The organism is Acetobacter pasteurianus subsp. pasteurianus LMG 1262 = NBRC 106471 (genome assembly GCF_000285275.1).
GTDB classification, from domain to species: domain Bacteria; phylum Pseudomonadota; class Alphaproteobacteria; order Acetobacterales; family Acetobacteraceae; genus Acetobacter; species Acetobacter pasteurianus.
Genome location: NZ_CADO01000139.1, coordinates 399183 through 491182 on the forward strand (window position 1 = coordinate 399183; position 92000 = coordinate 491182).

Consider the following 92000-nt stretch of genomic DNA (forward strand, 5'->3'; position numbering starts at 1 on the left):
GGGGGGCGGGGGGGGCGGGTATGACAGCCGCCGTAGCACTGGCTGAGCGGGGTGGTGATGTAACCCTGTATGAAAGCGGAGGCCGCGTGGGGGCCGGAGCCTCGTGGATGGCAGGCGGCATGCTTGCCCCGTGGTGCGAGGCCGAATCTGCGCCAGAGGAAGTCACCGCCCAATCCATCGATTCGGTAGAGTGGTGGGCCGAGCATGTGCCCGATGTCACGCGCGAAGGCAGCCTTGTGCTGGCACCAGCGCGAGATGTGGGGGAAATTGCCCGCTTTGGCCGCCGCACATCGCATTTTCAGACAATAGGCACGGTAGAAATTACCCAGCTTGAGCCGGATCTGGCAGGCCGTTTTCATAAAGGGCTGTTCTTTCCCGATGAAGGGCATGTGGACCCGCGCAAGGCGTTAAAGGCCCTTCTGGCACGGCTGGAACAACTGGGTGGCCGCGCCGAGTTTGGTGAAACCTGCCCGGATGAATCCGCGTTTGATTGGGTGGTGGATAGCACCGGCCTTGCTGCGCGTGAAAATCTGGACAACCTGCGTGGCGTGCGGGGTGAAATGCTGCTGTTGCGCTGCCCGGATGTTACCTTGCATCGGCCTGTGCGTATGCTGCACCCGCGTATACCGGTTTACATTGTGCCACGGGCTGACCATGTGTTCATGGTGGGTGCCACCATGATTGAAAGCGAAAATGCTGGCGGCATGACAGTGCGTTCCATGATGGAACTGCTGAATGCGGCATGGACCCTGCACCCCGGTTTTGCCGAGGCGGAAATTCTGGAAATGGGCACAGGTTTGCGTCCGTCTTACCCAGATAACATGCCCCGCGTGGTGCAGGATGGAAAACGCATTTATATCAACGGTATGTACCGGCACGGTTTTCTGCTTTCTCCCGCTCGGGCGCGGGAGGCGGCAGACCTGATATTTGGCCCACAGGCCTAAGGAGCAACGCCCGATGAAAGTTGTGGTTAACGATACAGCGCACGAGGTATCCGCCAAAACACTGGCGGCCCTGATAGATGAGCTCGGCTATAGCGGTGCACGCATTGCCACGGCGTTAAATGGCCGGTTTGTGCCCAAGGCAACGCGCAATGAAACGCCGCTGGAAGAAGGGGCGCAAATTGAAATTGTTGCCCCCATGCAAGGGGGCTGATGGCATGGCTGTTTCATTTTACGGGCAGGATGTTGTCTCACCACTCATGCTGGGTACGGCCCAGTATCCATCGCCCGAGATTTTGCGTGATGCCGTGCTGGCCGCCCAGCCGGGTGTTGTAACTGTTTCCCTCCGCCGCGAATCTGCAGGGGAGCGGGCCGGGCAGGCGTTCTGGTCTCTTATTCAGGAACTCAAAGTGCCGGTGCTGCCGAATACGGCAGGTTGCCACACGGTTAAGGAAGCTGTCACCACAGCGCACATGGCGCGGGAAGTGTTCGGCACGGATTGGGTGAAGCTGGAAGTGATTGGTGAGCTGGATACGCTCCAGCCAGATGTGTTCGGGCTTGTAGAGGCTGCGCGTATTCTTACCGAAGATGGCTTTAAGGTGTTCCCCTACACCACGGAAGATTTGGTGGTGGCGGAAAAGTTGCTGGCCGTGGGGTGCGAGGTGCTGATGCCGTGGGGCGCGCCCATTGGCTCTGGCAAGGGGTTGAACAACGTGTTCGGCCTGCGGGCCATGCGGGCGCATTTTCCCGGTGTGCCATTGGTGGTGGATGCAGGCATTGGTGTGCCTTCCCACGCAGCACAAGCGTTGGAGCTTGGCTATGATGCCGTGCTGATAAACACCGCCGTGGCCAAGGCGGGAGACCCCATAAATATGGCCCGTGCGTTTCGTCTGGCGGTAGAGGCCGGGGAACTGGCCCGTATTGCAGACCCAATGGAAGAGCGCGATATGGCTGTTCCTTCTACCCCCGTTGCAGGAAAGGCCATGCTGGCATGACAGCTCTGCCCCAAAAGATTTATCCCGTTGTTGATAGCGCCACATGGGTGGACAGGCTGGGCGGTGCCGGTGCACGCTTTATTCAGCTCCGCCTGAAGGACATGGAAGAAGACGCACTGCGTGCGGAAATTCGCCAGGGCCATGCGTATGCCAAGCAACACGGCGTGTGCCTTGTGCTGAATGATTACTGGCAGATCGCGCTGGATGAAGGCATAGATTACATTCATCTGGGGCAGGAAGATCTGGATACGGCAGATCTGGCAGCCATCCGCAAAGGCGGTATTCGCCTTGGTATCAGCACCCATTGCCATGAAGAACTGGACCGCGCCCTAAGCTGCAACCCGGATTACGTGGCCCTTGGCCCTATCTGGGAAACCAAGCTGAAAAAAATGGCATTTGGCCCCCAAGGCCCATTGAAGCTAACAGAATGGCGCAAGCTGATTGGCAACCTTCCGCTAGTAGCTATTGGCGGCATTACGCTGGAACGTGCCTGGGCGTGTATTGAGGCCGGGGCCGATAGTGTTTCTGCCGTATCAGCCTTTATTCGCCAGCCAGACCCGGAAGGGCAGGTTAAGGCGTGGCTGGCTGCAGTAGAAGGCTAAAGCTGCAACCGATTAGCCGCCGCTGAAAATGCGTGCGGCATCGGTTTTGTTAAACAACGTCAGTAAAATGCGGGCCGCTACCGGCAGGTTCTTTTCCGGCGTGCTGGTGGGTGGGCCATCCGGTAGAATCTCCGTAGCTTCATCGTGTGCCGTGTCTAACAGCATATCCACCAGCATTTCAGGTGCCATGCGGTAATCGGGCAGGCCAGATTGGCGACGGCCCGTTGCTTCACCTCCGCCACGTAGGCGAAAATCCTCATCCGCAATTAAAAAGCCGTCTTCCGTTTCCTTCAGGCAGGAAAGCCTGCGGCGTGCTGTCAGGCCCAAGCCTTCATCATGCAGCATAAGGCAGAAGGAGGCATCCGCCCCACGCCCCACACGGCCACGGAGCTGATGCAACTGCGCCAGCCCAAAGCGTTCTGCATGTTCTATCACCATAATGGTGGCGGAGGGCACATCCACGCCCACTTCAATTACGGTGGTGGCTACCAGCATACGTGTTTCACCTTTGGCAAAGGCTTGAAGCACGTCCTCACGCACATTGGCATCCTGCTGCCCATGTGCCAGCCCGATTTTATCTCCAAAACGCTCAACCAAAGCCGCGTGCCGGGCTTCGGCGGCGGCCAGATCCATGGCTTCACTTTCAGAAACCAGGGGGCACACCCAAAAAATCTGCGCGCCTTTGTCCAGTGCACGGCCAATGCCTGCTAGCACATCTTCAAAATTGCCAAGGCTGTGCAGAGATGTACGCACAGGCTTGCGGCCAGCCGGTTTACCTTCCAACCGGCTGATCTGCATTTCCCCAAAGCGGGTGAGCAGCAGTGTGCGCGGGATGGGCGTTGCCGTCATCACCAGCATGTCGGCATCACGGCCCTTTTCCACCAATGCCAGGCGTTGATCGACCCCAAAGCGATGTTGCTCATCAATTACGGCCAGCCCCAGATCAGCAAATTTTACGCCGTCCTGTACAAGTGCGTGGGTGCCCACCACCAGCTTGGCGGTGCCATCGGCAATATCCTGCAAGGTTTGTTTGCGTGCCTTGCCTTTGACAGAGCTGGATAAAAACGCCACCGGCACGGGGGAAAGGCGGCGGAACGTGGCTGCGTGCTGGCGTGCCAGAATTTCCGTAGGTGCCATAAGCGCGGCTTGGGTGCCAGCTTCTACCGCTCGCAGCATGGCCATAAGGGCCACAAGGGTTTTGCCCGCGCCTACATCGCCCTGCAAAAGGCGGCTCATGCAGTGTGGGGTGGCCATATCGGCTTCAATTTCACGCAGAACGTGTTTTTGGCCGTAGGTCAGTTCATGCCCAAAGCTGGCGAGGGCCTGCTTTTGCAAGTGGCCATCACCGTTCAGGCTGCGGCCGGGCCGGGCGCGAGATGCCTGTTGGGCAATGCGCATGGCCAGTTGGTCTGCCAGCAGTTCATCACACGCCAGACGTGCCTGCGCGCGTGTGCGGTTGCCGTGCCATGTATCCCCCTGTGCACTATCGGGAATGGTGTCTGGAAAGTGCATCCAGTTCAGGGCCGTGGCAAAATCTGGCCAGTTTTTTTGTTTGATAAGGGCCTTGTCATGCCATTCGGGCAGGTTGGGCGGCAAAAGGCGCAGGGCGGCTGCCATGGCCATGCGCACCTGCCCGGTAAACAACCCAGCCGTAAGGGGCCAAACGGGGTCTAGCAGCGGAATGCGCTCTATTTGGTTTGCGGGCACCAGATAATCGGGGGATGTGATGGTGAGCTTATCGCCAAAGCGTTCCACTTTGCCGGAAAGGGCAATGCTTTCTCCCTTCACAACCTGTTTGGCCTGCCAGGGGGAAAAGAAGGCGACTTCCAGCACACCCGTGGCATCATCGATGATCACCCGCCACGGCTGGCGGGGGCGGGGGGCGGGGCTGGGAAATGCTTTCTCCCTTCACAACCTGTTTGGCCTGCCAGGGGGAAAAGAAGGCGACTTCCAGCACACCCGTGGCATCATCGATGATCACCCGCCACGGCTGGCGGGTGCGGGGGGCGGGGCTGCGAATATCCTGCACCACGCCTGTAACGGTTGCGATTGTATCGGGCCTGAGTTGCGCCAATGTGGGGCGCAGCCTGCGGTCTGTAATGCTTTCGGGCAGGCAGAACAGCAGGTCCATCACCCTGCGCCCGCCAGCAATGCGGCCTAGCAGCTTGGCGCGTGCGGTGCTGACGCCGGGCAGGCTTTCAAGCGGGGCCAGTAAGGGGGCTAGGGCAGAATTGCCATCTTGCCCAGGAACCGAAGAGGATGTGAAGGAAAGGGGACTGGACACAAGCGATACACAAGCCTCTGTTTGGCAGGCTGACAGACAGGTTTAGCAACGGTATAGGATACCAGCGCCATGCAAGACAATTTTACAGCTTCTTCTCCCTCATCTTCCTCCAGCGCATCTGGCGTGGCGGAAGATAATCTGGCTGCCCGCAGGCGGCGGCTGAAGTTCCGTGCCAACCATCGGGGCACGTTTGAAACAGATATTCTGATTGGCGGCTTTGTAGAAGCCAATGCAGATACCATGACGGCAGACGAACTGACGGACATGGAAAACATTCTGGAAATGCCAGATCCGGAGCTGACAGACTGGCTGTTTGGCCGCCTGCCATTGCCGGAAGAGAAGGCCACCCCCATGTTACGCCGTATGGTGGAAGATAGCCGTATCAGGCGCGGCGGTTAATAAAAACCCTTCAGGCTCCGGCACAGGCATGCTGGCGGCTTGCGGGGTTTGCGTATTTAAGAACAGGCGGATACCGGGATGACAGCACAGACAGGCGCACAAAAGCGGATAGCAACCGTATGGGGCGTGCCAGAAGGGTATGATGCCCTTTTGCTGGCGCGTCGTGCGCGGGATCATAAAGGCCCGGTGCTGCATATTGCGCGCAATGATGCCGCCATGGCCCGCCTGAATGATATGCTGGCCTTTGTAGCACCTGATGTGGATGTACTGCGCTTTCCCGCATGGGATTGCCTGCCGTATGACAGGGTTTCTCCCAACCCTGCCATTGTGGCCGAGCGTGTTTCCACTCTTACGCGCCTGCTGGAACCCGCAAAAGGCCGCCCTCGGCTTGTGCTGGCTACGGTTAACGCTGTGGTGCAGCGTGTGGCCCCGCGCAAAACGTTTGAGGGGCAATCACTTTCCATCCGCACGGGGGAAAGTCTGGATCAGGGCTTTCTGATCGAGCTGCTGATTGCCAATGGTTACACCCGTACGGATACGGTGATGGAAGCCGGGGAATTTGCAACCCGCGGCGGTATTTTTGATCTGTACCCCGCCGGTGCAGGTGAACCCCTGCGGCTTGATCTGTTTGGGGATGAGGTTGAAAACATTCGTGCGTTTGATCCCGGTTCCCAGCGCTCTACGGCCAAGCGTGATGGGCTGACGCTTTGCCCCGTTTCTGAATTCTCGCTGGACAAGGAAAGCATTTCACGCTTCCGCACTGGCTGGCGTGATGCCTTTGGCCCGGCAGCTACGTCTGATCCGCTGTATGAGCATATTTCAGATGGGCGCAGGCATCCGGGTATCGAACACTGGTTGCCCTTGTTCCATGATCACTTGGAAACACTGTTTGATTATCTGCCTGATGTTGCTGTCTCGCTCGAACATCAGGCTGAGGATGTGCTGAAATCCCGGTTGGAAATGATAGAAGATCACTATCAGGCCCGCCGTCAGCCCGTGCGGGAAGGGGAAATACCCTACCGCCCGCTGCCTCCGCATCTGCTCTATCTGGATGAAAAAGGGTGGGATGCCTGCCTGTCCCGCGTGCCTGTGGTGGCATTTAGCCCTTATGCACAGCCCGATGGTGCCGGAGGTGTGGATGTAGGTGGCCGCCCCGGTAAGATGTTCTCCAAAATTGTGCCCGGTGCCCAGCGTGAGCAGGTGTTTACGCTATTGGGGGATCAGGTAAAGGAATGGGCGCAGGTTAAGCGCCGTGCCTTTGTGGCCGCGTGGACCAAAGGCTCGCGCGAGCGCATTGCCACATTGCTGCGTGAACACGGTGTACCCACCCAGACGTATGAGACATGGGAACAGGCCCATAAAGCCAAACCCGGCCCGGTTGGGTTGCTCACCCTTGGGTTGGAACGCGGCTTTGTAGCAGATGATCTGGCGTTTGTTTCCGAACAGGATCTGCTGGGTGAACGTATTGGCCGCCCACCACGCCGCCGTCGCCGTGCAGATGAACTGATTGCCGAAGCCAGCGAACTTTCAGCCGGTGATCTGGTCGTGCATCAGGATTACGGGATTGGCCGTTATGATGGTCTGGAAACCGTAAGCGTAGGCGTGGCCCCGCATGATTGCCTGCGCCTGCTGTATGATGGCGGACAGAAACTCTATCTGCCGGTAGAAAATATCGAATTGCTCAGTCGCTTTGGGTCAGACCAGGCGGGTGTTGCGCTGGATAAGCTGGGCGGCACGGCATGGCAGAACCGTAAGTCGCAAATGAAAAAGCGCATTCGCGATATGGCGGGTGAGCTTATCAGAACCGCCGCCATGCGTGCCCTAAAGGAAGCGCCGGAGCTGGTTCCGCCGGAGGGGCAGTGGGATGAGTTCTGTGCCCGCTTCCCATTTGTGGAAACGGATGATCAGGCGCGTGCAATTGCCGATGTGCTGGAGGATATGTCCTCCGGCCGGCCAATGGATCGTCTGGTATGTGGTGATGTGGGCTTTGGTAAAACTGAGGTAGCCTTACGCGCGGCCTTTGTGGCGGCCATGTCTGGCGGGCAGGTGGCGGTTGTAGTGCCCACCACGCTGTTGGCCCGGCAGCATTATCGCACCTTCGCCGCGCGGTTTGAGGGCTTTCCCATCAAGGTGGCGCAGCTTTCCCGTATGGTAACCGGTAAGGAAGCCACGGCAGTGCGTAAGGGCATTGCCGATGGTAGCGTAAACATTGTTATCGGCACGCACGCACTGTTGGCCAAAACGGTTCAGTTTGCCTCACTCGAATTGCTGATTATTGATGAAGAACAGCATTTTGGCGTGTCCCATAAGGAAAAGCTGAAAGCCCTGCGTGAAGATGTGCATGTGCTCACACTTTCCGCCACACCATTGCCGCGCACACTCCAACTCTCGCTTTCCGGCGTGCGTGAAATGAGCCTGATTGCCACCCCACCAACAGACAGACTGGCGGTGCGCACCTTCATCATGCCGTTTGATAGTGTGGTGATAAGGGAAGCCATCCAGCGTGAACGCTTCCGTGGTGGGCAGATTTTCTGCGTGGCCCCGCGTATTGAGGATCTGGACAGGCTGACTGAACGGTTAACCGCCATTGTGCCCGATGCCAGGCTGATACAGGCACATGGTCGCCTTTCCGCCACCGAGCTGGAACGGGTGATGACCGAGTTTTCAGACGGCAAATACGATATTCTGCTCTCCACCAATATTGTGGAAAGCGGGCTGGATATGCCTGCGGTGAATACGCTGATTATCCATAGGGCAGATATGTTTGGCCTTGGGCAGCTTTACCAGCTGCGTGGGCGTGTGGGGCGTGGCAAGCAGCGAGGCTACGCTTATCTGACATGGCCACAAACACATGTGCTTTCAGCTTCCGCAGAAAAGCGGCTGGAAGTCATGCAAACGCTGGATACGCTGGGTGCTGGCTTTACGCTGGCCTCGCACGATCTGGATTTGCGTGGTGCGGGTAATCTGCTGGGCGATCAACAATCCGGCCATGTGCGCGAAGTGGGGATCGAACTTTACCAGCAGATGCTGGAAGATGCCGTGGCCGACCTCCGCTCGGATAAAAACCGCCGCGCCGCAGAGGATCGGGACTGGACGCCCAACATTGTTATGGGCCTGCCCGTGTTGATCCCGGATGAGTATGTAACCGATCTGCCCGTAAGGCTTGGGCTATACCGCCGTATCAGTGCACTGGCATCTGATGCGGAACTGGAAGCCATGGAAGCCGAGCTGATAGACCGCTTTGGTTCCCTGCCGCCGGAGGTCAAGAACCTTCTGGATATTGTGGAGCTTAAACGCCTATGCCGTCAGGCCGGGGTAGAGCGTGTTGAGGCTGGCCCCAAGGGCATGGTGCTGCAATTCCGCAATAATACCTTCCGCAACCCGGCCGGGTTGGTGCAGTGGATGGGGAAATGGAAGGACGGCACAGTCCGCTTGCGGCCAGACCACAAAATGGCAGTTGTGCGCGAACTTACCAACGTGCAGCGCATAGATCTGGCCCGGCGCGTGCTGAAGGATCTGGCCGGTATGTGCGAAAAAGTTATGGAAATGGCCTAAAAAGGCCCAATGGCCGGAGGGGCCGCATTTAAGTCCTTCCGGCCATTTTGTTTATTTCAGCGGAATGGGGAAGCCGTTTACCGTCAGCACACCGCTTTCCCATTTTGTATCCCACGTATTCTGCTCACCATGTTTGTGGCTTACCAAACGGGCCACAACCATGCCTGCGGCCAGCTTCATCTGCTTGGCGGTGCGGGCTTTATCAATCAGGGTTTCCAGATTGGTAATTTCCAGATGCCCAGAGGCCGATGTGTTGTTCACATTGCCTGTTAGCGTTGCCACGCCATTGCCGTGTAAGGAGGTATCTCCCTGTGTGGCATCAAAGCTGGAAATGGTGGCATGCACAGCCGGAGCACTGGTGCTGCGGCCCCCAATGGCGCTCATCAGGGCTGGCACTTCTGCCGCGGGGAGAGAGAACGTGGCATGAGCTGCTGTGGGTAGCAGATCCTGATTGGCAACGTTATGGAAACTTACCCCATCCATCCCCAATGATGCCGAGGCCGTAGCACTGCCGCCCTGCATCTGGTAGCGCGCGGTGTTGACGCTTACCTGTGCGGCACCATGCGTAAGTGTGGCATTCTGCCATGTCAGATCATAGCTTTTGCCAGCCTGAAGGCCCGCCAGCACGCGCTTGCCCTGTGTGTTCAGCCAATCTGTGCACGCGGCATTGTGATGCCCCGTCATGGCGGACATTAGGAGCAGAGAGGCCGCATCTGCCAGATCATGCGTGGCTTCGGGCGTTTCTCCAGAACCGTGCAGGGTAAGGTGGCCTGCCTTAAATGTGGTGCCCCCATCTGGGGTGCGTAACACCAGATTCTGATAGGTAACACCTTGTGCCGTTTCCTGCCCGGAAGCGCGGGAAACCACCGCGCAGCCAGAAGGAGGGGCCGCAAAAGCCGGAGCCGCAGCAACTGTGGCATAAATGCTCACAGCACCGAGAACGGAGAGGGACAGGAAAGTATACTGTTTCATTTCAGATAAAGGGTGCCGTAAGTAAAACATGCAGGCAACCAGAAAGAAGAACGAAAGGTCAGGCGCGTGCGGTTTTTGAAATTGGACCCCTTTTTAATGGGGCTGGTCAGCGCTGTGCTGCTGGCAACGTTCTTTCCCTGCCACGGGGCAGCCGTTCCGGTTTTTAGGTGGCTTTCCATTGGCCTGATTGCCCTGATGTTTTTTTTGCAAGGTGCAAGGCTTTCTCGCAAGGCCGTGGTGGATGGCTTGGTGGCATGGAAGCTGCACCTGCTTATTCTGTGCTGTACCTTTGTATTATTCCCGCTGCTAGGGCTGTTGGGCCACGCACTTCTGCCTAATCTGATGCAGCCAGAAATCTGGATGGGCGTGCTGTTTTTATGCTGCCTGCCTTCCACCGTGCAGTCTTCCATTGCGTTTACCTCCATTGGTGGGGGCAATGTGCCTGCGGCGGTATGTGCGGCCACGGCGTCCAACGTTTTGGGCATCTTCATTACACCCGTGTTGGTAGGGCTTATTCTCAGCAAGCATGGTGGTGCGGCTGGCAACCCGCTGGATATTGTTTACCAGCTTTTGCTGCCGTTTATTTTGGGGCAGGTGTTGCAGCCTTGGCTTGGCCCGTGGGCGCATCGCAATAAAAAGCTTCTTTCTTTTTCAGACCGGGGCTCTGTGCTGGTGGTGGTGTATGCAGCGTTTAGTGATGCCGTAATGCAAGGGCTGTGGCACAAGCTGCCCGTAGCAGAAATGGGCGTGATTGCGCTGGTGGATGCCGTGTTACTGTTTGTGGTGCTGGGCATTACCATTTTTGCCGGTCGTGCCTTTGGCCTACCACTTAAAGATGAAATTGCCGTGGTATTCTGTGGCTCCAAAAAAACGCTGGCATCCGGGGTGCCTATGGCCAACGTGCTGTTCCCACCTGCATCGGTGGGGATGATTGTTCTGCCACTTATGATGTATCACCAGATCCAGCTTTTTGTATGCGCCGTTCTGGCCCGCCGTTTTGCCCGCATGACACAACAGGCAGAACAGCATGAGCAAACGCCAGAGATACGACACGCATCCTGAATACGGATATTGGAGAAAACAGAAGTGGCCGGGTTAGATCCAGAAAACTGGGAAGAATTGCGCACGCTAGGCCACCGCATGTTGGATGACATGCTTGAGTCCATAAAAAACGTGGCAAAAGGTCCGGTATGGCAACCTATGCCGGATACGCTGCGGCAGAACTTCAAACAGGCCCCATTGCCCCACGGTGCGCAACCGCTTGAAGGGTTGTATGAGCAGTTTGCTATTACAGTGCAGCCTTATGCAGTGGGCAACCGGCATCCGCGCTTTATGGGGTGGGTGCATGGTGGAGGCACGGCACAGGGCATGTTGGCAGAAATGCTGGCCGCTGGCCTAAACGCCAATTTGGGTGGCCGTAACCATGCTCCGGTTGAAGTGGAGCGCATGGTTATCCGCTGGGCTGCGGAAATGTTTGGCTTTCCGGATACAGCAAGCGGTGTGCTGGTTACCGGTTCTTCCATGGCCAATTTTATTGCCATTCTGACTGCCAGCCGCGCAGTGCCCGATGGCACAGCTTTGCGTGAGCAAGGGGTGGCAGGCCGCAAACTGGTAGGATACGCAGCGCAAACCGCACATGGCTGTGTGGCCCGTGCATTTGATATGGCTGGGTTGGGCATGAAGGCCCTGCGCCGCGTGCCGGTTGATGCTGCGTTTCGTATGGATATGCAGGCTCTGCGCCGCATGGTGGCGCAGGACAGGGCGGATGGATACGAGCCTTTTCTAGTTGTTGGCACAGCAGGCACCGTGGATACTGGCAGTGTGGACCCGCTGGATGAGCTGGCAGATTACGCAAAGGCCGAAAAGCTCTGGTTTCATGTAGATGGTGCTTTTGGGGCATTGGCGCAGTTGTCGCCAGACTATGCCCCATTGCTCAAGGGGCTGGAGCGGGCCGATAGCCTCGCCTTCGATTTTCATAAATGGGCGCAAGTGCCTTACGATGCAGGTTGTGTGCTGGTGCGTGAACAGGGGCGGCAGGCGGCAACCTTTGCGCAATCCTTAGCCTATCTCTCGCGTGAGGATCGTGGATTGGCAGCAGATGCCCCGTGGTTTTGTGATTTTGGACCAGATCTTTCGCGCGGGTTTCGGGCGCTTAAGGTGTGGTTCACGCTGGCGGGGTTCGGCACCGAAGGGTTGGGTAATGTGGTGGCGCAATCCTGTACGGTGGCGCAATATCTGGCATCTCGTGTGGTTGCCACGCCCGGCCTTACGCTGCTGGCTCCCGTAACGCTGAATATAGTCTGTTTTCGGGTGGACATGCCCGATGTGGGTGATCTGGATACACTGAATGCGGAACTGGTGAAGGACCTTCAGGAAAGTGGCATTGCGGCCCCGTCCACCACGCGTCTTCATGGCAAGTTGGCTATTCGTGCGGCTATCGTAAACCACCGCACAACCAAGGAAGATGCCGATATTATGCTGGCTGGCTTGGCAGATATGGTTCAGGCCCGCTTGGGCCGCCCGCTGGCCTAAATACAAGCTCAGCAGGCGGTAATTTTGCCCTTAACGTGTCCGTTTGCGCGGGCGGCGTTTTTCTTCAAACAGAGCGGAGAGGGACTGGAGCATTGTGCCTCCCAGTTCCTCCGCATCTGTAATGGTAACGGCCTTTTGGTAATAGCGTGTTACGTCATGCCCGATACCAATGGCCGTTAATTCCACCGGGCTACGGTTTTCGATCATATCAATTACAGCACGCAGGTGGTCTTCCAGATAAGAGGCCGGGTTGACGGAAAGCGTGCTGTCATCCACCGGAGCGCCGTCTGAAATCACCATCAGAATCTTGCGGGCTTCCTGCCGGTTTCTGATACGGTTCCATGCCCATAGCAGGGCTTCACCATCTATGTTTTCTTTCAGCAGGCCTTCACGCAGCATCAGGCCCAGATTTGTGCGCGCACGCCGCCACGGCATATCGGCTGATTTGTAAACAATGTGGCGTAAGTCATTCAGGCGGCCCGGTTCTGGCGGCTTGCCATTTTGCAGCCAGAGTTCCCGGCTTTGGCCACCTTTCCATGCACGGGTGGTAAAGCCCAGAATTTCCACCTTTACGCCACAGCGTTCCAGCGTACGGGCCAGAATATCCCCGCAGGATGCCGCAACAGAAATGGGCCGCCCCCGCATGGAGCCGGAATTATCAATTAGTAGAGTGACAACCGTATCGCGGAATTCCGTATCCTTTTCCTGCTTGTAAGACAGGGAAAGCATGGGGTTGACCACAATGCGGGACAGACGGCCTGCATCCAGAATACCTTCTTCCAGATCGAACGACCAAGAGCGCGTTTGTTGTGCCATCAACCGGCGTTGGAGCCGGTTGGCAAGCCGAGAGACCACACCGTGCAAAGTGGCTAATTGCAGATCAAGTTGATGCCGCAGGCGGGAGAGTTCTTCCGGGTCACACAGTTCTTCTGCGCGAATTTCTTCATCAAACTGGGTGGTGTAGGGATGGTAGCCTTTGGCTGTCAGGCCGGGCTCATTTTCCGGCCTGCTGCCCGGGCCTGCGGCTTCCCCCGTGCCTTCACCCATACTCGCATCGTGTTCTTCTTCTGCAAATTCTGAAGAAGACTCGCTGCTGCCCGCCATAAGCTGAGGTTGAGAGATTTCCTCTTCCTGCTCATCCTGCTGAGGTGATGTGTTTTCTTCCTGATCTGGGGGCGGCGGGTTTGAATCGTCCTGCGAATCTGCGGCTTCGGAAGACTCATTATCGGCATCCATATCTTCAGATGCCGTGTCATCTTCTGTCAGGGCGCAGGCAGCCATAAGCTGACGGCTGGCGCGCGCATATGCGGCCTGATCCGTCTGGTGCTTGGCCATTTCATCCAGCGCGCTCAGGGCCTCTGGTGAAAGGGTCTGCTTCCATTTTTCCAGAATGGCCTGTGCGGGCTCTGGCACTGGCTGGCCTGTCAGTTTTTCACGCGCGAGCAGTTCTAGCCCGACCACAGGGGAAAGCTGGGAGGCATCTTTCATCCGGTCCAGCCCGGATGCACGGATATCCTGCTCAAGCCGATGCCGCAGGTTGGCCGCCACGCCTTTCATGTGGCGTGCGCCTACAGATTCAATTCTGGCTTGTTCCAGTGCGTCATACACATCGCGTGCCTGCGTTTCAGCAGGTTGGCGGGCGGCGTGCAGGGCAAAGTCATGGTGTTTCAGGCGCAGGGCCTGCGCATCTGCCGCACCGCGGATGCGCTGCATTTCCTCCTCACTTAAATTGAGAGAAGGAGATTGCAGACGCACTTTTTCCCCAAGGCTGATCGGGGCCAGAGGCATGTTGCCACTGTGGAAGGAAACATCTGCCTCTTTTTGCCCGCCAATGGCGCGTAAAGCGGCAGATGTGGCCTGCTTGAAAGTGTCCGCCCGTTTTTCCGCCTGTTCCCGAGAGAAAGGCGGTGTGTTGGGGGAGGATGGACCTTTGGTGCGCTCAGCCATGAAAAAATCCGATTCAGGCAGTGCGGCCGGGCAGCGGGCTGGTGTTGAAGCAGCGCTGATAATACTCCGCCACCATGCTGCGTTCGGCTTCATCACACTTGTTCAGGAAGGTTACGCGGAAGGCAAAGGCCACATCCTTGAAGATGCGGTCATTCTCTGCCCAGGCAATAACTCCACGGGGTGACATAACGGTAGAAAGATCTCCCGCCATAAAGCCGGAGCGGGTAAGGGCCGCCAGCGCTACCATGTTATCAATTTTATCGCGCTCTGCCTTATCATCTTCCGTAATGCCAAGGCGTGCGCACACAATGCCCACTTCCTGCTGATGCGGCAGATAGTTCAGGGAGGTTACGATATTCCACCTGTCCATCTGGGCCTGATTGATCTGCTGCGTGCCGTGATACAGCCCGGTTGTATCACCCAGCCCAACGGTGTTGGCCGTAGCAAACAGGCGGAAGAACGGGTTGGGGGAGATCACACGGTTCTGGTCCAGAAGGGTCAGCTTGCCTTCCACTTCCAGCACGCGCTGGATCACAAACATCACATCCGCACGGCCTGCATCGTATTCGTCAAACACCAGTGCGCAGGGGCGTTGCAGGCACCACGGCAGCAGGCCTTCCTGAAATTCGGTAATCTGCTGGCCGTCCTTCACCACAATGGCGTCCTTGCCGATCAGATCAATACGGGAGATGTGGCTGTCCAGATTGATACGAATGCACGGCCAGTTCAGGCGTGCGGCAATCTGTTCAATATGGGAGGATTTGCCGGTGCCATGAAAGCCCTGCACCATCACGCGGCGGTTGAAGGCAAAGCCTGCCAGAATGGCCAGCGTGGTGTCGTGGTCGAACAGATAAGCCTTATCCACTTCTGGCACATGTTCTGTGCGGATGGAAAAGGCAGGCACCTTCATGTCAGAATCAAGGCCGAACACATCACGCACGCTGACTTCCATATCTGGTACGGAAATGGCTGAAATGGGTGGGAGTTCGGAAGCGTTGGACTGGCTGGAAATATCCGTCATGGCTATATGTCTGCGCTCTTTGTCTGACAGGAAAGAAAAAAGGCAAAGCTACCGGAAATATATGATGCCCTGAATGCAGCATACATCATCACAGCGCTTTTTCGAGGCTTTCGGTTAAGAGATGGGTCTTCACAATCGTGAAGGCAACATTGATTTTTTTAAGCCGTTCTTCGGCATTCCGGTCTCCGTTATTGGTGTCCGGATGGTGTTTGCGCGCCAATGCCCGGTAATGGCTTTTGGCTTCTTCCATACTGACAGGCCAAGAAAGCCCCAGAATGGCCAAAGGTTCCCGCAATGCCGCAGGGGCGGATGTGCGCTCCTGATAAGCCTGCGCACGTGCGCGTTCTGCGCGGGAGCGGCGGTTCTGGCCCAGAATATCCAGCGGGTCCAGAATATCTTCTTCATTGGGGGTGGCGCGTTTTGCCCCTTTGGCGCTTTGGCCAAAAGCCCATGTTGGCCGGTCCCACCCGATATCTGCGCGCAGGTGCGCTTCAATCTGGCCGGGGCTCATGCCTTTGTAATAATCCCACCGCGCATTATATTCCCGAACATGGTTGAGGCAGAACCAGTAATACTGGTTCAGCGCATCGCGCGAGCGGGGCGCGCGATAACCTGCCGGTTCCTGACAGCTTGGCATGTCACAGCAACGTGCTGGTGCGTCAGGGTCAGGATCGAACGCGCGGGGGCGGGTGTTCCTACGTTTAATCATTTAGCGTTATGTGCGGTGCAAAAGCATCTGTAGCAAGAGGTAAACAGGGATATGACCAGTCTTTCAGATTCTTCGGCTCTTTCCAAGGCAGAAGGTGTGCGTATGCAGCGGGTTCGTAATGTTCTGGAAAAAACATTCAACCCTGTTGTGTTGGAAATTGAGGATGAAAGCCACCGCCACGCTCACCATAAGGCCATGGTGCGTGGGCCAGAAGCCGGTGCCACGGAAACGCATTTTCGGGTGCTTATGGTTTCCGCAGCTTTTGAAGGTGTTAACCGCGTGAACCGCTCCCGCATGGTGCACGAGGCACTGGCCCCTGAATTTTCCAGTGGTTTGCATGCTCTGGCCCTTACCCTGCGCACACCGCAGGAAGCCGAGAAGGTAGCATAATGCGCAAGGGCCTGAAATTAAACCGTCGTGCATTTGCCGTGCTGGCACCGTTGGCGTTGGCGGCCTGCGCGGGGCAGACCATGCAGGGTACATCCGGTGCAAAAAATGCCGATGTTGCCCGTGTGGAAAATTACTTCCGCACTGTGGATTTGGAAAACGCGCCGTTTCTGCAAACATGGGCTAATGGCAGCCGTGGTGGTGGGTTAATCACCTACAAGCCCGGATCCTTGTATATGCACTACACTGCACCGCATGAAATGGAGCTTCGGGCTTCTGGCCATCATGCTGTGTTTACAGATGCCCAGCAGGGCTCCCAAACCCGTATTGGTCTGGCGCATAACCCGCTGGGTTTGCTGTTGGATAACCCGGTTGTGCTATCTGGCGCTGTCACTGTTACTAACGTGCAAAAGCAACCCGGCGTGTTGCAGCTTTCGCTCACACGCACGGATAACCCTTCACAGGGGTTGGTCACGCTGGTTTTTCATGATGTCGCAAACAGGCTTGCGCTTTCTTCCATCCAGATTGTGGATGAACGCAGGCACGTTATTTCTATCAGTCTGGATCCTGTATAACGGCCACTTCCTGTAAGGGAGAAGGCGTGCTGCCAAATGTGTTGGCCCAGGATTGGGCCAGCGCGTGGTCCAGTTCCTGCATGGTGGTGGAAAGCCCGAGTTTGCGAAAGCTGGTTACGCCGTATTCCCTGATTCCGCAGGGCACAATGCCTTCAAAATCCGCCATATTGGGGTCTAGGTTGATGGCAACGCCATGCCAACTTACCCAGCGGGAAACACGCACCCCAATGGCGGCAATTTTTTCCTCATTCCCGGTTTTGGGGTCCGTAACCCACACGCCCACGCGGCCTTCGCGCACCTCACCGTGAATGCCAAAATGGGCCAATGCACCAATCACCCACGATTCCAGCGCATGCACATAAGCACGCAGATCTCTGGCCGGAACGGGGCCGTGGGGGCGTTGCAGGTCTAGCATCACATAAGCGGTTCTTTGCCCTGGGCCATGATATGTCCATTGGCCGCCTCGGCCTGCGTGATAGGTGGGGTAATGTGCGGGGTTAAAAAGATCTTCCGCTTTGGCCGATGTGCCAGAAGTATAAAGGGGTGGATGTTCCAGTAACCACACGCGTTCTGCGGCTTCCTCCGCACGAATGCTGCGGGCCATGCTTTCCATACGGCTGAGTGCTTGAGGGTACGGAACCAGTTTTTTGCTGATTTCCCATAAAATTTGTTCTTTTGTCATTGCCGCATGTTCCTGCTTCGGCTATAGGGCTGTTCACCAACGGTATCGCTCTTCTGGTGCCGATTGTCACGTGCGGCCGTGGCGGAATGGTAGACGCGCAAGCTTGAGGTGCTTGTGGGGGAATACCCCGTGGAAGTTCGAGTCTTCTCGGCCGCACCATACTTCTTCAAAAACAAAATAAAATCAGAGCAATAGAATACAGCAGAAACTTCTGCCTGTTAGGCGCATATCTGTTCTGCCAGAGTATAATTCTGCATTTTTATGCATGAATTGTCATATTCACGCCTCTCTTTTCCGGTTTTTAGAATAGGCGCATGGTTTTAGATGTGTAAAATAAAAGCCATGTAGAGTGTGGCCTAAAACACGTACACGCGTTTTTGCACGCTGGGCGGGTTTTGCTGCATTCTTGATGAGCCGTGTTGTTGGCAGGGTGCTCTCTGCGGGCAGGGTGGTTCTGATGGTTGAGGTTTAACCCGTTTTTTAAGGTGTTGTATTCGTGTCCAAACCCAAGCCTTTACGTAAAGCAGTCCTGCCTGTTGCGGGATTGGGAACGCGCTTTCTGCCCGCAACCAAGGCCATGCCAAAGGAAATGCTGCCTGTTGTTGACAGGCCGCTGATCCAGTATGCGATTGATGAAGCGCGTGAAGCCGGGATTGAAGAGTTCTGCCTGATTACAGGCCGCGGTAAGGACTCTCTTATTGATTACTTTGATATTGCTTACGAGCTGGAAGATACGCTCAGAGAGCGCAACAAGATTGATTGCCTGAAAGCGCTGGAACCCAGCTCTATTGAAGCAGGCTCTCTTATTGCAGTGCGTCAGCAGGAACCGCTGGGCCTTGGGCACGCTATCTGGTGCGCACGTTCCTTTATTGGGGATGATCCGTTTGCCATCCTGCTGCCCGATGATATCGTGCAGGCTGCATCCGGCAAGGGCTGCCTGAAGCAACTGGCCGATGCGTATAATGAAACAGGCGGTAGCGTTGTGGCGGTAACAGAAGTGCCGCGTGAACAGACAAACCGTTACGGTATTCTGGACACAGGCAAGGATGATGGCCGCCTTGTGGAAGTAAAAGGCCTGGTTGAAAAGCCAAAGCCGGAAGATGCACCTTCCAACCTGTCCATCATTGGCCGTTATGTGCTGACGCCAGAAGTTATGCCTTACCTTTCCAAGTTGGAAAAAGGTGCAGGTGGTGAAGTGCAGCTTACAGATGCCATGGCAAAAACCATTGGTCAGGTGCCTTTCCACGGTCTGCGTTATGAAGGCACCCGCTATGATTGCGGCAACAAGCTTGGCTTCCTTGAAGCTCAGGTAGCCTTTGCTCTGGAACGCCCTGATCTTGCTGATGGCGTGAAGGAATTTCTGAAAAAGTACACAGATAAAATCTGATGTCTTTTACGCATAGGTTTGAATCGACCAGCCTGCGCGAATACGATATTCGCGGAATTGTTGGTAAAACCCTTTCAACCGATGATGCGTTTGCCATAGGCCGCACCTTTGGTAGCCTTGTGCGCCGCAACGGCGGTAAAACGCTGGTTGTGGGCTATGATGGCCGCTTGTCTTCTCCTTCATTGGAGAAGGCATTGGTGCAAGGTGCCGTAGCGTGCGGGCTAAATGTAGTGCGTGTGGGGCGTGGCCCCACACCTCTGCTGTATTATGGGTCTGTTAGTCTTAAGGCTGATGGCGCTGTTATGGTGACAGGTAGCCATAATCCGCCAGATCACAACGGCTTTAAAATCACCTTGGCTGGCAAGCCTTTCTTCGGTGCCCAGATTCGGGAGCTGGGGGATCTGGCTGCCAGAGGCGATGTGGTGCCAGAAGAAAAAGGCACCGTGCGCGATGTGGATATTCGTGCAGAATATGTAGAACGCCTTGTAAAGGATTACGTTGGCGGGCAGCGCAAGCTGAAAGTTGTCTGGGATAACGGCAACAGCTCTGCTGGCGAAGTTCTGGAAATGCTGGTGAAAAAGCTGCCGGGCGAGCACATTGTGCTGAACGCCAAAATTGACGGCACTTTTCCCGTGCATCATCCAGATCCAACGGTTGCCAAAAATCTGGAACAGCTCATAGCTTCTGTGCGTGAGCATAAGGCTGATCTGGGTATTGCATTTGATGGTGATGCAGACCGCATTGGCGTAGTGGATAATACAGGCGGCATCCTGTGGGGTGATCAGCTTCTTATCCTGCTGGCGCGCGATGTGCTGAAATCACATTCCGGGGCCACTATCATTGCGGATGCCAAGGCCAGCCAAGTGCTGTTTGATGAAGTGGCAGAAGCCGGTGGCAAGCCACTGATGTGGCGCACGGGGCATTCGCTCATCAAATCCAAAATGGCGGAAACGGGTTCACCTCTGGCAGGTGAAATGTCGGGCCATATCTTCTTTGCAGATAAATGGTACGGCTTTGATGATGCCCTGTACGCTGGTGTGCGCGTGCTGGATATTGTTGCCCGTATGGATGAACCGCTTTCTGCTTTCCGTGAAGCATTGCCCAAAACTGTATCCACTCCGGAATTGCGTTTTGAGTGTGATGATCATCGCAAGTTCAAGGTTATTGAGGAAGTTGCCGCACGCCTGCGTAAGGAAGGTGCGGATGTTTCTGAAATTGATGGCGTGCGCGTAAACACCCCGGATGGTTGGTGGCTGTTGCGGGCTTCCAACACGCAGGCCGTTCTGGTTGCGCGTGCAGAAGGCCGGACAGAAGCGTGTCTGGAACGTTTGAAGGAAGCACTGGTGCAGCAGCTTGAACTTTCCGGCCTGCCAAGGCCTGATTTTTCAGGTGCCAGTTCTGGCCACTAAGTTTTGGGGTTGGGCTACAAGATTAAGGCGGGCGGTCTTTCGGGGCCGTCCGTTTTGCTATCATAAGCAATGTGTTTTTCCGTTACCAACCTTCAAACTGTCGTTTTATGTGGGATTGGTTTCTGATATAGAGAACCAATGTTGTCCTCTTTAACGGACCCTGCCGGGCGGCGGATTTCTTACCTGCGTGTATCGGTAACAGACCGGTGCGACATGCGGTGCACATACTGCATGGCCGAACGCATGACCTTTCTGCCGCGCTCAGATGTTCTGGATTACGATGAACTGTTGCGCCTATGCCGTGTGTTTGTGCAGCACGGTGTGCGCCGCCTGCGTATAACAGGCGGAGAGCCTTTGGTGCGCCGTGATATTGGCCCGTTTTTTCAGGAGTTGGGTTCATGGCTCAAACATTCTGATAATCGCGGCCAGTTGGAAGAACTCACTCTCACAACCAACGGCAGCCATTTGGCCCAGTATGCGCAAACCTTGTTTGATGCCGGTGTGCGCCGTGTGAATGTTAGCCTGGATACGCTGGATGAGGCACGGTTTGCTAAAATAACGCGCAGGGGCAAGCTGGCAGCTACGCTGGAAGGTATCCGTGCAGCGCGGGATGTCGGGCTGGCACTGCGTATCAACACCGTTGCCATGGCCGGTGTGAATGATGATGAATTTGATACGCTGCTGGCGTGGTGTGGGGAAATAGGCGCGGATTTGTGCCTGATTGAAACCATGCCAATGGGAGATACGGGGGAAGATCGTACTTCCCGCTATCTGCCGCTGCTGGATGTGAAAGCTGATTTATCCAAACGCTGGACACTCACGCCCATTCCAGATGTAACCGGCGGCCCAGCCCGATATTTGCGTGTAGGGGAAACCGGCAGAAGGCTGGGGCTGATTACCCCCATGAGCCATAATTTCTGCGCAACGTGTAACCGGGTGCGGTTGTCTTGCACAGGGCGGCTTTATACCTGTCTGGGGCAGGAAGATGGTGCTGATTTGCGCAGCCTCATACGGGCAGGCGCAGACGATGCCGCATTGGAAAGCGCTATTCAGGACGCCATTGCGCGCAAACCCAAAGGGCATGATTTCCTGCTTGGCGCATCGGAAGCCGATGTTTCCGGCCCACAACGGCATATGAGCGTTACGGGCGGGTAAAAACTGTTCGCTTATTTTTTGGTTAAAGGCTGAGGCTGCTGTTTCAGTACCTCATGCAGCGAATGCGTAAATTGCCCCGGTGTAAGCGGTTGCGGTTGGTTGCCTGAGGGAGACCATGCCGTGAGTATTGCCATATGCAATGGCATGCAAAAGCTCTCTGCTTTTTCATCCTCCAGTTCATGCGCAGCCGCAGGAAACAGCAAACGTGGGGGAATGGCGCGAGAGCGCAGGGCAAGGGCGTTGGTTTCTCCCGCAGCGCGTAAATCTGCCATTAGTGCCCCTAAGGAGCGGTAACGCAGTTCCAGCGTTTCTGTGTCCACCACAGGCAGCGCAAATCCTGCACGCTGAAGTAAAGAAACACAGCTTTGCTGTGTGGGCAGGGGGGATACGCGCGGAGAAACGCCATCGCTTAAAGCCAGCTCAGCCATTTCCAAGGCCTGCCGCAAAGGCCGCAACGTGGGTAGAATGGGAATGCTGGCTAAAAAAAGCCCATCAGGCCGCAGGATAGAACGAATCTGGTGAAACAGGCCCGGAAGATCATTCACCCAATGCAGAGAAAGACTGGCAACCACCAGATCAAAGCTACCGGGAGCAAAGGGGAGGTGTTCTTCATCGGCGCATACGCTTGGAACTGAGGCGCAGCGGGTCTGTGCTTCGGAAATATCGCACGTAATAGTTGGAATATTTCTGCGTTTCAGCCCTTGGCAGAGAATGCCGCGGCCACCAATATCCAACGCGTTGGAAAATGAACGCATGACATCATCCAGCCTATCCAACAGGATATCCGCTGCCGCCTCCAGTATAGGGGCGGTGGCGCGCTGGGTGCGGGCGGCACGCTCACGGTGCAGCCTTACAGCTTTGCGATCAAAAATTACGGGCACATCCATTTTGCAACATGTGCGTGCTTCCCTGTGGTTTGCCAAGGACAGAGGGCAGGAAATTTTGTGTGAACCCCAGAAATGCAGGTGAAGATACGTAAGCTGGGCACAGCTTTGATGGATATTTTGTATCCGCCAAGTTGTGTGTTGTGTGGGGCAGGTGTGGCCCAGCATGGGCTTACCTGCGCATCCTGCTTTGGCCGCTTGCAGCCCATAAGCCGTCCATTTTGCGATGCCTGTGCCACACCTCAGCCTTCGCAGGAAAGTTTGGGGCATACGGGTTTGTGTGCTGCGTGTGAGCAGCATCATCCAGCATGGCAACAGGCGCGGGCAGCTTTTGTTTATACAACGGCAGCCAGAGATCTGATTTTACAGCTTAAATATGCAGATAGAACAGAAAATGCTCGTTTTCTGGCGCAACGTATGGCGCAGATTGGGCAGGATATTCTACACCCAGATGTATTGCTGGTGCCCGTGCCGGTGCATAGGTGGCGCTTGCTCCGGCGCCGTTATAATCAGGCGGCGTTATTGGCAGATGAAGTCGCACGTATAAGGCATTTACAGGTGGCACCAGATGCCCTTGTGCGAATACGCGCTACAACAAAGCTGGCCGGGTTTTCCCGCAAGGAACGGCAGCGGGAAATGCACAGCGCCATTACATTCAGGCCCAAATGGCAACAAAAATTGCAGGGGCGTTCTGTTGTGTTGGTAGATGATATGCTCACAACAGGTGCAACTGCTACGGCCTGCGTGCAGGCCTTAAAGCAGGCGGGGGTGCGTAGCGTTCGTCTTTTGGTGGCAGGGCTGGTGCCTACGCGGCCAGAAGTTGATATAAACCTGCCAGAATGATGTGCGGTGTCAGAACCGAACTTTCAAACATGCAGAAGGAAACTATTTATGTCTGAAATCGAAATTTACACACAACGTGGCTGCCCTTTTTGCGTGCGGGCTGTTGCGCTGCTGGAAAGCAAAAAGGTGCCGTTCAAGGAAATTAACGCACCACGCGGCACGCAGGAACGTGAAGATGCCATCCGCCGTTCTGGTGGCAGCACAACGGTGCCGCAGGTTTTTGTAGGAGATCGGTGCCTGGGCGGGTGTGATGATCTGATGTCTCTGGAGCGGCAGGGCAAGCTGGATGCCGCTTTGGGCGTGGGCGAAAACTGAAAAGGGCAGGAGGTAAAAGCGGATGATCTGTTATCAGCTCTGTTGTGCAAACGGACATACGTTTGAAGGCTGGTATCGTGATAGTGCCGCTTTTACACGCCTGAAGCAGGAAAATCTGTTGAGCTGCGCCATTTGTGGCACGCCCAAGGTGGAACAGGCCCTGATGGCGCCCGCTATTGTAAAGGGGCGCTCACAGCCTAAAAAACCGGAAGCTACGGAGCCAGTCGCAACGCCTCCACAGCAACATCCCGAAGTACCTGCCGCAACGCAACAGCCAGAACCCGTAACGCCAGATAATCTGATGAGCGCTTTGCGCCAGATCAGAGCCGTGGTGGAAGAAAACTGCGAAAACGTGGGGTCCAATTTTGCGGATGAAGCCCTGCGTATTCATCATGGAGAAGCGCCAGAACGCGGCATCTATGGGGATATGACGGCATCAGAGCGCGAAATGCTGGAAGATGAAGGGGTTGATGTGCTGCCGCTTCCGTGGGTACGCAAGACCGACAGCTGATTTTTCGGGGTTGTCGGAACAGCGCTGGGGGTGGCAGGCAGTGCTTACGGTGCCCAAATTAACAGGGCAGACCAGCCAGTTATGTAAAAAAATGTATGTTGGAAACAGGGCTGGGCGAAGGAGAAAGAGAGCATGAAAAACTTCATGGCGCGCGGCGTTCGAACCGGAATTAGGGCTTTTTTTCTTTCGTCTGTATTAGGCGTATCTGCGGCGCTGCTTCCTGCACTTGCTCAGCCTGCCATGGCGGATTCTGTTGCCATGGGTGGAGAAGATAGCCTGATGGGCTACTGGTTGAGCCAAGATCATGATGGCGTTTTCAAGATTGAAAAATGTGGGGAAACCGTTTGCGGTCGGCTGATCGGGCTGCGTTACGATGGTACGGATGTACCTAAGGGGCATGACGGAAAAACCGAGTGCAACCTCCTGATGCTAACGGATTTTCGTCCCCTGAAAGATGAAAAGAACAAGTGGGAGGGGAATATTCTGGACCCCGATAGCGGCCATAAGTATGACGCGCGCATCTGGTCTCCCCAAGCTGGCGTTCTAAAGCTGCGCGGCTATCTGGGCCTGCCCATTTTTGGTGAAACCCAGACATGGACACGTTATTCCGGCCCGCCTATGGGGCCTGTCTGCAAGATGCCCTGAGCATACGCGAATCAAGGAGAAAAACAGGATTATGAGCGGCTCGTTTTCGCGTCGTGCTTTCGGGCTGGGTAGTCTGGCGTGTGGTTTTTTAGGGAGCATTTATGCGCGGGCAGATGATGATACATCTGTGCCTAATACGCAGGATGCCGCTACACCTCCGCCGCCAGAACGTATTTTATGTTATGTAGGCGGTTATACGCAGCACGGGCCGCCGGGTGGGAATGGAGATGGCATTGCGGTTTTTGAAATGGACCGTAAAACAGGCTCTCTCAACCATCTGAATACATTTACAGATGTTGCCAGCCCGTCGTTCATTGCGTTTTCTCCAGATAAGCGTTTTCTTTACGCCGTTAACGAAATCAATGATTTTGAAGGAAAAAATACCGGGGCTGTCACGGCTTTTTCCGTAGATCATGGCACGGGTGCGTTAACAAAGCTGAATACCGTTTCTTCCGGTGGGGCAGATCCGGCGCATCTGAGCGTCCATCCCTCTGGCAAATACGTCATGGTTGCCAACTATACGGGTGGGAACTTTGCACTGCTGCGTGTGCAGAAAGATGGTTCCTTAGGGGCAATGACAACCCTGATCCATAATACTGGCCCACGTATGCCCGATAGGGCTTCGGATAATCCGCCGGGCAACTTTGCTATAAGCGATCATTCAGGCTCTCACCCGCACATGATCCATACAGACCCTTCTGGCCGCTTTGTTGCGGTGGCAGATGCCGGTCTGGATAGAATGTATGTGTATGGCATCAACTTGGATACGGGACGCCTGTTCCCGGCCAAAAAGCCGTTTACAACCATGACGGCCGGTTCGGCCCCACGGCATTTTCAGTTTTCTGCCGATGGCTTGCGGCTGTACATTCTATGCGAGCAGGATTCCAAGGTGGTGGTGGCAAATTTTGATGCCAAAACAGGGGACATTGCCCCGCAGCAGGCCGTAAGCAGCCTGACGGCTCATTTCCGGGGCAGCACGTTGGCCGCTGGCATTCTGTTTTCACCTGATGAGCATTTTCTTTATGTCTCCAACCGCTTGGGCGATTCCCTTGCCGTGTTTCAGGTGGCTAAAGATGGCGGTCTGACACTGGTGGATGAAATCTGGACACATGCCGATTACGGGCGTGCCCTTAAATTTGATCCTTCTGGCAGCTATCTGTTCGTGGCTAACCAGCGGAGTGATTCCATCACATCTTTCCGGGTGGATAAAACCACAGGCAAGATTGGCTTTACGTGGGATTTTACCCCTATTGGTAGCCCAACCTGCTTTGAGTTTCTGACACTTCCTGCTTAACTTTGTGCGTGAGAAAGTGTCAGAAACACACTGATACTAAACTAAATTCTATATCAGTCTTTTTTGAAGGCTGCGATGTAGTTGATGCCCAAGTCCCGCGTTTCTTTCCAGCTGCCAATGCTGGGGGCCATGCCAGAAACGGCAACCATCCGCAGGCCAGCGGCGCGGGCATAGCGGCCCAGTTCGGAAGGCTGGATAAACTTGCGCCATTCATGTGTGCCCACAGGCAACAGGCGCAGTAGATATTCCGCCCCAATTTTGCCCACAGCCAAAGAGCGCAAGGTGCGGTTCATTGTGGAAACAATAACCGTGCCATTGGCATCTACAAGCTGAGCCAGCATAATCATAAATGCTTCAGGATCAGTCACATGCTCTATAATTTCTAAAGCCATAACGGCATCAAACTTGGCATGTTCGGCCACCAGTTCTTCTGCACTGCCCTGGCGATAGTGTAATGTACCAGAACCGGCAGGAAGCGGGTTGGCTTCCAGATGCGCCTGTGCGGCAGCAATGCCATTGGCCGATGCATCCAGCCCCAATACGTCATACCCGGCTTTTGCAAGGGCCTCACTGGCCAGCCCGGCGCCGCAGCCAATATCCAGCACATGCGGCTTGCGGGATTTGCGGCCACGCAGGGGCAGGTGGCGGCTGGCCCATTCAATCCGCAGGCCATTCATGGCATGTAAGGGGCGCATGGGGCCTGTTGGATCCCACCACTTGTCTGCCAGAGCACTAAAGCGGGCAATTTCCTCGGAAGAAACAGAGGAAGGCGCTTCCTCTCGGGTGGCGTGCATACAACAAATTCCTTTCCTGCTGGTCTCCCCGCTGGACGAAAGGGGGCCGGGAGAGGTATGTGACGCGGCTTGTGAAGCAGCGCAACCGTTCCCATGCGTCTTTTCCGCTATGCAGGTGGCGGGAAGGGCTGGTGCAATGCGTTTTACGGCCTGTTTGGTGGAGAATAAAGCTATGTCCGGTTCCGCACCCCGGATTGTCATGAAATTCGGCGGGACATCCGTGGGGGATCTTGACCGTATCAGAGCCGTGGCCGAACGCGTCAAAAAACAGAAAGACGCAGGCTGCGATGTGCTGGTGGTTGTTTCAGCCATGGCAGGGGAAACCAACCGTCTGGTTGGGTTCTGTCAGTCTCTTTCTCCTTTGTATGATGCGCGCGAATACGATGCCGTTGTGGCAACGGGTGAGCAGGTAACAAGTGGTTTGCTGGCCATAGCCCTGCAAAAGCTTGGCGTGCCCTCTCGCTCCTTTGCCGGGTGGCAGGTGCCCATTCTTACGGATTCCCTGCACGGCAAGGCTAGCCTCGATTCGATAGATGGCGCACGTCTGCTGGGCAGCATGGCCGAAGGCATGGTGCCTGTTGTGGCTGGTTTTCAGGGGGTAGGGCCAGATGGCCGCGTAACCACGCTGGGGCGTGGTGGCTCGGATACATCCGCCGTGGCGCTTGCTGCCGCTATTAAGGCAGATCGGTGCGATATCTACACAGATGTGGATGGTATTTACACCACAGATCCCAGAATCGTGCCCAAGGCGCGCAAGCTGGACAAAATTACGTATGAAGAAATGCTGGAGCTGGCATCTGTTGGCGCCAAGGTGCTGCAAACACGCAGCGTAGGCCTTGCCATGCGTGAGCGCGTGCGTGTGCAGGTGCTTTCCAGCTTTGAAGATGGCCCCGCAGTGATGGAAGGTCATCTTCCCGGCTCTATGGTGGTGGATGAGGACGAAATCGTGGAAAAGAAACTGGTCACCGGCATTGCCTACTCCCGTGATGAAGCCAAGCTGTCGGTTCGGCGCATTCCTGACCGTCCGGGCATTGCGGCGGCAATTTTTGGCCCGCTGAGCGAAGCCAACGTGAATGTGGACATGATTGTGCAGAGCACGGGCGCCGATGGCACCACGAACATGACCTTCACCACCAGCAAGACCGATCTGCCGCGCGCTATCAGCATTCTGGAAAGCGTGCGTGGTGCTGTGCAGTATGAAGAACTGCAAACAGACCCGGATATCGTGAAGGTAAGCGTTGTTGGTAGCGGTATGCGTTCTCACGCAGGTGTGGCCAGCACCATGTTCCGTACGCTGTCTGAGCGTTCCATCAATATTCAGGCTATCTCCACCAGTGAAATCAAGGTTTCCGTGCTGGTAGCGGCAGAATATGCCGAACTGGCAGTGCGTGCGCTGCACACGGCCTATGGTCTTGATGATGTCTGATATTGCAAGCAGCCTGAACCCCGCGCCAACATCAGAAGAATGGCAACGTGCCCGCTCACGGCTGGATAAACTGTGGCAGCGCGGAACGGATTTTTTGGGCACGCCGTACGCCATTCTGGCCGGGGCGATGTCCTGGGTGAGTGAACGCCATCTTGTATCCGCCATTTCCAACGCTGGCGGGTTTGGCGTGATTGCCTGTGGCGCAATGGAACCAGCCCGTCTGGCTGAGGAAATTGCCGCCACTCGCGCGCTGACAGACCGCCCCTTTGGCGTGAACCTGATTACCATGCACCCCAAGCTGGATGAGCTGGTGCAGGTGTGTCTGGATGCCAAGGTGGGCCATATTGTGCTGGCAGGTGGTATTCCGCCTAGCTCAGCCATCAAGGCCGCCAAGGATGGTGGCGCCAAGGTTATTGGCTTTGCGCCCGCATTGGTGTTGGCCAAACGGCTGATCAAGATGGGTGTGGATGCGCTGGTGATTGAAGGCGCAGAAGCAGGCGGCCATATCGGCCCTGTTTCTCTGACAGTGCTGGCGCAGGAAATTCTGCCGCATATCCAGAATGTGCCGGTTTTTGTGGCTGGTGGCCTTGGCCGGGGTGATGCGCTGGTTTCCTATCTGGAGCAGGGCGCTGCCGGTGGTCAGTTCGGCACACGTTTTGCCGCAGCAGAGGAAAGCATTGCCCACGAAAACTTTAAAAAAGCTTTTGTGCGGGCCAATGCGCGAGATGCCACCACCTCGGTGCAGCTTGATGAGCGCTTTCCGGTTATTCCGGTGCGGGCCATCAGTAACGAGGGCGGACGCAAATTTGTGGCGCATCAGGCCGATGTTATTCGCCGCTTTCAGGCCGGTGATCTCACGCGGGAAGATGCTCAGCTGGAAATCGAACATTTCTGGGCTGGCGCTTTGCGGCGTGCGGTTATTGATGGGGATGTGGAAGAAGGCTCTGTTATGGCCGGGCAATCTGTTGGTATGGTGAAATCCGTGCAGCCAGTGGCCCAGATTATTGCTGACCTGATAGATCAGGCCGTGATAGCGCTGATCCGTCAACAACGCCGTATGGATGCTGATGGCTGAAAACGCCCCAAGTTCTGAACAGGAGCAGCCGGCTGCTCTGCCTCCGCTCCCCGATATTGGTACATACGGGGTAGGGGGCGCGCTGCGCAAACGCCGCGAACAGCTTGGCTGGTCCCTGGAGGATGTTGCTGCGTATCTGCGCATCCGTGATGCGTATCTGGATGCGCTGGAAACCGGAAAAGCGGATGTGCTTCCGGCGGAAGTGTATACGCTTGGGTTTTTGCGGGCCTATGCGCAGGCTTTGGGGTTTGATCCAACCCCCATGGTGGAGCGCTATAGGCTGGAAACGCGCAACGCCATTCGGCAGCCAGAACTTGTGTTTCCAGATCCACCGCCAGACCGGCGTATTCCGCCGGCTGTGTCCATCTCTCTTGGGCTTGCGGTTATTCTGGCCAGCTATGTGGGCTGGTATTACTTTACGGGGCACACGCCGCCTGCGCCAGAGCGCGTGCCACCAGTGGCAAGCCTTCTGCCCGGAGAGCAGACGCATAATGCGCCTTCTCCGCAAGTGGCTTCCATTTTGCCGGATAAGAGTGCTGTTCCTGCACCTTTGCCGCCATCTGCGCAGCCTAAGCCGCCCAGTGCTGAACAGGCATTGAATGCACAAGGTGCGGCAAGCGCCCTGCCTGAAAGCAGTATAGCACCAGACACACTCCAGCCGGGTAGTGATGCAGGCACGGCAGTTGCACAAACTCCCCAGCAACCCAATGCGCAAATTCCATCTGAGGCAGCGCCAGCGGCTCCTGCCGCAGTTGTTGCAGATAATCAGATCGTGCTGAAGGCTCTGGCCGCCAGTTGGGTGCAGGTGAAGGATGCCAACGGCAAGGTTGTGTATGACCACATTCTGCAACCCGATGAGGAATGGAATGTGCCGGTTGAAGGCGGGCCTTATAGCCTTACCGTAGGCAATGCCGGTGGTGTGGTGTTGCGTATGGGAGAACTGGTTACAGCCCCTTTGGGGCGCAATGGTGCCGTCCGCCGCAAAATGGTGCTCACGCCGCAAAGCGTGCGTGATGGCACATTGGCCGCACCTGCTGCGCAAAATAATGTTGCCATACCGCCCACGCATGCAGATGTTGCAGCCCCTGTGCCCAATGCGGTATCAGGAACCACAACAGATGCGCAGACAGATCTGGCAGCCTCGGAACAGGCGCTTAAGCCCAAGGAAACTGCACCCCGGCCACGCCACCGGGCCGCTCCCGTGCAAGCCGAACCAAGCGCTGATGATTTGAATGCGCGCCAGCTTCAGGGCATGGGTTCGCACTAGAATGGCACACTCGCGCGTATTATGTGTAGCCAAATGGTCCTGATTTTGGCAGGAAAACACCAAACGCAATGGAGAACGCCGTGTGGCCGAACACGGCAGCTTCCCTCAACTGTCGTTTTCGACAAAAGGATGTAAAATGAGCGGCTACCGGCCTTACCAGCATATCGAGCGTCGGAAATCTCGGCAGATCCATGTCGGCAAGGTAGCCGTCGGTGGTGATGCGCCGATTTCCGTCCAGACCATGACCAACACCCTTACCACCGATGCACAGGCCACAATCGAGCAGATTCGCCGTGCAGAAATGGCAGGTGTGGATATTGTGCGCGTGTCCTGCCCGGATGAGGAAAGCACCAAGGCGCTGGAAGAAATTGTAAAGGAAGTGAACGTGCCTATCGTGGCCGACATTCACTTCCATTACAAACGCGCTATTGAAGCCGCAAAAGCAGGTGCCGCCTGCCTGCGTATCAACCCCGGCAACATCGGCAGCGCCGAGCGTGTGCGTGAAGTGGTTAAGGCCGCCAAAGATTACGGCTGTTCCATCCGTATTGGTGTGAACGCCGGCTCATTGGAAAAGCATCTGCTTGAAAAATACGGTGAGCCCAACCCCGATGCGCTGGTAGAAAGCGCTCTGGAACACGCCAAAATTCTGGAAGATCATGACTTCCGTGAATTCAAGATCAGCGTGAAAGCATCTGACGTATTCATGGCTGTGGCGGCTTATCAGCAGTTGGCAGATGCCTGTGATTATCCGCTGCATATTGGCATTACAGAAGCAGGCAGCAAGCGTGCCGGTACTGTAAAATCCTCCATTGGTCTGGGCAATCTGCTGTGGGCCGGTGTGGGTGACACCATGCGCGTTTCTCTTTCCGCCGCACCTGAAGAAGAAGTGCTGGTGGGTTGGGATATTCTAAAGTCCCTCGGCCTGCGCCACCGTGGCGTTAAGATTATTTCCTGCCCGTCTTGCGCACGTCAGGGCTTTAACGTGGTGGAAACAGTGCAGACGCTGGAAGACCGGCTGGCACATATTAAAACTCCGCTTACCCTGTCTATCATCGGGTGTGTGGTGAACGGCCCGGGTGAAGCCCTGCTGACAGATCTGGGCGTAACCGGCGGTGGTTCTGGCCGCCACATGGTGTATGCCGGTGGCAAGCAGGATCATACCGTGCCAGCGGCTGACATGATCGAACATGTTGTGGAACTGGTAGAAGAGCGCGTTGCTGCTATTCAGGCAGAAGAAGCCAAGGAAAAGCAGGAAGGCAAGGCGCAGGAACTGCCAGACATGGCATCCGCCAACTAAGCATTCAACATTCTTCCCCTGCTTTGCGCCAAAAGGTGCGGGCAGGGGCAGACGTGCCATTTAAACAGCAAAAAACACCACGCCAGCCAAGGTGACGGGTGCCGTGGTGTGGGAATATGTATTCGTGAGCAGCATTCAGCCCGTAAGAGGAACGCACGACCTTATTGGAGAAGACCAGCGCCGCCATGCGCATGTGGTACACACAGCGCGCCGGATTGCAGGTGTTTACGGGTTTGATGAATGGGCAACCCCGATTTTTGAAGATACGCGGGTTTTCTCTCGCTCCTTGGGGGATACGTCCGATGTTGTTTCCAAGGAAATGTATTCCTTCAGTGATCGGGATGGTGAAAGCCTGACATTGCGGCCAGAAGGCACGGCAGCCATTTGCCGGGCTTTGGTGACCAATGCGCTTACGCAGTCTCTCCCACAGAAAGTGTTTTATGCTGGCCCCATGTTCCGGCATGAACGGCCCCAGAAAGGGCGGTATCGCCAGTTCCACCAGATTGGCGCAGAGCTTCTGGGCGCAGCAGAACCTCTGGCAGATGCAGAAGCCATTGCCATGGGGTACGAAGTGCTTAAAGCCCTTGGTATTGCGGATTACGTGACGCTGGAACTGAACACGCTGGGGGATGCTGCCAGCCGTGATGCATGGCGTGATGCTCTGGTGGCGTATTTTTCTGCTCATAAAGACAAATTGTCCGAAGACAGTCTGACCCGTCTGGAAAAGAACCCGCTGCGTATTCTGGATAGCAAGGATGCAGGCGATAAGGTTCTGGTGGCAGATGCCCCCATGATGGCTGAGTTTTTGACGCCAGAAGCCCGCGCGTTCTGGGATGATCTGCGCAACAAGCTGGATGTGTTCGGCATTGCCTACACCGTAAACCCCAGCATTGTGCGCGGGTTGGATTACTATAACCACACCACGTTTGAATTCGTTACTAACCGCTTGGGGTCTCAGGGCACGGTGTTGGCCGGTGGCCGGTATGATGGCTTGGTGAAGCAGATGGGCGGTCCGGAAGTGCCAGCTATTGGTTGGGCTGCGGGTATTGAGCGCCTGTCCATGCTGCTGGGGCAAGTGCCTGCAGCACCGCGCTCGGTTGTGCTGGTTCCCGTTGGCACGCCGGATGAAAGCGCAGTTGTGCAGATTTTGCAGGGTTTGCGCGGGCAAGGCTTAAGAACAGAAATTGGCTATAAGGGCTCGCTGCGCAAACGCATGGAGCGTGCAGGTAAGCAGAACGCCAGCCACGTTCTTTTTCTTGGGGAAGATGAACTGGCCAAAGGTCTGTTCCGTGTGAAAAACATGGAAACAGGGGCGGAGCAGGAAGTCTCTCGCGATACGCTGCTTTCTAAAGCGCAAGACGTATTTGCGGCATGAAGTTTGACGAACGGTTAGACCAGATTGTTAGCCGCGCGCTGGAACTGGAAGCGCAGCTGGCAAGTGGGCTGAATGGTGAGGCCTTTACGCAGGCCTCACGCGAGTATGCTGAAATCGAACCTGTTGTGGCGCGTATCAACGCCCTGCGCGGGGTGGAAGACGGTATTCAGCAAGCCGAGCAGCTTCTGGCAGATCCGGAAATGAAGGAACTGGCAGAAGCAGAGCTGGCCGAACTGCGTGAGCAACTTCCGCAGTTGCAAAAAGACGTGCGTCTGTCTCTGTTGCCAAAAGATGTGGCAGATGCGCGCAGTGCCATTCTGGAAGTGCGCCCCGCTGCCGGGGGCGATGAAGCTGGCCTGTTTGCTGCCGAACTGTTTGATATGTACCGCCGCTATGCCGACCTGAACGGCTGGCGCTTTACTGTTATGGATTATGACGAAAGCGAGCTAGGCGGCCTGCGCGAAGGTATTGCCGAAATTAACGGCAAAGGCGTGTTTGCGCGGTTGAAGTATGAATCCGGCGTGCACAGGGTGCAGCGTGTGCCTGCTACGGAAAGCCAGGGGCGTATCCACACATCCACGGTTACGGTGGCCGTATTGCCGGAAGCCGAAGAAGTGGATGTGGATATCAACGAAACAGACTTGCGGGTAGATGTGTTTCGGGCTTCTGGCGCGGGTGGGCAGCATGTGAATAAGACGGAAAGTGCCGTACGCCTTACTCATATGCCCAGCGGCATTGTGGTTTCCATGCAGGAAGAAAAAAGCCAGCATAAAAACCGCGCCAAGGCCATGAAAATTCTGCGGGCCCGTTTGTATGAGCGAGAAAGAGCGCAGGCCCATGCCAACCGGGCGGCAGACAGACGCTCTCAGGTGGGTACGGGTGATAGATCAGAACGTATTCGCACCTATAACTTCCCGCAGGGGCGTGTCACAGACCATCGGATCAACCTGACACTTTATAAAATTGATCGTGTCATGTTGGGGGAACTGGATGAGTTTGTAGATGCCCTCACGCAGGAAGAACAGGCAGCATTGCTGGCGGCTGAAGGTTTTTAACTGATAGGTGCGGCACATACGCCAGAGCGGCCGGGGTGATGCTCTGCCGCTTCTGGCGCATTGGGGTCTGTTAAAAAGAATTCGGTAAAATTGTCAGAACCCAAGGCATAAAAATGGTGGCCATCGGGGTTGTGGAGCGTGCCGTCGCTATCCACCTCATGGGTTTCCACCCGGCCTTCGGGGGAGCGAATGGTGATTTCACCGCATAAGGTATAGGTGTGGTCTAACCGCCCCATAGGAGTGGTGATTTTAACTGTTTTTTCCTGATTTTTGTCATCCAGCCGGATTACGCTGACAAGTTTGCCATCCAGATAGATGCGTGAAACTTCTGAAATTTCAGCATCAGCCTTGCCGTCTGTTACCGTAAACTCGCCTGCATACGCGTAGGAAAACGGCAGCATTGCCAAAAGGGCCAGCAGGCAGGTGGTTGTGTGCTGGATACGGTGGAAAAATTGGGGCATTGATGTCTAACCAGATCAATCCATCAAGGTTGCGTGCGTGAATACAGCAGAAAAAAAAGTTCCCTGCCAACCCATAGCGCAACTGTTGCGTGAGGGTACGCAGCTTCTGGCGCAAGCTGGTATTGAAGGCCCGCGGCGGGAAGCGCGATTACTGCTTATTCATGCGCTTTCTCTTACGCCAGAGCAACTTCTGGCACGCTCCCCAACAGAAAATGTGCCAAGTGAGCCCTTTTTTTCTTACGTAAAGCGCCGCGCAGCACATGAACCCTTTGCCTATATTACGGGCAGTAAAGGGTTCTGGAGTTTGGATTTGGCCGTGTCTCCAGCAAGCCTTGTGCCGCGTGGAGATACGGAAACACTTATTACAAGCCTTCTGGAATATTGCCCGGATCAGACAGCGGCGTTGAATATTCTGGATTTAGGCACTGGCACAGGCTGTTTACTGCTGGCGGCGTTGGCCGAATACCCTAAGGCACATGGGGTAGGGGTGGATATTAACCCGCAAGCTGCCATTTTGGCGCACGCCAATGCGCAACGTTGCGGTATGTCAGATCGCGCATTGTTTATGGCGGCAGAGTGGGATGCCGCTTTGGCGGCTGGCATGCGTTTTGATGTGGTGCTGAGCAACCCACCGTATATTCCTACCTCGGATCTGGCCGATCTTATGCCCGAAGTACGAGAGCATGAGCCCGTACGCGCGTTGGATGGTGGGGATGATGGGTTAGCTGCATACCGCTATATTTGCAGCCGTCTGCCGTTTTTGTTGGTGGATGGCGGGTTGGCTGTGCTGGAAATTGGCATAGGGCAGGAGGCCGCTTTACGCGCCTTGGCCAGCACCAATGCCTTGCGCGTGGTGGATGTAAAAGCCGATCTGGCAGGCATTGCCCGCGCTGTGGTGCTGGAAAAACAGGCGTGAAAAATAACTTGGCTTTATGTGCCTGGGTTGCTACACTGTTCAAGCTTGCTTCTGTAGCAGATGTAAAAATCCAAAATTACTGCATCAGAAATTAAAGCAGCAAGGGGGCCTTTCATTTGGCAACACTTTAATATGTTGCCTTACATAAAGCCCATTCCGAAAAAACAATTCGGCCTTCACTCAGGAAGCATACCTTTTTAATACAGGACTGTTTCTTTATGCCAAAGTGCCCTGAACAGGAAAGCGCTGTGATAAACCCATGAACGTAAAACGGATGCGGACAAGAAACCATCGTTCCAACGGGAGCAATGGGAGTTCCCGACAACTGAATGGACAGATTCCGATGAACAGGAATAATGTTTTTGATAGTCATGGCCCGGATGTACGCGTGCGTGGCACAGCCCAGCAGCTTTTTGAAAAATATCTCCAGCTTGGCCGTGATTCCACAGGCAGCGGAGACCGCGTGGCAGCGGAAGGTTACTTCCAGCACGCCGAACATTACTTCCGTATCATGAATGCCATGGCGCAGGCTGCGCAGCAAAGCCAGCAGGAACGCGCAGAACGCCTTGCCGCCCGCCAGCAGCGTGCCGTTGCGCAGGCAAATGAGGAAGGTGAAAATCGGCAGGATCAGGACCCTCAGCCCGACGTTCGGGAAGAATCTGAACCTCAGCCTGAACTTTCCGAAGGCTAAAAATCTTCAGATCCCTTGCTGCCCTGCTTCTGGTATCTGGAGGCGGGGTAGGCGAGGTATAATGGGATTTGCTTGAAGGTATCTTCAGGCGACCATAGAGCTCTGCACAAAATGCAAAAACGACACAGCAAGCAGTAAGCTTGGTGTGGGTTTAGTGTATTGATTTTTAAGGAAAATTGGTAGCGGCGGAAGGATTTGAACCTCCGACCAAGGGATTATGATTCCCCTGCTCTACCACTGAGCTACGCCGCCATCATGTGATGGCGCTGATCTACCTGATTCTCCGTGATGTCGTCAACCCGGTTTGGCGTATTTTGTTATAAAAATAATCAGATAACAGAATATACGAGCTTATTGCCCCAGATTTCCGGCACCAAAGATGTAATTGCTCACCTGTTGCTCAAGGCTTGTGGGCTCCAGCGTATGTGTCAGCATGCCGTTGGGTGGCATTATGGTGGAGGATGTACCGGGTTCAATCATCAATGCATTTTCGGATGAAAGCGTGGCGCTGCTGATTGTGAGTGTGCTGTCCTGCGGCAAATGCAGGGCACCATCCAGTGTAAAATGCACAAAGGCCATTTGGGTGGCTGGGTCCAGCGTGATGGATGAAACGCGGCCGACTTTCACGCCTGCAATATCTACATCCGCACCGCGTTCCAGCCCGTTGGCAGAAACAAAGCGGGCAGAAAGGGCATAGCTATCTGTGCCTGGAGATTTCTGGGTGCCATGCGCATAAACGGCAAAACCCAGCGTGGCTGCCAGAACTGCTCCGCTAAAAAGACACGCGCCTGCACGGTTTTGCCTGCTCATGGGTGTGTTTTCATCCCGAATAATGATGTTGTGACACAAGATTAGCATGAATCCTTGCAGCATGGTGGCGCATGGTGCAAGGACAGGCAGCAAAGTTGTGCCAGCGTGGGTTGTAACTGCATATGTCGTTTCTTCAGGCTATCATTATCGCTCTTCTTCAGGGAGCAACAGAACTCTTTCCCGTAAGTAGCCTTGGACATGCTGTTATTCTGCCGGCGTTGTTCCATTGGTCGTACGATCCGCATGATCCGGCGTTTCTGCCATTTCTGGTCATGTTGCATCTGGGTACCTCTGTGGCGCTGCTGGTTTTCTTCTGGAAAGACTGGCTGGCCATCTTCAAAGGGGCCAGTGGCAGTTGCGGCCAGCGTATGCAAATGGAAAGCTTGCATATTCTGTGGCTGCTTATTGTGGCCACCATTCCCGCTGTTGTGGTGGGCGGGCTGTTTGAGCACTTTCTGCGCAATCTGTTTGGTTCTGCTTCTTCCGCTGCCATCTTTCTGTTTTTGAATGGCCTGCTTTTGCTGGTGGTGGAACGGTTGCGCAGCAGTGTGGTGCGTAAAAACGTGAATTCTGTTGCCAGCATGACATCGCGCGATGCGGTTATTATCGGCCTATTTCAGTGCCTTGCATTTTTTCCGGGGCTTTCGCGTTCTGGCGCAACCATCTGCGGTGGCCTGCTGCGTGGTTTGCATCATGATACGGCAGCACGCTTTTCCTTTCTGATGGCACAGCCCGTTATTCTGGCCGCCACGGTGCGTGAGGCCTTCAAGATGCGGCATCTGGACCTGCAACCGGGCCAGATGCGCATTGCCTTGGTGGCAGCGGTTGTCTCTGGCCTGACTGCACTGTTCAGCACGGCTTTTCTGATGCGGTATTTCCGTGATCACGACAGATGGGCGCTTTCTCCCTTTGCCTGGTACTGCATGGGCGTAGGCGGTATTGCGACCATTCTGTTCCATTTTATGCACTGATCCAGAAATAGTCTGATGGGAGATCTTTCTGGTTCGTCGCGGCGCAAGTCCTTACAGCGTATTGAAAAGGAAAACAGCACCCAACGCCTGAGCAGAACACTGGGTCCCTTGCAACTCACCATGTTGGGTGTGGGCTCCACCATTGGCGCTGGCATTTATGTCATGACAGGTACGGCCGCCGCCAATTATGCGGGGCCATCCATCCTTCTGTCGTTTATTGTGGCCGGGGTTGCCTGTCTTTTTACGGCTCTTTCCTATGGGGAGCTGGCATCTTCCATGCCAGTTTCTGGCTCTGCCTACACGTATGCTTATGTTTCTATGGGGGAACGCTGGGCATGGGCTGTGGGTTGGCTGCTGTTGCTGGAATACGGCATTTCCTGCGCAGGGGTGGCGGCTGGGTTTTCCGGGTATGCGGTCAGCCTTCTGCAAGATTTTGGCGTGCATGTGCCCGCTGCGTTTTCCACCACCACGCTACAAGTTACGTTTGAAGGGGCATCCCGCCACGTTGCTGCGGGCTGGCGGATGGATGCCGTAGGCGCTTTTTCTATTCTGGCAGTGTCTTTGCTGCTGGTTTTAGGAGTACGTGAATCCTTCAAAATCAATGCGCTGATTGTTTTTCTCAAAGTCGGTGTTCTGGCGCTGTTTGTGGCGCTGGGTGTGTGGGAGGTGCATCCCTCTTACTGGACGCCGTTTGTTCCCAAATACGAAGGTGGTTTTCGGTTTGGCTTCCCCGGTATTTTCCGCGCCGCATCGGTTATCTTTTTTGCGTATGTAGGGTTCGAGGCTGTTTCCACTGCGGCGGGAGAGGCACGAAACCCTCGGCGCGATGTACCTGTTGGCATTGTGCTCTCGCTTATCATCTGCACGGTTGTGTACATGATTGTGGCTGCCGTGCTGATAGGCGTGGTGCCGTGGCAGACGCTGGATGTGGCAGACCCGCTGGCTATAGCCGTTAATGCCATGCATCAGCCGTGGCTGGCTTTGTTTGTAAAGCTGGGGGCCGTTATTGGCCTGTGCTCTGTGCTGATGGGCCTTTTATATGCCCAAAGCCGCATCTTTTTTGCCATGGCGGAAGATGGGCTGTTGATGCCGATGTTCAGCAAGCTGCATCCGCGTTTTCAAACACCGTGGATCGGCAGCATTGTGTTGGGGCTAGGTGTGGCGCTGGCTACCGCCACGTTGCCGATTGATATTATTGGTGATCTGGTTAGCCTCGGTACAGCCGTGGCTTTTGGTATTGTGTGCTTTACCGTTATCTGGGTGCGCAACAAGGCGCCGGAAATTCCGCGTCGTTTCAGTGTGCCGTGGGGCGGCTTTACCGTGCGCGGAATTTGGTTGGGCTATGTGCCGCTTTTGGGAATTTTCTTTTGCGCAACCATGGTGGCGCCGCTTTGCGTGGATATGATTCTGGCCCTGTATAAGGGTGACCCCATACCGTTGCTGCTGCTGCTTGCTTATGCCGGCATAGGGTGGGCCAGTTATCGGTTTTATGGTCACGTCCATTCCCGCTTAGGGCGGGAACAGCGTGAAAAAGCCAAATAATCAGTCGTTCAACGGGTAGGAAGCCAAAAGCCGCTTCTGGCGCTGCCATAGGCGCACGCCTTCCCACAAATTGGTGGGAGACCAGCCAGCCTTCTTCTTTTTGGCGCCAATGCGGAAGCTTTCCCGGTAATGATGGAACTGGGCTGCATAGGCTTCGCGCAGCGTGGTGCGGGAATCCCAGATATGGATGGCTTCTGAACCTACGCCGTTGATTTCGATAATCTCAAAATCCTTGCCTTCACGTAGCGCTTCGGCAGAACGGAACTTCACATCAATACGCCCGAAATGAAAGTCGGGAATATCCTGCATAATGGCATCAATCTGGCGCGTGAGTTCTGGCGTAATGTCGGCCTTGCCGTTGCGGAAAATGGCCCCTTTGCAATGGTTGCCCGCAAATACCAGCTCCAGTTCATCACCATCCGGCAAAACTTCTTGCAGGCAGTGGGTCAGGCGCGGGGTATAGATGTGGAGCACTTTGCTGGTGCGGCTATCTTTTTGCAACAATTGCAGCACCGTATCGCGCCCATTCCCGCGCAGGGCCGGAATGTCCTTGTAAGTGAGGGATGAGATTTCCCCCATCGGGCTGTCAGGGTGACGAATATAAAACAGTCCGGCTTCGTGCTTCCACGGAATCAGCTTTTGTATCACCAGCCGGATCTTGCGCGGGAAGGCGGCAAGGGCTGCTTTCAGTTCTTCTTCCGTGCGCACCAGTTTTACGCCGGTGCCGTTGCACCCAATATCGGGCTTAACCACGACAGGTAGGGTGAGGCCCTTGGCCTGCATGGCTGTATGAGCACGAGCAAGATCATGCATGCCGGTTGGGAGCGTGACGTAAGGTGCAATCCAGCGTTTGGCATAATTGCCTGCCATATCCAGAATGCTGCTTTTGCTTTCACCGCACAGGCCGCCCGTTTCAATACGCGGGTTGGCGGCTGTGGGCAGGGTAACATCCCCATAGCGCAGGCCAAGCAGAATCCAGTATGCCACAACGGGCGTGTAAAAAACCCAACCAGGCCAGAATTCAAAAAGGGAGAGAGGAGAAGGCTGTTTTTCGGCCTGTGTCATGTCTTCTGTTTCTGTGCTCGGGCAACCAAACGGCCCATAAAGAAAATAACCAGCACAAACCCGGCCAGCCCAGCCCAGCGCCACGCGCCAAGATGATCCAGAATAAACCCACCAACATGGAGCGAAAGCGCAAAAAGCGCGGTTGTCCAGATAAGTGTGGCCAGAAATGTAGCGGCGGTAAATATAGGCAAACCCGCATTAAAAAAACCGCTTGCCGTATAAAGCGGCAACCGGGTGCCCGGAATAAAGCGGCTGACAAATACAACCCAGAACAGGTTTTTGGAAAGCCAGACTTTCTGGTTTTCCATCTGAGCCGTGTTCACCCACCTTTGGGCGGGTTTCCAGCGCGCAGCCAGATAGCCCAAGCCGTAAAGCCCCACATCGCCTGTTACAATGCCAATATACAAAGCAATGAGTGCTGTAATGGGAGAGAGCGTATGGAGGTTAACCTGAATGGCCGTAATAACCGTAGCCGCATCTTCCAACACAAATGTAGCCAGAATGACGATAATAACCTGTGCAAGCGGGTAAGCGGCGGTAAGTTCCAGAAACTGATCCAGCAAAGAAGGGTATCTCTCTCCGGCCAGAACAGCACGGTCTTGAAGGTTTTAAGAGTGTGAGCAGGGCTCCAACAGGCTCTTTTGTGACAGTATTGTCAAGGGGTGGTGGCGGGTATTGGGGGATGTGGTGGTAAGCAAAAACAAGGAATAAAGAAGATGGCCTGACAAAGGCCTTATTCCACTATATTCTACGGCTTTGAATGTTACACAGATCAGAAGCGTGAAGCCTTAATGCTACGAAGAAAACTTCTTGTTGGTGGGGCTTCTGCTCTGTTCGCCACACCTGTATTGGCCCGCACCACTGCGGCGATAGCCCCGCATCCCGCTGCTTCATCCAGTTACTCTACCTTTCTGGCAGGCGTGCGGCGTGAAGCCATAGGGCAGGGTATTTCTGCCTCTGTGGTGGATCAGGCGCTCGCACTTACCACCCAGCCAAATGCCAAGGTGCTTAAGGCAGACCGGCATCAGCCAGAATTCACCCTGACATGGGCGCAATATAAAGATCGGGTTCTTACGGAAAAGAAAATTTCCGATGGGCTTGCGGCTGTTGGGCAACGTGCAGCGCTGCTCAACCGTATCAGTTCCACATATGGCGTTGGTAAAGGGGCTATTGCAGGTATCTGGGGGCTGGAATCTGCTTACGGCACACGCATGGGCACATTCCATGTGATCGATGCCCTGGCGACTCTGGCCTATGATGGCAGGCGTTCGGCTTTTTTCCGCTCAGAACTCATGAAGGCGCTGAGCATTCTGGGGCAGGGTGATATTACACCCGCAGGCATGCTGGGCAGCTATGCAGGGGCCATGGGGCAGCCGCAGTTTATGCCCAGCGCCTATTTGCGTTACGCAGTCAGTTACCCGGAAGGTGGGCGGCGCGATATCTGGCATAATGAAGCCGATGTTTTTGCCTCTATCGCCAATTATCTGGCCAAGTGCCATTGGCTGCCCGGCCAGCCGTGGGGTGAGGAAGTATTGCTGCCTGATACCATAACACAGGCACAAATTGGCCGTACGGCTGTGCATCCCATTTCATGGTGGGCGCAGCAGGGTGTGCGGCCACGCGCAGGGCAGTTTTCAAGCGCTGTGCAGGAAGGTGCCATTATCCGCCCGGATGGGGTGGGGGGTGAAGCCTTTATCGTCTATCATAATTTCAACGTGATCCGCCGCTACAACCCCTCCGATTTCTACGCGCTGGGTGTAGGGCTTCTTGGTGATGCAATAACGTGAAAAAACTCGCCCTTGTAGGGTGCCTGGCAGTGCTGGCCTGTTCGCGCCAGCAGCCCGTGGCACAGCAGGATCTGCATTATACAGTTGGGCCGGCATGGCAGGCCGCCGGCAAGTGGTTTTACCCGCGGGAAGACTTTGCATGGCAAGGCACAGGTTTGGCTGTAAGGGAGCCTGCACAGGCAGAAGGGCATCTGACAGCGGATGGTGAGGTCTGGCATGCCGCCAGCATGACAGGCAGCCATCAGACGTTACAGCTACCCGCCGTGGTGCGCGTAACCAATCTGGATAACGGACGGCAGATTGTGATCCGCCTGAATGATCGTGGCCCGAATGACCCGGGGCGCATGATCGGCCTTACCCCACGTGCCGCAGATTTGCTTGGCGTGGGTAAGGAGTCTGCACGTGTGCAGGTGGTGGAAGATGAAATGGCCAGCAGGCAGTTTGCCGAAGTTCTGCCCGGCGGCCCCATGTTGCAGATTAGTGCTGCTCCGCTGGAAAAAGTGCAGCAAACGGCATTAGGTAACGCGCCGGTGGATAGGCAGGGCCTTACAGTTCTGGCAGATAACACCACGCAGGAAACGCCTGCGCCGGGCAAGGTGGTGCTGGCAGATCTGCCAGCCACTGTTATGCAGGGCGCGCCTGTGTCCAGCATGCTGTGGGTGGAAACCATGGACTTTACATCCCGCTTGGCCGCTATGCGGCAGGCGGCGGCACAAGCTGCCAGCGTTCGGCCTGTGTTTTTGGGGCATAGCACAATGTGGGCTGTGCGCTACGGGCCTTTTACGACTATAAGCGAAGCAGATGCCGCCCTTAAGCGAGCACTTGCTACTGGTTTAACCGGATCTCATATCGTCGTCGAATAGGGAAAAATGTTGCAGACTCGACGGTTCTTACTCGCAGGGGGCGCTGCCCTTTTCTCTGGTGCCTATGCGCTTGATGCCATGGCACGGCCTCGCCACCACGGCGCGGCGGCCAAAGGTGCAGCACCTGCGGCGGCCCAGCCTGCTGTGCCGGGGGCGGATACACCCGCCACCACGCCCGTGGGGCCGGTGGACACACAGGCACGCTGGGCCTGCATTCTGGATTACAATAGCGGTGCCACACTGCTTGAGAAAAATGCAGATGAGCGCATGCCCCCATCATCCCTTACCAAGATGATGACGGCATACGTCACATTTGGCATGCTCAAATCTGGCCGCTTGAAGCTGGATCAGATGTTGCCCGTAAGTGAACGTGCATGGCGTATGCAGGGTTCACGCATGTTTGTGCCTTTGGGGCAAAGCGTGAGCGTGCAGGATCTTATTCAGGGCATGGTCATCCAGTCCGGTAATGATGCCTGTATTGTAATTGCAGAAGGCATTTCCGGCTCGGAAGAGCAGTTTGTGGCGCTGATGAACGATACAGCCACCAAGCTGGGGCTAACCAATTCGCACTTCATGAACGCAACTGGCTGGCCGGCAGAAAATCATTACATGTCTGCACGGGATGTGGCCTATCTGGCCCTGCGTCTGATCCATGATTTCCCAGAATACTACCACTTCTTCTCGGAAAAAGAGTTCCTGTTTAACAAGATCAGGCAGGAAAACCGGAACTCTCTGGTGGTCAAGGGTCTGGCCGATGGGCTGAAAACCGGCCACACAGATGCAGGTGGTTTTGGCCTGTGCGCATCTTCCGAGCGCGAAGGGCGGCGTGTGGTGCTGGCTGTTAACGGCCTGCCTTCTTCCGCAGCCCGTGGGCGGGAAGCTGAGCGCCTGATGGGCTGGGCTTTTGCCAATTTTGAAACCGCACAGATTGTCAGCAAAGGCGATGTGCTGGAGCAGGCGCCCGTATGGATGGGCGTGACCCAGACAGTGCCGCTGGTGGCTGCGCAGGATTTCAAAATCCTTCTGCCACATGGTTGGCGCAACGGCACGCATCTGGCGCTGGACTATAACGGCCCGATTATTGCGCCTGTGCAGGCTGGGCAGGTTGTGGGGCAGCTTACAGTGGCGCTCCCCGGTGGGCGGCAGGCCAGTATTCCGGTGCAAGCTGGGCAGAGCGTGCCTGCACTGGGCTTTTTGGGGCGGGCTGCACGTCGGCTGCACCTGTAATCCATGGCTTGTGGCATGTTCATAACGTTGGAAGGCGCAGAAGGGGTGGGAAAGTCCACCCAGCTGCGGCTTTTGAAGGAAAATCTGGAAGCACAGGGCCAGAAAGTTCTGGCCACGCGTGAGCCGGGAGGTTCTGCCGGGGCGGAAGATCTGCGCCAGCTTTTGCTTTTTGGTAAAAATCCGCTTTCTGCCCGGGCAGAAATTCTCACCCATTTTGCCGCACGGTATGATCACGTTGATCAGGTTATTCTGCCCGCCCTCAAGGCCGGGCAGATTGTGCTGTGTGATCGCTTTACCGATTCCACCATGGCATATCAGGGATATGGGCGCGCCAATGGTGATCCGGCTATTTTAAGCCTGATTGAAACATTGCAAAAACAGCTTGGTTTACAGCCAGATGTAACCTTTCTGCTGCAAGCGCCACGCGCTATCTCCCGCCAACGTCTGGCTGCGCGTGGTGCGCCAACAGACAGGTATGAACAGGCGGATGAGGATTTTCATGCCCGTTTGGCAGATGGGTTTGCACATATCGCCAGGGCCGAGCCGCAGCGGGTGGTGGTGGTGGATACTTCCGTCTATTCGGCAGAGCAGGTGAATGCCCAGATTCTGAAAGATATCCAGACCCGTCTGGCCCATGCCGAGGGCTGAGGGCGTGCAGGAGCCGCGCTTGGCATCTTTGCAACTGCGTGGGCATCAGGCCGCTTTGCAGGCGTTTCGGCAGGCCATGCAGGGTGGGCGCTTGCCCCATGCGTGGCTGATTACGGGGGCACCGGGCATTGGCAAGGCTACATTCGCGTTCCGGCTGGCACGCATATTGCTGGGCGGGGAGGATGAACTGAGCCCCGCTGGGCGGCGTGTTTCTGCCGCCACTCATGCAGATTTGCTGGTGGTTGCCCGCGGGTTTGATGAAAAACGCCAGAAATACCGCAGCGAGATTGTGGCCGATGATGTGCGCCCCATTAACTCCTTTTTGCGGCGCACAGCGGCAGAAGGTGGGTGGCGCGTTGTGATTGTGGATGGCGCGGAGTACATGAACCGCAGTGCGGCCAACGCCGTGCTGAAAATTCTGGAAGAGCCACCACCTGCTACGGTATTGTTGTTAACCTGTTCTGCTCCGGGGCGGCTTTTGCCCACCATCCGTAGCCGATGCCGCAAGTTGGAACTGGCTCCGTTGGATGCGGCAGATATGTCTGCCGTGCTGCGGGCACAGGCTCCAGAGGCTTCGGATACAGAAATACAGCGTGTTATGGCAGAAGCCCACGGCGCGCCGGGGCGTGCTCTGGCGTTGCTGGCAGATAAGGGTGGTGAAATTGCCAGCCTTGTGCACGAAGTGGTGCAGGGTATTACGCCATTACGCAGCTATGAGGTTGCAGAAACCATTTTACGTAGGGATTATGGTTTCAGTCTGTTTTTCAGCCTGTTATCAGACACACTCCAGATACAGGCCCGTCAGGCGGCGCGGCAGGGCAACCCGCAATGTGTGGCCTTGGCCAATGCGTGGGAAGCCACCATGCGCAAGCACGCCGAGACGGAGCGCTTTAATCTGGATAAACAGGAAGCCCTGCTTGAAGCTATGACGATTGCGAGCCGAGAATGACCCGTCGTTTCTATGTAACTACGCCCATCTATTACGTGAACGGAGCGCCCCATATCGGCCACGCTTACACGTCTATTGCTGCGGATGTGATGGCCCGCTTTCATCGTCTGGCAGGGGATGAGGTCTTCTTTCTGACGGGCACGGATGAGCACGGCCAGAAGGTGGAACAGGCTGCGCAGGCCAATGGCACGGATGCCAAAAGTTTTGCGGATAAGGTTTCGGCCGATTTCCGCAACATGGCCGATGCCATGAACATCTCTTATGATGATTTCATCCGCACCACAGAACCACGCCACATTACCAGCACGCAGGCATTGTGGAAGAAAGTGGCTGATAACGGGGCCATTTATCTAGGCGCGTATGAGGGCTGGTACGCTCTGCGTGATGAATGCTTCTACGGTGAAGATGAACTGGTGCCCGGCCCGGACGGCAAAAAAGTTGCCCCCACAGGTGCGCCGGTAGAATGGGTGAAGGAACCCTCTTACTTCTTCAAGCTGTCCGAGTATCAGGATCGGCTGTTGGAGCTGTATGAAAACAACCCGGATTTTCTGGGCCCACACGGTGCGCGGAACGAGATTGTCAGCTTTGTGAAGCAAGGCCTGCGCGATCTTTCCATCAGCCGTACCAGCTTCAAATGGGGTATTCCCGTTCCGGGTGACGATAAACACGTTATGTACGTGTGGTTTGATGCACTCGCTAACTATCTGAGCGCTCTGGGCTATCCGGATACCAACGCGCCGCGCATGGCGTTCTGGCCTGCCAACCTGCATCTGGTCGGCAAGGATATTGCGCGCTTCCATGCCGTTTACTGGCCTGCCTTCCTTATGGCCGCCGGTATTGAACTGCCGCGCAAGGTGTTTGCCAACGGCTGGTGGACCATTGAAGGCCAGAAGATGAGCAAATCTCTGGGCAATGTGGTGGACCCGCGTGATCTGGTGAAGGAATTTGGGCTGGATGCAGTTCGCTTCTTCCTGCTGCGTGAAGTGCCTTTTGGCGGGGATAGTGATCTTTCCCGCAAGGCGCTGATTATGCGCAACAATGTGGAACTGGCGAATGATCTGGGCAATCTGGCCCAGCGCACGCTTTCTCTGGTAGCGCGCAACTGCGGTGGTATTCTGCCAGAACGGCGCACGTTGACAGAGGAAGATACCCATCTGCTGGGGCAGGTGATGGTGCTGCCCGATCTGCTGAAATCTCAGATTGAGCGGTGTGCCCTTACAGATGCGCTGGAAGATGTGTGGAAGGTTATCCGCGCCTGCAATGCGTATATCGATCATCAGGCCCCGTGGGCGCTGCGCAAAACAGACCCCGAACGCATGAAGGACGTGCTGCGCGTGTTGGTGGATGCCCTGCGTGGTATTGCTACCATGCTCCAGCCTTTCATGCCGCAGAGCATGGAGCGCATGCTGGACCAGCTTGCCGTTACGGCAGAAGAACGCAGCTTTGCCGCGCTGGAAACGCCATTGCTCGGTGGGCGTCAGCTTCCGGCACCACAGGGCATCTTCCCCCGCTATGTTGAGCCCGAACAGGCATAATGATGACAGAGGACAGTACAAAGTTGGCAGGGTTAATAGATTCTCACTGCCATCTTGATCATTTTTCAGCCGAGGAAATGCCAGAACTGCTTGAGGCCGCCAAAGAGGCGGGCTTAAGTGGAATGGTCACCATCGGCACCCGCTTGGCCCGTGCTCCAGAACAAAAGGCTCTGGCCAAGCTGGATACGCCAGATATGCGCCTATGGTGCACCGTTGGCACACATCCAGACCATGTGGAGGAAGAACCTCTGCCCAGCGTTGCGGATATTGTGGCCATTGCTGATGTGCCTGAAGTGATTGGTATTGGTGAAACCGGGCTGGATTACTTCCACGGCAAGGAAGATGTGCGCCCGCTCCAGCACGAATATTTTCGCCAGCATATTCGTGCCGCGCGGGAACTGGATGTGCCGGTTATCATCCACGCCCGTCAGGCGGACGAAGATGTGGCCACAATTTTAGAGGAAGAACATGCAAAAGGGGCTTTCCCCATTTTGCTGCATTGTTTTGCCTCTGGCCCGGAACTGGCGCAGCGCGTGGTGAATCTGGGCGGGTATGTCAGTTTTTCAGGTATCGCCACATTTCCGAAATGCGATGAAATTCGGGCTGTCGCGCGCGATCTTCCGGCAGATCGTATTGTGGTGGAAACGGATTCTCCCTACCTCGCGCCCGTGCCAAAGCGCGGTAAGCGCAATCAGCCTGCTTTTGTAGCGCATACAGCAGCCCGAATTGCGCAGGAACGCGGTATGGAACTGGCAGATTTCACACGCATGACCACCGAGAATTTCTACCGGTTATTCCGCAAGGCAGTGTGATGGTTGCCGAGAGAATGTGGGGGAAACGGGTATGAAAATTACAGTGCTGGGGTGTGGTGGGTCTGCCGGTGTGCCTATGGTTGGTGGGGCCGATGGCCACGGAATCTGGGGCGCGTGTAACCCCAAGGAGCCTCGGAACACCCGTACCCGTTCCTCCATTCTGCTGCGGTTAAAAAACGGTGCTGGCGTATTGGTAGATACGGGGCCGGATTTGCGTGCGCAGCTTTTGGCAAATGGTATTAAGGATTTTGAATCTATCATCTTCACTCATGCCCATGCGGATCATATTTCCGGGCTGGATGAAGTGCGCGCCATTAACCGCGTGATTCAAAAACCTTTACATGCTTATGGAGCCGCGGAAACGCTGGAAGATATTCAGCGGCGGTTTGATTATGTGTTTAAACCTTGGACACCGCCAAACTTCTTCCGTGCTGTGGTGGAAGCGCACCCTGTAAAAATGCGGCAGCCTGTTACCATAAGCGGCACGGAATTTACTTTGTTTGACCAAGTGCATGGGCGCGTTGGATCAACAGGTGTGCGGTGTGGAGACTTTGTTTACAGCACCGATGTTATGGAGTTTCCCGAAGACTCTGTGGAAGTTTTGCGTGGGGTGGATACATGGATGGTGGATTGCTTCCAGCGCCAGCCCCATAGCGCACATGCATGGCTGGAACGGGTGTTGGAATGGCAGCAGGCTATCAACCCACGCCGCATGATACTCACCCATATGGGCCCGGATATGGATTGGCAGTGGATGCAGGATCATCTTCCCGCAGGTATTGAGCCTGCATGGGATGGCGCTGTGTTTGAGGTGGCTGACCCCTAAAAATAACAGAGGGTCTGCCTTCGCAAACCCTCTGCACCTTTGCTGCTTTAGCGGCTCATCAGCACCGTAATATCGGCATGTTCCAGCGTATAACGGGTAACACCACCCAGAATGAGCTGGCGTAGGCGAGAGTGTGAGTAAGCACCCATTGCCAGCATGTCGGCATCAAAGTCCTTACACGCAGCTTCCAGCCCTTTGCCTACATCCCGATCTACGGGCGGGAATTCCACACAATCCGCCGTAATGCCGTGAATGGCCAGATAGTCCACCACGTCCTGCGCGGTGGGGCCACGGCGCTGGTAATCTCCGCAGTGCAGCACGCGCACGGCATCTGCGGTTAATGCCCATGCCAGAGCGCCACGCAGGGCGGATGAGGCCTCTGCCGTGCCATTCCATGCAATGCAAACACGTTTGATAAGCCCTTTGGGCGGCGTGCGCGGGGCAATAACTACCGGGCGTCCGCTATCAAACAAAACGGCATGCAGGGTTTCGGAAGATGAAACAGCATCACCCGAATCAGGGTGCGGTACGAGTGTGAAGTCAGACAAACGTGCCTGTGCAGGCACGATTTCACTTTCCGCACCACGCATGATGTTAAAGCTGATTGTCGGCGCATCCATAGGGAAGGGGCCGCGCGGGGGCACAACCTGAATATCTGGATGCGCGGCCACAAAACGTTCAAACAGGGCATGCACTTCATGCGCATGGCGTGCACCTTCGTGCTCGGCAGAGCGCATCAGGTCTTCCACCATGGCGCCGGAAAGGCCTTCGCCAGCCAGTGGTGCCATTTCCCGCCCATCTGGGCGCACATGCAGCACAGCCAGATGCGCGCCAAAGCGGCGGGCAAAATTGTAGCCTCGGATAAGTGCGGCTTCAGCATTGGAGGTGCTGGGAAGCGGCAGCAGAATTTTACGAACGTCTTTCATTCTTATTTTTCTCCGCTGTCATTTATAAAATGATGTGTTTCAAGTGGCTGTGCGCTTACGGATATAAACGCGTAACATCCCAATCGTTTCCATTACGTGCCCATACGGCGCGATCATGCAAGCGGAAGCGCCGTTCCTGCCAGAACTCAAAATATTCGGGGTTTACCCGGTAGCCAGACCAGTTGGCCGGGCGGGGAATAGGATCTTGCGGATATGCTTCTTCAACCTGTTTCAGGCGTTCTTCAAATACGGAGCGGTCTGCCAGCGGGCGGGATTGATCCGATGCCACAGCACCAAGGCGCGAAACACGGCTCCGACTCGCAAAATACGCATCGGCTTCTTCCGGCGTTACGGGGGTTACTGCCCCTTCAATCCGAATCTGGCGGCGCTGGCTTTTCCAGTGGAATAGCAGGGCTACGTGCGGATTTTCTTCCAACTCACGCCCCTTGCGGCTGTGCGTATTGGTGTAAAAAACAAACCCTCTATGGTCTGCCCCTTTCAGCAGCACAATGCGGGCCGATGGTCTGCCATCCCGCGTGGCTGTGGCCAGCACCATGGCGTTGGGGTCGTTCACCTCTGTCTTTTCCGCCTCCTTCATCCATGTCTCAAACAGCGTAAACGGGTTGGCTGCCAGATCAATCAGAGGCTGACTGTCTAATGGGAGGGCTGCGGGAGAAGGTGAGGTTTCCGTCATGCTCGGACTCAATTCGTGTTCGTTTACGTCAAGCTGCGGCATTGCAGCTTTGTGCCTGTTATCATACTCCTACGTTCACCGGGTTTGAAGCATGTGTGTCGCTTTGCTCTTGTTTCAATAGCGCGTGTATGCGACCAACCAGCGAACATTCGGATATTTGAACAACAGAAATAGGTTGAGGTCTCGCATGTCTTCTCCCAACGCCACATTGCCTGCTCAGGGAACGCTCATGAAGGGCAAGAAGGGTCTGGTAATGGGTGTCGCTAATGATCGTTCCATTGCATGGGGCATTGCCTCCGCCGTTGCGGCACAGGGTGGGGAGCTTGCGTTTACGTATCAGGGCGAAGCTCTGGGTAAGCGCGTGCAGCCTCTGGCAGAAAGCGTGGGCTCCAGCCTGGTTCTGCCCTGCGATGTAACGGATGACGCCGCCATTGATGCCGCTTTTGCCACCATTGAAAAAGAATGGGGTGAGCTGGACTTTGTGGTGCATGCCATTGGCTGGGCAGACAAGCAGTTCCTGCGTGGGCGGTATGTTGATACCCCGCGTGAAGCGTTTTTGAAGGCGCTGGATATTTCCTGCTATTCCTTCACGGCCGTTGCGCAGCGCGCTTCCAAGCTGATGAAAAATGGTGGCTCCTTGCTGACCCTGAGCTATCTGGGTGCAGAACGGGTGATGCCGCATTACAACGTGATGGGCATTGCCAAGGCCGCGTTGGAAGCTTCTGTGCGGTATATGGCAACAGATCTGGGGCGTGATGGCATTCGTGTAAACGCTATTTCCGCAGGCCCCATCAAAACCCTTGCCGCCAATGGCATTGGGGATTTCCGCTATATTCTGAAGTGGAACCAGTATAATTCTCCGCTCGAACGCAACGTGGCGTTGGAAGAAGTGGGTGGCGCTGGCCTGTATATGGTGTCTGATCTTTCATCCGGCGTAACGGGTGAAGTGCACCATGTGGATTGCGGTTACCATGTTGTGGGCATGAAAAACCCGACTGCCCCTGATATTTCTGTAGCTGGGGACTGAGGGCGCGCCGTGTCTTACAATACCTTCGGACAGCTTTTCCGTGTGACCACTTGGGGTGAAAGCCACGGCCCAGCTATTGGCTGTGTGGTGGATGGATGCCCGCCGCGTCTGGCGCTCACAGAAGCAGATATTCAGCCGTTTCTGGATAAGCGCAAGCCAGGGCAATCTGCCTTTACCACACAGCGTAAAGAGCCGGATCAGGTGCGTATTCTGTCTGGCGTGTTCGAAGGGCAGACAACAGGCACGCCAATTTCCCTGATGATCGAAAACACAGATCAGCGCTCGCGCGATTACGGCGATATTGCCCGTACATATCGGCCCGGCCATGCTGATCTGACGTATGATCTGAAATACGGCATCCGTGATTATCGTGGTGGGGGCCGTTCCTCCGCGCGTGAAACGGCGTGCCGTGTGGCAGCCGGTGCTGTGGCCCGCAAGATTCTGGGCGATGGCGTGCGTATTCGTGCTGCACTGGTGCAGCTTGGCCCGCATGATATCGACCGCACGCGTTGGGATTGGGAAGAGGTAAACCGCAACCCCTTTTTCTGCCCAGATGCAGGTGTGGTGGCAGAATGGGAAGAATATCTTGCGGGTATTCGCAAGGCGGGGTCTTCCATCGGTGCTGTGATTGAGGTTGTGGCTGAGGGCGTGCCCGCCGGTTTGGGTGCACCCGTTTATGGCAAGCTGGATTCAGATCTGGCTGCGGCCCTCATGAGCATCAATGCCGTAAAGGGCGTTGAAATTGGAGATGGCTTTGCTTCTGCTTCCCTCACGGGGCAAGAAAATGCAGATCCGTTATATATGCGAGACGGCAAGCTGACTTTTGGTGCCAACCACGCAGGTGGTATTCTGGGTGGTATTTCCAGCGGTCAGCCTATTGTGGCCCGCTTTGCCGTTAAGCCTACCAGCTCCATGCTTACGCCAGTCCCGTCCATCACCACGGATGGTAAGGAAACGGAAGTGATTACCAAAGGCCGGCATGACCCATGCGTGGGTATTCGTGCTGTACCAGTAGGTGAAGCCATGATGGCCTGCGTGTTGGCAGACCATCTGATGCGCCACCGGGCACAGGTGGGCTAAAAAGCCCACCCACTCAGCTTATTAGTCTAGCAAAGTGGCTTCCAAAGTAATGGAGGCCCCTTTGAACAGTTTGGAAACCGGGCAGCCTTCCTTGGCTTTTGTAGCTAGTTTTTCAAACTGATCAGCCGTAGCACCCGGAATGCGCGCCTTAAGGGTGAGGTTGACTTTATCTATTTCAAACCCGCCGTCCTTTTTGTTCAGGCTTACGTCTGCGCGTGTATCAATTGCAGAGGCGGTCAGCCCTGCTTCACCCAGAATGAGCGAAAAAGCCATGGAAAAACAGGCCGCATGAGCAGCGCCCAAAAGCTCTTCAGGGTTAGAGCCGGGCTTGCCTTCAAAACGGGTGTTAAAGCCATAAGGCTGGTCTTTTAAGGCGCCGCTTTCGGTTGAAATTGTGCCTTTGCCTTCTTTAATGGAACCTTCCCAATGTGCGGAACCGTATTTGATAATGCTCATGCCAAAGCCTTTTCATTTATGTGTGAATGTTAGAAAACCATTCTAACGGTTAGCAGCCAAAACGCCCTTATGGGGGAATGGTTCAGGAAAAGCTGCCATGCTCTCGCAGAGATGAGCAGGCGAGAGCGCAACGATGTGCCTATAATGCTTTCCAGTTAAAGGCCTGCCGCGCGCGCATACTTCTTTCTTGCATGCAAAAGAAGTTGGGGGCATGTGCAGGTATGGATCCAGCCCTGCCAGCATGTAAGGTGCAAGAGGCAGATACGGCTGACAATGCGGAGACCACGATGAGTTCCACCACGACCGATACCGCTTCTTCTGTTGATGTCGTCCTGATCGGTGGGGGCGTCATGAGCGCCACGCTGGGAACCCTGCTGCGGCAGCTTCAGCCGGACTGGAGCATCAGCATTTTTGAACGCCTGGATAGCGTGGCGGAAGAAAGCTCCAACGCCTGGAACAATGCCGGTACAGGCCATTCTGCTTTGTGTGAGCTAAACTACACACCACAGCAGGCGGATGGCAGCGTTGATATCTCCAAGGCTATCAACGTCAACGAGCAGTTTCAGGTTTCCCGCCAGTTCTGGACGTATCTGGTTGAGCAGAACATTCTAGCTTCTGCGCGAGATTTTTTAACCCCCGTGCCGCATATGAGCTTTGTGTGGGGGGATAAAAACGTGTCCTTCCTGCAGGCACGTTATAAGGCGCTGAGCGAACATCCGCTGTTCTCCGGCATGGAGTTTACGCAGGATCAGGCACAGATTGCGCAGTGGGCACCGCTGATTATGCGTAACCGCCCCGCGGGGCAAAATCTGGCAGTTACCCGCAGCTTGCGCGGCACGGATGTAAACTTTGGTGCACTCACGCGCTTGCTGTTTACCTATCTGGTCAGCACGCCAGCCTGCACATTGCACACCAAGCACGAGGTGCATGATATCCGCCGTGATGCAGATGGCCGCTGGGTTATCAAGGTGCAAGATACGCGCCTGAATACGGAACGTGAGGTTAAGGCGCGGTTTGTGTTTATCGGTGGTGGTGGTGGTGCTCTGCCATTGCTGCAGAAAACGGGTATTCCGGAATCTCGCGGCGTTGGTGGGTTCCCGGTCAGCGGACAGTTTCTGCGTTGCACCAACCCGGATCTGATTGCCCAGCACCATGCCAAGATTTACGGCAAGGCTTCTGTTGGTGCGCCTCCCATGTCTGTTCCGCATCTGGATACACGCATGATAGACGGTACACCGGCACTATTGTTTGGCCCATATGCGGGCTTTTCTACCCGGTTCCTGAAAAACGGTTCCTTGATGGACCTGCCGCGTTCTATCCGGGCAAGCAACATCAGCGCCATGCTGGCAGTAGCGCGTGATAACTGGCCGCTTACCAAGTATCTGATCGAACAGGTCATGCAGTCCCACAATGATCGGATCAAGGCGTTGCGCGACTTTATTCCCGATGCGCAGGCCAAGGATTGGGAACTGGTTGTGGCTGGCCAGCGCGTGCAGATTATCAAGAAAGACGCCAAAAAAGGCGGTGTTCTGCAATTTGGTACGGAAGTTATTTCCAGCGCAGATGGCTCTGTGGCTGCACTTCTGGGGGCTTCTCCGGGCGCCTCAACCGCAGCTCCAATTATGCTGACGGTTCTGAAAAAGTGCTTTGCCAGCAAGCTGCCTGAGTGGGAAGAAAAGCTGAAGCAGATTATCCCATCTTACGGCCAGAAACTGGCAGATAATCCGGCACTTTGTGCGCAGCTATTTGATAAAACCACCAGTGTTCTGGGGCTGAAAGAAGCCTGATGCTACATAGAGCCTGCCTGTTATAAGGCAGGCTCTTATTGCGTTTTATCAGATAAAGGTAACCGGGATTTCGGTGTCCGATATGCTCATATCTGCCCGGTTCCACCAGCAATTTTCTGGCGGCCGTGGGGTAGGGATAAACTCTGCCGGATTGCCGGAAAAAGAAACCGTGTTGGTGGGTGTTTCCTGAATACTCAGTTCAGAACACTGCAAAACGCCGCCTTCTGCTGCCAGAAAGGCGTTGATCTTGGCCATAAGCAGGCAGACCATCAATTCTGTGGTCGGGTCTCCCGGCGTGATGACAATACGGGCCGCACGGGCGGGCTCGTTAGTTTGAAACCACGCCAACAGCGGATCATCCTCTGCAAGTTGCAAGGCGTGATCCAGCTTTTCATCTACAAACCGATGCCACGTGCTTTTGGCTTTCTGGAAGGAAACCGGCATGTTGCCTTTACCATCCAGCGGCGCAAAAGATGTGGGCTTTAAGCGTACCGTCACAAATTCATTATGGCCGTGGGGCAGGGCGCAGCTTTCACTCGCACCATGAATAAGCCGATGGCCCATGGAAAAACGGCGGGTAAAAACAAGATCAGGCATGTGTCTGTGTGCCTTTTTTGTGGGCTACGTAGTCATCCCACCCAGATTTGCGCAGTTGGCAGGCGGGGCAGGTGCCGCATCCATGCCCCCATGCGTGCAATGTGCCGCGCTCTCCCAAATAACAGGTGTGGCTTTCTTTATTGATCAGTTCAACAAGCGGTTGCCCACCCAGTTCTTCCGCCAGTTCCCATGTTTCGGCTTTATCCAGCCACATCAGGGGCGTGTGCAGAACGTAGCGGGATTCCATACCTAGGTTGAGCGCAACCTGTAGGGCTTTAATGGTATCATCCCGGCAATCTGGGTAGCCCGAATAATCAGTTTCGCACACGCCGGTAACAATGTGCTTAATGCCGCGCCGTGCCGCCAGAGCCGCAGCAAAAGTAAGAAAAATCAGGTTTCGGCCCGGCACAAACGTATTGGGCAGGCCGTTTTCCGCCATGCTGATTTCAGCATCTCGCGTTAAGGATGTTTCAGAAACCTCGCCCAATGCGTGCAAGGGCAGGGTGTGGTCTTCTCCCAAACGCTCAGCCCAAACGGGGTTCTGATGCACAAGCCCTTGGCGAATGCTCGCACGGCATTCCAGTTCAACCGCATGGCGTTGGCCGTAATTAAACCCAAGTGTTTCTACACGCCCATAACGTTCCAGCGCCCATGCCAGACAGGTTGCGGAATCTTGGCCACCAGAAAAAAGAACGAGGGCAGATTCCTGTTTATCACGGGCAGGAAGAGGCATGATTAGGGTATTCCGATAAGCTTGTGGGTCTGGAGTGAAAGCCCCCATAAAGGGTGCGCCAGACAGTATTCAATAGCAGCCTGTGTGTTGGCTGCCTGCTGAGGGCCATCCATAGGCTGAAGCCAGAAATGTTGGAAATCAAGATTTTCCAGAGCGGCGGGGTCTATCCCCGGCTGAGGAAATACAAGCTTCAGCTCGGTTCCTGCTTTTTGCACCAGTTCAGCCCCGGCTTTGGGGCTAATGCATAGCCAGTCTATGCCTTTGGGGGCCATTACTGTGCCGTTGCTTTCCACTGCAATGCTAAAGCCTTGGGCGTGCATGGCGTCTATCAGGGCGGTATCAAGCTGGAGTAGGGGTTCTCCCCCTGTAAAAACAACCAGTTTTTGGCCGGTTGCTTTTGTATCCTCCGTGGGCTGCGGCCAGAAACTGGCAATGGTTGCCGCCAGTGCGGCCGCGTTTTCAAACTTGCCGCCGTTTACGCCATCTGTGCCGATAAAATCGGTATCGCAAAACTGACAGATGGCTTTAGCGCGATCTTCCTCCCGCCCAGACCAGAGGTTGCAGCCTGTAAAGCGGCAGAAAACAGCCGCGCGACCAGCCTGACCACCTTCACCCTGGAGGGTAAGGAAAATTTCTTTAACCGAATATGTCATGAATTATGCAGAAGGCAGGCCAATGCCTGTTGTATGCATACCAAGCTTATCCAGCAAAGCTCTGTCACGCGTGGCTTGTGGGTTGGGGGTGGTCAGCAGGCGTTCACCATAGAAGATGGAGTTGGCACCAGCCAAAAAGCAGAGCGCCTGTGTTTCATCGCTCATATTTTCGCGGCCAGCGGCAAGGCGTACGCGGCTTTTGGGCATGGTAATACGGGCAGCGGCAATCATGCGCACAAAATCAAGCGGTTCCACTTCATCCGCTTTGGCCAGAGGTGTGCCTTCCACCTTAACGAGCAGATTAATTGGCACGCTTTCAGGATGCGTGGGCAGGGTGGCAAGGGCCGTAATCAGGCCTGCACGATCCGATTCATTTTCACCCAAACCCACAATGCCACCGCAGCATACATTGATGCCGGCATCCCGCACGTTGGAAAGCGTATCCAGCCGTTCCTGATAGGTGCGGGTGCTGATGATTTCCCCATAATATTCGGGGGAAGTATCTAGGTTGTGGTTGTAGTAATCCAGCCCGGCATCATGCAGTTTATGGGCCTGCGCGTTGTCCAGCATGCCCAATGTTACGCAGGTTTCCATACCAAGCTGCTTTACGCCTTCAATCATGGCGCACACGGTATCCAGATCACGCTCCTTGGGAGAACGCCAGGCGGCACCCATGCAAAAACGACTGGCTCCAGCGGCCTTGGCTTTTTTGGCCTCGGTCAACACGGCTTCAACAGCCATCAGCTTATCTGCCTTTACGCCTTGTTCATGCTTGGCGCTTTGTGGGCAGTAGGCGCAATCTTCCGGGCAGCCACCCGTTTTAATGGAAAGCAGTGTGGAAATTTGGATTTCCGTTGGGTCAAACGTCGCGCGGTGCAGCGTTTGGGCCCTGAACATCAATTCAGGAAACGGCAGGTCAAGCAAAGCCTGAACTTCTGCGACCGTCCAATCATGGCGGACTTCCGAAGAGGAGGTGACAGAAGAGTGAGCAAGCGGGGAAGAACCATCAGGCATGGAGTGCAAACCGAACCAGATTTATAGAGAAGGAAAGTGATTTATAGCCTTTTTATCGCAGTAAGGCCAGTTTTCACGTTGCGTGTTAAAGACATATTCAGGGCTATACGCCATACTAAATGTTTATAATTCAGCTTGTCATGATGCGGCTGGGATGAAGGAGAATAAAATGTCTGCAAAAAAAGGCGTTTCCGGCGCAGTTCTTGCTGTTGCAATTACCGGTCTTCTGGGCGGCTGCCATGAACAGCACGAAGAAAATGCCAACCGTGCAGTGCGGCCGCTGCGGATGCCAAATCCGGCTGCAGTCTATTGTGTGAAGAAAGGCGGCACGTTGAGCACCGAAAGCACGGACAAGGGGCAGATCAGCTATTGCCATCTGCCAGACGGCAGCGTGATGGAAGAATGGGAACTGTTCCGCAGGGACAATCCGGCGCCAAAAAAGTAATCTGATCGATCGAACATGATTTTTGGCCCGATGCAGGGCATTTTGACCCGTGAGGGGGCTTTGCATCGGGCATTTTGAGCGCTTTAGGCGGTAGGGTGGATCGATTTCAGGATTTTAGGGCGTCAGAATGAGCATGTGAAAGCATGCTGCACGGATATGATGGATCGGTCTGGGTATTTTCGAAACGGCTATAAATTGTATAAGATATATTATGCCAACAAAATTAACTATAAAACATGAGCGCGTGAGGGATCGTCTATATAACTATCCATTATGATGGTTAATTTGGGAATATGACCATTGAGGCGTTGAATTTTGGGTTGTGGGTTCCTTATTATATCTGTATCACGTCGTTAATTACATTTTCTGTCATACGGGTTTGTGTGTAGTGACCGCTCTTTCTGATGATACAGCGACCATAACCAAGCAGCTTGTGCCCGTGCAGGAGAACCCCGTTCTACTGCTGCGCAAGGCCAGTGAGCTTTTGGGAGACAGGTTGGCTGTCCTCTCCTCTTTCGGGGCGGAATCTGCGTTGCTTCTGGCAATGGTGGCAGAGGCCGATCCGGCCATGAAAGTGCTGTTTCTGAATACCGGAAAACACTTTCCGCAAACCCTCGAATATCGGCAGAATTTGGCCGATTTTCTGCATCTTTCCAACGTTCAGGACGTGGCTCCTCAGCCCCGGCAGGTCGAAAATCGGGACCCTACCGGGGAATTATGGGCGTTTGATCCAGATGCCTGCTGTGCCTTGCGCAAGGTGGAACCCCTGCAAGTGGCCTCTCTGCCCTATGAGGCACTGGTGACCGGGCGCAAGCGTGGACAGGCTGTTACAAGATCCACGCTGGAAATTGTGGAATTGCGAGAAGATGGGCAGCTACGGCTCAACCCTCTTGCATTTTGGAGCGCGGAAGACATCACGCAGGAAATGCAGCGCCGGGGGCTGCCTCCTCACCCATTGGTGGCGGAAGGCTATCTTTCCATCGGCTGCGCCCCGTGCACGCAACCAGTTGATGGTGCGCAGGATGCACGGGCCGGACGTTGGGCCGGGTTGAATAAAACGGAATGCGGTATCCACATTAAACACTAACGGGTTCTGGCTGATTTTACCCTCAGCCACGTCGTGTCATACACAGGGTTACGGAAACGGAAACATGGATCATCTTGATCAACTCGAAGCTCAGAGCGTTTTTATTCTGAGAGAAGCGTACAGAAAGCTCAAACCTCTGGCCATGCTGTGGTCTTTGGGTAAAGATTCCAATGTGATGGTCTGGCTGGCCAAAAAGGCGTTTCTGGGCCGGGTTCCCTTCCCTGTCATGCATGTTGATACCGGCAAGAAGTTCCCGGAAATGTATAAATTCCGCGATGAATATGCCAAAAAGTGGGACCTCAATCTGCTGTTGGGTGAGTGCCCGCCGGTAGAGGATATGGACCCCTCCCTACCTCCAGCAGCACGTTCTGCTGCGCGTAAAACAGCGGGCCTTGCCGCCATGATCGAAAAGCACAAGCTGCAGGGTGTTATTGCCGGTATCCGCCGTGATGAGCAGGGAACACGCGCCAAGGAACGTGTTTTCAGCCCGCGTGGTGCCAGCCATAAATGGGATATCCGTAACCAGCCGCCCGAATTCTGGGACCAGTACGCAACACCGCACGAAGAAGGCATGCATATTCGCGTGCATCCGCTGCTGGCTTGGCGTGAAATCGATATCTGGCGCTATATCGAGCGTGAAGGCATCCCGCTGGTTGATCTGTACTTCTCCAAAAACGGCAAGCGTTACCGCTCCTTGGGTGATTCAGACATCACCTTCCCGGTAGAAAGCAACGCTTCCACTCTGGCGGAAGTGATTGAAGAACTGGAAACAACCAAAACATCCGAACGCGCAGGCCGCGCAATGGATCATGAATCCGAAGATGCTTTTGAACGCCTGCGTGTGGCGGGTTACCTCTGATTACGGCGTGGACTGGAAATAGAATATCATGAGCGAAAAAATTTATTCATCTCAGGATGCCGCCACGCCAATCGTGATTGTGGGGCATGTTGACCACGGTAAATCCACCCTTATTGGGCGTTTGCTGCACGATACGGACAGCCTTCAGGATGGCAAGGTTGCCCAGATTATTGAATCGTCCAAAAAGCGCGGCCTGAAGATTGAGTGGAGCTTTCTGCTGGACTCCCTTCAGATCGAGCGCGATCAGGGCGTTACGGTTGATTCCACCCGTATTCCGTTCCGCTTGGGCCAGCGTGAATTTGTGATTGTGGATGCACCGGGACACCGCCAGTTCCTGCGTAACATGATTACAGGTGCCGCCGATGCAGAAGCCGCCGTGCTGGTGGTGGATGCGCAGGAAGGTGCGCGTGAACAGACACGCCGCCACGCCATGCTGCTGCACCTTATCGGCATTCGCCACGTTATTGTGCTGCTGAACAAGGTGGATCTGCTTGATTTCGATCAGGCCAAGGTGGAAGCAGTCGAAAAGTCTGTAACGGAACTGCTGAACAAGCTGGGGCTGGAAGCGGCTCTGTTTGTTCCGGCTTCTGCGCGTGATGGTGATAACATTGCCAGCCGCTCAGAACGCTCTCCGTGGTATAAAGGCCCTACGCTGACAGAAGCTCTGGCCAGCGTGCCCTCACCCGCTTCCCGCTCCGAACTGGCGCTGCGCCTACCGGTGCAGGACGTGTATCGTTTTGATAACATCCGCTATGTGGCTGGTCGTGTTGAACGAGGCCGTGTGCGCGTGGGCGATACGGTTATTATCGGCACGCAAAAAACCCCTGCCCGCATTGCTTCGATCGAAAGCTGGCATACAGCACCGCATGTGTCTGCCTCTGCCGGGCAGTCCATCGCCGTAACGCTGGAACCAGACGTTATTCCCGATCGTGGTGACTTGTTGCACCATGCCGATGCCGCGCCAATGGAAGCCTCCCGCGTGCGGGTGCGTCTGTTCTGGCTGCGTCAGGAACCGCTGCGTGTGGGTGAGCATTTCCGCCTGCGTCTGGCCACGGCAGAACATGCTGTTACCGTGACTGCCATTGATAAAGTGGTGGATCTGGATGATCTGACAGAACACCCCGGCACCGAAGTTCCGCCCGAAGGGTTTGCGGAAATCGTGCTGTCTGCGGCAGAAAACATTCAGTTTGACCCGTTCACCCCCGGCACAACAGATGGCCGCGGTGTATTGGTTGACCGCCAGCAGCGTATTGTGGGTGGTGCGCCCATTATTGGCCCAGCCACTATTGCAGATGGTGAAAAGGTTATTCACCCAAGTGCCAGCACCGTTACCGTGCAGGACCGTGAACGCGCCAAGGGTCACAAAGGCTCCGTGTTCTGGCTGACCGGTCTTTCTGGTTCTGGCAAAAGCACGCTGGCCCGTGCGGCAGAAACCCGTCTGTTTGCAGATGGTGTGGATGTTACCGTGCTGGATGGTGATACACTGCGTGCAGGCCTGTGTAAGGATCTGGGTTTCTCTGAAGCGGATCGGACAGAAAACGTACGCCGGGCTGCAGAAGTGGCACGCCTGCTGCGTGATGCCGGTCAGGTTGTGATTGTGGCCCTGATCTCCCCACTGCGTTCTGACCGAGATCTGGCCCGCCAGATTATTGGGGATGGCTTTGAGGAAGTGTTTGTGGATGCCGATCTTGGTACCTGCGAACAGCGTGACCCCAAAGGCCTGTATGCAGCCGCTCGTGCAGGAAAAATCAGCGGCTTTACGGGCATTGATGCCCCGTATGAAGCCCCTGCCGCACCTGCCCTGCGTTTGGTAACGGGTAAGGATAGCGTAGAAGCAGCCACAAAAACGCTGGTGACTTTTGTAGAAAACACCGTGCGTAACAAAACGGGTGCCCGTGCGCAGTCCTGATTGCGTTCTGGTTTGATAAGGCGGGTGTAAAATACCCGCCTTATTTGCCCTTGTAGCTGGTTGTTAAGAGCATATGTGTATCTTGAGGTGCCGGGGGTGCTTCAAGATACGTTTTTGATTCGTGGTATATTGATATTCTCGCATCTGTTGTGTAATTCTGAACCTGCACACGGGGCAGAAAGGGATAAGCGTTGGATCGGAGAAATAATCGGCGGGATGAACAGGGGCTGAGCGTTGTTACAGCCAACCGTCTGCTTGATGGGCGCATTGTATGGTTGGATGCGCAAGGTAAGTGGCAGCTTTTTATCCAGCAGGCGCATCCTTTCCCCAATGCGGAAATGGAACAGGTTCTGGCCCGCCAGAACGCAAAAGCAGCTGCGGATGAAGTGGTTGGGGTGTATGGTGTACAGGTCGAGCAAACATCGTCTGGCCTGCTGCCCATAACCACGCGGGAGCGTATTCGTGCCCTTGGGCCAAGCGTTCATGCCGAATTCACACCTGCATGGCAGGCTGCGCAACACGCCAGCGCCTGATACCAGCAGAGCAAGACGGACACAGTTAAAGCCATGTCTTATTCCACCCAGCCTGCCCTTCCGGTTGGCCGTTACGCGTATGATGATGTTGATCGTACGTTTCTCAAGCAGCGCGTTGAGCAGTTTCGGGATCAGGTTCAGCGTCGTATCGCTGGGGAGCTGACCGAAGAAGAGTTCAAACCCCTGCGGTTGATGAACGGTCTGTACCTTCAGTTGCATGCCTATATGCTGCGTGTGGCCATCCCCTATGGCACGCTCAGCTCCTCCCAGATGCGCGCCTTGGCACATATTGCCAGAACGTATGATCGGGATTACGGGCACTTCACCACACGGCAGAATATCCAGTTCAACTGGATCAAACTGGAAGATACGCCTGATATCCTGAACGTACTGGCCGATGCAGAAATGCACGCCATTCAAACCAGTGGTAACTGCATCCGTAACGTCACGTCAGATCAGTTTGCTGGTGCTGCAGCGGATGAAGTGCTGGACCCCCGCGTGCACGCTGAAATCCTGCGTCAGTGGTCCACCCTGCATCCGGAATTCACGTTCCTGCCACGTAAGTTCAAGATTGCCATTTCTGGCAGCAAGCAGGACCGTGTAGCTGCGCGCTTTCATGATATCGGCCTGTTGGCCCGCAAGGGTGAAAACGGTCGGGCCGTGTTTGAGGTGTACGTTGGCGGTGGCTTGGGCCGCACCCCGATTGTGGGCGTAAAGCTGCGTGATGACCTGCCAGAAGAAGATCTGATTGCGTATCTGGAAGCCGTTCTGCGTGTTTATAACGAATACGGCCGGCGCGATAACATGTACAAGGCCCGTATCAAGATACTGGTGCAGGCTTTGGGCGCAGAGGCTTTTCTGGGCAAGGTGAACGCAGAATTTGCGGCTATGGATCGGGCACGTTATCGCCTGCCAGAAGAAATTGTTGCGGCCATTCAGGCCCGCTTTGGCACGCCAGAGTTTCAGGCAGAAAATGGCGCGGCAGACGCTTTGGCTGCCCAGCAGAAAGCCGATGCGCAATTTGATGCATGGGTACGCACCAACACGCATGCCCACAAACAACCCGGCTACGCATGCGTTACCATATCCTGCAAGCCGGTTGGCGGTATTCCGGGGGATGTAACATCTGCCCAGATGGATCTACTGGCTGATCTGGCGGATAAATACAGCTTTGGCGAACTGCGCATTACGCATTTGCAGAACGTGGTTCTGGGCCATGTGCGCCAGGATGCGCTGCATGAACTATGGCAGATCCTTAAGGCAAACGGGCTGGGCACGGCCAATATCGAGATGGTGACAGACATTATTGCCTGCCCCGGTCTGGATTATTGCGCACTGGCAAATGCGCGTTCCATCCCTATTGCGCAAAAGCTGAGCGAACGCTTTGGAGATGCCACACTCCAGCAGGAAATTGGCAACCTGCGGCTGAATATCTCTGGCTGCATCAATGCCTGCGGGCATCATCATGCAGGCCATATTGGTATTCTGGGTGTTGATAAACGGGGTGAGGAAGCATTCCAGATCACTCTGGGTGGCAGCGCGATGGAAGATGCCTCTGTTGGGCAGATTCTGGGCTCTGCACTTTCTGAAGATGAAACGGTTGATGCCGTGGCGCGGATCATAGATACATATCTGGCCCAGCGTGAGGCCGGAGAACGGTTTATTGATACGTGCCGCCGTCTTGGCACAGCCCCCTTCAAGGATGCAGCTTATGCCCCTGTTTGAAAACGGCCAGATTATTGAAGATACATGGCTGATCGCGCAGGATGATCAGCCCTTGCCGGAAGGTGATGTGCTGGTGCCGCTGGCGCGTCTGGCAGAAGGTTTGGGTCGTAATGGCAATGGGCGTCTGGGCGTTCTGCTCAAGCAGGATGAACAGGTGGAAGACCTTAAAGCCGCCCTGCCCCGTCTTGATGTTGTGTGCCTGACATTCCCCATTTTCCGTGATGGGCGGGCCTTCACGCAGGCGCGCAGCTTACGTGAGCACCTGCATTATGCGGGAAAAATTCGTGTAACCGGGCATTTCCTGCCCGATCAATACGAATTCCTGCTGCGTTGCGGGGTTGATCAGGTGGTTATTCCTGAAGACAGCAAGATAGATGTGTGGGAAAAAGCGCATCATCGTTTCACCATCGCCTATCAGCCTTCTGTGTTGAACGAAAAGCCGGAAGGCTTTGCATTCAGGAGATTTCTCTCCTAATCAGGCTGCGTGATTATGCTGCGCGCCCTGAAAACAGATTGCAAAAATATAGCCCGCAAGGCTGGCGTATGGAGTTTACGCCAGTACTTGGGGTTTGCCCTTAAAACAACACGCTGGACGTTTCGGGTAAACGAGCAGGCATGGCCGCTGTTAACCAGCCAGAACGGGCAAACAGCGGTTGTGGCTTTCTGGCACGAAATATTGCCCCTTACACCAGCCCTGTGGTGGTGGGCCGAGCCCCAAAACCCCCATATCCGCCTGCGGGTGCTGATAAGCCGCAACCGTGATGGCCGCATGATAGCAGATGTGGTGGCCCCGTGGCGTATCTGGTCCATTGCCGGATCATCAGATTCCAAAGGAAAAAACAAAGGTGGGGCAGCAGCCCTTAGGCGGATGCGCGCAAGCTTGCGCAATGCCACCCTTGTTGCCATTACGCCCGATGGCCCCCGTGGCCCGCGCAGGCAAGCGCAGCAGGGCACACTGGCTCTTGCCAAATTGGCGGGCAAGCCGATTGTGTTGGTGGGTGCAACCTGCACGGGCATACGGCTAAAAACATGGGATAAAATGATTTTCCCCCTGCCTTTTGGGCGCGGCACCATGGCCTGTGCACCCCCTATAGATATGCAGCGGCATAATCAGGAAGAAGGCAGCGGCGGCGAAACATTTACCCAAAAGTTGGAACATGCGCTGGATAACATGATGCATCTTGCGCAACAGCCTTCCAGCATGTCTTCCCCTGCCGGTTACTCGCAGGAAAGAGTAGCCCTTAGCCCACTTTCCCTTATGCCTTCGCGCGTCTGGCAGGCTGCGGCTACCGTTCTTTCCCCTGCTCTGCCCTTTTTTCTGAGATGGCGGCAAACTAAGGGAAAGGAAATTCCATCCCGCGTGCGGGAAAAAATGGGTTTTCCTTCACGCTCTCGAGGCACTGCAAATCTGATATGGTTCCATGCTGCCAGTGTGGGAGAAACCGTTTCTATCCTGCCACTTGTTTCTGCATGTCTGGCGCAGAAATCAGATTTTCAAGTGCTGGTCACAACTGGCACGGTTACGGCTGCGCGGCTATTGGCGCAGCGTCTTGCGCATCCGCGCGTTGTGCATCAGTTCATGCCGCTGGATGTGCCGCGTTGGGGCAAACGCTTTTTAGATTACTGGCAGCCAAAGGCCGCTATTTTTACAGAAAGCGAATTATGGCCCAATATGCTGGGGCTATGCCATACGCGTAATATTCCCGTTATGCTGGTAAATGGCCGTATGTCTGCTTCTTCCTTTAAGGGGTGGCAGCGTATGGGGCTTGTGGCACGGCGGATGCTGGAGCGTTTTGCGTGGGTTTCCGCACGCTCGGATGAAGACGCACAGCGCCTACAACAGTTGGGTGCCACCAAGCTGCTTGAAACGGGAGACCTGAAAACAGCCGCCCCGCCCTTGCCGGTGGATGAGGCTGAATTGGCGCGCTTGAAGGAGCGTTTGGCAGGCCGCAGGATTTTTGCTGCGGTTTCTACCCATCAGGGTGAAGAACAGCAGATTGCTCAGGCTGCCAAGCTGATCCGGCGAGATTACCCGGATGTGCTTGTACTGGTTATTCCACGTCATCCAGAGCGCGGAGCAGATTTAAGCGTGATGCTGGGCTATGTGCCACGCCGCGGTGCCGGGCAAATTCCCACAGAAGATGATTTGCTTTGGGTATGCGATACACTGGGTGAGTTAGGGCTGTTTTTCCGTCTGGCATCCTGCGTGTTTATTGGCAACAGCCTGCCCGGTGTATTGGGTGGTGGTGGCGGACATAATCCGTTCGAGCCCGCACGGCTAGGCTGTGCCATTTCATCTGGCCCATTGGTGCAGAACTTTACAGATGCCTTTGCGCACATGGCCACAGGCATTACAATTGTAAACACTGCGCAGGACCTTGCAGCATGGGTGCGGGACATGTTTGCCAACCCTGCCAAACGGCAACAGCTTGCAGATAACGTGCAACGCATTGCCACAGCCAATGCAGACCTGCCGGAACGTCTGGCAAAGCATATTCTAGCGCAGATATGGTAAGGCTGCGTGCCCCTGCGTTTTGGAGCCAGCCTTCTGCCAAAATAAGGCCGCTCTTGTTATCTCCATTTTCTGCCATTGTGGCGGCAATAACAGCACGTAAACAGCGCCAGATAGGTTGGGCAGCACCGGTGCCCGTGCTGTGCTGCGGGAATATCTCCGTAGGTGGCACAGGCAAAACCACGGTGGTGCTGGATCTGGCGGAGCGCTTGCTCCAGCGGGGTAAAAATCCTCACATCCTTACGCGCGGATACGGTGGACGCCTGCGCGCCACAACACGGGTAAACCCGGCACAACACACCGCGCAGGATGTGGGGGATGAACCCTTACTGCTGGCACAGCTTTGCCCCGTATGGGTTGGAGCAGACCGCGCAGAGTCTGCCCGCATGGCTGTGGCTGCTGGTGCAGATTGCCTGTTGATGGACGATGGCTTTCAAAATCCGTTCCTCCACAAAAATTTGTCCTTACTGGTGGTGGATGGTGGTGTGGGTTTGGGTAATGACCATGTTTTGCCAGCAGGACCGTTACGGGAGCAGCCATTGCAGGCCTTTGCGCGGGCACAGGCCACAGTTTTGATCGGGCCGGATAAAACAGGCTTTCAGGAACGGTTTAGCAAAGTGGCCCCGCACCTTATGCGGGCAGAGTTACGGCAGTCCGATACTGTTAGCGCGCTACAAGGCCAGCGTTGTGTGGCATTTGCTGGGTTGGGCCGGCCTGAAAAGTTTTTTGAAGGGCTTAAAAACTGCAATGTTGCCTTAGCGCAGACCGTAGCCTTTCCTGATCATTATTTTTATAAACAACAGGATTTGGCGCGTCTGGCAGATATGGCAGTTTCTCTGCAGGCGCGTTTGGTGACAACACCCAAGGATGCCGTGCGTTTGCCTGAATACTTCCGCCACAAAGTGATAACCGTTGGGGTAGAACTGGTATGGCAGAACCCTGCCGCGCCAAAGATCTTGCTGGACCAGTTTTTGAATGGAGCAGCAGGATGAGCAATAAAGCCCTTACCACTGCCCTGATGCAGGCAGAGGCTCTTTTGGCAAGCGGTTTGCTGAAGTTTCTGACATGGCTTGGCCCTGCCACCGCATCCAATGTTGCGGGGGGTGTCTGCCGGTTTGTTGGCCCTAAACTACCAGTTTCTGGTGTGGCCTATCGCAATCTGGAACTCGCCATGCCAGAGCTAACCCCACAGCAGCGCCGCCAGATTGTGCACGGTGTGTGGGAAAACCTGGGCCGTACGGTTGGAGAACTGCCTCATATTGCGGCCTTGCAGGAAAACACACCTTCCGGCCCGGGGCTTGAGGTTCAGGGTGCTGAATATTTGGAGGAGCAGGCCCGCAAAGGTGGATCTGTTCTGTTTGTATCCGGTCATATCGGAAATTGGGAAATGCTGCCCCCCGGAGTGGCCCGACATGGCACACCTTTTGCCTCTTTCTATCGTGCCGCAGGCAACCCGTTGATAGATGGCATGATCCGCCGTTTGCGTGATAAAGCCATGGGTAACACGCCTGTGCCATTGTTTGCCAAAGGGGCCAGAGGCGCGCGCGAGGCACTCTCTTACGTCTCCAAGGGCGGCAGGTTGGGTATGTTGGTTGACCAGAAAATGAATGACGGCATTGAGGTCTCATTCTTCGGCCGCCCGGCCATGACAGCCCCTGCCCTTGCCGCCATGGCGCTGCGTTATCGCTGCCCGGTTATTCCTGGCTATGTGGAACGCCTCGGCCCGGCCCGCTTGCGTATTGTGGTTGAACCGCCGTTGGATCTGCCAGATACGGGAGACCGCAAGCAGGACCTGCACACATTGGTGCAGATGATCAATGATCGCCTTGAAGCATGGATACGGCGCAAGCCAGAAAGCTGGCTGTGGTTGCACCGGCGCTGGCCCAAGGAACTTTATAAGCGCAAGGCCTAGTTTTTGGCAGTTTGCATGTAAGGCATGGGCCGAATGCAGGCCTGTGCGCTCGTCTTGCCACATGTAAAGGCGTATGATGCGCTCAGTCTTTAATGCCTTATTTTATCAGGAGTTACAGTAATATGTCTTCACCCAGCCCTGCCCTTGCCACTCGTTTGGAAGCCGCACGGGCTGTGGTGCATGATGCTGCACAAATGGCCATGGCCATGCGTCCGCCACCGGGTGGGCCGCAGGCATCGCAAAAATCTGCGCAGGATTGGCTGACAGAAACAGACGGCGCAGTAGAAGCCTTTATTGCTAACCGCATGAAAGCTCTTTTCCCCGATGATGGTTTTCAGGGCGAAGAAGGTGGCGTGGCTCGTACCGGTAGTCTACGTTGGGTGGTGGACCCTATTGATGGCACGTCCAACTATGCCCGTGGCCGTTGCCGGTGGTGTATTTCACTCGGTCTGCTGGATGGTGATGAGCCCGTGGCCGGTGTGATTGATGCTCCAGCATTGGGCGAGGTTTACACCGCCTTGCGTGGGTATGGCGCATTTTTAAATGGCAAGCGTATTCAGGCTTCTCCGGTGAAGGACCCCGCCAGTTCCATGATTGAAATGGGCTGGAGCAACAGAGTGCCCAAACCTGTGTTCATGGAAAAAATGGATGCCATTATGGCAATGGGCACCATGCCCCGTTCTGGCGGTTGTGGTGCGCTGGCGCTGGCTGATGTGGCAAGCGGGCGGCTGGATGGCTATATCGAAATTGTTATCAACTTGTGGGATGTAGCAGCAGCCCTGCCCTTGCTGGCAGAAGCCGGGGCACGTGTTTCTCCCTTTTTGCAGGAAGGTGGGCTTACGGGGCCAGCTACAATTCTGGCTGCAAACCCGCATATTGCGCAGGCTCTTTCCAAGGCTGTGTCCATTCCGCTGGCATAAATGAAAAACATGCACGCTGGGCCTTTCTGCGGCCACAAAAGCGTGCTTTCTAGCAGATCATATTTACCGGCTTATTGTGGAGAATTCCGGCATGCGTCTGGTTACTCACCTCTCTTCTGCTTCTCTGGCTTTGGCTGCAGCGTTTTCTCTGTGCGTTGTGGCACCGGCTCAGGCGGCTGATAAGCCGCAGGCGCTGGTTGATAAGGCTGCCCTGAGCGTACAGGATGTTTTTGTAGGCGCAACTGGGCAAAGCCCGATGGTAACCAATCTGGCCAAGGCACGTGCCGTAATGGTGTGCCCAGATATGTTCCGCATGTCTATTGCATTTGGTGGCGCGCATGGTGGTTGCCTGCTGTTGGCGCGTGATGCACGTGGTTCATGGTCTGATCCGGCATTTTACACCCTTAGCACCGCATCATTCGGTTTGCAGTTTGGAGTGCAGAGTTCCGAGATCGTTTTCTTTGTCATGACAGATCGCGGCTTGCAGGCCCTGCTGGATAGCCAGTTCCAGTTTTCTTCCAATGCTGGAGCTTCTTTTGCCAGCATGAGCACGGCAGTTGCTAAAGGAAATGCGGGTGCACGCAACACGGATATTCTGATCGCCCAGAAATCTCAGGGTGTGTTTGCCGGCGCTTCCCTGGGGGGCAGCAAGCTGACAGTGAACAGTGATGCCAACCGTGAATACTACAAGCAGAGTGTTGGGCCGGAAGATATTGTGGTGAGCATGCGTGTGAATAACCCGGATGCAGATCCCCTGCGGAGTGTGCTGATGCGTTATGCCGCCATGGCAAAAAACGTAAGTGCATCTTCCACATCCTCACGCGCATCTAACAGCAATACGGTTTCTCAGAGCGATGCAGATGCTCTGGCAGCAGATACCGTTGGGGCATCTGGCGGTGGTGGTATCAAGCAGGAAAGCCTGAGCCCTTCTAGATAAGTTTTTCTGGGTTAAAGTATTAAGCGCTTTTTGCCCGTATGGGTGGAAAGCGCTTAATTTGTATTACGCTGCCGAAAAGCAGAAACATTCCGATTATGTTCGGCCAGAGTGGTGGAAAAATTATGCCCACCATTGCCATTTGCCACAAAGAAAAGAGCATCCCCACTGGCTGGATGCGCCGCGGCTTCTAATGAAGACATGCCGGGTGAGCAAATAGGCCCGGGAGGCAACCCCGTAACAGCATACGTATTATAGGGATCTGGCGTAGCGAGATCTGAGTGCGTAAGAGCCCGCCCTAGCGGTGGATTGCCATGCGTTATGGCATAAATCACGGTAGGGTCTGTTTGCAGTTTCATACCCTTTTGCAGGCGGTTTAGAAAAACGCGCGCAACCATGGGCCTTTCTGCTGGTAAAGCTGTTTCTTTTTCTATCAGGGAAGCCAGCACAAGCAGAACCTGCGGTGAGGATATAGTGCCATCCAAAGCCGGATCATGCTTTCGCCAGACAGTATCCAGCGCCGTTTGCATGGCGTTTTGTGCACGCTTTACAATATCTGCCCGCTGGCTATTTCTCAGGTAATTATAAGTTTGTGGTAATGTGCTGCCCTCTGCGGGCAAAGGTGCCTCGCCTTCCAAAAAAGGCGCAGAAGCAATAACGGCCTGAATCTGGTGGGCAGAAAGCCCTTCCGGAATGGTCAGCTTATGTAAAACCGGTTTGCCGTGCCGCAGAATAAACAGCGCATTCTGCATGGAAACATGTTGTGGAAAATGCAGTTCTGCAGCGTGTAGCTGGCCACTTTTACGCGTAAGAGAAATGGCGGTTACAAACAGCTTATCTGTGAACCAGCCAGACGGCAGCACCTGTGCCTGTTGTAGCGCGCTTATCGTGCTGGCGTAGCCACCATGTGGCACCACAACATCCGTAGCCACTGGCAGAGGCCCCGGTTTTGTATAGCTATACCATGCAAAAAAACCTGTTCCTCCCCCTGCTAATGCAGAAAGAAGAAACAGGCCCCCTAGCCATTTCAGGGCAGCACGGCCTTTTTGGGCTGGCTGTTTTACAGGCTTCTTTTTCGGTTTAGACGCCACGCACAATCAGGCTGGCATTTGTGCCGCCAAATCCAAAGCTGTTGGAAAGAGCCACGTTGATTTCCCGCTGCTGTGCCGTGTGGGCAATGCGGTCAATCACGCTTTCACGTGATGGATTGTCTAGGTTCAGCGTAGGCGGTGCCACGTTATCCCGAATAGCTAGAATGGAGAAAATGGCTTCCACAGCACCAGCCGCACCAAGCAAATGGCCTGTTGCAGATTTGGTGGAAGACATGGCCAGCTTACGGGCATCATCACCAAACAGACGTTCAACGGCTTCTAGCTCAAGATCATCCGCCATGGTGGAGGTGCCGTGAGCATTGACGTAGTTGATATCTGCCGGGGTAAGGTCTGCACTTTTCAGTGCAGCGCGCATGGCGCGGTATGCCCCGTAATGGCCTTCTGCCGGTGCGGTAATGTGGTATGCATCACCAGACATGCCGTAGCCGATAATTTCGCCATAAATCTTGGCGCCACGGGCTTTGGCGTGTTCGTATTCTTCCAGCACCACAACGCCGGAACCTTCACCCATTACAAAACCATCGCGGTCTTTATCCCATGGGCGGGAGGCTTTTCCGGGTGTGTCATTAAAGCCGGTGGACAGCGCACGGGCCGAGCAGAAGCCAGCAATACCCAATGGGCAAACGGTTGCTTCCGCACCACCTGCCACCATTACATCGGCATCACCAAACATGATAATGCGCGCAGCATCACCAATGGCATGCACGCCGGTGGCGCAAGCTGTGACAACTGAATGGTTTGGCCCCTGGAAACCATATTTGATGGAAACATGGCCAGAAACCAGATTGATGAGAGCGGACGGGATAAAGAACGGCGAAAGACGCCGTGCCCGACCTTCATGCACGGTAATGGAGGCATCATAGATGGTTTGCAAACCACCAATGCCAGAGCCAATCATCACACCGGTGCGGCATTTATCTTCTTCGGTTTCAGGTTTCCAACCGGAATCCTCCACCGCTTCCGTTGCTGCCACCAACCCCATGTGAATGAAGCGGTCCATTTTGCGCTGGTCTTTGGGGGAAATCCACTCGGAAAGTGTAAGCTTTCCTTCTGCGGTCGGCCCTTCCGGCACTTCCCCAGCCACATGGGCCGGCAGATCGCTTGGGTCGAACTGCGTGATTCTACCAATCCCGCTTTCGCCTGCAATCAGACGTGACCATACGTTTTCAACGCCCAGACCCAGAGGTCCGACGATGCCCATTCCGGTGACGACTACCCGTCTCCGTCCAGAATTTACTCCGGCCGACTGCAACAAACCAGCCCGCTCCCTGTTCTGCACGTATATGGTCCCTCAAATAGCAGAGGGACCCACAGTTTCCGTTAAACGCAAAAGTACCTGAAAATCAGGCAGCTTTCTGCTTTTCGATGTAATCGATAGCATCTTTAACGGTGGTGATTTTTTCCGCTGCATCTTCCGGGATTTCGACATTGAAGGCTTCTTCAAACGCCATCACCAGCTCAACGGTATCAAGGCTGTCAGCGCCCAGGTCATCGATGAACGATGCATCCGGTGTGACCTTGCTTTCCTCGACGCCGAGATGCTCGACCACGATTTTCTTAACCTTATCAGCGATTTCGCTCATCTGTCTTTGTATCCCATAGGCCCGGTTTTACATGCGGGCAGGTTGTTCTGGTGCCTGCTCTACCACAACCCCCATTGGTAGAAGAATAGAAAACAGCACTGCTTCCGTTATTCTTCCCCAGCAACAGGGGTTGCGGGCGCTTAGCACGTTTTTCCATCACAAGCCAAGGCAAACCGGAAAAGACTTTCTTCCGGCCCCTCGGCCATGTGCGTGTTTGTATAGTCTGTCTGCCACATCTGAAAGGATTTTGCACCCTCTCTTCTGCGCAGGCAAACGCAGAGGCCAAGTTTAAGGGCGTTACCCCTTAAACCATTGCCATACCGCCGTTTACATGCAGCGTGGTGCCCGTAACCCATGCTGCTTCGTCCGATGCCAGATACAGCACGGCAGAAGCCACATCTTCTGGCTGCCCCAGACGGCCCAGCGGAATCGCGCCCAGCAGTTTTTCTTTCTGCGCGTCTGGCAGAACGTCTGTCATGGGGGTCACAATAAAGCCCGGTGCCACCACGTTTACCGTAACACCACGCGGCCCAGCTTCCTGTGCTAGAGATTTGCTCATGCCCGTAATGCCAGCTTTTGCCGCGGCATAGTTGGCCTGCCCGGCATTGCCGGTAGAGCCAATAACAGAGGAAATGTTGATAATACGCCCTGCCCGACGGCGCAGCATGCCCTTAAGCGCTGCACGGCACAGCCGGAAAGGAGAAGACAGATCAACGTTTAAAACCTGATCCCAGTCTTCATCTTTCATGCGCAGGGCCAGCATATCGCGCGTTAGGCCTGCATTGTTCACCAGAATATCAATAGGAGCCCCGGCAGCTTCTTCTGCCTTGGCAATCAGGCCATCGGCTTCTGCTGGGTCAGAAAGGTTGGCTGCCACGTAGAATGCGCGCCCTTCTCCCAGTTCTTCTGCCTGTTTCTGCAACACGGCTTCACGCGTGCCAGACAGCACCACTTTTGCGCCCTGTGCGTGCAGCAAACGCGCAATGGCGCTGCCAATGCCACCGGTTGCGCCTGTAACCAGTGCGGTTTTTCCGTCCAGTTTGAACATGATATGTATTTACCAGCTGTTTTTACAAAGTTTTCAGGAAAGATTCGATATCGGCGGGCGTTCCCACAGAAAGGCCGGTCACTTCGGAATCAATGCGGCGCACAAGGCCGGACAGCACTTTGCCTGCACCAATTTCTACAAACGTATCCACGCCCATGCCCACCATGGCGGCCACACTTTCGCGCCAGCGCACACGGCCAGTAACCTGACGCACCAGATTTTGCCGAATCGTATCGGCATCGGTTTCGCGCTCGGCCGTTACGTTGGCAATTACGGGCACAATCGGGGCGGTAATTTCGGCTTTGGCCAGTGCTTCAGCCATCACATCTTCTGCTGGTTTCATGAGCGAAGAATGGAATGGTGCGGAAACCGGCAGCTTGAGTGCGCGCTTGATTTTCATTTCCTTGGCGATGGCAATGGCTTCATCAATGCCTGCGCTCTTGCCGGAAATAACAATCTGGCCGCCGCCGTTATCGTTGGCAATTTCCACATCGCCTTTGGCAGAGGCTTTGGTGCAGATGTCTTCTGCCTGTGCCAATGTAACGCCAATAAGGGCCGCCATGCCGCCTTCCCCTGCGGGAACAGCTTTCTGCATGGCCTGCCCGCGTAGCCGTAGCAGACGTGCCGCTTCTGCCACACCAAAGGCGCGCCCCGCAGCCAGAGCGGAATATTCACCCAGGGAATGCCCAGCCAGCAACGTAACTTTGCCGGCAAGATCCAGGCCGCCATCCTGCTCCAGAACGCGCAGAACAGCCATGGAAACCGCCATAAGCGCTGGCTGGGCGTTTTCTGTGCTGGTCAGGCTTTCCATCGGGCCTTCAAAAATGATTTTGGAGAGTTTTTCGCCCAAGGCGTCATCAACTTCTTCAAAAACAGAACGCGCCGCAGGAAAAGCTTCTGCAAGCTCCTGCCCCATGCCAACAGACTGGCTGCCCTGTCCGGGAAAAACAAATGCGTAAACGGCCATGATACTCACTGTTCCAAATTTTTCCTTGCCAGACGGATGGATGCCATCTGTTTTGGCAAGATCATGAACTGCGCGGGCTGCTTTGTTATGTTTTACGCAAAATGGCGGCCTGTAAAAAGGAAGCCACGCAAAACGCAGACCGGCAGGAAATCGGGCGGCAGAATACGGCGCAGTTTAGCGCCGCACAATACGCCAGCCCAGAACAAGCAGTGCATCCCACGGCAGGGCAAGACATTCATGCGCAATACGCAGGAGTTTTTTGCGCATGTTGGGCACATGCGGTTGTGCGCGTAAAAAGGGTACGGCCTGCACTTTCCAGCCTGCAAGGCGCATGAGCAAAACGCAGCGCGGCAGATGTAAGGGGCTGGAAACAACAGCTATGGGCTGAGCAGCAGAATACCCTGCCTGACGTAGCAAACGCGTGCAGGCAACGGCGGAATCAAACGTATCTCCCGCCGTGGGTTCGGCCAGAATAGTATCTAGAGCAACGCCAGCCTTTAACAGGCAGGAGGCCATAACATCTGCTTCTGTCTGGCCATTTTGCGGCACGCCACCCGTGGGAATATACACAACGGACCCATGCGCAGCGCCAAACACAAGTGCTGAATGCACCCGGTTTAGGAGCGCGACAGAAGGGCTACCATCTGGATTGAGGGCTGCACCAAAAATAATTACGGGCAGTGCTGACAATTCAAATCTCCTCCCCGCAATGGGTGCAATCAGGCTGGAGGACGTAACAGTACGCGGTTAAGTCGTTCCAATGTGGTAAAACCTTCACCCCATACCTTGCGGAACTTGCTTTCCGAAATGCCACGTGGAGCCACGGCCTCTGCCAAAGCACCAACTGTGCGTTCACCGTCAATTAAGGGCAGAATGCCGCGCATTTGTGGCGGTAAGGGAATGGGCACAATTAGCGTGCCAAACGCAAAAGGTAGTGTGTGATCTGGCCGCATCTGCTTGGCCAGTTCTACCCCCGGTATTTCACGCATTACCGGCACAGCCGCAAAATCTAGCGGGTCTGGCGGCGTAACGCGCGCGCCTTTGCGTACAACATAGGCAACGTGCGTGGCCATATTGCCAGCCAGATCTTCCGCTATGGCGGCCTGCTGCTGCCATGGTAGGCTGCTGATGCGTGCGCGCAGGCGTGGATCTGGCAAAAACAGGGTTGGATCATACCGTGCCGGTTCCATAAGGCAGGATGGTTCCAGTCCGGCTTTGTCCAGAAACTCCAAAAACTCGGTAACGTTATAAGCACGATCTCTTGGGTTTAGCAGCAGGTCATACAGTCCTGCATCGCCGCCAGAGAGATGATCTCCAAAGTTACCATTCTGCCTTAGCCAAGCTGTAGCTGGCAGCGTGCGCATAACGCGGCGCGCCATATCAAGTCGCGCTTGAGGTGTTTCGGAATGCGGTGCAATTTTTTCCAACGCATCCTGCACCATGTAAACGCCTGTGCGCCCATAGGGGGCATAGACCATCAGCCCCATCCCGCCACCGGACGCGAGGTGCTTCTCCAGCATGGCCAATGCGGCATCAGGATCAGGCAGATGATGCAGCACACCGCAGCAATCAATATAATCAAAAAGGCCCACATCCAGCCTATCCAGCTCTGTCAGAGACCCCTGAATGAAGCGGATATTTGCCAATTCCCGCGCTTGCGCGCGTGCCTGCGCAATGGAAAGCGCTTTTTGGGAGCGATCCACACACACAACCTCACCGGGGCGACCGGCGCGTTGTAGGTGTGTTGCCAGCATGATGGCGCCATCCCCCGTGCCACACCCGGCCACCAATGCCCGTAAAGGCTGGCTTTGCGGCCGTTTGGCACCAAAAACCCAGTAGTCAATTTCCCGCAAATGGCTAGGGCTGCCTATTAAAAGGCGCTTGGCCTCATCCTGCGGGTTTCTTTCCGGGTATGGATACGCCTCATACTGGGCAGCAAGGCTGGAATCGCGTGTATCGGCGGGAGATTGATCTGTCATGCTGGCGCGGCCTTTCCTTAGCGGGGCAGCAGTTTGCCGCGCTGCCAGGCTTCTGCCGCTTCATCGGCTGTCATGCCTTCAACACGCATGGCGTAATCCATGGCGCTGATGATTTTGGCGCTCAGCATCAGTTCATCCAGTTCGTCCAGCAGATCCTGCTCCATTTCATCCTTGGTTTCTGCACGGATCAGAATGCGCGCGTCCTGTTCGCCCCCCAGTGCATTCTTGGGGTCGTTCAGAATACGGAAACCGCCAATGTGGAACAGGAAGCAAGGCTGAAACAGCGGCATCAGCACCAGTTCTTCCCGCTTGAGGGCGGCGTTGAGTTCTGCCAGAGCTTCTTCATCGGGCAGCATTTTCAGGCTGAAGCCTGCGGTATCCAGCCCATACTGCTGCAACACATTTTCCATGTGCTTTTGCAGGGATGCAGGCGTGATAATGGTGCGGGAAAGCTCTGGCCCAGCCTGTGCCACATCATCCAAAGATGTCAGCGGCGTATCTTCTGCGGAAATGCAGCAATGGGCTGCTGGGCGAAACAGATTGCCAAGAGGCAGAATGCCGGGGGCCAGCATGTCTGCATCCTCATCTGGCAGCCAGGCAGATACGTAAAAATCAACCTCACCCTTTTTGAGCATGTCTGTCAGCACGTCTTTAGGGCCAGTGACAATATCGGGCTCTACATCATTGGCTTCCAGAACGCGGATGATTGCTGCTGCCGTAGCCTCATGCACGGTGGTTTCGGGGTATGCGAGGGTCAGGCTTGTCATCTCAGGATCCTTTCAGATCTGCTCGAACTGGTGATGGTCTGGGTAGTCCTTGCAGCAGGAGAAACCCATGAGGCAATCCCTGAAATGGAAATAACAGGATTTCGTAATGATTTGGTGCAAGGCTGGCGGGTAAAAAAAAGCCGCCCTTCCCTTGGGAGGGAAGAAGGCGGCCAACCGGAATAATACCTATAAACTGGGGCGTTTAAGCGGCAACAATACCCTGTTCGCGCGGCATGACGGGACGGATCATGTTCAGGGCATCTGCAAAGGTGTTGAAGCTGCCCAGTTTATTGTCACGGATAGCATCCATAACAATCCAGCGGTTGCCGTGGCAGTAAATCTGGTAAGCGGGATCTGAGGTTTCGCGCACCCATACCACAACATAACCAGCGGAAACGCCGGCCTGCTTCTGTTCAGATACAAAAACATCCGCATCGCAAATGCCCATGGGCTGAGCAGCCTGAACCCAACGGGTGAGGTAAGCCTGCTGGCGGGATGTGATCTCCATCTGGAATGGGATGATCTGGCAGGTGTGTTGCTGAGAAGATGTTGATGTGCGCGACATGGTTTCTTTTATCCCCCTTACAATCCCGGTTCGGTCTTGATGTTTGGAGTGTAAAAGAGCCGCGGCGCGCTACGCTATGAGAAAACGAATGTTAACGCCTCAAAAGCAGGCAGGTTTGAGGCCTCGTGACGAAAAAAACACAAATGCACCTAAACTGCACAATTTTTATGCCTGTTTTTTGTGCAATCGCCCTTGTGTGGTGCAGAAAAAAGAATCAGAACTTTGCCGAAACCATTAATGACCCATAGTTAAACAGGCCAGACTTGGCTGTGGTGAACTGCTGCGTCTGCCAGACCTGGCTGTAGGAAATGCGCAAACCGCAGAACATAAAGGCCAAACCGGCGTGAATTTCACCCACATCCCATTTTTTAATCACATGGAGAGAATTGCTGCGCATGGTGTTGCCTTGCAATGAGGCATCATACCCAACGGCCTCACCCGTTACGCCACCAAAGATGTACCATGAAAAAGGACGCCGGGATTTATAGGCATCCGTACCATCTGTGCCGGAAGCCTGAATGGTAGGTGTGCCGAAATCACTATCCAGCCCCTGCCCAATACGGAACACATCACCAATGCGGCCATAAATCTGGTAATCGCCAATGGCGGCCGCGGCTGATGGCAGCATGTCAAATTCTACGCCAAACACATGCGCCAAGGGCAAACGCCAGATACGCCCACCCTGCACCTGAAAGATGGGCTGGTTTTTAAGCTGATGAGACCAGCCCTGATTTTTGGTATCGCCAATCAGGCCGTGGAATCCGTTCTGGAGTTGCTCGCCCAGACCGCCCGGCCCCATAATACCAAACTGAATGCCAAATACGCTGCGGGTTCTATCCGTATCATTAATAAGATTCACGGTGCCTAGCAGCAGGCTGGAATAGGGCCTGTCATTAATACGGGCCGTTTGCGCCTGCCCCGAAGCCCACGGGCTGGAAACCTGCGTGTTGCGCGGCGTAAAGATAAGTTGCTGCAAACCAATGCTGATACGCTGTACCCCTTCCCCCCAGATGGCCTTGTTAATGGCGGCAATGGGGGTGGGCAGCGTGTTGGTGCCGGAGGTCCAGTTAAAGCGCAGGCCGCTGGTATAGTATTGGTCCGACGTGCCTTTCAGGGTGGTGATGGCATCATTTTCACCCTGAAGGGTCCAAGTGCCTTTGTTGTCAGAGGCAGGAGTCGCTTTGGCGGAAGAAAGAGAACACACGGATGCCCCTGCCAGCATAAGAGACGCAAGGGCAAGGCGCCGTGCGCGAAGCCGTTTTAAAACTACGGGCATGCTTTTTCTTCCATTTGGCCATGTGCGGGCATGATTCTAGGCTGTTCTTAATGGATAATACCCGCACAAGAAAGCCCGTTTCCCCTTATCCTGTCCTGCTGTGGCTATCATGCCAGCATCGGGTGGGTATGGGCGCGGAGATATCACATAACTGTGAGATTAAGAAAAGTGTGTGAAACTCCCGCCAATTTCATGCTTTTCTATAGTCGCACGCTGTTGGCTGTGCTACGGAAACAGTGGGCGCATTTGCAGCTTTCAGGAACGGGAACGGTGGCGTTTTCTTCAAATTACGTAAACCTGTCAACCCATTCCGGCAAACTGCCCGTTTTTCAATATCGGGAGAAGCTTCAGCCTTCTCCGTACTCCAGGATCAAGACCGTTGAAAAGTAACAGGACCGACCGCAGCTCTCGTTTTCCTCGCCGCGGCGGATTTGATGACGATTACATGTCCATGCCTTCCTTTGGTGAGCGCCCTGCATTTGGTGGCGGTGACCGTGGTGGATTTGCACCGCGCCGTGGCGCTGGTGGTCCGCAGGTTGTGGCTTCCGGGCCGGAAGTTGGTGCAACTGTTAAATGGTTCAACAGCGAAAAAGGCTTCGGCTTTGTTGAACTGGCAGATGGCACCGGTGATGTATTCCTGCACGCTAATGCACTCTCTCAGGCAGGCCATCAGGGTGTAAGCCCGGGTGCGACACTGGTTGTACGGATTGGCCAGGGCCCGAAAGGTCGCCAGGTTGCGGAAGTTATTTCCGTTGACGAAAGCACCGCTCAGCCAGAACGCCCCCGTGCACCGCGCCCCGGTTTTGGCAGCCGTCCGGCTGGCCGCCCTGCCCCGGATCTGTCCATGGCTGAAGACACACGTGGTACCGTAAAGTGGTACAACTCTGTCAAAGGCTTTGGCTTCATCACACCGGAAAGCGGTGGCAAGGACATTTTCGTTCACGCTTCTGCTCTGGAACGGTCTGGCCTGAGCGCACTGAACGAAGGTCAGGGTGTAAACGTAAAAGTGGTTCAGGGCCAGAAAGGCCCGGAAGCTGCTGAAGTTTCTCCGGCCTGATCCTGATTTTAGAATTAGGTTTCAAGAAAAAACCCCGGTTTTGCCGGGGTTTTTTTTATGCTTGGCTGATTGAATATTTAAACAGGCAAACGGAAAAGAGGGGTTAGTAGTCTCCCTTCCCCTTGTTCCGGATCAAGCGCGCTTTATCACGCTGCCAATCTCTGTCTGCAATGCTCTGGCGCTTGTCATGGCTTTTCTTACCGACGCCCAAGCCGAGCGTGACTTTAGCTAAGCCTCTATCATTAAAATGCACATTCAAAGGCACAAGAGTTGCGCCCTGCTTGGCAATAGCACCTATAAACTTGCGCATTTCCTTACGGTGCATCAGCAATTTGCGCGGGGCGCGCGTATCAAAGCGAGAAAGAACGCCCCCCTGGTATTCGGGAATATAGCTGTTGAACAGCCAGAGCGCTCCATCGCGTTCACCAGCAAAGGCTTCGTTAATGGTGGCACGGCCAAGGCGCAGGCTTTTTACTTCAGCGCCCTTTAGTACGAGCCCGGCCTCAATGGTTTCCAGAATATTGTAATTGAAGCGCGCCTTACGGTTTTGCGCCACCATGCCATGAGAGATCATGGAGCTTTTGGCAGATTTTCCAGATTTGGAGCTCATCAGTTCAGTAGCCCGACATCAACAAGAGCAGCGCGTATTTTCTCACGAGAAGGTTCGGTTAGCGGTGCAAGCGGTAGGCGGCAGGTTTCACCAGCAAGCCCTAGCAGACTGGCGGCGTATTTGGCGGGGGCCGGATTGCTCTCGCAAAACAGCGTATCATGCAACGGTAGGAGCTTGTCCTGAATGGCAATGGCATCTTGCGTGCGGCCTTGCTGCCACGCCTTTTGCACATTGGCGCACAAAGCGGGTGCCACATTGGCGGTTACACTAATGCAGCCATCACCACCCGCAGCCAGAAAAGCTACGGCGGTGCCATCTTCCCCAGAAAGCTGGTTAAAACGCTTTTCTACGGCGCGGCGCACCTGCAATGGGCGCAGCAGGTTGGCTGTGGCATCTTTTACGCCAATAATGTTGGGGTGCCGTGCCAGGCGCGCCATTGTTTCCACGCTGATATCAACAATGGAACGGCCCGGAATATTGTAAAGAATAACCGGAATGGAAATGGCATCAGCAATAGCCATGTAATGCCGGTAAAGCCCTTCCTGCGTGGGCTTGTTGTAATAAGGTGCAACCACCAATACAGCATTTGCCCCGGCTTTTTCAGCATACTGTGCCAGATCTATAGCTTCGGATGTGCTGTTTGAACCTGCGCCTGCAATAACAGGAACCCGCCCGGCCGATACCTTAATGGTACGCTCCACAACCGCGTGATGTTCGGCATGAGAAAGGGTTGGGCTTTCCCCCGTTGTGCCAACAGCGCACAAGGCGGCTGTACCCTCACGGATCTGCCAGTCCACCAGTTTTTCGAACGAGGCAAAATCCAGACTGCCGTCCCGGTTCATGGGGGTAATCAGCGCGGTAATGGACCCGGAGAAAAAGGTATCAGACATGGGCAGTCACTTATCCTGAAATGGCATGTGCCGGCATGGCGCGCGGCGTATCCTGAGAAGTATGCTGGCGGAAGGGCGATTGAGGGTAGACACCTAGAATTGTGGTGTTCTGTGCAAAAAAATCAAGTTCTGCCAGTGCTTTGCTCAACCGTATATCATCTGGGTGTCCATCAACATCCAGCAAAAAACGGGTGGCGGCAAAGGTTTCACCAGACATGTAGCTTTCCAGCCGGGTCATGTTTACGCCGTTGGTGGCAAACCCGCCCAGCACTTTATACAACGCGCCGGGTTGGTTTTTGACACTGAAGATCAACGTCGTCATCACATTGGGGGTTTCTACCGGTGGGCGGTCTGCTGTGCGGGAGGCAATATAGAAACGCGTGGTGTTGTGGTCTGCGTCTTCCACGTTCTTTTTAAGAATTTCCAGCCCATACAGTTCTGCCGCCAGAGCAGAAGCTACAGCGGCTTCTTCTGGCTTTTTCCATAGAGCCACCAACTCCGCAGCGCCTGCCGTATCAAACTCGGCTACGGGTTCCAGATTGTAATCACGGATCAGGTTTCTGATCTGCCCTAAGGCCACAGGGTGCGTATGTACGCGCCGCACCTGTTCCATACGGGTGCCGGGCACAACCAGTAGGCAGTGTTCCACCCGCTGAAAGTGCTCTCCCACAATTTGCAGGCCAGAAGCTGGCAACAGAGAATGGATATCCGGCACGCGCCCGGCCAAGCTGTTTTCGCACGCCAGCATGGCTAGTTCGGCCCGGCCCAGATGCACGGCATCAATGGCATCAGCAAAGGTGCGGCATGGCAGGGTTTTCCACCCCGGTTTGGCATTGCGGCATGCCAGATCTGAATACGCGCCCGGTGTGCCCTGAAAGGCGATAACCTTTTGTGTCATGCCTCAATTATGCTCCAAATGCACGGCGTGCGCGTTCCAAGTCTTCAGGTGTATCCACCCCAAATGGCGCTGATGCAAGGCGTGTGCAGCCAATACGCATGCCAGCCTCCAGTGCCCGCAGTTGTTCCAGACTTTCACGCTTTTCCAAACCAGATGGTGGCAGAGCTACAAATCGCTCCAACGCAGCGCGGCGCCACCCGTATACACCAATATGGTGCCATAGCGGCCCATTGCCCCACGGAATAGGCTGGCGGGAAAAATAAAGCGCAGGCGCTGTTTGCGTGTCCTCTGAAAAATCACAGGCCACTTTCACCACAGAAGATGCGTTCTTTTCAGCATCCGATGTTACGGGCGCAACCAGTGTGCCAACATCATACGCAGGGTTGGCCATAACATCCATAACGGCACGCAATGCCTGTGGTTCAAATGTTGGCAGGTCCCCCTGCAGGTTCAGCAGTACGTCATATTTACCATCAGGATCAAACGCTTGGGTGGCCTGCCATACTCTGTCTGACCCGGAAGGTAAGTCGGGGTCTGTCAGAATCGCGGTGCCACCTGCAGCGGTTACAGCATCATAAATTTCCTGATCCGCCGCGGCCACCACAACCGGGCCAATATTGGCGGCCATGGCTGCATCCCACACACGCAGCACCATGGGGCGGCCAGCAATGTCTGCCAGCGGTTTTCCTGGCAGGCGAGTGGAAGCAAGCCGGGCAGGTATGACAACAAGAGAAGAGACCATCAGCTTGCTCCGAAAAGCGGCTCGTCCTATAGCCGGTTGAAAGCGGCGCGCAGTTTATGAAAGCTGCACGGTAAACGCAACCGGCAGAAAACGAGGTGCCTCCCGGGCATGGATGGCAGGTTTCTGAACAGAATAGCGGTTTCCGCCGTGCTTAGTGCGGCAGTGCTGGCAACATGTGTGTTTGCTGCACGCAGCACCGTGCCAGATACAGCCCCTGCCCGCCCTGCTTTTTCTTTGCCGGGGTTAGAGCCCGTACCTATTGCTCCGTTAATGGCGCAGGCCAATGTGCAGCGTGGTGGTGCAACCGTCAGGCAGGTTTGCGCGCAGTGCCACGCCTTGGCTGGTGGGGCCGCGGAAAACGCCGGGCCGCCGCTAGCCGGTGTTGCTGGGCGTGGTGTGGCATCATGCACTGGCTACACCTATTCTGCGGCGTTACGGCAGCATGCAGGCCAGCATTGGACAGACCAGATGCTAGCGGATTGGCTTATGGCCCCTGCCCGCTTTGCGCCCGGCACACGTATGTCTCTCACTGGTATACCAGATCCCGCCCAACGGGCGGATGTTATTGCATTTCTTCACACTCTCGGCGGGCAGGTTGCGCCCGCACAGGCAGGATGCACACCATGACACATTCGGAAGAACTCGGCCTTTTTACAGATGTCGCCACCATGATGGCAGATGCCGCCCGCACGGTTGTGCGTCCGTGGTTCCGACGAGATGTGGCGGTGGATGATAAAAAGGATGCAAGCCCTGTAACCATTGCAGACCGCAGTGCAGAACGTGTGATGCGCGCCATTCTGGCTGAACGCCTGCCTGATCACGGCGTGTTTGGTGAAGAATTCGGCCACGAAAACCCAGAGGCTCCGTGGCAATGGCTGTTGGACCCGGTGGATGGCACGCGGGCTTTTGTAACGGGGCGCCCCATGTTTGGGACGTTGATTGCCCTTTGCCATCATGGTGTGCCGGTGCTGGGGCTGTTGGATCAGCCGGTGCTGAATGAACGCTGGCTGGGTGTGAAAGGTCAGCCTACGCAGTTTTCATCACCGTTGGGCGGTCGGCCTGCCACACGTAAGAACGTGGCGCTGGAAGCCGCAGAAATGTCCTGCACATCCCCAGAAATGCTGGAACTGGCCCCGCACACCGGCTGGAAAACCTTGAAAGCCTGCGCCAAACGCATGACATGGGGCGGAGATTGCTACGCCTATGGCCTGCTGGCTTTGGGGCAGATTGATCTGATAGCAGAATGTGACATGAATCCGTGGGATTGGGCTGCCCTTGTGCCCGTTATTGAAGGCGCAGGCGGCGTGATAACAGCATGGGATGGCACGCCCTTACGGATGGATGGAGACCGCACAGTACTGGCGGCTGGCTCGGCCTCTTTGCATCAGCAGGCCGTGGCAACATTGCAGGCAGATCGCTAGATTTCGGTATCTTTTCTTTATCTCTCATGCGGCGGCCCTATCAATTTTGTAGTTTTTGAGATAGGTCTGCCGCTCGGCACAACAGCTATTTGGTCGGTTCCACATGAGCACAAGCACGCACCTGTCTCTCCCCAAGGACAAGATCCGCATTCTGCTGCTGGAGGGTATCCACGATAGTGCCGTCGCCCTTCTTAAAGCCAGCGGTTATGAAAACGTTGTGCGTCATAAAGGCGCGCTGGAGGGCGATGCCCTCAAAGAGGCGCTGGAAGGTGTGCATATTGTTGGCATCCGTTCCCGCACGCAGCTGACCAAGGAAGTGCTGGATGGCGCAGACCGGCTTATGGCCATTGGCTGCTTCTGCATCGGCACCAATCAGGTTGATCTTGAAGCTGCACGTATGAACGGTATTCCCGTTTTTAACGCACCTTACAGCAACACACGTTCCGTGGCGGAACTGGTGATGGGCGAAATTGTCATGCTCATGCGCCGCATTTTCCCACGCTCTGTAGAATGTCATGAAGGTAAGTGGTCCAAATCCGCCCATAATAGCTGGGAAGTACGCGGTAAAACGCTGGGTATTGTCGGCTATGGCTCCATTGGTTCCCAGCTTTCCGTGCTGGCAGAAGCCTTTGGCATGCGCGTGGTGTATTACGATGTGGTGGACAAGCTGGGCCACGGGAATGCGCTGCCGGTAGAAACGCTGGAAGACCTGCTGGCGCAGAGCGATGTTGTGAGCCTGCACGTTCCGCAGTTGCCTACAACCAAGAACCTGATGGGTGAAGCCCAGATCAAGGCGATGAAGAAAGGCTCTTTCCTCATCAACAATGCACGCGGCAACGTGGTTGATCTGGATGCGCTGGCAGAAGCACTGGAAAGCGGCCACCTGCTGGGTGCGGCTATTGACGTGTACCCCAAGGAACCAAAAGGCCCGAACGACAAGCTGGAAACACCTGTGCAGGGGCTGGATAACGTTATCCTTTCTCCACACGTTGGTGGTTCTACCGTGGAAGCGCAGGAACGCATTGGCGTGGAAGTGGCGCGCAAGCTGGTGGAATACTCCGATGTGGGTTCCACATTTGGTTCCGTGAACTTCCCAGGCGTTCAGTTGCCGCAAAGCCCACGTGGCACCCGCTTTATGCACGCGCACCGCAATGTGCCGGGCATGATGATGCGCCTGAACGAAATCTTCATGAATGCAGATTGCAACGTTACGGCGCAGTTCCTGCAGACGGATGGAGAAATCGGTTACGTGGTGATTGAAGCCGATACCGGCGGCAACACGGAACTGGATGATCGTCTTCTTCAAGACCTGCGTGGCATGGAAGGCACAATCCGCGCACGTTTGATTTACAAAGGTAAATAAGCGTGTCTATCGGGGCGGGAATACTCAATTCCCGCATCCGTAGCTTTGCCTTTTGCGGCATAGAAGCCCGCCCCGTTTGGGTGGAAGTGCAAATTTCTAGCGGTTTACCAGCCTTTTTAATGGTTGGCCTGCCAGATAAAGCCGTAGCAGAAGCGCGCGAACGTGTGCGTGCGGCACTCACTTCCATCGGGCTTGCCCTGCCAGCCAAGCGTATTCTGGTTAATCTTGTTCCTGCGGATATTCCCAAGGAAGGATCGCATTTCGATCTGCCCATAGCTTTGGCGTTGCTAACAGCTATGGGCGTGATACCGGGCGAGGAAGTGGCGCGTTATGCCGCTTTGGGCGAACTTTCCCTAGATGGACGGCTTAACCCGGTTGCGGGTGTGCTTTCTGCTTCCCTAGAAGCCGCTTCCATGAATTTGGGTTTGGTGTGCCCTGCGGCACAAGGGCAGGAAGCCTTGTGTGGTGGGGATATTTCCATTCTGGCCGCACCAGATCTACTGGCACTTATCAATCATTTCAACGGATTACAGGTTTTATCTCCTCCAGAGTTTTCTGCGCAGGAAGATGAACCGGTATCTGAACCCGATCTGGCGGATATACGCGGGATGGAAACGGGCCGCCGTGCGCTGGAAATTGCAGCGGCAGGCGGACATTCCCTGTTGCTCAGTGGGCCGCCGGGTGCAGGTAAATCCATGCTGGCTGCGCGTTTGCCTAGTCTATTGCCTGATCTTTTGGTGGCAGAAAGTCTGGATGTTTCGCGCATTTATAGTGCGGCGGGTTTGCTGGTAGGTGGTCGGCCCATAAGGCGTCCGCCTTTTCGTGATCCGCACCATTCGGCCAGTTTGCCCGCTTTAGTGGGCGGAGGTGCCCGTGCGCGGCCGGGTGAAATCAGCCTGGCGCATCGGGGTGTATTGTTTTTAGATGAATTGCCAGAATTTTCCCGCTCCGCTTTGGAAGCACTAAGGCAACCGTTAGAAATCGGCCAGATCAGCATTGCGCGGGCGGCCGTGCACGTTACCTACCCTGCCCGCTTCCAGCTTATTGCGGCCATGAACCCATGCCGTTGCGGATATCTGGGCGATGCCAGCCGAGAGTGCCGCAAAGCCCCGCGCTGTGGTGAGGATTACATGAACCGTCTTTCTGGCCCCTTGCTGGACAGAATAGACATGCATCTTGCCATGCAGCCCTATGAACCCTTGGGGTATATGGCAGGCCCACCGGGAGAAAACAGCGCAACAGTAGCTGAACGCGTGCGGTGTGCGCGCCAGATGCAGGCAGAGCGGCAAGGTGCGCGTAAAAATGCAGAAGCCGCATTGGAAGATCTGTGTGTATCGGCAGAAGCGCAAAACATGGCGCAAGCCATAGCGGCCAGATTTCGGTTTTCTGCACGCGGCTATACACGCATGTTACGCGTAGCACGCAGCATTGCTGATCTTGCTGGAGAGCTGGATATTCAGCCCCAGCATGTGGCAGAAGCAGCTACCTATCGCAGCCGGGGTTCTGCTAACTAACCCCGGCTGGTAGAATAAAGTGGTCAGGCGCTTTTAAGAACCTGCAAGCCCTGTTCCAGATCAGCAATCAGATCATCCGGGTTTTCCAGCCCAATCTGAAGGCGGAAGGCAGGTCCATTCTGCACGGGGGATTCACTGCTGCGGGTAATGCCGCCTGTGGTCGGAAGAATAAGGCTTTCATACCCACCCCAAGATGCGCCAATGCCATACATCTTCAGGGCATCAATCATGCGCTGCATGTCCTGCACTGTGTAATCGGCTTTCAGCACAACACCAAACAGGCTGCCTGCACCGGTAAAATCACGCTTCCAATATGTATGGCCGGGGCATTCCGGTAATGCAGGGTGCAGTACGCGAGCCACTTCTGGCCGGGTTTGCAGCCATTTGGCAATGTGCAAGGCAGATTTTGCCTGCTGAGCCAACCGCACACCCATGGTGCGGAGGCCGCGCAAGGTAAGCCAACATTCATCCGGCCCAGCCACCTGCCCCATCTGAATGGCGGCATCGCGCAATGTATGCCACAGGCGCGTATCGGCAACAGTAACGGCACCCGCAATTACATCAGAATGGCCTGCCGGGTATTTTGTAAGCGCCTGAATGGAAACATCCACGCCATGTTTGAATGGCGCAAAAATACCAAAGCCCCATGTGTTATCAAAAAATAGCAAGGCACCATGCGCATGGGCAATTTCTGCTAACATGGCAACATCCTGCACCTCAAACGTGTGGCTGCCGGGGCTTTCTGTAAACACCACGCGCGTATTGGGACGCATAAGAGCTGTTATGGTTGCGGCAGCTGCACAGGGTGGAAAATATGAAATTTCCACTCCAAAGCGCTTGAGCATATTTTCTGCAAAGCGCCGGGTTGGGCCATATACGTTATCTGCCAGCAGGCAGTGGTCGCCGGCTTTGAGAAAAGCCAGAAGCGGCGTGGTGCAGGCTGCCAGACCAGAACAGACAACTTGCGTGTCCGTACCCCCTTCTATGGTGGCAATGGCTTTTTCCAGCTCATGCTGGGTGGGCGAGCCCATAGCCCCATAAATGCTGACATGCTCATACCGCTTGCGGCCAGTTTGTTGCATGGCATCCAGAGAAGGAAACACAACGGTAGAGCCACGTTCCAGTGGCAGGTTTACGTAGGTGCCTGCTTCTGTTGCTTGTGGGCGGGCAACATGGCTGAGGGAAGATGCAAGTTTAAGCCAGCCGGCGGAAACTTTGTTTGCGTCTGTCATGCTGTGCGTTCCACTGTTACGGGCGCATTGGGGAAGCTGCCCCATTCTGCCCAGGATCCATCATACAAGGCACCCATATTGAGCCCGGCAATAGCCAGACCTGCCGTCAGCACGGCAGCTGTCATACCGGAGCCGCAGGTGGTTATGGGAGTATCAGATTCCGTAACGCCTGCTTGTGCAAAGAGCGCGCGCAACTGTTCTGGGGGCAAAAACTGCCCTTTTGTATTCAGCAGGTTTTTATAAGGCATATTGCGTGCACCGGGCATATGGCCAGAGGCAACATTTGGCCGAGGTTCTGGAGTTTCGCCATAAAAACGGGCAGTGCTGCGGGCATCCAGAATGGGATGTGAGCCGTGTTTCACAATATCCAGCATGTCCCCCAGCCCCACAATATGCGTGTAGCATGTGCGTGGCTGATAAGGTGCTGGCAATGCCGCGGTAGGAGCAGCAGCTTCTGTTGGGTGTCCATCACGCACCCATGCGGGTAATCCGCCATCAAGAATAAAGCTGCGTTCATGCCCAAACAGGCGTGTTAACCACCACCCGCGGCAAGCCGATGCCACATTGCCCTGATCATAAAAAACCACGGTATCCTGTGCCGTTATACCCAGCCTGCCAAACAGGTGGCTAAACCGCGCGGCGGAGGGAGCTGTATGCGGCAACGCACTTTCTGGGTCAGAAAACAGTTCGATATCAAAATACCGGCTACTGGGAATATGTGCTGCGGCAAAACTTTGCTGCGGGTTAAAGGTTTCTCCCGGCAAAAGGGCAGTTGCATCCAGCACATGCACGCCGGAGGTGCCAAGCATTTCGGCCAGTTTTTGTGTGGAAATAAGAGGTGACATATCGGCTGCCTGACCTACTGTTATTTTGAATATTCTGCGGCAAAGATCACACAGCCCTGTCTGGCTGGCAAACAAAACATCATGGTGCGGCATGTTAAGTGTGCATGGAGAAGTTTTGTTTTCACACCAGACAAAATCCAGATTTCATGATTTAATGGCTGAATGGCAACTGGTCAGCCCGCTTCTACCGAACGCATCATGCGGCTGCTGCTTTTAGGCGGCATTACGTATGGGTGCGTGCTGGTGCTTGCACCCTTTTCTTCCGCTCTGCTGTGGGCGGGTGTGCTGGCTTATACAACATGGCCATTGTTTCAGCATTTGCGCCGCCGCATGGGGCCAAACGCCGCCAGCCTGACCATGACGCTGCTGTGTGCCGTGGGCGTGGTGTTGCCGTTGGCGTTTTTGGCATCTGCCTGTGTATCATCCGGCCCCCGTTGGGCGCGGCAGATTATGGCATTTGTTGGCACTATTCATGAACTTCCACCCCTGCCCCATTGGATTGCATCGCTGCCGGCATTTGGGCCGGATATCAGCCACCATTGGGAGCGCTGGAGCCGCAACATCAGCTCTGTGGGGGATGAACTGCGCCCCTATGCGGGAGAGATTATTCAATCTCTTCTTGAAGTGTTGATGCGCATGGCCAATGGCGCCCTGCATCTGGTTATGGCGCTGTTTATTGCCTTCTTTTTTTGGCTCAGTGGCCCCATGTTATGGGATACGGTGCAGGCCGTTATGGTGCGTATTGCGGGGCATCAGGCCGGGCGGCACCTGCATATTGTGGGCAGCACAGTACGCGGAACAGTGTATGGCATTTTAGGCACCGCGATCATACAGGGTATTCTTCTGTGGTTACCGTCCGTTATGCAAGAGTTTTCTGACCCATATTGACGTG

At 55.2% G+C, this 92000-nt stretch carries 91 protein-coding genes, 2 tRNA genes and 1 pseudogene; 58 read left to right on the top strand and 36 right to left on the bottom strand.

Annotated elements, in window-relative coordinates; genetic code table 11:
• The 4 genes from thiO to APA10_RS13765 form a co-directional block, all read left to right on the top strand.
• Positions 1–944: glycine oxidase ThiO (gene thiO, locus APA10_RS13750; RefSeq protein WP_250698544.1), on the top strand; the 944-nt coding region annotated here is incomplete at its 5' end.
• Between the two features lie 13 nt (positions 945–957).
• Positions 958–1155, top strand: a complete 198-nt coding sequence (gene thiS, locus APA10_RS13755; protein WP_003623426.1) for a sulfur carrier protein ThiS — start codon at positions 958–960, stop codon at positions 1153–1155.
• A gap of 4 nt (positions 1156–1159) precedes the next feature.
• The gene (locus APA10_RS13760) at positions 1160–1936 is read left to right on the top strand and encodes a thiazole synthase (RefSeq protein ID WP_003623428.1); all 777 of its coding nucleotides are present in this window, start codon (positions 1160–1162) and stop codon (positions 1934–1936) included.
• The gene (locus APA10_RS13765; protein ID WP_003623431.1) at positions 1933–2538 is read left to right on the top strand and encodes a thiamine phosphate synthase; all 606 of its coding nucleotides are present in this window, start codon (positions 1933–1935) and stop codon (positions 2536–2538) included. The genes APA10_RS13760 and APA10_RS13765 overlap by 4 nt, the downstream gene beginning before the upstream one ends.
• A 12-nt stretch (positions 2539–2550) precedes the next feature.
• Here the strand turns inward: APA10_RS13765 and APA10_RS13770 are convergent.
• Positions 2551–4822: pseudogene (locus APA10_RS13770) on the bottom strand (ATP-dependent DNA helicase RecG).
• A gap of 69 nt (positions 4823–4891) precedes the next feature.
• On the opposite strand from APA10_RS13770, the gene APA10_RS13780 reads away from it, so the two are divergent.
• Both APA10_RS13780 and mfd read left to right on the top strand, forming a co-directional pair.
• Entirely contained in the window at positions 4892–5221 is a 330-nt protein-coding gene (locus APA10_RS13780) for an FAD assembly factor SdhE (RefSeq protein ID WP_003628715.1), read from the top strand.
• A gap of 78 nt (positions 5222–5299) precedes the next feature.
• Positions 5300–8776, top strand: coding sequence for a transcription-repair coupling factor (mfd, locus tag APA10_RS13785; RefSeq protein ID WP_003628716.1), 3477 nt, complete (start codon positions 5300–5302; stop codon positions 8774–8776).
• Positions 8777–8827: 51 nt separating this feature from the next.
• On the opposite strand, the gene APA10_RS13790 is transcribed toward mfd, so the two are convergent.
• Positions 8828–9778, bottom strand: coding sequence for a DUF945 family protein (locus APA10_RS13790; protein ID WP_035365600.1), 951 nt, complete (start codon positions 9776–9778; stop codon positions 8828–8830).
• A gap of 36 nt (positions 9779–9814) precedes the next feature.
• Between APA10_RS13790 and APA10_RS13795 the strand changes: the two genes are divergently transcribed.
• Positions 9815–10810 carry a bile acid:sodium symporter family protein gene (locus tag APA10_RS13795; RefSeq protein WP_012812847.1) on the top strand — a complete coding sequence of 332 codons (996 nt, stop codon included), beginning with the start codon at positions 9815–9817 and terminating at the stop codon, positions 10808–10810.
• A 24-nt stretch (positions 10811–10834) separates the two neighbouring features.
• Entirely contained in the window at positions 10835–12280 is a 1446-nt protein-coding gene (locus APA10_RS13800) for a pyridoxal phosphate-dependent decarboxylase family protein (protein WP_035365625.1), read from the top strand.
• A 30-nt stretch (positions 12281–12310) separates the two neighbouring features.
• On the opposite strand, the gene cobT is transcribed toward APA10_RS13800, so the two are convergent.
• The 3 genes from cobT to APA10_RS13815 all read right to left on the bottom strand — a co-directional run bounded on the left by cobT (position 12311) and on the right by APA10_RS13815 (position 15957).
• Positions 12311–14227: a cobaltochelatase subunit CobT gene (gene cobT, locus APA10_RS13805; RefSeq protein WP_003628720.1), complete on the bottom strand. Its 1917-nt coding sequence runs from the start codon at positions 14225–14227 to the stop codon at positions 12311–12313.
• A 13-nt stretch (positions 14228–14240) separates the two neighbouring features.
• A complete protein-coding gene (cobS, locus tag APA10_RS13810) occupies positions 14241–15248 on the bottom strand; it encodes a cobaltochelatase subunit CobS (RefSeq protein WP_003628723.1) in 1008 nt (335 codons plus the stop codon).
• A gap of 88 nt (positions 15249–15336) precedes the next feature.
• The gene (locus APA10_RS13815; protein WP_012812849.1) at positions 15337–15957 is read right to left on the bottom strand and encodes a J domain-containing protein; all 621 of its coding nucleotides are present in this window, start codon (positions 15955–15957) and stop codon (positions 15337–15339) included.
• A 51-nt stretch (positions 15958–16008) separates the two neighbouring features.
• Here APA10_RS13815 and APA10_RS13820 point away from each other — a divergent pair, with 51 nt between their 5' ends.
• Both APA10_RS13820 and APA10_RS13825 read left to right on the top strand, forming a co-directional pair.
• Positions 16009–16347, top strand: coding sequence for a BolA family protein (locus APA10_RS13820; RefSeq protein ID WP_003623453.1), 339 nt, complete (start codon positions 16009–16011; stop codon positions 16345–16347).
• Positions 16347–16919: a LolA family protein gene (locus APA10_RS13825; protein ID WP_003623454.1), complete on the top strand. Its 573-nt coding sequence runs from the start codon at positions 16347–16349 to the stop codon at positions 16917–16919. The genes APA10_RS13820 and APA10_RS13825 overlap by 1 nt, the downstream gene beginning before the upstream one ends.
• On the opposite strand, the gene lipB is transcribed toward APA10_RS13825, so the two are convergent.
• A complete protein-coding gene (gene lipB, locus APA10_RS13830) occupies positions 16900–17601 on the bottom strand; it encodes a lipoyl(octanoyl) transferase LipB (RefSeq protein WP_003628726.1) in 702 nt (233 codons plus the stop codon). The two genes, APA10_RS13825 and lipB, sit on opposite strands and share 20 nt — an antisense overlap.
• A gap of 72 nt (positions 17602–17673) precedes the next feature.
• On the opposite strand from lipB, the gene APA10_RS13835 reads away from it, so the two are divergent.
• From APA10_RS13835 to moaA, 4 genes are all read left to right on the top strand, one after another.
• Positions 17674–17760 (top strand) — tRNA-Leu (locus tag APA10_RS13835).
• A gap of 337 nt (positions 17761–18097) precedes the next feature.
• Positions 18098–18988, top strand: a complete 891-nt coding sequence (gene galU, locus APA10_RS13840; RefSeq protein WP_003628729.1) for a UTP--glucose-1-phosphate uridylyltransferase GalU — start codon at positions 18098–18100, stop codon at positions 18986–18988.
• Complete coding sequence (gene pgmG, locus APA10_RS13845; protein WP_003628731.1) at positions 18988–20397, top strand: phosphoglucomutase/phosphomannomutase PgmG; 1410 nt, start codon at positions 18988–18990, stop codon at positions 20395–20397. The genes galU and pgmG overlap by 1 nt, the downstream gene beginning before the upstream one ends.
• Before the next feature lie 138 nt (positions 20398–20535).
• The gene (moaA, locus tag APA10_RS13850) at positions 20536–21552 is read left to right on the top strand and encodes a GTP 3',8-cyclase MoaA (RefSeq protein WP_003623459.1); all 1017 of its coding nucleotides are present in this window, start codon (positions 20536–20538) and stop codon (positions 21550–21552) included.
• A gap of 11 nt (positions 21553–21563) precedes the next feature.
• On the opposite strand, the gene APA10_RS13855 is transcribed toward moaA, so the two are convergent.
• Positions 21564–22439, bottom strand: coding sequence for a methyltransferase domain-containing protein (locus APA10_RS13855; RefSeq protein ID WP_003628736.1), 876 nt, complete (start codon positions 22437–22439; stop codon positions 21564–21566).
• Between the two features lie 72 nt (positions 22440–22511).
• Here APA10_RS13855 and APA10_RS13860 point away from each other — a divergent pair, with 72 nt between their 5' ends.
• The 5 genes from APA10_RS13860 to APA10_RS13880 all read left to right on the top strand — a co-directional run bounded on the left by APA10_RS13860 (position 22512) and on the right by APA10_RS13880 (position 26044).
• Positions 22512–23279 carry a ComF family protein gene (locus tag APA10_RS13860; protein ID WP_003628739.1) on the top strand — a complete coding sequence of 256 codons (768 nt, stop codon included), beginning with the start codon at positions 22512–22514 and terminating at the stop codon, positions 23277–23279.
• A gap of 48 nt (positions 23280–23327) precedes the next feature.
• Entirely contained in the window at positions 23328–23594 is a 267-nt protein-coding gene (grxC, locus tag APA10_RS13865) for a glutaredoxin 3 (RefSeq protein ID WP_003628741.1), read from the top strand.
• A 22-nt stretch (positions 23595–23616) separates the two neighbouring features.
• Positions 23617–24105: a DUF1178 family protein gene (locus tag APA10_RS13870; RefSeq protein WP_003628742.1), complete on the top strand. Its 489-nt coding sequence runs from the start codon at positions 23617–23619 to the stop codon at positions 24103–24105.
• A gap of 132 nt (positions 24106–24237) precedes the next feature.
• Entirely contained in the window at positions 24238–24750 is a 513-nt protein-coding gene (locus tag APA10_RS13875; protein WP_003628743.1) for a DUF2147 domain-containing protein, read from the top strand.
• A gap of 31 nt (positions 24751–24781) precedes the next feature.
• Positions 24782–26044, top strand: a complete 1263-nt coding sequence (locus APA10_RS13880) for a lactonase family protein (RefSeq protein WP_003628744.1) — start codon at positions 24782–24784, stop codon at positions 26042–26044.
• A gap of 53 nt (positions 26045–26097) precedes the next feature.
• Here APA10_RS13880 and ubiG read toward each other — a convergent pair whose 3' ends face one another.
• Positions 26098–26838: a bifunctional 2-polyprenyl-6-hydroxyphenol methylase/3-demethylubiquinol 3-O-methyltransferase UbiG gene (gene ubiG, locus APA10_RS13885; RefSeq protein ID WP_003628745.1), complete on the bottom strand. Its 741-nt coding sequence runs from the start codon at positions 26836–26838 to the stop codon at positions 26098–26100.
• 172 nt (positions 26839–27010) lie between these two features.
• Between ubiG and APA10_RS13890 the strand changes: the two genes are divergently transcribed.
• From APA10_RS13890 to prfA, 6 genes are all read left to right on the top strand, one after another.
• Positions 27011–28264 (top strand): aspartate kinase, encoded by a 1254-nt coding sequence (locus APA10_RS13890; protein WP_035362166.1) that lies wholly within the window; start codon positions 27011–27013, stop codon positions 28262–28264.
• Entirely contained in the window at positions 28257–29339 is a 1083-nt protein-coding gene (locus APA10_RS13895; protein ID WP_174714316.1) for an NAD(P)H-dependent flavin oxidoreductase, read from the top strand. The genes APA10_RS13890 and APA10_RS13895 overlap by 8 nt, the downstream gene beginning before the upstream one ends.
• Positions 29332–30606: a helix-turn-helix domain-containing protein gene (locus APA10_RS13900; protein WP_174714309.1), complete on the top strand. Its 1275-nt coding sequence runs from the start codon at positions 29332–29334 to the stop codon at positions 30604–30606. The genes APA10_RS13895 and APA10_RS13900 overlap by 8 nt, the downstream gene beginning before the upstream one ends.
• Positions 30607–30742: 136 nt before the next feature.
• Positions 30743–31903, top strand: a complete 1161-nt coding sequence (gene ispG / locus APA10_RS13905) for a flavodoxin-dependent (E)-4-hydroxy-3-methylbut-2-enyl-diphosphate synthase (RefSeq protein WP_003623480.1) — start codon at positions 30743–30745, stop codon at positions 31901–31903.
• Between the two features lie 124 nt (positions 31904–32027).
• Positions 32028–33278 (top strand): histidine--tRNA ligase, encoded by a 1251-nt coding sequence (hisS, locus tag APA10_RS13910; RefSeq protein WP_035365627.1) that lies wholly within the window; start codon positions 32028–32030, stop codon positions 33276–33278.
• Complete coding sequence (gene prfA, locus APA10_RS13915) at positions 33275–34333, top strand: peptide chain release factor 1 (RefSeq protein WP_003628752.1); 1059 nt, start codon at positions 33275–33277, stop codon at positions 34331–34333. Before hisS ends, prfA begins: the two co-directional genes overlap by 4 nt.
• Here the strand turns inward: prfA and APA10_RS13920 are convergent.
• A complete protein-coding gene (locus APA10_RS13920) occupies positions 34330–34794 on the bottom strand; it encodes a hypothetical protein (RefSeq protein WP_003623487.1) in 465 nt (154 codons plus the stop codon). The genes prfA and APA10_RS13920 overlap by 4 nt on opposite strands.
• Before the next feature lie 37 nt (positions 34795–34831).
• On the opposite strand from APA10_RS13920, the gene prmC reads away from it, so the two are divergent.
• Both prmC and APA10_RS13930 read left to right on the top strand, forming a co-directional pair.
• Positions 34832–35710 (top strand): peptide chain release factor N(5)-glutamine methyltransferase, encoded by an 879-nt coding sequence (prmC, locus tag APA10_RS13925; protein ID WP_003628754.1) that lies wholly within the window; start codon positions 34832–34834, stop codon positions 35708–35710.
• A gap of 259 nt (positions 35711–35969) precedes the next feature.
• Positions 35970–36401: a DUF4167 domain-containing protein gene (locus tag APA10_RS13930; RefSeq protein ID WP_035365605.1), complete on the top strand. Its 432-nt coding sequence runs from the start codon at positions 35970–35972 to the stop codon at positions 36399–36401.
• A 177-nt stretch (positions 36402–36578) separates the two neighbouring features.
• Here the strand turns inward: APA10_RS13930 and APA10_RS13935 are convergent.
• A tRNA-Met gene (locus APA10_RS13935) sits at positions 36579–36653 on the bottom strand.
• A gap of 99 nt (positions 36654–36752) precedes the next feature.
• Positions 36753–37274, bottom strand: coding sequence for an MlaD family protein (locus APA10_RS13940; RefSeq protein ID WP_012812864.1), 522 nt, complete (start codon positions 37272–37274; stop codon positions 36753–36755).
• Positions 37275–37333: 59 nt separating this feature from the next.
• Here APA10_RS13940 and APA10_RS13945 point away from each other — a divergent pair, with 59 nt between their 5' ends.
• Complete coding sequence (locus APA10_RS13945) at positions 37334–38182, top strand: undecaprenyl-diphosphate phosphatase (protein ID WP_003628757.1); 849 nt, start codon at positions 37334–37336, stop codon at positions 38180–38182.
• A gap of 15 nt (positions 38183–38197) precedes the next feature.
• On the top strand, positions 38198–39724 hold the full coding sequence (locus APA10_RS13950) for an amino acid permease (protein ID WP_003628758.1): 1527 nt from the start codon (positions 38198–38200) through the stop codon (positions 39722–39724).
• Here APA10_RS13950 and APA10_RS13955 read toward each other — a convergent pair whose 3' ends face one another.
• Entirely contained in the window at positions 39725–40789 is a 1065-nt protein-coding gene (locus APA10_RS13955) for an ATP-grasp domain-containing protein (protein WP_003628759.1), read from the bottom strand. It lies immediately after the preceding gene.
• Complete coding sequence (locus APA10_RS13960) at positions 40786–41352, bottom strand: DedA family protein (protein WP_003628760.1); 567 nt, start codon at positions 41350–41352, stop codon at positions 40786–40788. The genes APA10_RS13955 and APA10_RS13960 overlap by 4 nt, the downstream gene beginning before the upstream one ends.
• A gap of 228 nt (positions 41353–41580) precedes the next feature.
• Here APA10_RS13960 and APA10_RS13965 point away from each other — a divergent pair, with 228 nt between their 5' ends.
• From APA10_RS13965 to APA10_RS14000, 8 genes are read left to right on the top strand one after another with little or no spacing between them, the layout of a single operon-like run.
• Entirely contained in the window at positions 41581–42576 is a 996-nt protein-coding gene (locus APA10_RS13965) for a lytic murein transglycosylase (protein ID WP_003628762.1), read from the top strand.
• Positions 42573–43439 carry a septal ring lytic transglycosylase RlpA family protein gene (locus APA10_RS13970; RefSeq protein ID WP_003628765.1) on the top strand — a complete coding sequence of 289 codons (867 nt, stop codon included), beginning with the start codon at positions 42573–42575 and terminating at the stop codon, positions 43437–43439. Before APA10_RS13965 ends, APA10_RS13970 begins: the two co-directional genes overlap by 4 nt.
• A 6-nt stretch (positions 43440–43445) precedes the next feature.
• Positions 43446–44666, top strand: coding sequence for a D-alanyl-D-alanine carboxypeptidase family protein (locus APA10_RS13975; RefSeq protein WP_012812868.1), 1221 nt, complete (start codon positions 43446–43448; stop codon positions 44664–44666).
• A 3-nt stretch (positions 44667–44669) separates the two neighbouring features.
• A complete protein-coding gene (gene tmk, locus APA10_RS13980; RefSeq protein ID WP_003628772.1) occupies positions 44670–45314 on the top strand; it encodes a dTMP kinase in 645 nt (214 codons plus the stop codon).
• Between the two features lie 4 nt (positions 45315–45318).
• A complete protein-coding gene (locus tag APA10_RS13985) occupies positions 45319–46263 on the top strand; it encodes a DNA polymerase III subunit delta' (RefSeq protein ID WP_003628774.1) in 945 nt (314 codons plus the stop codon).
• Entirely contained in the window at positions 46260–47798 is a 1539-nt protein-coding gene (metG, locus tag APA10_RS13990; protein WP_035365607.1) for a methionine--tRNA ligase, read from the top strand. The genes APA10_RS13985 and metG overlap by 4 nt, the downstream gene beginning before the upstream one ends.
• The gene (locus APA10_RS13995; RefSeq protein ID WP_003628780.1) at positions 47798–48610 is read left to right on the top strand and encodes a TatD family hydrolase; all 813 of its coding nucleotides are present in this window, start codon (positions 47798–47800) and stop codon (positions 48608–48610) included. Before metG ends, APA10_RS13995 begins: the two co-directional genes overlap by 1 nt.
• A gap of 31 nt (positions 48611–48641) precedes the next feature.
• The gene (locus tag APA10_RS14000) at positions 48642–49436 is read left to right on the top strand and encodes an MBL fold metallo-hydrolase (protein WP_035365629.1); all 795 of its coding nucleotides are present in this window, start codon (positions 48642–48644) and stop codon (positions 49434–49436) included.
• 47 nt (positions 49437–49483) lie between these two features.
• On the opposite strand, the gene APA10_RS14005 is transcribed toward APA10_RS14000, so the two are convergent.
• The gene (locus APA10_RS14005) at positions 49484–50362 is read right to left on the bottom strand and encodes a universal stress protein (RefSeq protein WP_003623520.1); all 879 of its coding nucleotides are present in this window, start codon (positions 50360–50362) and stop codon (positions 49484–49486) included.
• Between the two features lie 55 nt (positions 50363–50417).
• Positions 50418–51098 carry a pyridoxamine 5'-phosphate oxidase gene (gene pdxH, locus APA10_RS14010; protein ID WP_174714310.1) on the bottom strand — a complete coding sequence of 227 codons (681 nt, stop codon included), beginning with the start codon at positions 51096–51098 and terminating at the stop codon, positions 50418–50420.
• Between the two features lie 145 nt (positions 51099–51243).
• On the opposite strand from pdxH, the gene fabI reads away from it, so the two are divergent.
• Together fabI and aroC are read left to right on the top strand one after the other, a co-directional pair.
• Positions 51244–52083: an enoyl-ACP reductase FabI gene (gene fabI / locus APA10_RS14015; RefSeq protein WP_003623523.1), complete on the top strand. Its 840-nt coding sequence runs from the start codon at positions 51244–51246 to the stop codon at positions 52081–52083.
• Positions 52084–52092: 9 nt separating this feature from the next.
• Positions 52093–53163: a chorismate synthase gene (gene aroC / locus APA10_RS14020; RefSeq protein WP_003623525.1), complete on the top strand. Its 1071-nt coding sequence runs from the start codon at positions 52093–52095 to the stop codon at positions 53161–53163.
• A 21-nt stretch (positions 53164–53184) separates the two neighbouring features.
• Here aroC and APA10_RS14025 read toward each other — a convergent pair whose 3' ends face one another.
• On the bottom strand, positions 53185–53619 hold the full coding sequence (locus tag APA10_RS14025; RefSeq protein WP_003623526.1) for an OsmC family protein: 435 nt from the start codon (positions 53617–53619) through the stop codon (positions 53185–53187).
• 221 nt (positions 53620–53840) lie between these two features.
• On the opposite strand from APA10_RS14025, the gene APA10_RS14030 reads away from it, so the two are divergent.
• On the top strand, positions 53841–55406 hold the full coding sequence (locus tag APA10_RS14030; RefSeq protein ID WP_259330858.1) for a malate:quinone oxidoreductase: 1566 nt from the start codon (positions 53841–53843) through the stop codon (positions 55404–55406).
• A gap of 48 nt (positions 55407–55454) precedes the next feature.
• Here APA10_RS14030 and APA10_RS14035 read toward each other — a convergent pair whose 3' ends face one another.
• From APA10_RS14035 to bioB, 4 genes are read right to left on the bottom strand one after another with little or no spacing between them, the layout of a single operon-like run.
• Entirely contained in the window at positions 55455–56003 is a 549-nt protein-coding gene (locus tag APA10_RS14035) for a 6-pyruvoyl trahydropterin synthase family protein (RefSeq protein WP_003628786.1), read from the bottom strand.
• On the bottom strand, positions 55996–56736 hold the full coding sequence (queC, locus tag APA10_RS14040) for a 7-cyano-7-deazaguanine synthase QueC (protein ID WP_003628787.1): 741 nt from the start codon (positions 56734–56736) through the stop codon (positions 55996–55998). Before queC ends, APA10_RS14035 begins: the two co-directional genes overlap by 8 nt.
• A gap of 2 nt (positions 56737–56738) precedes the next feature.
• Positions 56739–57389, bottom strand: coding sequence for a 7-carboxy-7-deazaguanine synthase (gene queE, locus APA10_RS14045; protein ID WP_003628788.1), 651 nt, complete (start codon positions 57387–57389; stop codon positions 56739–56741).
• Positions 57390–57392: 3 nt separating this feature from the next.
• The gene (gene bioB / locus APA10_RS14050) at positions 57393–58403 is read right to left on the bottom strand and encodes a biotin synthase BioB (protein WP_035365609.1); all 1011 of its coding nucleotides are present in this window, start codon (positions 58401–58403) and stop codon (positions 57393–57395) included.
• Between the two features lie 169 nt (positions 58404–58572).
• Here bioB and APA10_RS14055 point away from each other — a divergent pair, with 169 nt between their 5' ends.
• The 12 genes from APA10_RS14055 to APA10_RS14110 all read left to right on the top strand — a co-directional run bounded on the left by APA10_RS14055 (position 58573) and on the right by APA10_RS14110 (position 71242).
• On the top strand, positions 58573–58848 hold the full coding sequence (locus APA10_RS14055; protein WP_004449089.1) for a putative hemolysin: 276 nt from the start codon (positions 58573–58575) through the stop codon (positions 58846–58848).
• A 322-nt stretch (positions 58849–59170) separates the two neighbouring features.
• Complete coding sequence (locus APA10_RS14060; RefSeq protein WP_089041170.1) at positions 59171–59935, top strand: phosphoadenylyl-sulfate reductase; 765 nt, start codon at positions 59171–59173, stop codon at positions 59933–59935.
• 64 nt (positions 59936–59999) lie between these two features.
• The gene (cysD, locus tag APA10_RS14065; protein WP_003628792.1) at positions 60000–60794 is read left to right on the top strand and encodes a sulfate adenylyltransferase subunit CysD; all 795 of its coding nucleotides are present in this window, start codon (positions 60000–60002) and stop codon (positions 60792–60794) included.
• Positions 60795–60822: 28 nt separating this feature from the next.
• Positions 60823–62703: an adenylyl-sulfate kinase gene (gene cysC, locus APA10_RS14070; RefSeq protein WP_003628794.1), complete on the top strand. Its 1881-nt coding sequence runs from the start codon at positions 60823–60825 to the stop codon at positions 62701–62703.
• A gap of 191 nt (positions 62704–62894) precedes the next feature.
• Positions 62895–63236: a DUF2849 domain-containing protein gene (locus tag APA10_RS14075; protein ID WP_003628795.1), complete on the top strand. Its 342-nt coding sequence runs from the start codon at positions 62895–62897 to the stop codon at positions 63234–63236.
• A gap of 33 nt (positions 63237–63269) precedes the next feature.
• Positions 63270–64961, top strand: a complete 1692-nt coding sequence (locus APA10_RS14080) for a nitrite/sulfite reductase (protein WP_003628796.1) — start codon at positions 63270–63272, stop codon at positions 64959–64961.
• Entirely contained in the window at positions 64948–65436 is a 489-nt protein-coding gene (locus tag APA10_RS14085) for a DUF934 domain-containing protein (protein ID WP_035365636.1), read from the top strand. The genes APA10_RS14080 and APA10_RS14085 overlap by 14 nt, the downstream gene beginning before the upstream one ends.
• 15 nt (positions 65437–65451) lie before the next feature.
• Entirely contained in the window at positions 65452–67476 is a 2025-nt protein-coding gene (locus tag APA10_RS14090) for a glycosyltransferase N-terminal domain-containing protein (protein WP_174714312.1), read from the top strand.
• On the top strand, positions 67470–68465 hold the full coding sequence (gene lpxK / locus APA10_RS14095) for a tetraacyldisaccharide 4'-kinase (RefSeq protein WP_003628799.1): 996 nt from the start codon (positions 67470–67472) through the stop codon (positions 68463–68465). Before APA10_RS14090 ends, lpxK begins: the two co-directional genes overlap by 7 nt.
• Positions 68462–69385, top strand: a complete 924-nt coding sequence (locus APA10_RS14100) for a lysophospholipid acyltransferase family protein (protein ID WP_003628800.1) — start codon at positions 68462–68464, stop codon at positions 69383–69385. Before lpxK ends, APA10_RS14100 begins: the two co-directional genes overlap by 4 nt.
• A 92-nt stretch (positions 69386–69477) precedes the next feature.
• Complete coding sequence (locus tag APA10_RS14105) at positions 69478–70305, top strand: inositol monophosphatase family protein (protein ID WP_050923441.1); 828 nt, start codon at positions 69478–69480, stop codon at positions 70303–70305.
• A 91-nt stretch (positions 70306–70396) separates the two neighbouring features.
• A complete protein-coding gene (locus tag APA10_RS14110) occupies positions 70397–71242 on the top strand; it encodes a lipid-binding SYLF domain-containing protein (RefSeq protein WP_003628802.1) in 846 nt (281 codons plus the stop codon).
• A 53-nt stretch (positions 71243–71295) separates the two neighbouring features.
• Here APA10_RS14110 and mltG read toward each other — a convergent pair whose 3' ends face one another.
• The 10 genes from mltG to APA10_RS14160 form a co-directional block, all read right to left on the bottom strand.
• On the bottom strand, positions 71296–72330 hold the full coding sequence (mltG, locus tag APA10_RS14115) for an endolytic transglycosylase MltG (protein ID WP_035365611.1): 1035 nt from the start codon (positions 72328–72330) through the stop codon (positions 71296–71298).
• A complete protein-coding gene (fabF, locus tag APA10_RS14120; RefSeq protein ID WP_006115244.1) occupies positions 72320–73630 on the bottom strand; it encodes a beta-ketoacyl-ACP synthase II in 1311 nt (436 codons plus the stop codon). The genes mltG and fabF overlap by 11 nt, the downstream gene beginning before the upstream one ends.
• A gap of 64 nt (positions 73631–73694) precedes the next feature.
• A complete protein-coding gene (locus tag APA10_RS14125; RefSeq protein ID WP_003628807.1) occupies positions 73695–73934 on the bottom strand; it encodes an acyl carrier protein in 240 nt (79 codons plus the stop codon).
• Positions 73935–74238: 304 nt separating this feature from the next.
• Complete coding sequence (gene fabG / locus APA10_RS14130; RefSeq protein WP_003628809.1) at positions 74239–74982, bottom strand: 3-oxoacyl-[acyl-carrier-protein] reductase; 744 nt, start codon at positions 74980–74982, stop codon at positions 74239–74241.
• A 22-nt stretch (positions 74983–75004) separates the two neighbouring features.
• Complete coding sequence (gene fabD / locus APA10_RS14135; RefSeq protein ID WP_003628811.1) at positions 75005–75949, bottom strand: ACP S-malonyltransferase; 945 nt, start codon at positions 75947–75949, stop codon at positions 75005–75007.
• Positions 75950–76123: 174 nt separating this feature from the next.
• On the bottom strand, positions 76124–76639 hold the full coding sequence (locus APA10_RS14140; protein WP_003628813.1) for a YdcF family protein: 516 nt from the start codon (positions 76637–76639) through the stop codon (positions 76124–76126).
• Positions 76640–76668: 29 nt separating this feature from the next.
• Positions 76669–77928: a class I SAM-dependent methyltransferase gene (locus APA10_RS14145; RefSeq protein WP_003628814.1), complete on the bottom strand. Its 1260-nt coding sequence runs from the start codon at positions 77926–77928 to the stop codon at positions 76669–76671.
• A gap of 17 nt (positions 77929–77945) precedes the next feature.
• The gene (locus APA10_RS14150; protein ID WP_003628816.1) at positions 77946–78695 is read right to left on the bottom strand and encodes a glycine betaine ABC transporter substrate-binding protein; all 750 of its coding nucleotides are present in this window, start codon (positions 78693–78695) and stop codon (positions 77946–77948) included.
• A gap of 202 nt (positions 78696–78897) precedes the next feature.
• The gene (locus tag APA10_RS14155) at positions 78898–79260 is read right to left on the bottom strand and encodes a hypothetical protein (protein ID WP_003628818.1); all 363 of its coding nucleotides are present in this window, start codon (positions 79258–79260) and stop codon (positions 78898–78900) included.
• A gap of 214 nt (positions 79261–79474) precedes the next feature.
• Positions 79475–80536 (bottom strand): lipid A deacylase LpxR family protein, encoded by a 1062-nt coding sequence (locus APA10_RS14160; RefSeq protein WP_003628820.1) that lies wholly within the window; start codon positions 80534–80536, stop codon positions 79475–79477.
• Positions 80537–80915: 379 nt separating this feature from the next.
• Here APA10_RS14160 and APA10_RS15525 point away from each other — a divergent pair, with 379 nt between their 5' ends.
• The gene (locus APA10_RS15525; RefSeq protein WP_006115255.1) at positions 80916–81593 is read left to right on the top strand and encodes a cold-shock protein; all 678 of its coding nucleotides are present in this window, start codon (positions 80916–80918) and stop codon (positions 81591–81593) included.
• A 103-nt stretch (positions 81594–81696) separates the two neighbouring features.
• On the opposite strand, the gene smpB is transcribed toward APA10_RS15525, so the two are convergent.
• From smpB to APA10_RS14185, 4 genes are read right to left on the bottom strand one after another with little or no spacing between them, the layout of a single operon-like run.
• Positions 81697–82203, bottom strand: coding sequence for an SsrA-binding protein SmpB (gene smpB, locus APA10_RS14170; RefSeq protein ID WP_003628823.1), 507 nt, complete (start codon positions 82201–82203; stop codon positions 81697–81699).
• On the bottom strand, positions 82203–83093 hold the full coding sequence (dapA, locus tag APA10_RS14175) for a 4-hydroxy-tetrahydrodipicolinate synthase (RefSeq protein ID WP_003628825.1): 891 nt from the start codon (positions 83091–83093) through the stop codon (positions 82203–82205). The genes smpB and dapA overlap by 1 nt, the downstream gene beginning before the upstream one ends.
• A 10-nt stretch (positions 83094–83103) precedes the next feature.
• On the bottom strand, positions 83104–83991 hold the full coding sequence (locus tag APA10_RS14180; protein ID WP_003628827.1) for a prephenate dehydratase: 888 nt from the start codon (positions 83989–83991) through the stop codon (positions 83104–83106).
• A 7-nt stretch (positions 83992–83998) separates the two neighbouring features.
• Positions 83999–84733 (bottom strand): 3-deoxy-manno-octulosonate cytidylyltransferase, encoded by a 735-nt coding sequence (locus APA10_RS14185; RefSeq protein WP_003628829.1) that lies wholly within the window; start codon positions 84731–84733, stop codon positions 83999–84001.
• Positions 84734–84841: 108 nt separating this feature from the next.
• On the opposite strand from APA10_RS14185, the gene APA10_RS14190 reads away from it, so the two are divergent.
• The 4 genes from APA10_RS14190 to APA10_RS14205 all read left to right on the top strand — a co-directional run bounded on the left by APA10_RS14190 (position 84842) and on the right by APA10_RS14205 (position 89031).
• The gene (locus tag APA10_RS14190) at positions 84842–85360 is read left to right on the top strand and encodes a c-type cytochrome (RefSeq protein ID WP_003628831.1); all 519 of its coding nucleotides are present in this window, start codon (positions 84842–84844) and stop codon (positions 85358–85360) included.
• Positions 85357–86154: an inositol monophosphatase family protein gene (locus APA10_RS14195; protein WP_035365614.1), complete on the top strand. Its 798-nt coding sequence runs from the start codon at positions 85357–85359 to the stop codon at positions 86152–86154. The genes APA10_RS14190 and APA10_RS14195 overlap by 4 nt, the downstream gene beginning before the upstream one ends.
• 103 nt (positions 86155–86257) lie before the next feature.
• Positions 86258–87517: a phosphoglycerate dehydrogenase gene (serA, locus tag APA10_RS14200; protein ID WP_003628833.1), complete on the top strand. Its 1260-nt coding sequence runs from the start codon at positions 86258–86260 to the stop codon at positions 87515–87517.
• Between the two features lie 2 nt (positions 87518–87519).
• Positions 87520–89031, top strand: a complete 1512-nt coding sequence (locus tag APA10_RS14205; protein WP_003628834.1) for a YifB family Mg chelatase-like AAA ATPase — start codon at positions 87520–87522, stop codon at positions 89029–89031.
• Between the two features lie 23 nt (positions 89032–89054).
• On the opposite strand, the gene metC is transcribed toward APA10_RS14205, so the two are convergent.
• Complete coding sequence (gene metC / locus APA10_RS14210; RefSeq protein ID WP_003628835.1) at positions 89055–90263, bottom strand: cystathionine beta-lyase; 1209 nt, start codon at positions 90261–90263, stop codon at positions 89055–89057.
• Positions 90260–91201 (bottom strand): sulfurtransferase, encoded by a 942-nt coding sequence (locus APA10_RS14215; RefSeq protein WP_003628836.1) that lies wholly within the window; start codon positions 91199–91201, stop codon positions 90260–90262. The genes metC and APA10_RS14215 overlap by 4 nt, the downstream gene beginning before the upstream one ends.
• Before the next feature lie 69 nt (positions 91202–91270).
• Here APA10_RS14215 and APA10_RS14220 point away from each other — a divergent pair, with 69 nt between their 5' ends.
• Positions 91271–91996 carry an AI-2E family transporter gene (locus APA10_RS14220; protein ID WP_250697616.1) on the top strand — a complete coding sequence of 242 codons (726 nt, stop codon included), beginning with the start codon at positions 91271–91273 and terminating at the stop codon, positions 91994–91996.
• The last annotated feature ends 4 nt before the right edge of the window (positions 91997–92000 follow it).

What these genes read in the sequence shown, in the direction of transcription:
- APA10_RS13765 (WP_003623431.1), top strand. Translation starts at nt 1,933, where the DNA reads ATGACAGCTCTGCCCCAAAAGATTTATCCCGTTGTTGATAGCGCCACA.
- thiS (WP_003623426.1), top strand. Translation starts at nt 958, where the DNA reads ATGAAAGTTGTGGTTAACGATACAGCGCACGAGGTATCCGCCAAAACA.
- APA10_RS13880 (WP_003628744.1), top strand. Translation starts at nt 24,782, where the DNA reads ATGAGCGGCTCGTTTTCGCGTCGTGCTTTCGGGCTGGGTAGTCTGGCG.
- APA10_RS14160 (WP_003628820.1), bottom strand. Translation starts at nt 80,536, where the DNA reads ATGCCCGTAGTTTTAAAACGGCTTCGCGCACGGCGCCTTGCCCTTGCG.
- APA10_RS14000 (WP_035365629.1), top strand. Translation starts at nt 48,642, where the DNA reads ATGAAAATTACAGTGCTGGGGTGTGGTGGGTCTGCCGGTGTGCCTATG.
- cysD (WP_003628792.1), top strand. Translation starts at nt 60,000, where the DNA reads ATGGATCATCTTGATCAACTCGAAGCTCAGAGCGTTTTTATTCTGAGA.
- APA10_RS13825 (WP_003623454.1), top strand. Translation starts at nt 16,347, where the DNA reads ATGCGCAAGGGCCTGAAATTAAACCGTCGTGCATTTGCCGTGCTGGCA.
- APA10_RS13965 (WP_003628762.1), top strand. Translation starts at nt 41,581, where the DNA reads ATGCTACGAAGAAAACTTCTTGTTGGTGGGGCTTCTGCTCTGTTCGCC.
- queC (WP_003628787.1), bottom strand. Translation starts at nt 56,736, where the DNA reads ATGCCTCTTCCTGCCCGTGATAAACAGGAATCTGCCCTCGTTCTTTTT.
- mfd (WP_003628716.1), top strand. Translation starts at nt 5,300, where the DNA reads ATGACAGCACAGACAGGCGCACAAAAGCGGATAGCAACCGTATGGGGC.
- APA10_RS13950 (WP_003628758.1), top strand. Translation starts at nt 38,198, where the DNA reads ATGGGAGATCTTTCTGGTTCGTCGCGGCGCAAGTCCTTACAGCGTATT.
- grxC (WP_003628741.1), top strand. Translation starts at nt 23,328, where the DNA reads ATGTCTGAAATCGAAATTTACACACAACGTGGCTGCCCTTTTTGCGTG.
- cobT (WP_003628720.1), bottom strand. Translation starts at nt 14,227, where the DNA reads ATGGCTGAGCGCACCAAAGGTCCATCCTCCCCCAACACACCGCCTTTC.
- APA10_RS13930 (WP_035365605.1), top strand. Translation starts at nt 35,970, where the DNA reads ATGAACGTAAAACGGATGCGGACAAGAAACCATCGTTCCAACGGGAGC.
- metC (WP_003628835.1), bottom strand. Translation starts at nt 90,263, where the DNA reads ATGACAGACGCAAACAAAGTTTCCGCCGGCTGGCTTAAACTTGCATCT.
- APA10_RS13955 (WP_003628759.1), bottom strand. Translation starts at nt 40,789, where the DNA reads ATGACACAGGCCGAAAAACAGCCTTCTCCTCTCTCCCTTTTTGAATTC.
- APA10_RS14145 (WP_003628814.1), bottom strand. Translation starts at nt 77,928, where the DNA reads ATGACAGATCAATCTCCCGCCGATACACGCGATTCCAGCCTTGCTGCC.
- APA10_RS13780 (WP_003628715.1), top strand. Translation starts at nt 4,892, where the DNA reads ATGCAAGACAATTTTACAGCTTCTTCTCCCTCATCTTCCTCCAGCGCA.
- APA10_RS13860 (WP_003628739.1), top strand. Translation starts at nt 22,512, where the DNA reads ATGCAGGTGAAGATACGTAAGCTGGGCACAGCTTTGATGGATATTTTG.
- APA10_RS13940 (WP_012812864.1), bottom strand. Translation starts at nt 37,274, where the DNA reads ATGCTGCAAGGATTCATGCTAATCTTGTGTCACAACATCATTATTCGG.
- APA10_RS13815 (WP_012812849.1), bottom strand. Translation starts at nt 15,957, where the DNA reads ATGATTAAACGTAGGAACACCCGCCCCCGCGCGTTCGATCCTGACCCT.
- cobS (WP_003628723.1), bottom strand. Translation starts at nt 15,248, where the DNA reads ATGACGGATATTTCCAGCCAGTCCAACGCTTCCGAACTCCCACCCATT.
- APA10_RS13875 (WP_003628743.1), top strand. Translation starts at nt 24,238, where the DNA reads ATGAAAAACTTCATGGCGCGCGGCGTTCGAACCGGAATTAGGGCTTTT.
- APA10_RS14155 (WP_003628818.1), bottom strand. Translation starts at nt 79,260, where the DNA reads ATGTCGCGCACATCAACATCTTCTCAGCAACACACCTGCCAGATCATC.
- pdxH (WP_174714310.1), bottom strand. Translation starts at nt 51,098, where the DNA reads ATGCCGCAGCTTGACGTAAACGAACACGAATTGAGTCCGAGCATGACG.
- APA10_RS14185 (WP_003628829.1), bottom strand. Translation starts at nt 84,733, where the DNA reads ATGGTCTCTTCTCTTGTTGTCATACCTGCCCGGCTTGCTTCCACTCGC.
- fabD (WP_003628811.1), bottom strand. Translation starts at nt 75,949, where the DNA reads ATGGCCGTTTACGCATTTGTTTTTCCCGGACAGGGCAGCCAGTCTGTT.
- dapA (WP_003628825.1), bottom strand. Translation starts at nt 83,093, where the DNA reads ATGTCTGATACCTTTTTCTCCGGGTCCATTACCGCGCTGATTACCCCC.
- APA10_RS14025 (WP_003623526.1), bottom strand. Translation starts at nt 53,619, where the DNA reads ATGAGCATTATCAAATACGGTTCCGCACATTGGGAAGGTTCCATTAAA.
- APA10_RS13920 (WP_003623487.1), bottom strand. Translation starts at nt 34,794, where the DNA reads ATGCCCCAATTTTTCCACCGTATCCAGCACACAACCACCTGCCTGCTG.
- bioB (WP_035365609.1), bottom strand. Translation starts at nt 58,403, where the DNA reads ATGCCTGATGGTTCTTCCCCGCTTGCTCACTCTTCTGTCACCTCCTCT.
- lipB (WP_003628726.1), bottom strand. Translation starts at nt 17,601, where the DNA reads ATGACAAAAGAACAAATTTTATGGGAAATCAGCAAAAAACTGGTTCCG.
- serA (WP_003628833.1), top strand. Translation starts at nt 86,258, where the DNA reads ATGAGCACAAGCACGCACCTGTCTCTCCCCAAGGACAAGATCCGCATT.
- APA10_RS13975 (WP_012812868.1), top strand. Translation starts at nt 43,446, where the DNA reads ATGTTGCAGACTCGACGGTTCTTACTCGCAGGGGGCGCTGCCCTTTTC.
- APA10_RS13895 (WP_174714316.1), top strand. Translation starts at nt 28,257, where the DNA reads ATGTCTGATATTGCAAGCAGCCTGAACCCCGCGCCAACATCAGAAGAA.
- APA10_RS14005 (WP_003623520.1), bottom strand. Translation starts at nt 50,362, where the DNA reads ATGAAAGACGTTCGTAAAATTCTGCTGCCGCTTCCCAGCACCTCCAAT.
- APA10_RS14105 (WP_050923441.1), top strand. Translation starts at nt 69,478, where the DNA reads ATGCCTTATTTTATCAGGAGTTACAGTAATATGTCTTCACCCAGCCCT.
- APA10_RS14215 (WP_003628836.1), bottom strand. Translation starts at nt 91,201, where the DNA reads ATGCCGCACCATGATGTTTTGTTTGCCAGCCAGACAGGGCTGTGTGAT.
- APA10_RS14180 (WP_003628827.1), bottom strand. Translation starts at nt 83,991, where the DNA reads ATGACACAAAAGGTTATCGCCTTTCAGGGCACACCGGGCGCGTATTCA.
- fabG (WP_003628809.1), bottom strand. Translation starts at nt 74,982, where the DNA reads ATGTTCAAACTGGACGGAAAAACCGCACTGGTTACAGGCGCAACCGGT.
- APA10_RS13890 (WP_035362166.1), top strand. Translation starts at nt 27,011, where the DNA reads ATGTCCGGTTCCGCACCCCGGATTGTCATGAAATTCGGCGGGACATCC.
- APA10_RS13760 (WP_003623428.1), top strand. Translation starts at nt 1,160, where the DNA reads ATGGCTGTTTCATTTTACGGGCAGGATGTTGTCTCACCACTCATGCTG.
- prfA (WP_003628752.1), top strand. Translation starts at nt 33,275, where the DNA reads ATGAAGTTTGACGAACGGTTAGACCAGATTGTTAGCCGCGCGCTGGAA.
- queE (WP_003628788.1), bottom strand. Translation starts at nt 57,389, where the DNA reads ATGACATATTCGGTTAAAGAAATTTTCCTTACCCTCCAGGGTGAAGGT.
- APA10_RS14085 (WP_035365636.1), top strand. Translation starts at nt 64,948, where the DNA reads ATGCCCCTGTTTGAAAACGGCCAGATTATTGAAGATACATGGCTGATC.
- APA10_RS13900 (WP_174714309.1), top strand. Translation starts at nt 29,332, where the DNA reads ATGGCTGAAAACGCCCCAAGTTCTGAACAGGAGCAGCCGGCTGCTCTG.
- APA10_RS14030 (WP_259330858.1), top strand. Translation starts at nt 53,841, where the DNA reads ATGGATCCAGCCCTGCCAGCATGTAAGGTGCAAGAGGCAGATACGGCT.
- APA10_RS14090 (WP_174714312.1), top strand. Translation starts at nt 65,452, where the DNA reads ATGCTGCGCGCCCTGAAAACAGATTGCAAAAATATAGCCCGCAAGGCT.
- APA10_RS14100 (WP_003628800.1), top strand. Translation starts at nt 68,462, where the DNA reads ATGAGCAATAAAGCCCTTACCACTGCCCTGATGCAGGCAGAGGCTCTT.
- APA10_RS13790 (WP_035365600.1), bottom strand. Translation starts at nt 9,778, where the DNA reads ATGTTTTACTTACGGCACCCTTTATCTGAAATGAAACAGTATACTTTC.
- APA10_RS13870 (WP_003628742.1), top strand. Translation starts at nt 23,617, where the DNA reads ATGATCTGTTATCAGCTCTGTTGTGCAAACGGACATACGTTTGAAGGC.
- fabI (WP_003623523.1), top strand. Translation starts at nt 51,244, where the DNA reads ATGTCTTCTCCCAACGCCACATTGCCTGCTCAGGGAACGCTCATGAAG.
- APA10_RS14110 (WP_003628802.1), top strand. Translation starts at nt 70,397, where the DNA reads ATGCGTCTGGTTACTCACCTCTCTTCTGCTTCTCTGGCTTTGGCTGCA.
- APA10_RS14220 (WP_250697616.1), top strand. Translation starts at nt 91,271, where the DNA reads ATGGCAACTGGTCAGCCCGCTTCTACCGAACGCATCATGCGGCTGCTG.
- pgmG (WP_003628731.1), top strand. Translation starts at nt 18,988, where the DNA reads ATGTCTTTTACGCATAGGTTTGAATCGACCAGCCTGCGCGAATACGAT.
- tmk (WP_003628772.1), top strand. Translation starts at nt 44,670, where the DNA reads ATGGCTTGTGGCATGTTCATAACGTTGGAAGGCGCAGAAGGGGTGGGA.
- APA10_RS13945 (WP_003628757.1), top strand. Translation starts at nt 37,334, where the DNA reads ATGTCGTTTCTTCAGGCTATCATTATCGCTCTTCTTCAGGGAGCAACA.
- ubiG (WP_003628745.1), bottom strand. Translation starts at nt 26,838, where the DNA reads ATGCACGCCACCCGAGAGGAAGCGCCTTCCTCTGTTTCTTCCGAGGAA.
- APA10_RS14150 (WP_003628816.1), bottom strand. Translation starts at nt 78,695, where the DNA reads ATGACAAGCCTGACCCTCGCATACCCCGAAACCACCGTGCATGAGGCT.
- APA10_RS13995 (WP_003628780.1), top strand. Translation starts at nt 47,798, where the DNA reads ATGATGACAGAGGACAGTACAAAGTTGGCAGGGTTAATAGATTCTCAC.
- smpB (WP_003628823.1), bottom strand. Translation starts at nt 82,203, where the DNA reads ATGAGCTCCAAATCTGGAAAATCTGCCAAAAGCTCCATGATCTCTCAT.
- APA10_RS14190 (WP_003628831.1), top strand. Translation starts at nt 84,842, where the DNA reads ATGGATGGCAGGTTTCTGAACAGAATAGCGGTTTCCGCCGTGCTTAGT.
- APA10_RS14125 (WP_003628807.1), bottom strand. Translation starts at nt 73,934, where the DNA reads ATGAGCGAAATCGCTGATAAGGTTAAGAAAATCGTGGTCGAGCATCTC.
- moaA (WP_003623459.1), top strand. Translation starts at nt 20,536, where the DNA reads ATGTTGTCCTCTTTAACGGACCCTGCCGGGCGGCGGATTTCTTACCTG.
- APA10_RS14080 (WP_003628796.1), top strand. Translation starts at nt 63,270, where the DNA reads ATGTCTTATTCCACCCAGCCTGCCCTTCCGGTTGGCCGTTACGCGTAT.
- APA10_RS13855 (WP_003628736.1), bottom strand. Translation starts at nt 22,439, where the DNA reads ATGGATGTGCCCGTAATTTTTGATCGCAAAGCTGTAAGGCTGCACCGT.
- ispG (WP_003623480.1), top strand. Translation starts at nt 30,743, where the DNA reads ATGAGCGGCTACCGGCCTTACCAGCATATCGAGCGTCGGAAATCTCGG.
- APA10_RS13820 (WP_003623453.1), top strand. Translation starts at nt 16,009, where the DNA reads ATGACCAGTCTTTCAGATTCTTCGGCTCTTTCCAAGGCAGAAGGTGTG.
- cysC (WP_003628794.1), top strand. Translation starts at nt 60,823, where the DNA reads ATGAGCGAAAAAATTTATTCATCTCAGGATGCCGCCACGCCAATCGTG.
- APA10_RS14035 (WP_003628786.1), bottom strand. Translation starts at nt 56,003, where the DNA reads ATGCCTGATCTTGTTTTTACCCGCCGTTTTTCCATGGGCCATCGGCTT.
- metG (WP_035365607.1), top strand. Translation starts at nt 46,260, where the DNA reads ATGACCCGTCGTTTCTATGTAACTACGCCCATCTATTACGTGAACGGA.
- lpxK (WP_003628799.1), top strand. Translation starts at nt 67,470, where the DNA reads ATGGTAAGGCTGCGTGCCCCTGCGTTTTGGAGCCAGCCTTCTGCCAAA.
- APA10_RS14195 (WP_035365614.1), top strand. Translation starts at nt 85,357, where the DNA reads ATGACACATTCGGAAGAACTCGGCCTTTTTACAGATGTCGCCACCATG.
- APA10_RS14055 (WP_004449089.1), top strand. Translation starts at nt 58,573, where the DNA reads ATGTCTGCAAAAAAAGGCGTTTCCGGCGCAGTTCTTGCTGTTGCAATT.